General features: G+C 66.2%; 102 protein-coding genes, 3 pseudogenes and 2 riboswitches. Of the genes and pseudogenes, 58 read left to right on the top strand and 47 right to left on the bottom strand.

The features are described from left to right. Positions 1–195 precede the first annotated feature (195 nt). The 5 genes from ACM14_RS08210 (at position 196) to ACM14_RS08190 (ending at position 3,482) form a co-directional block, all read left to right on the top strand. Positions 196–732, top strand: a complete 537-nt coding sequence (locus ACM14_RS08210) for a MarR family winged helix-turn-helix transcriptional regulator (protein ID WP_013802477.1) — start codon at positions 196–198, stop codon at positions 730–732. A gap of 14 nt (positions 733–746) precedes the next feature. Further along, a complete protein-coding gene (locus ACM14_RS08205; protein WP_063326189.1) occupies positions 747–1,649 on the top strand; it encodes a LysR family transcriptional regulator in 903 nt (300 codons plus the stop codon). A 66-nt stretch (positions 1,650–1,715) separates the two neighbouring features. Continuing rightward, a complete protein-coding gene (locus ACM14_RS08200; RefSeq protein WP_013802475.1) occupies positions 1,716–1,994 on the top strand; it encodes a type II toxin-antitoxin system RelE/ParE family toxin in 279 nt (92 codons plus the stop codon). Between the two features lie 12 nt (positions 1,995–2,006). After that, positions 2,007–2,309 carry a HigA family addiction module antitoxin gene (locus ACM14_RS08195; RefSeq protein ID WP_063326188.1) on the top strand — a complete coding sequence of 101 codons (303 nt, stop codon included), beginning with the start codon at positions 2,007–2,009 and terminating at the stop codon, positions 2,307–2,309. A gap of 114 nt (positions 2,310–2,423) precedes the next feature. Then, positions 2,424–3,482: a patatin-like phospholipase family protein gene (locus ACM14_RS08190; RefSeq protein ID WP_065345858.1), complete on the top strand. Its 1,059-nt coding sequence runs from the start codon at positions 2,424–2,426 to the stop codon at positions 3,480–3,482. 21 nt (positions 3,483–3,503) lie between these two features. Here ACM14_RS08190 and glyA read toward each other — a convergent pair whose 3' ends face one another. From glyA to ACM14_RS08170, 4 genes are all read right to left on the bottom strand, one after another. Beyond that, the gene (gene glyA / locus ACM14_RS08185) at positions 3,504–4,778 is read right to left on the bottom strand and encodes a serine hydroxymethyltransferase (RefSeq protein ID WP_065345857.1); all 1,275 of its coding nucleotides are present in this window, start codon (positions 4,776–4,778) and stop codon (positions 3,504–3,506) included. A 46-nt stretch (positions 4,779–4,824) separates the two neighbouring features. Further along, a complete protein-coding gene (locus tag ACM14_RS08180) occupies positions 4,825–6,051 on the bottom strand; it encodes an aspartate aminotransferase family protein (protein WP_065345856.1) in 1,227 nt (408 codons plus the stop codon). A 69-nt stretch (positions 6,052–6,120) separates the two neighbouring features. After that, on the bottom strand, positions 6,121–6,972 hold the full coding sequence (locus ACM14_RS08175; RefSeq protein WP_065345855.1) for a YggS family pyridoxal phosphate-dependent enzyme: 852 nt from the start codon (positions 6,970–6,972) through the stop codon (positions 6,121–6,123). A gap of 4 nt (positions 6,973–6,976) precedes the next feature. Then, positions 6,977–8,233, bottom strand: a complete 1,257-nt coding sequence (locus ACM14_RS08170; RefSeq protein WP_012205538.1) for a benzoate/H(+) symporter BenE family transporter — start codon at positions 8,231–8,233, stop codon at positions 6,977–6,979. A gap of 191 nt (positions 8,234–8,424) precedes the next feature. Here ACM14_RS08170 and ACM14_RS08165 point away from each other — a divergent pair, with 191 nt between their 5' ends. Continuing rightward, complete coding sequence (locus ACM14_RS08165; RefSeq protein WP_065345854.1) at positions 8,425–9,939, top strand: PLP-dependent aminotransferase family protein; 1,515 nt, start codon at positions 8,425–8,427, stop codon at positions 9,937–9,939. Between the two features lie 30 nt (positions 9,940–9,969). Here the strand turns inward: ACM14_RS08165 and ACM14_RS08160 are convergent, their stop codons facing one another. Further along, positions 9,970–11,250 (bottom strand): serine hydroxymethyltransferase, encoded by a 1,281-nt coding sequence (locus ACM14_RS08160; protein WP_170962038.1) that lies wholly within the window; start codon positions 11,248–11,250, stop codon positions 9,970–9,972. 493 nt (positions 11,251–11,743) lie between these two features. Between ACM14_RS08160 and ACM14_RS08155 the strand changes: the two genes are divergently transcribed. The 4 genes from ACM14_RS08155 (at position 11,744) to ACM14_RS08140 (ending at position 15,003) form a co-directional block, all read left to right on the top strand. Beyond that, entirely contained in the window at positions 11,744–12,706 is a 963-nt protein-coding gene (locus tag ACM14_RS08155) for a diiron oxygenase (RefSeq protein ID WP_012205541.1), read from the top strand. After that, positions 12,703–13,782: a 2Fe-2S iron-sulfur cluster-binding protein gene (locus ACM14_RS08150; RefSeq protein WP_065345853.1), complete on the top strand. Its 1,080-nt coding sequence runs from the start codon at positions 12,703–12,705 to the stop codon at positions 13,780–13,782. The genes ACM14_RS08155 and ACM14_RS08150 overlap by 4 nt, the downstream gene beginning before the upstream one ends. Before the next feature lie 51 nt (positions 13,783–13,833). Continuing rightward, complete coding sequence (locus ACM14_RS08145; protein WP_065345852.1) at positions 13,834–14,538, top strand: glutamine amidotransferase; 705 nt, start codon at positions 13,834–13,836, stop codon at positions 14,536–14,538. A gap of 96 nt (positions 14,539–14,634) precedes the next feature. Next, entirely contained in the window at positions 14,635–15,003 is a 369-nt protein-coding gene (locus ACM14_RS08140) for an antibiotic biosynthesis monooxygenase (protein ID WP_012205544.1), read from the top strand. Between the two features lie 213 nt (positions 15,004–15,216). Here ACM14_RS08140 and ACM14_RS08135 read toward each other — a convergent pair whose 3' ends face one another. The 3 genes from ACM14_RS08135 to ACM14_RS08130 all read right to left on the bottom strand — a co-directional run bounded on the left by ACM14_RS08135 (position 15,217) and on the right by ACM14_RS08130 (position 16,723). Next, positions 15,217–15,558, bottom strand: coding sequence for an H-NS family nucleoid-associated regulatory protein (locus tag ACM14_RS08135; RefSeq protein WP_034393459.1), 342 nt, complete (start codon positions 15,556–15,558; stop codon positions 15,217–15,219). A gap of 317 nt (positions 15,559–15,875) precedes the next feature. Next, positions 15,876–16,178 carry a hypothetical protein gene (locus ACM14_RS31435; protein ID WP_139093392.1) on the bottom strand — a complete coding sequence of 101 codons (303 nt, stop codon included), beginning with the start codon at positions 16,176–16,178 and terminating at the stop codon, positions 15,876–15,878. A 281-nt stretch (positions 16,179–16,459) separates the two neighbouring features. Continuing rightward, positions 16,460–16,723, bottom strand: a complete 264-nt coding sequence (locus ACM14_RS08130; protein WP_065345851.1) for a hypothetical protein — start codon at positions 16,721–16,723, stop codon at positions 16,460–16,462. 158 nt (positions 16,724–16,881) lie between these two features. Here ACM14_RS08130 and ACM14_RS08125 point away from each other — a divergent pair, with 158 nt between their 5' ends. Both ACM14_RS08125 and ACM14_RS08120 read left to right on the top strand, forming a co-directional pair. After that, on the top strand, positions 16,882–17,340 hold the full coding sequence (locus ACM14_RS08125; RefSeq protein WP_065345850.1) for a hypothetical protein: 459 nt from the start codon (positions 16,882–16,884) through the stop codon (positions 17,338–17,340). A gap of 156 nt (positions 17,341–17,496) precedes the next feature. Continuing rightward, a complete protein-coding gene (locus ACM14_RS08120; protein WP_012205554.1) occupies positions 17,497–17,817 on the top strand; it encodes a heavy metal-binding domain-containing protein in 321 nt (106 codons plus the stop codon). 40 nt (positions 17,818–17,857) lie between these two features. Here the strand turns inward: ACM14_RS08120 and ACM14_RS08115 are convergent, their stop codons facing one another. Next, a complete protein-coding gene (locus ACM14_RS08115) occupies positions 17,858–18,799 on the bottom strand; it encodes an ABC transporter substrate-binding protein (RefSeq protein WP_065345849.1) in 942 nt (313 codons plus the stop codon). Between the two features lie 5 nt (positions 18,800–18,804). Continuing rightward, positions 18,805–20,727 (bottom strand): TonB-dependent receptor, encoded by a 1,923-nt coding sequence (locus tag ACM14_RS08110; RefSeq protein ID WP_065345871.1) that lies wholly within the window; start codon positions 20,725–20,727, stop codon positions 18,805–18,807. A 69-nt stretch (positions 20,728–20,796) separates the two neighbouring features. Continuing rightward, a riboswitch (cobalamin riboswitch) is annotated at positions 20,797–21,024 on the bottom strand. Between the two features lie 95 nt (positions 21,025–21,119). Between ACM14_RS08110 and ACM14_RS08105 the strand changes: the two genes are divergently transcribed. Together ACM14_RS08105 and ACM14_RS08100 are read left to right on the top strand one after the other, a co-directional pair. Then, positions 21,120–21,509 (top strand): hypothetical protein, encoded by a 390-nt coding sequence (locus tag ACM14_RS08105; protein ID WP_012205557.1) that lies wholly within the window; start codon positions 21,120–21,122, stop codon positions 21,507–21,509. Positions 21,510–21,534: 25 nt separating this feature from the next. Beyond that, complete coding sequence (locus tag ACM14_RS08100) at positions 21,535–21,726, top strand: helix-turn-helix transcriptional regulator (RefSeq protein ID WP_013802457.1); 192 nt, start codon at positions 21,535–21,537, stop codon at positions 21,724–21,726. 9 nt (positions 21,727–21,735) lie between these two features. Here the strand turns inward: ACM14_RS08100 and ACM14_RS08095 are convergent, their stop codons facing one another. Next, positions 21,736–22,542 carry a sulfite exporter TauE/SafE family protein gene (locus ACM14_RS08095; RefSeq protein WP_065345848.1) on the bottom strand — a complete coding sequence of 269 codons (807 nt, stop codon included), beginning with the start codon at positions 22,540–22,542 and terminating at the stop codon, positions 21,736–21,738. Between the two features lie 128 nt (positions 22,543–22,670). Here ACM14_RS08095 and ACM14_RS08090 point away from each other — a divergent pair, with 128 nt between their 5' ends. Further along, entirely contained in the window at positions 22,671–23,438 is a 768-nt protein-coding gene (locus ACM14_RS08090) for a helix-turn-helix domain-containing protein (RefSeq protein WP_013802455.1), read from the top strand. Here the strand turns inward: ACM14_RS08090 and ACM14_RS08085 are convergent. Beyond that, entirely contained in the window at positions 23,435–24,646 is a 1,212-nt protein-coding gene (locus tag ACM14_RS08085) for an MFS transporter (protein WP_065345847.1), read from the bottom strand. The genes ACM14_RS08090 and ACM14_RS08085 overlap by 4 nt on opposite strands. A gap of 76 nt (positions 24,647–24,722) precedes the next feature. Between ACM14_RS08085 and ACM14_RS08080 the strand changes: the two genes are divergently transcribed. Next, complete coding sequence (locus ACM14_RS08080; RefSeq protein ID WP_065345846.1) at positions 24,723–25,172, top strand: helix-turn-helix domain-containing protein; 450 nt, start codon at positions 24,723–24,725, stop codon at positions 25,170–25,172. Between the two features lie 9 nt (positions 25,173–25,181). Next, entirely contained in the window at positions 25,182–25,667 is a 486-nt protein-coding gene (locus tag ACM14_RS08075) for a rod shape-determining protein (protein ID WP_034398539.1), read from the top strand. A gap of 81 nt (positions 25,668–25,748) precedes the next feature. Here ACM14_RS08075 and ACM14_RS08070 read toward each other — a convergent pair whose 3' ends face one another. From ACM14_RS08070 to ACM14_RS31430, 10 genes are all read right to left on the bottom strand, one after another. After that, a complete protein-coding gene (locus tag ACM14_RS08070; RefSeq protein ID WP_065345845.1) occupies positions 25,749–27,746 on the bottom strand; it encodes a TonB-dependent receptor in 1,998 nt (665 codons plus the stop codon). A 331-nt stretch (positions 27,747–28,077) separates the two neighbouring features. Then, complete coding sequence (gene cycA, locus ACM14_RS08065; protein ID WP_065345844.1) at positions 28,078–29,526, bottom strand: D-serine/D-alanine/glycine transporter; 1,449 nt, start codon at positions 29,524–29,526, stop codon at positions 28,078–28,080. Positions 29,527–29,791: 265 nt separating this feature from the next. Then, complete coding sequence (locus ACM14_RS08060) at positions 29,792–30,202, bottom strand: polyhydroxyalkanoate granule-associated phasin (protein WP_065345843.1); 411 nt, start codon at positions 30,200–30,202, stop codon at positions 29,792–29,794. 82 nt (positions 30,203–30,284) lie between these two features. After that, positions 30,285–31,376 (bottom strand): MBL fold metallo-hydrolase, encoded by a 1,092-nt coding sequence (locus tag ACM14_RS08055; RefSeq protein ID WP_065345842.1) that lies wholly within the window; start codon positions 31,374–31,376, stop codon positions 30,285–30,287. Positions 31,377–31,546: 170 nt separating this feature from the next. After that, positions 31,547–33,181, bottom strand: coding sequence for a DHA2 family efflux MFS transporter permease subunit (locus ACM14_RS08050; protein ID WP_013802448.1), 1,635 nt, complete (start codon positions 33,179–33,181; stop codon positions 31,547–31,549). Positions 33,182–33,226: 45 nt separating this feature from the next. Beyond that, a complete protein-coding gene (locus ACM14_RS08045; protein ID WP_034393493.1) occupies positions 33,227–34,588 on the bottom strand; it encodes an efflux RND transporter periplasmic adaptor subunit in 1,362 nt (453 codons plus the stop codon). 132 nt (positions 34,589–34,720) lie between these two features. Next, on the bottom strand, positions 34,721–36,196 hold the full coding sequence (locus ACM14_RS08040; protein WP_065345841.1) for an efflux transporter outer membrane subunit: 1,476 nt from the start codon (positions 36,194–36,196) through the stop codon (positions 34,721–34,723). A 70-nt stretch (positions 36,197–36,266) separates the two neighbouring features. Further along, positions 36,267–36,803, bottom strand: coding sequence for a MarR family winged helix-turn-helix transcriptional regulator (locus ACM14_RS08035; protein ID WP_043791990.1), 537 nt, complete (start codon positions 36,801–36,803; stop codon positions 36,267–36,269). Positions 36,804–36,967: 164 nt separating this feature from the next. Beyond that, positions 36,968–37,282, bottom strand: a complete 315-nt coding sequence (locus ACM14_RS08030; RefSeq protein WP_065345840.1) for a DUF4148 domain-containing protein — start codon at positions 37,280–37,282, stop codon at positions 36,968–36,970. A gap of 126 nt (positions 37,283–37,408) precedes the next feature. Next, entirely contained in the window at positions 37,409–37,660 is a 252-nt protein-coding gene (locus ACM14_RS31430; protein WP_139093390.1) for a hypothetical protein, read from the bottom strand. Here ACM14_RS31430 and ACM14_RS08025 point away from each other — a divergent pair. From ACM14_RS08025 to ACM14_RS08010, 4 genes are all read left to right on the top strand, one after another. Further along, on the top strand, positions 37,647–38,384 hold the full coding sequence (locus ACM14_RS08025) for an AzlC family ABC transporter permease (protein ID WP_063326170.1): 738 nt from the start codon (positions 37,647–37,649) through the stop codon (positions 38,382–38,384). The genes ACM14_RS31430 and ACM14_RS08025 overlap by 14 nt on opposite strands. A 3-nt stretch (positions 38,385–38,387) precedes the next feature. Next, the gene (locus ACM14_RS08020) at positions 38,388–38,684 is read left to right on the top strand and encodes an AzlD family protein (RefSeq protein ID WP_065345839.1); all 297 of its coding nucleotides are present in this window, start codon (positions 38,388–38,390) and stop codon (positions 38,682–38,684) included. A 63-nt stretch (positions 38,685–38,747) separates the two neighbouring features. After that, entirely contained in the window at positions 38,748–39,092 is a 345-nt protein-coding gene (locus ACM14_RS08015; protein WP_012205575.1) for a FlxA-like family protein, read from the top strand. 280 nt (positions 39,093–39,372) lie between these two features. Next, on the top strand, positions 39,373–40,974 hold the full coding sequence (locus tag ACM14_RS08010) for a methyl-accepting chemotaxis protein (RefSeq protein WP_065345838.1): 1,602 nt from the start codon (positions 39,373–39,375) through the stop codon (positions 40,972–40,974). 139 nt (positions 40,975–41,113) lie between these two features. Here the strand turns inward: ACM14_RS08010 and ACM14_RS08005 are convergent, their stop codons facing one another. Together ACM14_RS08005 and ACM14_RS08000 are read right to left on the bottom strand one after the other, a co-directional pair. Further along, positions 41,114–43,057 carry a long-chain fatty acid--CoA ligase gene (locus ACM14_RS08005; protein WP_065345837.1) on the bottom strand — a complete coding sequence of 648 codons (1,944 nt, stop codon included), beginning with the start codon at positions 43,055–43,057 and terminating at the stop codon, positions 41,114–41,116. Between the two features lie 276 nt (positions 43,058–43,333). Beyond that, entirely contained in the window at positions 43,334–43,969 is a 636-nt protein-coding gene (locus ACM14_RS08000; RefSeq protein WP_012205578.1) for a GntR family transcriptional regulator, read from the bottom strand. A 114-nt stretch (positions 43,970–44,083) separates the two neighbouring features. On the opposite strand from ACM14_RS08000, the gene scpA reads away from it, so the two are divergent. The 5 genes from scpA to ACM14_RS07975 all read left to right on the top strand — a co-directional run bounded on the left by scpA (position 44,084) and on the right by ACM14_RS07975 (position 52,300). Beyond that, entirely contained in the window at positions 44,084–46,261 is a 2,178-nt protein-coding gene (gene scpA, locus ACM14_RS07995) for a methylmalonyl-CoA mutase (protein WP_065345836.1), read from the top strand. Positions 46,262–46,271: 10 nt separating this feature from the next. Continuing rightward, positions 46,272–47,327 (top strand): methylmalonyl Co-A mutase-associated GTPase MeaB, encoded by a 1,056-nt coding sequence (meaB, locus tag ACM14_RS07990; RefSeq protein ID WP_175403252.1) that lies wholly within the window; start codon positions 46,272–46,274, stop codon positions 47,325–47,327. A 56-nt stretch (positions 47,328–47,383) separates the two neighbouring features. Beyond that, positions 47,384–48,916, top strand: a complete 1,533-nt coding sequence (locus ACM14_RS07985) for an acyl-CoA carboxylase subunit beta (RefSeq protein WP_012205581.1) — start codon at positions 47,384–47,386, stop codon at positions 48,914–48,916. 211 nt (positions 48,917–49,127) lie between these two features. Then, on the top strand, positions 49,128–51,176 hold the full coding sequence (gene accC / locus ACM14_RS07980) for an acetyl-CoA carboxylase biotin carboxylase subunit (RefSeq protein WP_063326165.1): 2,049 nt from the start codon (positions 49,128–49,130) through the stop codon (positions 51,174–51,176). Positions 51,177–51,328: 152 nt separating this feature from the next. Then, a complete protein-coding gene (locus ACM14_RS07975) occupies positions 51,329–52,300 on the top strand; it encodes a chemotaxis protein (RefSeq protein ID WP_012205585.1) in 972 nt (323 codons plus the stop codon). A gap of 36 nt (positions 52,301–52,336) precedes the next feature. Here the strand turns inward: ACM14_RS07975 and ACM14_RS07970 are convergent, their stop codons facing one another. After that, complete coding sequence (locus tag ACM14_RS07970) at positions 52,337–53,431, bottom strand: LacI family DNA-binding transcriptional regulator (RefSeq protein ID WP_012205586.1); 1,095 nt, start codon at positions 53,429–53,431, stop codon at positions 52,337–52,339. A 156-nt stretch (positions 53,432–53,587) separates the two neighbouring features. Between ACM14_RS07970 and ACM14_RS07965 the strand changes: the two genes are divergently transcribed. The 16 genes and pseudogenes from ACM14_RS07965 (at position 53,588) to ACM14_RS07895 (ending at position 70,733) form a co-directional block, all read left to right on the top strand. Next, the gene (locus ACM14_RS07965; protein WP_232245170.1) at positions 53,588–54,175 is read left to right on the top strand and encodes a gluconokinase; all 588 of its coding nucleotides are present in this window, start codon (positions 53,588–53,590) and stop codon (positions 54,173–54,175) included. An 18-nt stretch (positions 54,176–54,193) separates the two neighbouring features. Continuing rightward, complete coding sequence (locus ACM14_RS07960) at positions 54,194–54,700, top strand: TRAP transporter small permease (protein WP_065345833.1); 507 nt, start codon at positions 54,194–54,196, stop codon at positions 54,698–54,700. A gap of 12 nt (positions 54,701–54,712) precedes the next feature. After that, complete coding sequence (locus ACM14_RS07955) at positions 54,713–55,993, top strand: TRAP transporter large permease (protein WP_013802434.1); 1,281 nt, start codon at positions 54,713–54,715, stop codon at positions 55,991–55,993. A 28-nt stretch (positions 55,994–56,021) separates the two neighbouring features. After that, positions 56,022–57,041, top strand: coding sequence for a TRAP transporter substrate-binding protein (locus tag ACM14_RS07950; protein WP_012205590.1), 1,020 nt, complete (start codon positions 56,022–56,024; stop codon positions 57,039–57,041). A gap of 110 nt (positions 57,042–57,151) precedes the next feature. Beyond that, positions 57,152–58,978, top strand: coding sequence for a phosphogluconate dehydratase (edd, locus tag ACM14_RS07945; RefSeq protein ID WP_065345832.1), 1,827 nt, complete (start codon positions 57,152–57,154; stop codon positions 58,976–58,978). Beyond that, positions 58,963–59,601, top strand: a complete 639-nt coding sequence (eda, locus tag ACM14_RS07940; protein WP_034393529.1) for a bifunctional 4-hydroxy-2-oxoglutarate aldolase/2-dehydro-3-deoxy-phosphogluconate aldolase — start codon at positions 58,963–58,965, stop codon at positions 59,599–59,601. The genes edd and eda overlap by 16 nt, the downstream gene beginning before the upstream one ends. Before the next feature lie 335 nt (positions 59,602–59,936). Next, positions 59,937–60,128 (top strand): annotated as a pseudogene (locus ACM14_RS32395) (aminopeptidase); the annotation flags it as partial. A gap of 158 nt (positions 60,129–60,286) precedes the next feature. After that, the gene (locus ACM14_RS07935; protein WP_065345831.1) at positions 60,287–61,921 is read left to right on the top strand and encodes a methyl-accepting chemotaxis protein; all 1,635 of its coding nucleotides are present in this window, start codon (positions 60,287–60,289) and stop codon (positions 61,919–61,921) included. A 111-nt stretch (positions 61,922–62,032) separates the two neighbouring features. Then, positions 62,033–64,330 (top strand): EAL domain-containing protein, encoded by a 2,298-nt coding sequence (locus ACM14_RS07930; protein WP_065345830.1) that lies wholly within the window; start codon positions 62,033–62,035, stop codon positions 64,328–64,330. Positions 64,331–64,400: 70 nt separating this feature from the next. Beyond that, on the top strand, positions 64,401–65,300 hold the full coding sequence (locus ACM14_RS07925) for a LysR family transcriptional regulator (protein WP_065345829.1): 900 nt from the start codon (positions 64,401–64,403) through the stop codon (positions 65,298–65,300). A gap of 108 nt (positions 65,301–65,408) precedes the next feature. Then, on the top strand, positions 65,409–66,392 hold the full coding sequence (locus tag ACM14_RS07920) for a tripartite tricarboxylate transporter substrate binding protein (protein ID WP_065345828.1): 984 nt from the start codon (positions 65,409–65,411) through the stop codon (positions 66,390–66,392). Positions 66,393–66,401: 9 nt separating this feature from the next. After that, entirely contained in the window at positions 66,402–67,589 is a 1,188-nt protein-coding gene (locus ACM14_RS07915; protein ID WP_013802427.1) for a CaiB/BaiF CoA-transferase family protein, read from the top strand. Next, on the top strand, positions 67,586–68,350 hold the full coding sequence (locus tag ACM14_RS07910) for an enoyl-CoA hydratase (protein WP_065345827.1): 765 nt from the start codon (positions 67,586–67,588) through the stop codon (positions 68,348–68,350). The genes ACM14_RS07915 and ACM14_RS07910 overlap by 4 nt, the downstream gene beginning before the upstream one ends. Before the next feature lie 156 nt (positions 68,351–68,506). After that, positions 68,507–69,334, top strand: a complete 828-nt coding sequence (locus tag ACM14_RS07905) for a lectin (RefSeq protein WP_065345826.1) — start codon at positions 68,507–68,509, stop codon at positions 69,332–69,334. A 9-nt stretch (positions 69,335–69,343) separates the two neighbouring features. Further along, a complete protein-coding gene (locus tag ACM14_RS07900) occupies positions 69,344–70,186 on the top strand; it encodes a YdcF family protein (protein ID WP_065345825.1) in 843 nt (280 codons plus the stop codon). A 76-nt stretch (positions 70,187–70,262) separates the two neighbouring features. Continuing rightward, positions 70,263–70,733 carry a VOC family protein gene (locus tag ACM14_RS07895; protein WP_065345824.1) on the top strand — a complete coding sequence of 157 codons (471 nt, stop codon included), beginning with the start codon at positions 70,263–70,265 and terminating at the stop codon, positions 70,731–70,733. Positions 70,734–70,740: 7 nt separating this feature from the next. Here the strand turns inward: ACM14_RS07895 and ACM14_RS07890 are convergent, their stop codons facing one another. Further along, complete coding sequence (locus ACM14_RS07890) at positions 70,741–72,720, bottom strand: UvrD-helicase domain-containing protein (protein WP_065345823.1); 1,980 nt, start codon at positions 72,718–72,720, stop codon at positions 70,741–70,743. Positions 72,721–73,123: 403 nt separating this feature from the next. Here ACM14_RS07890 and bioB point away from each other — a divergent pair, with 403 nt between their 5' ends. Further along, positions 73,124–74,185, top strand: a complete 1,062-nt coding sequence (gene bioB, locus ACM14_RS07885) for a biotin synthase BioB (protein ID WP_065345822.1) — start codon at positions 73,124–73,126, stop codon at positions 74,183–74,185. Between the two features lie 36 nt (positions 74,186–74,221). On the opposite strand, the gene ACM14_RS07880 is transcribed toward bioB, so the two are convergent. Next, entirely contained in the window at positions 74,222–75,373 is a 1,152-nt protein-coding gene (locus ACM14_RS07880; protein WP_139093393.1) for a site-specific integrase, read from the bottom strand. A 261-nt stretch (positions 75,374–75,634) separates the two neighbouring features. On the opposite strand from ACM14_RS07880, the gene ACM14_RS07875 reads away from it, so the two are divergent. Beyond that, positions 75,635–76,618, top strand: coding sequence for a DNA-binding protein (locus ACM14_RS07875; RefSeq protein ID WP_013802420.1), 984 nt, complete (start codon positions 75,635–75,637; stop codon positions 76,616–76,618). 21 nt (positions 76,619–76,639) lie between these two features. On the opposite strand, the gene ACM14_RS07870 is transcribed toward ACM14_RS07875, so the two are convergent. Continuing rightward, positions 76,640–77,341: a GntR family transcriptional regulator gene (locus ACM14_RS07870; RefSeq protein WP_065345821.1), complete on the bottom strand. Its 702-nt coding sequence runs from the start codon at positions 77,339–77,341 to the stop codon at positions 76,640–76,642. 284 nt (positions 77,342–77,625) lie between these two features. Here ACM14_RS07870 and ACM14_RS07865 point away from each other — a divergent pair, with 284 nt between their 5' ends. After that, complete coding sequence (locus tag ACM14_RS07865; protein WP_065345820.1) at positions 77,626–79,227, top strand: gamma-glutamyltransferase family protein; 1,602 nt, start codon at positions 77,626–77,628, stop codon at positions 79,225–79,227. Between the two features lie 72 nt (positions 79,228–79,299). On the opposite strand, the gene ACM14_RS07860 is transcribed toward ACM14_RS07865, so the two are convergent. After that, entirely contained in the window at positions 79,300–79,968 is a 669-nt protein-coding gene (locus ACM14_RS07860) for a GntR family transcriptional regulator (protein ID WP_012205610.1), read from the bottom strand. Between the two features lie 268 nt (positions 79,969–80,236). Here ACM14_RS07860 and ACM14_RS07855 point away from each other — a divergent pair, with 268 nt between their 5' ends. Then, entirely contained in the window at positions 80,237–81,229 is a 993-nt protein-coding gene (locus tag ACM14_RS07855) for a tripartite tricarboxylate transporter substrate binding protein (protein ID WP_065345869.1), read from the top strand. A 55-nt stretch (positions 81,230–81,284) separates the two neighbouring features. Here the strand turns inward: ACM14_RS07855 and ACM14_RS07850 are convergent, their stop codons facing one another. Both ACM14_RS07850 and ACM14_RS07845 read right to left on the bottom strand, forming a co-directional pair. After that, a complete protein-coding gene (locus ACM14_RS07850) occupies positions 81,285–83,117 on the bottom strand; it encodes a methyl-accepting chemotaxis protein (protein ID WP_065345819.1) in 1,833 nt (610 codons plus the stop codon). A gap of 135 nt (positions 83,118–83,252) precedes the next feature. Beyond that, a complete protein-coding gene (locus ACM14_RS07845; protein ID WP_175403251.1) occupies positions 83,253–84,578 on the bottom strand; it encodes a serine hydrolase in 1,326 nt (441 codons plus the stop codon). A 166-nt stretch (positions 84,579–84,744) separates the two neighbouring features. On the opposite strand from ACM14_RS07845, the gene ACM14_RS07840 reads away from it, so the two are divergent. Beyond that, positions 84,745–85,671, top strand: a complete 927-nt coding sequence (locus tag ACM14_RS07840) for a LysR family transcriptional regulator (protein WP_175403250.1) — start codon at positions 84,745–84,747, stop codon at positions 85,669–85,671. A 4-nt stretch (positions 85,672–85,675) separates the two neighbouring features. Here ACM14_RS07840 and ACM14_RS07835 read toward each other — a convergent pair whose 3' ends face one another. From ACM14_RS07835 to ACM14_RS07800, 8 genes are all read right to left on the bottom strand, one after another. Next, positions 85,676–86,458 carry a (2Fe-2S) ferredoxin domain-containing protein gene (locus ACM14_RS07835; RefSeq protein ID WP_254662017.1) on the bottom strand — a complete coding sequence of 261 codons (783 nt, stop codon included), beginning with the start codon at positions 86,456–86,458 and terminating at the stop codon, positions 85,676–85,678. Beyond that, the gene (locus ACM14_RS07830) at positions 86,445–87,233 is read right to left on the bottom strand and encodes an ABC transporter ATP-binding protein (protein WP_065345815.1); all 789 of its coding nucleotides are present in this window, start codon (positions 87,231–87,233) and stop codon (positions 86,445–86,447) included. Before ACM14_RS07830 ends, ACM14_RS07835 begins: the two co-directional genes overlap by 14 nt. Next, a complete protein-coding gene (locus tag ACM14_RS07825) occupies positions 87,230–88,315 on the bottom strand; it encodes an iron ABC transporter permease (protein ID WP_013802411.1) in 1,086 nt (361 codons plus the stop codon). Before ACM14_RS07825 ends, ACM14_RS07830 begins: the two co-directional genes overlap by 4 nt. Then, complete coding sequence (locus tag ACM14_RS07820; protein ID WP_065345814.1) at positions 88,302–89,354, bottom strand: ABC transporter substrate-binding protein; 1,053 nt, start codon at positions 89,352–89,354, stop codon at positions 88,302–88,304. The genes ACM14_RS07825 and ACM14_RS07820 overlap by 14 nt, the downstream gene beginning before the upstream one ends. Further along, positions 89,354–91,504, bottom strand: coding sequence for a TonB-dependent siderophore receptor (locus ACM14_RS07815; RefSeq protein ID WP_065345813.1), 2,151 nt, complete (start codon positions 91,502–91,504; stop codon positions 89,354–89,356). Before ACM14_RS07815 ends, ACM14_RS07820 begins: the two co-directional genes overlap by 1 nt. A gap of 120 nt (positions 91,505–91,624) precedes the next feature. Then, a riboswitch (cobalamin riboswitch) is annotated at positions 91,625–91,944 on the bottom strand. 12 nt (positions 91,945–91,956) lie between these two features. Then, positions 91,957–92,640 carry a 2OG-Fe(II) oxygenase gene (locus ACM14_RS07810; protein WP_065345812.1) on the bottom strand — a complete coding sequence of 228 codons (684 nt, stop codon included), beginning with the start codon at positions 92,638–92,640 and terminating at the stop codon, positions 91,957–91,959. A gap of 18 nt (positions 92,641–92,658) precedes the next feature. After that, the gene (alkB, locus tag ACM14_RS07805; RefSeq protein WP_065345811.1) at positions 92,659–93,309 is read right to left on the bottom strand and encodes a DNA oxidative demethylase AlkB; all 651 of its coding nucleotides are present in this window, start codon (positions 93,307–93,309) and stop codon (positions 92,659–92,661) included. Positions 93,310–93,321: 12 nt separating this feature from the next. Beyond that, complete coding sequence (locus tag ACM14_RS07800; RefSeq protein ID WP_065345810.1) at positions 93,322–94,053, bottom strand: 2OG-Fe(II) oxygenase; 732 nt, start codon at positions 94,051–94,053, stop codon at positions 93,322–93,324. Positions 94,054–94,277: 224 nt separating this feature from the next. Between ACM14_RS07800 and ACM14_RS07795 the strand changes: the two genes are divergently transcribed. The 3 genes from ACM14_RS07795 (at position 94,278) to ACM14_RS07785 (ending at position 98,692) form a co-directional block, all read left to right on the top strand. Continuing rightward, a complete protein-coding gene (locus ACM14_RS07795; RefSeq protein ID WP_065345809.1) occupies positions 94,278–95,099 on the top strand; it encodes a hypothetical protein in 822 nt (273 codons plus the stop codon). 147 nt (positions 95,100–95,246) lie between these two features. Next, a complete protein-coding gene (locus ACM14_RS07790) occupies positions 95,247–96,497 on the top strand; it encodes a hypothetical protein (RefSeq protein ID WP_043822406.1) in 1,251 nt (416 codons plus the stop codon). Beyond that, complete coding sequence (locus ACM14_RS07785; protein ID WP_065345808.1) at positions 96,494–98,692, top strand: AAA family ATPase; 2,199 nt, start codon at positions 96,494–96,496, stop codon at positions 98,690–98,692. The genes ACM14_RS07790 and ACM14_RS07785 overlap by 4 nt, the downstream gene beginning before the upstream one ends. An 812-nt stretch (positions 98,693–99,504) precedes the next feature. Here ACM14_RS07785 and ACM14_RS07780 read toward each other — a convergent pair. The 4 genes and pseudogenes from ACM14_RS07780 to ACM14_RS07765 all read right to left on the bottom strand — a co-directional run bounded on the left by ACM14_RS07780 (position 99,505) and on the right by ACM14_RS07765 (position 102,113). Continuing rightward, positions 99,505–100,269, bottom strand: a complete 765-nt coding sequence (locus ACM14_RS07780) for an SDR family NAD(P)-dependent oxidoreductase (protein WP_065345807.1) — start codon at positions 100,267–100,269, stop codon at positions 99,505–99,507. A 217-nt stretch (positions 100,270–100,486) separates the two neighbouring features. After that, positions 100,487–100,711 (bottom strand): annotated as a pseudogene (locus ACM14_RS32390) (amidohydrolase); the annotation flags it as partial. 1 nt (position 100,712) lies between these two features. After that, positions 100,713–100,922 (bottom strand): hypothetical protein, encoded by a 210-nt coding sequence (locus tag ACM14_RS07770; RefSeq protein ID WP_065345805.1) that lies wholly within the window; start codon positions 100,920–100,922, stop codon positions 100,713–100,715. Between the two features lie 30 nt (positions 100,923–100,952). Beyond that, positions 100,953–102,113, bottom strand: coding sequence for an aldo/keto reductase (locus tag ACM14_RS07765; protein ID WP_065345804.1), 1,161 nt, complete (start codon positions 102,111–102,113; stop codon positions 100,953–100,955). A 408-nt stretch (positions 102,114–102,521) separates the two neighbouring features. On the opposite strand from ACM14_RS07765, the gene ACM14_RS07760 reads away from it, so the two are divergent. The 7 genes from ACM14_RS07760 to ACM14_RS07730 all read left to right on the top strand — a co-directional run bounded on the left by ACM14_RS07760 (position 102,522) and on the right by ACM14_RS07730 (position 108,130). After that, entirely contained in the window at positions 102,522–103,415 is an 894-nt protein-coding gene (locus ACM14_RS07760; RefSeq protein ID WP_065345803.1) for a LysR family transcriptional regulator, read from the top strand. 15 nt (positions 103,416–103,430) lie between these two features. Next, positions 103,431–104,324 (top strand): LysR family transcriptional regulator, encoded by an 894-nt coding sequence (locus ACM14_RS07755; RefSeq protein ID WP_065345802.1) that lies wholly within the window; start codon positions 103,431–103,433, stop codon positions 104,322–104,324. Positions 104,325–104,634: 310 nt separating this feature from the next. Continuing rightward, positions 104,635–105,150 carry a cupin domain-containing protein gene (locus ACM14_RS07750; protein WP_065345801.1) on the top strand — a complete coding sequence of 172 codons (516 nt, stop codon included), beginning with the start codon at positions 104,635–104,637 and terminating at the stop codon, positions 105,148–105,150. Positions 105,151–105,244: 94 nt separating this feature from the next. Beyond that, positions 105,245–105,913 carry a carboxymuconolactone decarboxylase family protein gene (locus tag ACM14_RS07745; RefSeq protein ID WP_065345868.1) on the top strand — a complete coding sequence of 223 codons (669 nt, stop codon included), beginning with the start codon at positions 105,245–105,247 and terminating at the stop codon, positions 105,911–105,913. A 257-nt stretch (positions 105,914–106,170) separates the two neighbouring features. Beyond that, a complete protein-coding gene (locus tag ACM14_RS07740) occupies positions 106,171–106,743 on the top strand; it encodes a DUF3455 domain-containing protein (RefSeq protein ID WP_065345800.1) in 573 nt (190 codons plus the stop codon). A gap of 65 nt (positions 106,744–106,808) precedes the next feature. Beyond that, entirely contained in the window at positions 106,809–107,387 is a 579-nt protein-coding gene (locus tag ACM14_RS07735) for a sigma-70 family RNA polymerase sigma factor (protein WP_065345799.1), read from the top strand. Further along, positions 107,384–108,130 (top strand): anti-sigma factor, encoded by a 747-nt coding sequence (locus ACM14_RS07730; RefSeq protein ID WP_065345798.1) that lies wholly within the window; start codon positions 107,384–107,386, stop codon positions 108,128–108,130. Before ACM14_RS07735 ends, ACM14_RS07730 begins: the two co-directional genes overlap by 4 nt. Before the next feature lie 98 nt (positions 108,131–108,228). Here the strand turns inward: ACM14_RS07730 and ACM14_RS07725 are convergent, their stop codons facing one another. After that, positions 108,229–109,407 carry a porin gene (locus ACM14_RS07725; protein WP_065345797.1) on the bottom strand — a complete coding sequence of 393 codons (1,179 nt, stop codon included), beginning with the start codon at positions 109,405–109,407 and terminating at the stop codon, positions 108,229–108,231. 116 nt (positions 109,408–109,523) lie between these two features. Further along, positions 109,524–109,976: a nuclear transport factor 2 family protein gene (locus ACM14_RS07720; RefSeq protein WP_065345796.1), complete on the bottom strand. Its 453-nt coding sequence runs from the start codon at positions 109,974–109,976 to the stop codon at positions 109,524–109,526. Positions 109,977–110,145: 169 nt separating this feature from the next. Between ACM14_RS07720 and ACM14_RS07715 the strand changes: the two genes are divergently transcribed. Beyond that, positions 110,146–111,426, top strand: coding sequence for a LysR family transcriptional regulator (locus tag ACM14_RS07715; protein ID WP_065345795.1), 1,281 nt, complete (start codon positions 110,146–110,148; stop codon positions 111,424–111,426). Positions 111,427–111,444: 18 nt separating this feature from the next. Here the strand turns inward: ACM14_RS07715 and ACM14_RS07710 are convergent, their stop codons facing one another. Both ACM14_RS07710 and ACM14_RS07705 read right to left on the bottom strand, forming a co-directional pair. Beyond that, on the bottom strand, positions 111,445–112,164 hold the full coding sequence (locus tag ACM14_RS07710) for an alpha/beta fold hydrolase (RefSeq protein ID WP_065345794.1): 720 nt from the start codon (positions 112,162–112,164) through the stop codon (positions 111,445–111,447). Continuing rightward, a pseudogene (locus ACM14_RS07705) lies at positions 112,161–112,350 on the bottom strand (protocatechuate 3,4-dioxygenase); the annotation flags it as partial. The gene ACM14_RS07710 and the pseudogene ACM14_RS07705, both read right to left, overlap by 4 nt.

Genomic DNA, 112,350 nt, shown 5'->3' with positions numbered 1-112,350 from the left:
GTGCTTCGTGGTGCGTGTCGCCAGCCTGCGGGGAAGCTGCGTCGCGAGTAATTAAACAGTATGCTGACGATGAGTGTAGTGTTGATTTGCATCAGGCCAGCCTGGGGTTTCCCTGGATGCAGGCAAAACGGTGATGGACAGCGTGTTCAGTTGAATCACCTGTCCGCCAGCCAACGCCAACGGAGGGGGCGGTTCATGCGAACATCTGCGCTTGCCCGCAGGGACACGGAAAAGAGCGCAATGGCCATGGACTACCAACCCGCAGAACTAGAAAACTACCCCGGCTACCACATCCGCCGCCTGCAGCAGATCGCGGTGGCCGTCTTCATGGAGGAGACCCAGGAATTCGGCGTGACCCCCGTGCAGTACGCGGCGCTGTCGGCCGTGCTGCGCCAGCCAGGCGTGGACCAGCGCACGCTGGCGCGGATGATCGGCTTCGATACCTCGACCATTGGCAGCGTCATCGACCGGCTGGAGGCGCGCGGCCTCATGGTGCGCAACACCAGCCCGGCCGACCGGCGCGTGCGCCTGCTGTCGGTCACCGCAGAAGGCGCCGCGCTGCTGGCCGCTGCCGAACCCTCGGTGCTGCGGGCCCAGCAGCGCATGCTGGAGCCGCTGCCGCAGGAGCAGCGGGGCCTGTTCATGGACATGATGGCCGTCCTGGTGCGGCAAAACGACGAGCTGGCGCGTGCGCCCAGCACGCTGGCCGCGCGCCGCGCCGCTGCCGACTGAGGCGGCCTCGACCCATGGATTGGGATCATCTGAGATTCTTTGGCGAGCTGGCGCGCAGCGGCAGCATGGCCGCCGCCGCGCGGCAACTGGGCGTGGAGCACACCACGGTGTCGCGCCGCATCCAGGCCCTGGAAAAGCAGCTGGGGGCCGTGCTCTTCGAGCGCGAAGCGGGCCAATGGCGGCCCACGGAGGCCGGCCGACAGCTGCTGGGCGTGGCAGACGCCATGCAGCGCGCCGCCGCCGGGCTGGAGCGCATGCCGCTGGCGGCCGAATCCGCAAGCCAGGGCCCGTCCGGCCTGGTGCGCGTGGGCGCCACCGAGGGCTTCGGCACCCAGCTGCTGGCTCCGCAGCTGGCCGCGCTGACGCAGCGCCATCCGCTGCTGAGCATCGACCTGCTGGCCCTGCCGCGCCTGCTGCACCTGTCGCGGCGCGAGGCCGACATCGTCATCTCGCTGGAGCGCCCCACGCGCGGCTCGGCCGTGGTCACCAAGCTCACGGACTACCGGCTGTTCCTCTACGGCCAGCGCGAATACCTTGCGCGCCGCCCGCTGGTGGCGCGCACCGAGGACCTGCGCCACCACAGCTTCATCCACTATGTGGACGACCTGCTGTTCACGCGCGAGCTGCAGCTTCTGTCCACCCTGTTCCAGCCCGAGCGCTTTGCCTTTCGCAGCACCAGCATCACCGCCCAGTACGAGGCCGTGCGCGCCGGCGCCGGCCTGGCCGTGCTGCCCGCCTTCATCGCCGACCGCGACCCCGTGCTCAGCCGCGTGCTGCCCGCCGAGGCCTGCTTCACCCGCACCTTCTGGATGAGCATGCCCTCGGATGCCCGGCAGGTTCAGCGCATCGAGGCGGTCTGGGGGTTTTTGCGGGAGGCTGTGCAGGGGATGCGGGAACTGCTCAGCCCCCGGAGTTGATGCAAGAGGGCCTAACTGCAGGCGGGGTAAGCATCAGCTAATAACGGGAGTCGTTATTATTGATCCATGATCCTCGATTTCAGATGTGCAGACACCCAGGCATTGATGCTTGGCAAGCGCGTTGCGCGGTTCGCCAACCTGGAGGCCGCTGCCATGCGCAAGCTGGTGCAGCTGAACGCAGCGACCTCCCTGGAGTTCCTGCGCATTCCTCCAGGCAACAGACTGGAGGCCCTTCAAGGAAGCCGCAGGGGCCAGTACAGCATTCGGATCAATGAGCAATGGCGCCTTTGCTTCGTCTGGGCAGATGGCCATGCCAGCCAGGTCGAGATCGTGGATTACCACTGAAAGGACTACAACATGACCCGCGAAGTCAAATGGCCGCACCCAGGAGAAATCCTGATGCACGAGTGGCTCGAACCCATGGGCCTGAGCCAGTACGCGTTGGCAAAGGCCATCGATGTTCCGCCCCGGCGCATCAACGAGATCGTGAAGGGCATGCGCGGCATCACGGCGGATACGGCGCTGCGCCTTGCGGTCTTCTTTGGCACGGACGCGCAAAGCTGGCTCAACCTGCAGTCCGACTACGACCTTGCCGAAGCCCGCGATGCCATGGCGGACGTGCTGGCGCGAATCCAGCGGTTTGAGCCCTCGCATCCCTGAGCGACCCCAGGGCGCACTTTGCCGTCCGCAGCATGATGCGTCGCCGGCGGTGGTTCGCCCCTGCCGCTATACTGCCCGCCCCGAATCTCGTCATCCGACAGCAGGATCCCTGGCATGCGCCTGAAAGCCCTTTTGCGTCCACTGGTGTACCTGAGCCTGGCGGGGCTGGCCGCTTGCGGCAGCAACCCGCCCAGCCCCTCGGCGGCCACGCCCGAGTCCACGCCCACCGCGCCGGGCACACCCGTGGCGCCCATCAGGATCGGTCTGGCCCTGGGCGGCGGAGCCGTGAAGGGCTTTGCCCATATCGGCGTCATCAAGATGCTGGAAGCCAATGGCCTTGCGCCTGCGGTGGTGTCCGGCACCAGCGCGGGCAGCGTGGTTGGGGCGCTGTATGCGAGCGGCATGAACGCCTTCGAGCTGCAGGAAAAAGCCGTGGCGCTGGATGAAACCAAAATCCGCGACCTCCAGCTGTCCTCGGGCGGCCTGCTGGTGGGGCAGAAGCTCGAAGACTATGTGAACGAACAGGTGGGCCGCAAGCCGCTGGAGCAGCTGGCCAAGCCCTTCGTGGCGGTGTCCACGCGGCTGGAAGACGGCGAGCGCACCGTGTTCGCGCGCGGCAATACGGGGCAGGCGGTGCGTGCCTCCAGCAGCATCCCGGGTGTGTTCCAGCCCGTGGCCATCGGCAAGTTCCACTTCGTCGATGGCGGCATCACCAGCCCCGTGCCCGTGGACGCCGCGCGCCAGCTGGGCGCCGATCTGGTGATCGCCGTGGACATCTCCAACAAGGCCCGTGGCAAGGCGCCCGAGAACATGCTGGGCGCACTGGGCCAGTCCATAGCCATCATGGGCCAGAAGCTGGGCCAGGCCGAGCTGGCCCGCGCCGACATCACCATCCGCCCCAAGGTGCTGGACATCGGCCCGGCCGACTTCACCCAGCGCGCCAGCGCCATTCTTGAAGGCGAAAAGGCCGCCGTGGCCGCCATGCCCCAGATCCGCGAGCGCATCGCCCAGCTGCAGGCCGAGCGCGCCAAGGCCGCGAAGCTGGCGCAGCAAAAGGCGGTCGAAGCCCAGCACCAGGCCTGCCTGGACCAGCGCTCGCGCATGCAGAAGCTGGCGGAGATGGCGGGGATGGACGGCGCCTGCGCCAATCCCAACCTCAACGCCAACCCTTGATCCATCACGGCTGCGCGCGGGCTATCCGTACACCGGATAGCGGCTGCACAGCTCCGTCACCTGCTCCCTGACCTGCGCCGCCACCTTGGCAAAGCGGGCGCCTTCCTGCGCGTCCAGCGCATCAAGTACATCGCACAGCCAGTCGGCCAGCTGTTCGCACTGCGCCTGGCCGAAGCCGCGCGTGGTGACGGCGGGCGTGCCTATGCGCAGGCCCGAGGTCACGAAGGGCGAGCGCGGGTCGTTGGGCACGGTGTTCTTGTTGGTGGTGATGTGCGCCTCGCTGAGCGCGGCGTCGGCGTCCTTGCCGGTGTAGCTGCGGTCGGACAGGTCGATCAGCATCAGGTGGTTGTCCGTGCCGCCCGAGACGATGCGGTAGCCGCGCTGCTGGATCATGGCGGCCATGGCGCGGGCGTTGGCCAGCACCTGGCGCTGGTAGGCCTTGAAGCCGGGCTGCAGCGCCTCCTTGAAGGCGACGGCCTTGGCGGCGATCACATGCATCAGCGGCCCGCCCTGCACGCCGGGGAACACGGCCGAGCTCAGGCGGCGGTTGAAGGTTTCGTCCTGTCCCTTGGACAGGATCAGGCCGCCGCGCGGGCCGCGCAGCGTCTTGTGCGTGGTGCTGGTGACCACATGCGCGTGGGGCAGTGGGCTGGGGTATTCGCCCGCAGCCACCAGGCCTGCGACATGGGCCATGTCCACCCAGAACACGGCGCCCACCTTGTCGGCAATGGCGCGCATGCGGGCCCAGTCCTTGTGGCGCGAGTAGGCAGAGAAGCCGCCGATGAGCATGCGGGGCCGGTGCTCCAGGGCGATGCGCTCCATCTCGTCGTAATCGATCAGGCCCGTGGCGGGGTCCAGGCCGTAGGGGACGATGCGGTAATGGCGGCCCGAGAAGTTGGACGGGTTGCCATGCGTCAGGTGGCCGCCCTGGGCCAGGTTCATGCCCATGACGGTGTCGCCGGGCTGGGCCAGCGCCAGGAACACGGCGGCATTGGCCTGGGCGCCGGCATGGGGCTGCACGTTGGCGTAGTCGCAGTCGAACAGCGCCATGGCGCGTTCCACGGCCAGGCGCTCGGCCACGTCCACGTTCTCGCAGCCGCTGTAGTAGCGCTTGCCGGGGTAGCCCTCGGCGTACTTGTTGGTGAAGACCGAGTTCTGCACCGCCATCACCAGCGGGCTGGCGTAGTTTTCGGAGGCGATGAGTTCCACATGGTCTTCCTGGCGGCGTTTCTCGCTCTGGATGGCCTTGGCCAGCTGCAGGTCGAAGTCGGCCAGGGTCAGGGATGCGTCGTACATGGGTGAATGGTTCCTGTATGGGGGCAAGGGCTGTAGGGAGCGATGGTCATGCAGCTGCCAGCTGGCCTGCGGCGGGCGCGCCTGCCTGCGCGGCGCTGGCCGGCTCCAGCAGGCAGGCCAGGCGGGCGACGATGTCGTCGATCTGGCGCTCGTCGCATATCAGCGGCGGCAGCAGGCGGATGGTGGATTCGCGCGTCACCGTGATCAGCAGGCGCTGCTGGGCCAGCGCGCGGCCCACCAGTTCCTGGCAGTTGCGGTTCAGCTCAATGCCCACCATCAGGCCCTGGCCGCGCACGGCCAGCACGTCGGGGTGGCCGTGCAGCGCCTGCTGCAGGCCGTTGAGCAGGCGCCGGCCCAGTTGCCTGGCGCGGCCGGGGATGTCCTCGCTCTCCATGATGTCCAGCACCGTGCAGCCCACGCGGCAGGCCAGCGGGTTGCCGCCAAAGGTGGAGCCATGCTGGCCGGGCGAGATCAGGTCGGCCGCAGGCCCGCGCGCCAGGCAGGCGCCGATCGGAATGCCGTTGCCCAGGGCCTTGGCCAGGGTCATCACATCGGGGGCGATGCCCGCGTGCTGGTGGCCGAACCAGGCGCCGGTGCGTCCCAGGCCGGTCTGGATCTCGTCCAGCATCAGCAGCCAGCCGTGCCGGTCGCACAGGCTGCGCAGCTGGCGCAGGTAGTCGGGGCTTGCCAGGCGGATGCCGCCTTCGCCCTGCACGGGCTCGATCAGCACGGCCACGATGTCGCCATGCTGGGCGGCGGCGTGGTGCACGGCCGCGATGTCGTCATAGGGCACGCGCACGAAGCCCGGCATCAGCGGCTCGAAGCCGCGCTGCTTGGCCGGGTTGCCTGTGGCCGACAGCGTGGCCAGCGTGCGGCCGTGAAAGCCGTTGTCCATCACCAGGATCTGCGGCCGCGCCACCTGCCTGCGGTGGCCGTGCAGCCGCGCCAGCTTGAGCGCGGCCTCGTTGGCCTCGGCGCCGGAGTTGCAGAAAAAGGCCGTCTCCATGCCGGCCAGGGTGCACAGGCGCTGGCCCAGGCGTTCCTGCCAGTCGATGCGGAACACGTTGGAGGTGTGCAGCAGCAGGCCGGCCTGCTCGGCGATCACGGCGGCGATCTCCGGATGGGCGTGGCCCAGGGCGGTCACGGCCACGCCGGCAATGGCGTCCAGGTATTCGGTGCCGTGCTCGTCCCACAGCAGGGCTCCACGGCCACGAACGAAGGACACGGGCTGGCGGGCATAGGCCTTCATCAGGCGGGAATCAAGGGGTTGCATGGCTTTTTGCATGTCAAGGTCCTCAAGCGGGGTCAGGGTTGAATCGAAAAGGGGGGCGAGGGGGCGCGTTCATGGCAGTGCCTGGGCCGCGGGATCGGGGCCGCCTGCGGGCCAGTAGAAGCTGTCCGGCTGGGCGCGGGCGCCGAAGATGGCCTGGCCCACGCGCACCACGGTGGCGCCTTCCTCGATGGCGATCTCAAAGTCGCCGGACATGCCCATGGACAGCTCATCCAGCGAGATGCCCGCCGGCGCGCTCTGGCGCAGCTGGTCGCGCAGGCTGCGCAGCAGCACGAAGCACTGGCGCACGCGCTCGGCCTCGCTGGAGAACAGGGCCAGCGTCATCAGGCCGCGCACGCGCAGCGCACTGAAGGCGGGCAGGGCCTGGACAAATCCCTGCACCTCGTCTGGCGGCAGGCCGTACTTGCTGGCCTCGCCCGAGGTGTTGACCTGCACGAACACGTCCAGCGCCCGGCCTTCGGCCTGCAGGCGGCGGTCCAGCGCCTCGGCCACGCGCAGGTTGTCCAGCGCCTGGAACTCGCTGGCAAAGCGCGCCACCAGCCTGGCCTTGTTGGTCTGCAGGTGGCCGATGACGGACCACTGCAGATCGGCCAGGTCCTGCATGGCCTCCCACTTGCCGAAGGCTTCCTGCACCTTGTTCTCGCCCAGCATGCGGCAGCCCGCCGCGTGGGCCAGGCGCAGGCTGGACTCGGGCTTGGTCTTGCTCACGGGCAGCAGGCGCACGCTGGCCGGGTCGCGCCCCGCGCGGCGGCACGCAGCGGCCATGCGCGCCTGCACGGTGGCCAGGTTGTGCCGGAAATCGTCCACCGTCTCGGCCTGGGGGTAGCGGCCGTGCTGGTCGTGGCGGGTCAGGGTGTCGGCGGCTTGGGCGGTGCCGCCGGTGGTGTCTTGTGTCGCAAACATGGTTTCAGCTCCTTTTGATGGCGGCATCGGCGGCGGGCACGTTGCCGGTGCCCGCCTCGCTGCGGGCGGCCCGGCGCGGCCACTGGCCGTTGAGCACGGCATGGGCCACCAGGCCTATGACCAGGCCCCAGAAGGCGCCGCCTATGCCCAGCATGGAAATGTTGGCTGCGGCGGCCAGGAAGGTGATCAGCGATGCCTCGCGGGTTTTGGCGTCGGCCAGCGCATTGGCCAGGCTGCCGCCGATGGTGCCCAGCAGCGCCAGGCCCGCCAGCGTGGTGATGAAGGTGGCCGGAAACGCCATGAACACGGCCGCCAGCGTGACGCCGAACACGCCCACCAGGATGTAGAACACGCCCGCAGCGATGCCCGCGATCCAGCGCCTGGACGGCTCTTCATGCGCCTCCTTGCCCGTGCAGATGGCGGCCGTGATGGCGGCGATGTTGAAGGCGTGCGAGCCGAACGGCGCCATCAGCAGCGAGCCCAGGCCCGTGAGCGTGACGATGGGGTTGGCGCTGGTCTTGAAGCCGTCGTTGCGCAGCACCAGCATGCCGGGCATGTACTGCCCGGTCAGCGTGATCAGGAACAGCGGCAGGGCCACACTCAGCAGGGCGTTGAGCGTGAATTCCGGCCGCGTGAACACGGGCGCGGCAAAGCGCAGCTGCAGCCCGGACAGGTCCACCCGGTCTTGCGCCAGCAGGAACGCCAGGCCCAGCGCCAGGATGCCTACCACCGCATAGCGCGCCGTCAGCCGCTTGAGCAGCACATAGGCCACGATCAGCAGGCCGGCCAGCAGCGGGTCCACGCTCATGCCGCCAAAGGCCTTGATGCCGAACTGCAGCAGGATGCCCGCCAGCAGGCCCGAGGCCACGCCGGGCGGAATCAGCCGGATCACGCGCTCGAACCAGCCCGACAGTCCCAGCACCACGAAGGCCGCGGCCGACACCACATAGGCGCCCACGGCCTCGGCATACGGCGTGGTGGCCAGGGCCGTCACCAGGAAGGCGGCGGCCGGCGTGGACCAGGCCGTGATGATGGGCTCGCGCGAGAGCCAGCTCAGCACCAGCCCGGTGACGCCCACGCCAATCGAAATCGACCACACCCACGAAGCCGTGAGCTCCGGGCTCAGGCCGGCCACCTTGGCGGCCTGGAACACCAGGATGAAGGTGCCGCCGTAGTTGACGATGACCGAGATCAGCCCGGCCACCACGGGGTGGATGAGGTCGCTGAAGCGAAGGGGTGAGTGTGTGTCTGATGAAGGCATGGTCTTCTCGTTTTCCTTGGGGGTTGGATTCCTGGCTGTCTGAAGAAAGGGGTATTTGAGCGCCAAAGTGGACTGAATGATCCATACACTTCGCTCTCTTGTTTCAGACCACTTTGCAATGGGCGCGCAGCGTTTGCGTCAGTACAATGGCCTGCCCAAGAGGTGCAATGAGATGAAAGGCAGCAGACCGCATGAGCAAGACCTTCGAGCTTGAGACCCTGAAGATCCGCATGGGAGATGCCGACCTGCGCCAGCTGGACCTGCACCAGCGGGTGCAGCGCGCCATGCGTGCGCTGATCCTGGATGGAGCTCTGCTGCCCGGCCTGAAGCTGCCGGCCACGCGCTCCCTGGCCGACTCGCTGGGCATTGCCCGCGACACGGTGGAGAACGCCTACACCCAGCTGCACCGCGACGGCTTCATCGTGCGGCGCCAGGGATCGGGCAGCTATGTGTCCGAGACCATCGGCACCGAGCTGCGGGGCCGGGCGGCGCGGCGCGGCCGCTCGCCCGAGCACGAGCGCAGCGCCCAGGTGGCCGCAGCGGGCAGGGCCGGTGCCGGCCTGAGCCGGCGCGGTCAGGCCATTGTTGAGGGCGGCGGCATCGCCGACCAGCAGACCATTCGGGCCTTTGCCACCGGCCTGCCCGAGACGCGCACCTTTCCCACCGATGTCTGGGAGCGGCTGCAGCGGCAGGCGCTCAAGGACTACCGCGCCAGCGTCCTGCTGCACGGCGACCCGCAGGGCGCCGAGCCGCTGCGCAAGGCCATTGCCACCTACCTCAACCTGGAGCGCGGCGCCAAGGTGGACGCCGGGCAGATCGTGGTGCTCAGCAGCACGCGGCAGGCGCTGTTCCTGTGCGCGCAGCTGCTGGTGGATGCGGGCCGGCCCATCCTGCTGGAGAACCCGGGCTACTTCGGCGCCCGCAAGGCCTTCGAGTCGGCCGAGGCCAAGGTCCTGCCCATCGACGTGGACGCGCAAGGCATACGCACCGACCTGCTGCATGCCGACCGCAGCGGCGCCACCTGCGTCTACGTCACGCCGTCGCACCAGTACCCCACGGGCGTCACCATGCAGCTGGAGCGGCGGCTGGACCTGATCCGCTGGGCGTTCGAGAGCGGGCGCTGGATCATCGAGGACGACTACGACAGCGAATTCCACTACGACGGCATGCCCACCGCCTGCGTGCAAGGCCTGGACAAGCACGCGCGCACCATCTACATCGGCACCTTCGGCAAGACCCTGTACCCGGGCCTGCGCATGGGCTACATGGCCTTGCCGCAGGAGCTGGTGCGCGCCTTTGTCCAGGCGCGCAGCATCATGGACGGGCACACGCCCCAGATCCAGCAGCTGACGCTGGCGCGCTTCATGGAAGACGGCCACTACAACTCCCACGTGCGGGCCATGCGCAAGCTGTATGCGGGGCGGCGCGAGGTCATCCTCGAATCCATAGGCAGGCACCTGGCCGGCATCGTCACCGCGCCACGGCCCCAGGGCGGCATGCAGGTGCCCTGCCTGCTGGAGCCCGGCTGGTCCGAGGAAGACACCATCCGCCGCGCCGCCGCGGCCGGCGTGCTGCTGCAGGGGCTCAGCCGCCTGTACGCGGGCGAGCAGAGGCAGCCGGGCTGGCTGCTGGGCTATGCCTCGCTCACGGCCTACGAGATCGAGGCCGCCGTGCTGCGCCTGGCCAACGCGCTGCGAAAACCCTGACAGGTTGGGAGAAGCCGGACGCTGCATGCCTCAATAGGGCAGGGGAAAGCGCCCGGTCAGGTCGGACACGCCTTCGTGGATGGACTTGAGCGTGCGCGCGTTCATGGTGCCGCTGCGTATGCCGCCCAGCGTGGCAAGAATCATGTCGCCGATCTCGCGGAACTCGTCGGCGCCCATGCCGCGCGTGGTGCAGGCCGCGCTGCCCACGCGGATGCCCGAGGTCACCAGCGGCCGCGCGCCATCGCCGGGCACGGCGTTCTTGTTGACCGTGATGCCGATCTGCTCCAGCGCCGTTTCGGCGGCCTTGCCCGTCAGCTCCCAGGGGCGCAGGTCGATCACGCCCAGATGGCAGTCCGTGCCTGCGGACACCACGGACAGTCCGCCCTGCGACAGCCGGTCGCACAGCACGCGGGCGTTGTCCACCACGGCCCGCGCATAGGTGCGAAAGGCGGGCTTGAGCGCCTCGCCCAGCGCCACCGCCTTGGCCGCCACCACATGCATCAGCGGCCCGGACTGCAGGCCCGGAAACACGGCGGCGTCTATGCGCCTGGCGATCTCGGCGTCGGCCGAGAGGATCATGCCGCCGCGCGGCCCGCGCAGCGTCTTGTGCGTGGTGGTCGTGGTCACATGGGCGTGCTCCACGGGCGAGGGGAACACGCCTGCGGCTACCAGCCCCGCCACGTGCGCGATGTCGGCCATGAAGATGGCGCCCACCCGGTCGGCAATGCGCCGGAACTCGGCCCAGTCCATCTGCCGTGAATAGGCCGAGCCACCGGCAATGATGAGCCTGGGCCGCTCCTTCAGCGCAATGCGCCGCACCTGGTCCATGTCGATGCGCTGGGAGCGGGCGTCCACCTCGTAGCTGATGGACTGGAACCACTTGCCCGACACGCTCACGCGGGAGCCGTGCGTCAGGTGCCCGCCCGAGCGCAGGTCCAGCCCCATGATCTTGTCGCCGGGCTCCAGGAACGCCAGGTACACGCCCTGGTTGGCCTGGCTGCCCGAGTGCGGCTGCACGTTGGCGTGCGCGCAGCCGAACAGCGCCTTGGCACGCGCAATGGCCAGGTTCTCCACGGCATCGGCATTGGCGCAGCCGCCGTAGTAGCGCACGCCCGGGTAGCCCTCGGCGTATTTGTTGGTCAGCACCGAGCCCTGCGCCTCCATCACCGCGCGGCTCACGAAGTTTTCAGAGGCAATCAATTCAATCGAGCGTGACTGGCGAATCCGCTCGGCCGCGATGGCATCCCAGGCCTCGCTGTCTGCCTGTTGAAGATCCAGTGAATTGATTTTGGGAAGCGATAAATCGTCCATGTCGCATTGGCTGTCTTGGAGGCGCTGAAGCACAGGAATCGGCAGCGTCCGGTTTATGGAAGGATTTGGAAACCAGGGCGCATCGGTAATGGGCAGTCTACAAAGTGCAGCGGCCTTGATTCCGACCATGTTTCAGCGGGTGAGCAGACCAATTAAGGTGGCATGCCAATGTAAACCGTTGAAAAAGCGGTCTGGTTCATTGTCGAAAATAGGTCTGTTTGAATCCATGCTCTCTCCATAGAATTCGCCGCCAGACGTTGAAAGTCATGAGATCCAATACCGCCACGAATTATTCGCAATCTGCAGCCGGGGAGATTGATTCAAGGTGGAATATGACAGAGTGAAGAAATCCATGACAACGTATCTGCCATCTGCAGCGACATTTGAAGCGCTATTTGCAGCGCCATTGGTGATTGCGGCAGATGGAGAAAGCGGGGGAGGGAATAGGCGATTTGACTCAGATCAATCAAGTTCAATCACACGGAGTTGAAAAATGAATCTCGATATCTCTCGGACAGATGACGCCGTGCGCGATGCGCTCAAAAAGCTGTCCCTGCTCTGGAAGTCAAGAGCGGCCGTGAATCAGGACCTGCCTGATTACTGCGGCTTGGCGTTCGACCCCGCCCGGCAGGACTTCACCGCCTCGCTGCTGCCGTTTCGCGATCACCAGGCATGGGTGGAGGCGCCACAGCACCTGCGCGACCAATGCCTGTCCTACGCCTGGGGCATCTACAACCTCAAGACCATCTACATCGAGTGCAACGTGGTCACGCCGGCCTGCGAGGACATCATCAAGACCCCGCCGCCCAGCGCCAACCGTGCGCTGCTGCAGGACGTCATGTCCCAGGCCCTGCTGGACGAGGCCCTGCACACCCGCATGTCCATCATGGCCTGCAACTACATCTACGAGATGCGCGGCCTGGCGCCGCTGGACTACGCGGACTTCAACCTCGTAGGCTGGCGCAACGGCGTGCTGGCGCAGTGCGGCGCGGAATGGGAGCGCCGCCTGGCGCGCTTCGCCATTGCCTGCGCCAGCGAGACCCTGATCACCGACTACCTCAAGACCATGGCCGAGGACCGCTCCATCCAGCCCATCTGCCACGAGGTCACGCGCACCCACGCCGTGGACGAATGGAGCCACTCCAGCGTCTTCAGCTCGGTGGCCACCGACATCGTCCAGGGCCTGAGCAACCGCGAGCGCAGCTACCTGCGCTCCATCATCCTCAAGACCGTGCAGATGTTCGCCAACAACGAACTGGGCGCCTGGTCCACCGTCTTCACCATGGTCGGCATGCCGCATGCGCGCGACATCCTGCACGACGTGGGCGACAGCAACGAGATCGGTGTCTACACCGACTCGGTGCAAAGCCTGATCGACCGCATCGGCCTGGCGGGCCGCAACCTGGGCGGCAGCGTGGCGCTGGTGTCCTCGGTCCTCGAGGAGATGCAGGCATGAGCGCCGCCCTCCAGGCAGGCAGCGCGCTGGCGCGCTGCGCGGCGGCACGGGCAGAGGCGGGCGGCGTCATGGTCTACACCCTGCGCGTGCAGGGCACCTCGGCGCAGTTCCTCGGCGGCTTGCGGCCCGGCCGGCATGTGGCCATCGAGCATGCCGACGCCAATGGCGCCGTGCAGCAGCGGCTGTACTCCATCACCCGATACGAGCCCTGCAGCGAGCACGACGGCGCCGGCCAGTTCGACATTGCCGTCAAAAGCTCGGGCCGGGGCAGCGTCTCCGACCACATGCATGCGGTGCTGCGCGCAGGCTCCACGCTGCCGCTCGGCCACGTGGCCGGTGACATCACGGCCGACCTGGTGCTGGGCCTGGACTCCCTGGTCATGCTGGCCGGCGGCATCGGCCTGACCCTGCCGCTGGCGCTGCTGCGCGAACTGGACCGGCTGCAGCAGCAGGGCCAGCGCGTGCCCCGCACCACGCTGCTGCTGTGCTTTGCACGCATGGCCGACATTCCGTTCCTGCAGGAGCTGCAGCAGCTGTACGAAACGGCCCCCTGGTTCGACCTGCGTATCCACATCACGCGCGAAGACATTGCCGCCCACGGCCCCTTCGTGCCGGGCCGCCCCTCGCAGCAGTCCCTGCTGGCGCTGGGCCAGCCCCAGGCGGTGGTCATCTGCGGTGGCCACGCCTTTGCGCAGACCTTCCGCGAGCATGCGCGGGCCTGCTTTCCCGGTGCCATACAGCACATCGAGGCCTTCACGCCGCCAGCCGCATCCACCGCCCAGCCAGGCGAGACCGCGCAGGCATGCCAGCTGCAGATCGCGCACAGCGGGCAGATTGTCCAAGCCGCATCCGGCAAAAGCCTGCTCGAAATCCTGGAAGGCGTGGGCATTGCCATCCGCAGCCAGTGCCGGGCCGGCATCTGCGGCAGCTGCCGCATCCGCATCACGGGAGGCAGTTCACGGCTGGAGGCGGACTTTTGCCTCAGCGACAGGGAAAAGGAAGCCGGCTATGCCTTGGCCTGCTGCACCTTCCCCTCGGCAGGCCATATCCACGTTGATCTCAAACCCGGCGCCTGACGGGCTCCGCACGTTCCAAGCCACCCTCCTGTATCCACCTGAGTTCCTCCCATGAAAAAAGCCATCGCGCTGCGCCACATCCACTTCGAAGACCTGGGCACCCTGCATGCCGAGTTCGCCAGCCGCGGCTACGAAGTGCAGTACGTCGATCCCAGCATCGGCGAGCTTGACACCCTGGACCTGGGCCGTGCCGACCTGCTGGTCGTGCTGGGCGGCCCCATAGGTGCCTATGACGAGGCGCTCTATCCCTTCGTCGCCCAGGAGCTGGCGGCCGTGCGCCGCTGGCTGGACAGCGGCAAGCCGCTGCTGGGCATCTGCCTGGGCGCGCAGCTCATCGCGCGCGCGCTGGGCGCCAGGGTCTACCCGCTGGGCGTCAAGGAAATCGGCTTTTCGCCGCTCACGCTTACCGATGCGGGCCTGGCCTCGCCCCTCGCCAAACTGGACGGCGTGCCCGTGCTCCATTGGCATGGCGACCAGTTCGACATTCCCGAAGGCGCCGTGCACCTGGCTGGCACCGCCATCGGCGCCAACCAGGCCTTCGCCGTGGGCTCGCAGGTGCTGGGCCTGCAATTCCATCTGGAGGCCGATGCGGCCCGGCTGGAGCGCTGGCTGGTCGGCCATGCCTGTGAGCTCGGCATGGCCAAGGTGGACCCGCGCACCCTGCGCGCCGATGCCCAGAAATACGGCGGCCTGCTGACCCTGGCCGCGCGCGATGTGCTGGCCGCCTGGCTGACCAACCTGGAGCGCAGCCGCTGAACCTGCGGCGCCGCCCATTCACCCATTTCCCCCCACGCCGGAGCCGCCGCTGCGCGGCGCCGGAATCTCTGTTCCCGAAAAAAAGGAGAGTTGAAGATGGTTGTCGTACTGTTCGAACTGCAGGCCTTGCCCGGCCAGAACCAGACCTATGTGGACCTGGTCAACAAGCTCACCCCCATGCTCAAGCCCATGGAGGGGTTCATCTCCGTGGAGTGCTTCCAGAGCACGCTCAACCCCGAGAAAGTCATGTCCGTCACCACCTGGCGCGACGAGGAAGCCGTCGTCCAGTGGCGCAACGTGGAAGCCCACCTCAGCGCCCAGCGCGCCGGCCGCGACAAGATCTTCAAGGACTACCGCGTGCGCGTCACCCAGGTGCTGCGCGACTACGGCCTGAATGACCGCGCGCAGGCGCCTGCGGACAGCATCATGGGCAAGGCAGGCAGCTGCCCCGTCAGCCACGCCTGAGGGCTGGCGGTGCCGCAAAGGCCCGGCTGATCCCCCTGCCGGAGCGCGATGCACGCCCTCGAGAGATGCCGGCAGTGACTACGCTGCCGGCGCCAGGCCGTAAAAAAAGCCCGCTGAATGCTCAGAGGGCTTTTTTTCGGAAGGCACAGATTCCTTCGCATCGGAACTCCACCGCACCGCACGGCATCCTGCGTGCCGCCGTGTGCAGCGCTTTCAGTTGCGAGCTGCCGCTGCCGCCATTTCGGCGAGAAACGGACCTTGGGCCGCTTCGGGTTTGCTTTCGATGAGGAAGTCGTCGCGATCCTGGTCCTTGATCCAGTTCGGAGGCTTGCCCCGGCCTGTCCACGTCGCTCCCGTGGCCGGATCGCGATACTTCGCCGGCGCACTGGTTTTTTCAGGGATGTAGGGGAACACTTGCTGCTGGGTGAACCCGAAATCGGTCACCAGCTTCTGGACCTTGGACAGGGCAGCGTCGGCCGCCGAGGTGCGGGCCTTGGCAATTTCCATGTCCAGCGCGGCCTTGGCCGCAAGGAGTTCTTTGAGGGACTGTGTCATAGGGGTGCGAAATTTTTGAAGCCAGATTATGGGGCTGTTCGGGCAGCCGCGTGGTGTCCGGATCATGCAGGCCGATGAAAGGAAGGCCGCCCGCCTGAACCTGCTGCCGAGCCGGGTGACCACAGGCCCGGGCAGGAAAGCCGGTCTTGCCCTCATCCGTGATCGCGCGCACTACCCCGCACGGCCGCAGCGATCACGTCAGGCGGAACGTCCCGCGTCACCACACGGCCCGAACCGATCACGACGACCTGTAGGCAACGACTGTGGCTACAGATGCAACCCCTGATCCAGGCTTCCGTGCCTTCTTCCGTTTTTGATTATTGCTGGCGCTTTTGAATAAAGCGTCCAAGGACACCGCCGACCAAGCCGCCGCACATCGCAGCCATGAAAACTGCTCTATCTGAAAGCCAATGAGAAGTAAAAACGAATTTCAACAGAAAGGCCACGATGGAAAATCCGATCAAGGCCCCCATTCCAGCAAAAATTTTTGAGTCCAGGAAGCTTGCGGCTTCCTTGTATTCCTTGGAATGACCGTTTGCTTCATAGATCAAGGTCGCTCCGCAGTTGATGCAGCGAACATCGGTCGCTTGAAATTCATGGCTACATTTTTGGCAGTGCATTTCTACTCCTATTAAGAATGCATTTCTGAGATGTTTTTAATTGAATAAACGCATGCTCTCAAGGGGCGGATCTCGCAAGCGCACCATGGCATCAATCAGGTAAGAGCCTTTATCTGCTCTAAAGCATCAGTGTTGGTGTTCGGTGCCGGCAGGCATCATACCGTTGTAGGTCTGGCTGGTGCGCATGCAGGCGAACTGTAGGTCGAGGCTGGGCATTCTGGGGCGGCTTGGGAAGAAGGAAAGGGGCAATGCTGTCATTGCCCCTTGGTCTTGAGAGGGCTCTAAGCTTTCAAGCTGCGAACGAATTCGCTCCCCACTTCGACTCCTAGAAGAGAGTCCACGGCCGCCACCCGCTTCAGCGCTTCGTCGGCGCTGAAGCCATTTCCCTCCAGCACGGCCAATGCATCGTTGTGCAGGGCATAGGCCAGGTGCGCTGCGATCCGTACGCTCGGATCCGCATCCACGTTGCTTCCCAGATATCCGCTCAGGAGAAGACGGATCTCGTATACGGCTTTCGCCAGGATTTTTGACTCATTGGTGCGCATGGGATGGTCCTGCCATGAATACTGGCGACTGTGTGCCGGAACCATGAATGTAAGTACTTGGGCCATCTACGGCCCGGCGTGATGGCGGGCATCAAGGCAAATTGCGCCGTACTTTGCGACACAATCCGCCTCTTGAATACCTCTGAAGGAGATGGCCTGTGCCAGCGCCCCGCCATTGGATCGAATTCGTTGAGGACTGGCGTGCCGAACCCATGGCCTACTGGGTGCATGCCGAGCAAGAGGTTGGGCTCTGGTGCCGCGCCAGCCGTTACCTGCCCTCGGCACCTGCTCACATTCCCCACAAGGGCTTTGCCGTTCTCTGTGTGGAGTTCGGGGCGCATGTACTGCGTTTTTCCTCTGCGGCTCAGCTCGATGAGTGCATTCGTGTACTTTCCATGAAACCCTTGCCCACATCGCGCCAGTTGTCCAACCTGCGCGTCACGTCGCTGGGGCCAAACGGGCATTGGTTGAGCCGGCTGCCGGTGGCGATCAAATCCGGAAAGGCAAGAGGGCGGGTGGTGATGGGGCTTGAACAGACGCGGGCAGCGATAGTAGGCAAGTCCGATGGGTGGACGTGCCAGAACTCGGCTGAGCGGACCAATGCCCTGGCGAGCTGACAGCATCATTACAACTGGCACAGACTGCACCGCAGCAGCGGCCAAGTCGCTCCGTGTCTAGGATCAAATCTCCAAACAATCGCTTGACGGTTCACAGCTGGTCCGGCCGAGTGGCGAAAGCTCGGCACTCCCCATCACCAACACCCAGGAGCTTCAATGATCATCACCACCACCCCCCAGATCGAAGGTCGCCGAATCACCCGCTACTGCGGCGTGGTCGCGGGCGAGGCGATTTTGGGCGCCAATGTGTTCAAGGATTTGTTCGCCGGGCTGCGCGACATCGTGGGCGGGCGGTCGGCCACCTATGAGCGCGAGTTGCAGCGGGCGCGCGAGATTGCGCTCAAGGAGCTGGAGGAACGTGCCCAGGAACTGGGCGCTAATGCCGTGGTGGGGGTGGACCTGGATTACGAAGTGCTGGGCCAGGGCAATGGCATGTTGATGGTGTCTGCCAGCGGCACGGCCGTGGTGCTGGAGTAGGCAGGGTCATCGGCCAAGCGGGCCAAGCAGGCCAGCGAAGTCAACGCGGCGCTGCGCCCGGCATCTGCAGGCAGCGGCCCAGCGCCCGCGCTGCCTCGCCCAGGCGCGGGCCGGGGCGGGAGACCACGTCCGTTTCGACCAGGTCCAGCGCGCAGATGCGGCCCGAGCGCACGGCGGGCATGCGGCTCCAGCCGGGGCGGGTGGCAAAGCTGGCCGATGGCGTCTGCGGCGTGTGGATGATGAGTTCTGGCTGCTGGCGCAGCACGTATTCGGGCGTTATGCGGGGGAAGGGACCCAGGTTCTGCGGCAGCACATTGCGCGCGCCCAGGCGCTGCAGCAGCTGGCCTATGAATGAGTCCGGCCCCGCCGCATAAGGCGTGGCGTCCACTTCGAAATACACCCTCTGCCCGGCGGGCGTGAGCGCAGCCAGCGCCTTGGCCTGCTGGTCCACCTCGGCCTGCATGCGCGCCAGCAGGGCGTTGGCGCGCTGCACCTGCAGCAGCTGGTCGAGCTTGTGCAGTACCTGCTCCAGCTGCGCCATGTCGTTGGCGTCCAGTGCCAGCACGGGAATGCCGAAGCGCTCCAGCTGTGCGATGACGGGTGCGGAATACGCCATCAGCACCACGTCGGGCCTGAGCCGCACGGTGGCCTCGACCAGCGGGGCAAAGGTGTGGCCCAGCTTGGGCAAGGCGGCCACACGCGCTGGGTGGTTGGAGAACTCGTCCACGCCCACGATGCGCTCGCAAGCGTCCAGTGCGCACAGCGATTCGGTCAGCGAGGGCAGCAGCGAGACGATGCGCTGCGGCACCCGCTCCAGGCGCACATGCCGCCCGCGCATGTCGGTGACGGTGTACGGCGTGCCTGTGCTCGCGCCTGTGCTGCCTTGGTTCGCATCCACCGCCTTTTGCGCGACGGCGCCGCCCGCGCAGGCCAGGGCGGCGATCAGCAGCAGAAGGCGGGGCAGGCGCACAAGCAGGTGCATGGCGGTCAGGGCAGAGGTGTCCAGCGCACGCTGACGAAGACCGTTCGGCCCGCGTTTGCATAGCCGCGCGTGGGGGCGTAGTCGCGGTCGGCGATGTTGTTGACCCGGGCCAGCAGCGTCCATTGCCTTGTCAGCTGGCGCTGGGCGTAGAGGTTGACCACGCCGTAGCCGCCCAGCTTGAAGGTGTTCGCCTCGTCGGCGTAGCGGCCGCTGTAGAGCTGCGCTTCGCCGCCCAGCGTCCAGCCGGCCGCCTGGGTGTCGGCGTTGAGCTTGAGCATGCGCTTGGAGCGGTAGGGCAGCAGCTTGCCGGTCTCCAGGTTCTCGGGGTTCATGAAGTCCAGCGAGGCGCCCAGGTTGGCGCTGCCCATGCGCGTGCTGCCCGCCAGCGTCAGGCCGGTGATTTCCACGCTCTGCCAGTTGCGGTAGCAGTTGCAGGGAAGGGCGCTGTTCCAGTCGTAGGTGATGAGGTTCTTGAACTTGTTGCGGTAGACCACGGCCGAGAGGCGGTTGGCACCGGCCGCATAGTGCAGGCCCGTTTCCACGTTGGTGCTGCTTTCAGGCTTGAGGTCGGCCGCCGCCTGGCCCGTGAAGCGTTCGTACAGCGTGGGCGTTCTGAAGGCCGTGCCGGCCGATGCCACCCAGCGCCAGCGCTCGTCGATCTGCAGGCCGTAGCCCAGGCCGCCCGTGGTCTTGTTCTGCTGGTCGCGCACCTGGTCGTGGCGCAGGTTGGCGTCGAACTGGTGGCGCCCCTCCGTCAGGCGCCAGCCGGCCGACAGGGAGTTCTGCACGCGCCGGCTGTCGGTGTTCTGCGTCCAGGCGTATTGCGTGTCCAGCCTGTCCTCGCGGCGCTCCAGGTCGATGTTGAAACGGTGCTGGCCCAGCGTGAACAGGTTCTGCAGCAGGTAGTTGGTGGAGCGGCCCTTGGCGCTTTCGGGCGACTGGGTGTGGCGGTCGCTTTGGCTGTCGGTATGGGAGACCTGGACCACGCTTTTGTAGATGGCGTTCCAGCCGGCCTGCCAGCGCAGGCTGCCGGTGGTGTTCTTGACCACGTCGTAGTCGTCGAACGGTGGCGGGCTCTGGTCGTAGTGGGTGCGCAGGCGGCTTTGCAGCAGGCTGGCATCGATCTGGTGGATGCCCGTTTTGTAGCCCGCGTTCAGGCCCAGCGAGGTGTTGCTGTAGCCATCCTTGTCCGGATTGGGCGAGAAGGTGTTGCCGGGGTAGACGTCGAAGCCGTCGCTGCGCTCGTCCGCCAGGTTCAGCCCATAGGTGAAGCCGTTGGCTCCGCCTTGAAATCCCGTGGCGAGCTTGCTGGTGCCCTGGTTGCCTATGCCAGCCTCGGCATAGGCGCGGGTCTGGCCGTCCGCCCGCTTGGTGAAGATCTGGATCACGCCGCCCATGGCGTCTGAGCCATAGATGGCGGCGGCCGGGCCGCGCAGCACTTCGATGCGCTCGATCTGCGCCAGCGGCAGGGTGGACCAGACCGCGCCGCCCTGCAGCTCCTGCGAGCTGTAGCGCACGCCGTCGATGAACACGGCAGTGTGCTGGTTGCTGGTGCCGCGCAGGTAGACCGAGGTGACTTGGCCAGGCCCGCCATTGCGGTTGATCTGCACGCCCGGCACCTGCACCAGCAGGTCGGCCACGCCCGTGGCGCCGCTGCGGGCAATGGTCTCGGCGTCGATCACGGTCATGTCGGCCGTGACGGTGCGCAGGGGCTGCTCGCTGCGCGAGGCGGTGACGACCACGGTATCGAGCTGGGAGGCCTGTGCGCGCTGCGCCTGTTGTGCCTGTTGTGCCTGTTGTGCCTGTGCTTGGGCCTGGCAGGCCAGCAGCGAGGCCGCAGCCAGGGCGGACAACGTGCGCAGTACGGGGAACGCCGAGGGCGAGCGAAGAGCGGCGCCAGGGGCGCGCGCGAGGGCGAGGGTGTGCATGGATGCGAGCCAGTTGCGCGCCAGCGACCCCGCCGGCACGGAAACCAAAAAGACCGGCTGCGCTGCATGCGCGGCCGGCCGCCTGTTGGCCGGTATCCAGACTGGTGACGCACTCGCCAAGGCCTTCCCGGGCTGTACGCCCAGTGGCACGGGTTTGGCGGGGGCCGGTGCCATGCACGCGGCGTTTCACTCACTGTTGCGGGGGCAGTACATGCGGGCGGCTTTATCTGGCCGCCCCATGTTTCCCGTTTAACCGCAGCCCCTGGGGCTGCTGGCACCAACGGCGGCGATTGTACGGCGGGGCGTTCAGTGCCGATGTAAAGCTTGCTTGACATGTCCGCGGATGGCGTCGCACAATGTCAAGCATCCTTTACACATTGCGAGAGACTTCCATGAATCAAACAACCGTCACCAACCGCCGCTACCAGAAGGAGCTGGGATTTGCGCTGCTGCTCTACATGGCGCTGCTTGTGGGGGCGCTTTTGCTCAGCGCCGACATGCAGGCCGGGGCCCTGCGCACGGCGCTGCTGCTGAGCCCCATGCTGGCGTTTGCGCTGGCCGTGCGGGCCATCGTGCGGCTGGTGCGCGATACCGACGAGTTCCTGCGCAAGTCCATGCTGGAGCAGCTGGCGATTGCGGCGGCGGGCACGGCCGGCATCACCTTCACCTACGGATTCCTGGAAATGGCAGGTTTTCCCAAGCTCAGCATGTTCATGGTGTGGCCCTTGATGGGTGCGCTCTGGGTGGCGGCTTCGGTGGCTCACTGGCTGCGCAGCCGATGAGCTGTTCCGCCAAAGTGCCCCTCCCATGAAAAACACAATCCGTGAACTGCGCGCCGAGCGCGGCTGGAGCCAGGCTGCGCTGGCGGACCTGCTGGGCGTGTCGCGCCAGACCGTGAACGCGATCGAGACAGGCCGCTACGACCCCAGCCTGCCGCTGGCATTCGCCATTGCCCGGGTGTTCGAGACCCGGATCGAGGCGATCTTCCAGGAGGGTTGAGCGCAGCGCTCAGGCCACGATCATGACCAGCAGCACCAGGCCCAGCAGGGCCAGGTAGGCCTTGGCATGCAGGGCATCGGGAATGCGGCCGATCAGAGGGGCCGCCAGCCTGATGCCGGTCCACGATCCGGCCGTCAGCAGCGCAAAGGCCTGCAGGTCCACATAGCCCACATGCCAGGGGCCCAGCCCCGTGCCCTGCGATGCCAGCATGTAGGCAGCGGTGCCCGCCACGGCCATGGGCAGGGACAGCGGGCTGGCCATGGCCGTGGCCGCCGCCATGCTGGCGCCGCGCCGGCGCATCAGCGGCACGGTCATCACGCTGCCGCCCACGCCCAGGAAGGCCGCGATCGCACCAATGGCCAGGCCCGCCGTGGCCGCCGCCCGCCGGCCCATGGGCTGCATGCCGGCGGCGGTGCCGTGCACGAAGCCCGGGCGCAGCAGCGCGTCGGCGATGGTCAGGGCCAGGTAGGCGATGAAGGCCCAGCGCACCCAGTCGCCGCTGATCCAGGTGGCGGCCGCCGCGCCCGCCACGGCGCCGGCCGCGATGAAGCCAGCCAGTGGCCGTACCTGATCCCAGGGCAGGGCGCCCGCGCGGTGCTGGCGCAGCGTGGCCATGGAGGCGCCGAAAATCATCACGCAGGTGGAGGTGGCCACGGCAATGTGCATGGCAGCCTGGCCAACGGCGGAGTCCGCGCCGTGTATGGAGGTCAGCAGCGCATAGAGCAGCGGAACGGCCACGAAGCCGCCGCCAAAGCCGAATAGCACGGTGGTCACGCCGGCAAGCACACCGAAAGCCAGCAGCAGGAGAGGGAACACAGACAGTCCTTTGGAAAAAACGAGCAAGGACTGAACCTTAGGATGCCGCGGTTTGGCCTGCTTTCGCGGATAGGTCAATAATCCTCGAATTCCTGCCAAAGCCTGTTGGCTGTTTTCCGGACATTCCCATGCTCAACATCCCGCTGCATTCCGTGGACGCCGTGGCGCGCGATGTGCTGGCCATCGGCACCGACTACACGCCTGGCACGCTGCTGCCCACGCACAGCCACCGGCGTGCCCAGTTTCTCTACGGGATGAGCGGGCTGATGGAAGTGGAAACCGACGACGGCGCCTGGACCATCCCGCCCTACAGCGGCGTGTGGATTCCGGCCAGCAAGCCGCACAGCGTGCGCATGCAGGGCGTGAGCACGCGCAGCCTGTACATCGAACCGGCTGCTGCGCCCCGCCCGGGTGTGCACTGCGAGGCCCTGGTCGTCACCCCGCTGCTGCACCAGCTGCTGCTGTCCTGCGCCGACCTGCCGGCGCTGTACGACGAAGCGGGCCGCGACGGCGCCCTGGTCACGCTGGTGCTGCACGAGCTGGCCTCGGCCCGCAGCCTGCCGCTGTTCGCGCCCATTCCCCGCGATGAAAAGCTGGCCGCCCTGTGCAAGCAGTTCCTGGCCCAGCCCAGCATCCGCGCCACGCCCCAGGATTGGGCGCAAGCGCTGAACAAGAGCCTGCGCACCTTCAGCCGGTTTTTCCAGCAGCACACAGGCATGGCCTTTGGCGCCTGGCGCCAGCAGGCCTGCCTGCTGGCGGCGGTGTCGCGTCTGTCTGCGGGCGCCTCGGTCACGCAGGTGGCGCTGGATTTGGGCTATGACAGCCCCAGCGCGTTTTCCACCATGTTCCGCAAGGCATTGGGCCGGGTGCCTTCGGAGCTGGTGAGCCGGGTCTAGGCGGGAACGCTGGCCTGGGCAGCCGTCTCCCGTGTCATGGCCCAGAACACCAGGGCCGCCAGGCTGAATCCCGCCCCCGCAACGCAGACCCCGTGCCAGCCAAACCGCGCGTAGGCATTGGTGGCAATCAGCGCCCCCAGCCCGCTGCCCACGGCATAGAACAGCATGTACAGGCCCACCAGCCGGCTGTGCGCCTGCGGGTTGCTGCGAAAGATCAGGCTCTGGTTGGTCACATGCAGGGCCTGGCCGCCCAGGTCCAGCAGCACGATGCCGGCAACCAGCGCCCACAGCGACTGCTCCAGCAGCGCAATCGGCGCCCAGGCCAGCAGCAGGATCACCAGCGCGCCCAGGCTGGTGCGCTGCGCGAAACCCTGGTCGGCCCAGTGCCCGGCACGGGCTGCTGCCAGTGCGCCCACCACGCCGGCCAGGCCAAAGGCGCCGATGGCCGTGAGCGACAGGCTGTAGGGCGGTGCGCTCAGCGGCAGGACCAGGGCGCTCCAGAAGATATTGAAGGTGGCAAACATCAGCAGGGCCAGCATGCCGCGTGTGCGCAGCATGCGATCCTGGCGCAGCAGCTGGAGCATGGAGGCGAGCAGCTGCGTGTAGCTGGGTGCATGCAAGGGCACCGCCAGCCGGGGCAGTTGCCGCCACAGGGGCCAGGCCAGGGCCAGCATCAGCAGGGCCGAGCAGGCATAGACGCCACGCCAGCCAGCCACGTCACCCACGGCGCCGGCAAACACGCGCGCCAAAAGCAGGCCGATGAAAACCCCGCCCTGGGCCGCGCCCACCACGCGCCCGCGCTCATGCGCCTGGCTGGCGCTGGCCGCATAGGCGATCAGCCCCTGCGTCATGGCCGTGCCCAGCAGGCCCACGGCCAGCATGCCCGCCAGCAGCAGAACGGCCGAACGCGCGGTGCTGACGGCCGCCAGGGCCAGCACCAGGCCCAGCAACTGCAAAAGCATGAGCCGCCGCCGCTCCAGCCGGTCGCCCAGTGGCACCAGCAGCACCAGCGCCAGCGCGCAGCCGGCCTGCGTGGCGGTGACCACGCCGCCCACTGCCGCATGGCTGATGCCGAAGTCGGCCGCCAGCGCCTCCAGCAGCGGCTGGGCGTAGTAGACATTGGCCACGCTCAGGCCGCTGGCAGCGGCGAACAGCAGCACCAGGCTGCGCGGCATGCGGACCGTGTCCGGAGCAGGGAAGGCGTTCATGGGTTGAATCCGGTTGCAAAACAAAACTGGTTGGATGCTAGTTGAACCAGTTTTGAAATGCAACCACAATGACGTCATGAAAGAAGACACCCGTCCTGACACACCGCAGCCCTGTCCGGTGGCCCGCTCCCTGGATGTGATCGGCGACCGCTGGTCGCTGCTCATCGTGCGCGATGCCTTCGATGGCATCAGCCGCTTTGGCGATTTCCAGCGCAGCCTGGGTGCGGCCCGCAATATCCTGGCCGACCGGCTGCGCCGGCTGGTGGAGGCCGGCATCCTCGAAACCCGTCCGGCCGCAGAAGGCTCGGCCTACCTGGAATACGTACTCACGGCCCAGGGCCTTGAGTTGTTTCCGGTGATCGTGGCGTTGCGGCAATGGGGCGAAGGCCATCTGTTCGCGCCGGGCGAGGCGCATTCGCTGCTGCTGGACCGCCAGACCGGCCAGCCTGTCGCGCCCATGCTGCCGCGCAGCGGGAATGGCCGGGCCTTGCTGCCGGGCCAGACCGTGGTTCAGAAAATCGATTGATGGATATCCATGCTCTCTGCCTTCGTATCACTCATCTACGTACAGATTTCTCCCGAGCGCCTGACGCTGAAGGATCCGAAGACCGGGCAGACCCTGTCGGAGGTTCCCGAGCTGGCCCTGAGTCCGCCGCCCCGGCGCCGGATTCTCGCGGCCGGCCCGCAGGCCAGGCTCGCGGCTGCATCGGAGCCTGCCGAAGTCGTCAATCCCTTCGCCCACCCGCGTTCGCTGATATCGGACTTCATCCTGGCCGAGCAGCTTCTGAAGTACCAGCTCAGGCGCATGCATCGGCGTGCCTGGCTGGCGGCCTCCCCGCACATCGTCATCCATCCGCTCGGCGACCCCGAGGGCGGATTCACCCAGGTGGAATTGAGGGCCTTGCGCGAGCTGGCCAACGCGGCCGGCGCCTCGAAGGTGAATGTCTGGACAGGCCGGCCCTTGACAGACGAGGAATTGCTGACGCGCAAGCCCCCTGCGCAGGGCGGTGTCTGGGAGTGAGGCTTTGCTCTTCGCCATGAAAAAAGCGCCCGTCACAACGGGCGCTTTGTCTGGGTCAGCGCAAGGGCCGGCAACGGGCCATCAGAACCGCGCCGTCATCCCCACGAAGTAGGTACGGCCGCCGTTGTCATAGTTGGCGCCGATGGTGCGGGTTTCCTTGTCGGCCAGGTTGATGATGCCGGCGCGCAGGGTCAGGGTGTCGGTCACGTTGTAGTTCATGGACACGTCAAAGGTCGTATAGGCCTTGGCGAAGGTGGTGGCCGTGCCCGTGGTCACGACTTCCTTGCCCACGTGGCGCGCGCTGAACATGGCGGACCAGCCCTGGCGGATCTGCCACTGCAGCGACGAGTAGATGGACAGCTCGGGCACGGCCAGCAGCGAGGCGCCCGTGCTCAGGTTCTTGGACTCGAACATCTTGGTGATGTTGGTGTTCCAGGTCAGGCCCTTGGCCAGGGGAACGTTCACGAAGCCTTCCAGGCCGCGCGTGCGGGCACGCTGGGCGTTGGCCATGCGGGTCCACCAGAAGCCGTTGTAGAAGCCCAGCGGCTGGTAGTCGATCTTGTTCTTGAAGTTGGTGTGGAAGTAGGTGGCACCCAGCGCCCAGCCATTGCGGTCCCAGCTCGTGCCCAGCTCGAAGTTGGTGCTGGTCTCGGGCTGCAGGTCGGGGTTGCCGGCCATGTAGCAGCCGCGCGTGCCGTCGGCGTTGACGCTGGTGTTGGTCCAGCCCATGCCGGCCAGGCTGCGGCAGCCGTTGCCCCCGGATTGCGTGGCGGCGCTGGCCGAGTTTTCCTTCAGGTTGGGCGCACGGAAGCCGCGCGAGACGCCGCCGCGCACCGTCCACTCCGAGGCCGGGTGGTAGACCAGGTAGGCGCGCGGGCTCCAGTTGTTGCCGTACTTCTGATGGTGGTCCATGCGCAGGCCCAGCGTCAGCGCCAGGTTCTCGCGCAGGAAGATCTGGTCCTCGCCGAACAGCGCCCAGGTGGTGGCGCTCAGGCCCGAGCCCGAGACCGGGCGCCCCGCGTAGTCGATGGGAGCCAGGCCGATGGTGTCGCGGTTGTCCAGCGACTCGCGGCGCCACTGCATGCCCAGCGTCATGGCCTGATCCAGGCCCCACAGCTTCAACGGCTTGTCGATGCGGCCGTCCAGCGTGGTTTCCTTGGAGTTGTTGCCGATGGTGTCGCCCTTGTCCTCGTACTTGTTGTGCACGAGGTTGAGCTTGGAGGTCAGGTCGCCCCAGCGACCGTCATGGCTGAGGCCGAACTTGGTCTGCTCCAGCTTGCTCAGGCCCCAGGGATAGACCACCTGGTCGCCCGACGCCGTGCGCGCGTCGGAGCCCGTGGCGCGCTGGATGCCTTGCGCGGCCTCGATGCCGATCACCTGGTCGGGTGTGAGCTGCCAGTTGAGCAGGGCGTTGAGGTTTTGCTTGCGCGAGCCGGCCGTCGATTGGTAGGTACCCGGGAAGCCGCCCGTGCTCTCGTCGGCTGCGCGGTCCGTGTAGTTGCCGCCCAGGCGCAGGCCGAACTTGTCGGACAGCGGGCCGCTGATGTTGAAGCCCAGCTGGCGCGTGTCGCCGCGGTCGCTGTCGGAGGGCTTGCTGTAGTTCAGCGTGGTCGAGCCGCTCCAGCGCTTGCCGATCTTGCGCGTGATGATGTTGATCACGCCGCCCATGGCGTCCGAGCCGTACAGCGAGGACATGGGGCCGCGCACCACCTCGATGCGCTCGATCATCTCGGGCGAGATCCAGTCCAGATCCTGCGAGCCCAGGTCGTCGCGGTAGTTGATGCCGGCCGAGTTGCCCTGGCGCTTGCCGTCCACCAGGATCAGCGTGTACTTCTCGGGCAGGCCGCGCAGCTTGATCTTGGACTGGGCGCCTGTGCCCGACAGGCCGCCGGTCACGCCGGGAATGGTGGACAGCAGCTCGCCGATGCTGGTGACGGGCTTGCGCTCGATGTCCTCGCGGGTGATCACGCTGATGCTGGCCGGCGCTTCCTTGATGTCCACGGCCGTGCCCGAGGCGGTCACCACCACGGTGGACAGGGACGTGTCGGCCTTGTTGTCGGCTGACTGGGCATGGGCCATGGCTGTGCATGCCAGGGCGGCGCAAAGAGGAAGCGGGCGGAGCACCGAGATTCTGACCATCTTTGTAAAGTTCCGGTTTGGTTAAAAATCAAGGTGCGAATGATAACGATTTGTATCCACATCTTTTTGTTGGCGTAAAGACAGTTGTATTTTTGTTCACTCGTTATCTAACTGCTGGACAGGCCAAAGATGCTGTGCACAAGTTTGGTGCGCGGCAAGAGGGGCCGCGGAGGCTCTGGAGGAGTCGCTGAAGGGGGCGCAGAGGGAGTGCGGGCGCCAAAGGCATCCTGCAATGGCCGCCCCCATGCGCAGGGGGGCGGCCGGGAGAGGGTCAGCGCGGTTCGGCTGCCGTGCCCGCAAGGGCTGTGGAGCGCTCCGCCGACTGGCGCGAAGCCTGGCGGCGCACGAACTGGTAGGCGATGGCCAGCAGGGCAAACCAGGCCGGCGTCACCACCAGCGCCTGGCGCGTGTCGGCCTGCAGGGTGAGCAGGCCCAGGATGGCGGCAAAGAACACCAGGCAGGCCCAGCACATGGCCACGCCGCCGGGCATCTTGTAGCGCGAAGCCTCATGCAGAGCCGCGCGCTGGCGCCGGTAGGCGACATAGGACAGCAGGATCAGCGACCACACGAACATGAACAGAATGGCCGATACCGTGGTCACCAGCGTGAAGGCTTCCACCAGATCGGGCACCACCCACATCAGAAACGCGCCGGCCAGCAGGCAGGTGCAGGAAAACAGCAGCCCGCGCGAGGGTACGCTGCTGCGCGACAGCCGGTGGAACGCCCGGGGCGCATCGCCCTTGAGCGCCAGGCCGTAGAGCATGCGGCTGGTGGAGAACACGCCGCTGTTGGCCGACGAGGCAGCCGAGGTCAGCACCACGAAATTGATCACGCCTGCGGCGGCCGGCAGGCCTGCGAGCACGAACAGCTCCACGAACGGGCTCTTGCCGGGCACCACGTCGCGCCAGGGGGTGACGGCCATGATGGCGATCAGGGCCAGCACGTAGAACACGATGATGCGCACGGGAATCGAATTGATGGCGCGCGGCAGCGTGCGCTCGGGGTCCTTGGCCTCGGCCGCCGTGGTGCCCACCAGCTCGATGCCCACGAAGGCGAACACCGCGATCTGGAAGCCCGCGAAGAAACCCATCATCCCGTTGGGGAACATGCCGCCGTCATTCCAGAGATTTGACAGGCTGGCCGTGCGGCCCGCAGGCGAGACGAAGGCGGCACCCACCATGTACAGCCCCGTGCCCACCAGGGCCACGATGGCCACGATCTTGATCATGGCGAACCAGAACTCGATCTCCCCGAACAGCTTCACCGTCAGCAGGTTCAGGCCCAGCAGCAGGCCCACGCAGGCGATGGCCGGTGCCCACTGCGGCAGGTCGGGGAACCAGAACTGGGAGTAGGCCGATATGGCAATCACATCGGCAATGCCCGTCACGATCCAGCAGAACCAATAGGTCCAGCCCGTGAAGAAGCCGGCCCAGGGGCCGAGCAGGTCGGACGAGAAGTCGATGAAGGAGCGGTACTGCAGGTTGGACAGCAGCAGCTCGCCCATGGCCCGCATCACGAAGAACAGCATCACGCCGATGATGGTGTAGACAAAGATGATGGACGGGCCGGCCAGGCTGATGGTCTTGCCCGAGCCCATGAACAGGCCCGTGCCGATGGCCCCGCCGATGGCGATGAGCTGGATATGGCGGTTGGTGAGATTGCGCTGCAGGTCGTCTTGACCGTGCAGGCCCTGGCCGGTTGGCGGGGCCTTGTGTGTCATCAGAGAACTCCGGGGAAGACTGGCAAAGCGATGGCAGAAAGGGGAAATCCGCCTGCCGCGGCCGTGTTTTCAGTCTCTGCATGGAGTCCATGCCTGGAAATGCGGCAGCGCAGCAAAACGGAACGAAGGCCGCGAGGATACCCGAACCTCGCCCTCGCATCGGCCCTGCCGCGTGGCCGCGCTCCGGTGAATGGAGCGGGCTTGATATGGGTGGATCAGCCGCGTTGAGCAGCGATCAGTCGTACTTAACCGTGCTTGGCCGTGCTCAGCCGCGCGCCAGGCGCTTGGCATTGGCCACCGCCGTGCGGTGCACGGGGGCCAGGCCCTTGCCCACCACGCCCCACATGGCGTTTTGCCATTGCGAGGCCTGCGATGCCAGGGCTCCGCCGTTCCAGGTGGAGGTGCTCCAGGGTGTCCAACACATGCGCATCCAGGCCTGCATCAAGGCCTGGCTGGCAACCATGGACTGCATGCCCATCGCCGCCCAGGATTGCTGGAAGGCTGTCTGTTTCTCGGACACCATGCGTGTGAATTCACGCCGGTCCCGCGCGGAGGGATTGGCGCCTGCCATGGCCATGCGGGTGAGGCGATGGGCCACGACCTGGGGCGCTGCGACGGCCAGGTCGGTGGCCTGGCGGGCGACCAGGGCGGCCCGGGGATTTTTGCGATTTGCCATGTGCACTCCTGAAGCTGGGTTCACTTTATCCAGATGGATGCCGGCCCGCGTAGGCCGATGACGCAATGCAGCAAAAACGGATTTATCGCGGCTGGGCCTGTGGCGCTGACGCGGCTGCGTCCTGCACGGCAGGGGATACCAGGGCACGCCACCAGCGCTCGCCTGCATGGGGGGCATCCAGGTCCACGCGCTCGCCCATCATGGGGGTGGCCACGGCAATGCCGTGCTCGGCACCCAGGGCCAGCACGCGCTCGAAGGGGTCCCACCAGGCATGCATGGCCAGGCTGAAGGTGCCGTTGTGAATGGGCAGCAGCCAGCGTCCGCCCAGGTCGCGGTGGGCCTGCACGGTCTGGGCCGGGTGCATGTGCACATAGGGCCAGTGCGGGTCGTAGGCGCCGGTTTCCATCAGCGTGAGGTCGAAGGGACCGAAGCGCCGGCCGATTTGCGCAAAGCCGTCGAAATAGCCGCCGTCGCCGCTGAAGAAGACGCGCAGCGTGTCGGCACTTTCCAGGTCCTCGATGACCCAGGACGCCCACAGCGTGCGGTTGCCGTCGCGCAGGCTCCGGCCCGAGAAATGCTGGGCCGGCGTGGCCGTGAAGCGCAGGCCGTCCACCTGCACGTCCTGCCACCAGTCGAACTGGCGCACCTTCTCGGGGGCGACGCCCCAGTCCATGAGCCGGTCGCCCACGCCCAGCGTGCACAGGAAGAAGTCGACCCGGGGCGCCAGGGCGCGGATGGTGGCACGGTCCAGATGGTCGTAGTGGTCGTGCGAAAGCACCACGCCGCGCAGCGCGGGCAGTTCATGCAGGGCGATGGGCGGCGCATGAAAGCGCTTGGGGCCGATGAAGGAAAAGGGCGAGGCGCGCTCGGCAAACACCGGGTCGGTGATCCACCAGCCGCCGCGCAGCTTCATCAGCAGCGTGGAGTGGCCCAGGCGGTACAGGCTGCGCTCGGGCGCGGCGGCCAGGTCGGCCGGGGTGAGCCGCTGCACGGGCAGGGGCGCCGCAGGCTCGGTGTCCTTGGGCTTGTTGAAGAAGAAGTCCCACATCACCTTGGCGTCGGGCTGGGGCGCGTTGGCGGGGCGGGGATGGACGTTGCGAAAGCGCCCGCCCACCGACTGGGGTGATTGGGCGTAGTCGGCAATCGGGGCGCGGAAGATGCGGGGTGTTTTCACGGTGCTCCGTCGGTGTTCAGGCCGCCGCCATCATGGAACCGGTGGCGCAGCCCTGTCGAGATGGTGGTCTTGGCGGCCCGATTCAAGGCGCCTTGCGTGTCGTCATGTAAACAAAAAAAAGGAGCTGCCCCTGCAGGCAGCTCCTTGTCGTGATGGCCGCAAGCTGGGCCTCAATGGGCGCCGGCCGCCTCGGCACCACCGGCATGGCCCGCAGGGCGCCTGGTCATCCAGATCAGCACGATCAGCACCAGGAACAGCACGGACGACGCCAGGAAGATGTCGTCCGCCGCCCGCGTATAGGCCTGCTGGTCGATGAGGCGGTTGATCTGGGCCAGCGCCTGCGCCTGGCTCAGGCCTGCGGCCTGCAGCCCCTGCAGGGTGACGCCGAACACGCCCTGGCCCTGGATCAGCCCTTCGGTCAGATGGGCATGGTGCAGCGCGGCGCGGTTTTCCCAGAGCGTGGTGGCGATGGAGGTGCCCATGGCCCCCGCCGTGATGCGCACGAAGTTGCTCAGGCCGGCGGCGGCCGGGATACGGTCCGGCGAGATGCCCGACAGCGTGATTGTCGTCAGCGGGATGAAGAAGAACGCCATGGCCCCGCCCTGGATCAGCGTGGGCACCAGGATGTGCATGAAGTCCGTCTCCACCGTGAAGCGCGAGCGCATCCACAGCACCAGGGCGAACACCACGAAGGCGCCCGTGGCCATCTTGCGCGGGTCCCACTGCGTGACCTTGCGGCCCACCAGCGGCGTCAGGATGATGGCGAAGATGCCCACCGGCGCCAGCGCCATGCCGGCCGTGGTGGAGGTATAGCCCATCCACTGCTGCAGCCACAGCGGCAGCAGCACCACGTTGCCGAAGAACAGGCCGTAGGCAATCGACAGCGCCACCGAGCCCGCCGCGAAATTGCGGCGCATGAACAGGCGCAGGTCCACCACCGGGTGCGCATCCGTCAGCTCCCAGACCAGGAAGACCACGAAGCTCACGATGGCCAGCACGCACAGCGTGACGATCTCGCCCGAGGCGAACCAGTCCAGCTCCTTGCCCTTGTCCAGCATCAGCTGCAGCGCGCCCACCCACAGCACCAGCAGGGCCAGGCCCACGGAGTCGATGGGCAGCTTGCGCGTGGGGGTCTCGCGGCTGCGGTAGATGCTCCAGGTCATCAGGGCCGACAGCAAGCCCACGGGCACGTTGATGTAGAAGATCCAGGGCCAGGAGATGTTGTCCGTGATCCAGCCCCCCAGCAGCGGCCCGACAACGGGCGCCACCAGGGTGGTCATCCCCCAAAGCGCCAGCGCCACCCCGGCCTTGGCCGGCGGGTAGCTGGACAGCAGCAGTGTCTGCGACAGCGGGATCATGGGCCCGGCGACCAGCCCCTGGAGCACGCGGAACAGCACCAGCATCTCCAGCGACGAGGCAAAGCCGCAGAGCCAGGAGGTCAGCACGAACAGCAGCACGCTCATGGTGAACAGGCGCACGGCGCCGAAGCGCTGGGTGAGCCAGCCCGTGAGCGGCACCGAGATGGCGTTGGCCACGCCAAAGCTGGTGATCACCCAGGTGCCCTGGCTGGGGCTGACGCCCACGTCGCCCGAGATCGCCGGAATGGCGACGTTGGCAATGGACGAGTCCAGCACGTTCATGAAGGTGGCCAGCGACAGGGCCAGCGTGCCCAGGGCCAGCTGGGCGCCCTTGAGCGGTGCGGGCCGTGCGGGCATGGCAGGCGGTGCCGAGGGTGGCGCGGCAGGCGGCACGGTCGGCCCACCCGGCTGCGCCGGCTCCGGCACGGCGGTGGTAGAGGAAGTCATAGGCAGTCCGCGTAGGTTCTGGGAAGGCGGGGAAGCGATGCCTGCTTACTTGGACTGCGTGGCCTGCGCGTCAACCGGCGCGGAGGCCACTGCGGCTGGCGCCTTGCCCTGTGACCTGTCTTGCGCATCGGCCATGGCGACGGGCGGCAGCTCGGGCAACTGCTTGAGCGGCGCCACGTTCTGGCCCGCCACGATGTGGGCGATGCGCTCCTCCGCCTGGGGCAATGCCATGTCGTAGATGGAGGTCTGGGCCACGGGGGCATTGCGCGTGGCGGTTGCCAGCACTTCACCCTGCTGGTCGCGCACGTCCACCTTGGCCTCCATCGACAGGCCCACGCGCAGCGGGTGCTGGGCCAGGTCTTCCGGCGACAGCGCAATGCGCACGGGCACGCGCTGCACCACCTTGATCCAGTTGCCGGTGGCGTTCTGCGCGGGCAGCAGCGAGAAGGCCGCGCCGGTTCCTGCACCCATGCCGACCACGGTGCCGTGGTAGCTGATCTTGTCGCCGTACACATCGGCCGTCAGTTCGGTCTTCTGGCCTATGCGCAGCTGGGCCAGCTGGCTTTCCTTGAAGTTGGCATCCACCCAGAGGTTGTGCAGGCCCACCACCGTCATCAGCGGCGCGCCCGAGGCCACGCGCTGGCCCAGTTGCACGCCGCGCTTGGCCACATAGCCTTCCACGGGCGAGACCAGGCGCGTGCGCTGCAGCGCCAGATAGGCCTCGCGCACCTTGGCGGAAGCGGCGATCACGCTGGGGTGCTCTTCGGCGCTGCTGCCCTTGGTCTGGGCTTCGGCAGCGGTCAGCTGCGCCTTGGCGGCGCGCACGGCGGCTTCTGCTGCAGAGGCGGCATTGCCTGCCGTGCGGGCCAGGGACTGGGCGTGGTCGAACTCTTCCTTGCCCACGGCGCCGGTGGCCAGCAGCGGGCGGCGGCGGTCCACATCCTCGCGGGCGCGGGCGGCATCGGCCTGCAGGCGGGCCAGGTCGGCCTCGCGCTGGGCCACCTGGGCCACCAGGGGCGCATTGTTGGCGTACAGGGTGCGCACCTGGCGCACGGTCTGGGCCAGTTGCGACTCCGCCTGGGACAGGGCGACCAGGGCATCGGCCGAGTCCAGCTGCACCAGCAGCTGGCCGGGCTTGACGTAGTCGGTGTCGTCGGCGCCGATGCTGATCACCGTGCCGCCGATCTGCGGCGTGATCTGCACCACGTTGCCCGCCACATAGGCGTTGTCCGTGGTCTGGTAGTTGCGGGCCACCATCCAGTGCCAGCCGCCCCAGGCGACGGCGGCCACCGCGACGGCGGCGGCGATGAGGGTCAGGCCCTTGCGGCGGCCCTGCGGATTGGCCACGGGCGAGGCTGCGGCCGGTGCGGCGGCAGGGCTGGATGCTTGCTTGTTGGTGTCGGTCATGGTGTACGGCGCTTTGTTATCTATGAATGTGGTTTTGCGGCCGGGGCAGGGAGCTGGCGGTCTGTCACGCTGGCTGGCGGTCTGCCCGGTGGAGGGTCAAGAGTGCGGTGGATTCCTGTGCGGGTTGCGATCTCAGTGCTGGCTGACCTGCACGGCAGCCGTGCCATCGGTCCAGCCGCCGCCCAGCGCCTTCATCAGCGACACGCGCGTGTCCAGCGCGCGGGCGCGCAGGTCCACGTCCAGGCGGCGCTGGGTGATCACCTGGGTTTCGGTGTTCAGCACCGTCACCTGGCTGGCCAGGCCCGCCTTGTAGCGCTGCACGGCAAAGTCGTAGGCGCGTTCGGCCTTCTCCAGCGACTCGGCCTGCAGCTGCTGTTGGCGCACCAGCGATTGCACGGAAGTGATGGCGTCGCCCGCTTCCTTGACCGCATCGAGCACCACGCCGTTGTACTGGGCAATGGCGGTGTCCAGGTCGGCCTGCGTGCCGCGCAACTGGGCGCGCAGGCGCTTGCCGTCGAACAGGGGCAGGCGCAGCGCGGGCGTGATGCCCATCTGGCGCGAGCTGCCCTTGAACAGGTTGTCCAGGCCGATGGCATTGAGGCCGATGAAGGCCGTGAGATTGATATCGGGGTAGAAATCCGCCCGCGCGCTCTCTATGCCCTGCGTTGCGGACTCCACGCGCCAGCGCGCGGCCACCACATCGGGGCGGCGGCCCAGCAGGTCTGCACCCAACTGGCCGGGCACAGCCTGGATCTGCAGCGCGCCCAGACGGGGCGACAGCTGCAGCTGCGCCTCGGGCACCTGCCCGCAGAGCACGGCGATGGTGCGGCGCGCCAGCGTGATCTGCTCGTCCAGCATTTCGATCTGGGTGCCGGCATCGGGCAGGCCGGCCTGGGCCTGGGTCAGCTCCACCTGGCTGTCCAGCCCGGCGCGCGTGCGCTGCTGGCTCAGGTCCAGCAGCGACTGGCGCTGGGTCAGCGTGCGGCCAGCCACATCCTTTTGGGCAATCAGCCGGGCCAGCGCCACATAGCTGCGCGCCACTTGGGCGGCGAGCTGGTTGGCGGCGGCGGCGCTGTCGGCCTGGGCGGCACGGGCCTGGCCCAGGGCGGCCTGCAGGTCGGCGGCATGGCGGCCAAAGAAATCCGGTGTCCAGCTCAGGCCGGCCTGCAGGTTGCCGGTGTTGTAGGTATGGCCGGCAATGGGTGCGGGCACCAGGCCGTTGGCGCTGTAGTGCTGGCGCGTGGCGTCGACGCCGAGCGTGCCGCGCACATCGGTGGCCGTGCTGGTGGCCGTGGCCAGGGCGGCCGCCTTGTCGAAGCGGGCGCGGCTCATGGCCAGGCTGGGGCTGCCCTGCAGCGCCTGGGCGATCAGCGAATCCAGCTGGGCATCGCCCAGGGACTTCCACCAATCGGCGGCGGGCAGGCTGGTACTGGCGCCTGTCTCGGACTGGGCCGTCAGACCCAGGTCGGCGGCGCCCAGCCGGGCCAGCGGCTCATGGGCCGGGCCCTGGGAAGCACAACCGGCCAGGGCCAGCGCGGCGCACAGGGTGGCCGCTGCGGCGGCCACGCGGCGGGGCGCGGCGGACACGGAAACAAAGGATTTGGGCATGGTGGTCTGCCTGTTGGGGGTCAAGAATCAGGAAATCGGAAACAGGGGCGGAAAAGGGGGGATGGCGCTGTCAGCCGACGGGCGTGGCAGGCGCAGGGGCCGGCGGCGCAGCCTCCGGCGCGCGCATCGCATCGCCATTGGCCAGCAGGCGGCGCAGCATGTCCAGCAGCTGGCGCGACTCGTCATGGCTGAAGCCGGCCATATGGGCATTCATCACGCTGGACAGCACCTGCGGCACCTTGGCCGCCATGGCACGGCCTTCATCGGTCAGCACCAGCTTGACCACGCGGCGGTCCACCGTGGAGCGCTCGCGCCGCAGCATGCCCTTGGATTCGAGCCGGTCCAGCGCCCGCGTGATGGAGGCCGGATCCAGCCCCAGGTCACGCGCCATGCCGGCATTCGTGGCATCGCTGCACAGCAGCAGCTTGTACAGCGGCAGCCACTGCACATAGGTCAGCTCATGCTCGGCCAGCTGCGCATCGGCCTGCTGGAGGATGGAGCTGAGCACCTTGCGCATGAGGAACCCCACGCTCTCGAAGGGCGTGTAGCTGCCGGGGCTGTAGAAGTCCGAGGGCTGCAGGCCGTTGGGCAGGGGAGGCTGGGTCATGGTGTCTGCGGGTGAAATAATTGACTGCGCAATGATTGTTGCGGCAATTATTGCAGAAACACCGTTTGACCGTGTGGCGCGAGGGTGCCGGGGACGGTATCAGGGTTATCCAGACCCGCCGGTGGCTTTCAGCTCCCCAGATCCGCCACCGGCCGCCTTCAAGCTCACTTGTCCAGGGCCACGGCATGTCCCTTCTCCAGCCTTGCCACGGCCTCGCGGTAGGCGGGGCTGGCGCGCAGTTGCTGGTAGCGCTCCAGGCCGCGCTGGTATTCGGTGGAGCGGACATCGATCTCGCGGTCCGAGAGATAGGTGAGTCCGGCGCGGTGCCACATTTCCAGGTCGGCCAGCACCTGGGCGCGGCTGAGGTCGGTGGGGGCAGCAGTGGAGGAGGGCGTGGCGTCCTGGGCGAGGGCGGTGCCGGCCAGGCCCAGGCTGAGGGCGGTCAGGGCGATGAAGCGGGTGAAGTGGGAAGTGCGCATGGAGAACCTTTCAGGTGAAGCGAAGTGATGAGGGCTTCATGGTCCCGCTGCCGCCCTGGCCGGCACAGCCGTTTGCGACGCACTGCAGCATGGCGGGAGCCAATGGCTGTTGGGTTTCGTGAAATGTCAGGAGGGCAGGCGCGGCCATCCGAGGAGCGCCGCCAGCCATGGAAATGGGTTGAGCGGCGCTTGTGCAGCGCTTGTGCAGCGCTTGTGCAGCGCTTGTGCAGCGCTTGTGCAGCGCTTGTGCGGCAGATTATTTCCAGTTGCTCGAATAAATCGGCATAAACGTCCGTGAAATGGCTGGCGAAAGCATGAATCAGCAGCAAATTCCAGCGGCACAGGCCGACAATCGCCGCTCTCCATGTCTTCATCCATTCCACTTTCCCCCGCTGCCGTTTCGGCAGATTCCGTCTCCCGCAGTTCCGAGGCCTTTCGCGGCTTCAGGGATGCGATTCCCGTGATGCTGGGCTTCGTGCCCTTTGCCCTGGTGCTGGGTGCGCAGGCCGTGCAGAAAGGGCTGGCACCGCTGGAAGTTCCTCTCATGACCGGGATGAACTTCGGCGGCGGCTCTGAGTTCACGGCCATACGGCTGTGGACGTCGCCGCCGCATGTGCTGCTGATCGTCGCCATGTCCTTCCTGGTCAATTGCCGGCACATCCTGATGGGTGCGGCGCTGGCGCCCTATCTGCGCCATCTGCCCAGGCGCCGTGCGCTGCCGGCCCTGTTCTTCATGTGCGACGAAAGCTGGGCGCTGGCCCTGGCAGACGCGCAGCGCAGTGCCGCCCGGCGCGTGAGCCTGCCTTACTACATGGGCGTGTCGGCAGGCCTGTACATGGCCTGGGTGTCGTGCACGGCGGCCGGTGCCTTTCTGGGGCCGCGCATTGGCGACTTGGAGCAGTACGGCTTCGACATGGCGTTCACCGCCGTGTTTCTGGTGCTGCTGCGCGGCATGTGGAAGGGCGTCAGGCCTTGCCGGCCCTGGCTGGTGAGCCTGGTGACGGCGGCCCTGGTCTACAAGCTGGTGCCTGGCGCCTGGTATGTGGCGGCCGGCGCCGTTTCGGGCCTGGTTTGCGCGGCCTTGCTGGCGCCCAGGAGCTGAGCGATGGAAGCCACAACCTTGCTGACGCTGGTGCTCATGGCGTGCAGCACGTATTTCACGCGGGTGATCGGCTACCTGCTGCTGCGCGGGCGCACGCTGAGCCCGCGAATGCAGTACGTGATGGAAAGCCTGCCGGGCTGCGTGCTGATCTCGGTGATTGCCCCGGCGTTTGTGTCCGAGCGGCCGGCCGATCTGCTGGCCCTGGTGGTGACGATGGTGGCCGCGAGCCGGCTGCCCATTCTGCCGACGGTGCTGGTCGGCATTGCATCGGCGGCAGCGCTGCGGCATGTGCTGGGGTGATTGCGGGCGGGTCAGCGGTGTTTTTGGCCTTCAGTTCGTGCGCCGGTGGTCGATGTACGGGGCATGCAAGTCTCATCCTCCACATCGGCTTCCGCCTCGGGAGCCGCTTCATCCTCCGGCGGCAATGACATCGTTGCGTTGCAGCGCAAGCTCAAGGAGCTGCAGCAGGCGCTCAAGGAAGTGTCTTCCGAGAACATCGACGCCAAGGCCAAGCAGACGAAGGCCAAGCTGCTGCAGTCGCAGATCATGATGGTGCAAAGCCAGATCGAGGCGCTCATGCGCGCCAGGCAGCAAGCCCAGATCGACAAGCAGCGCGAGCAGCAGCAGGCGGCCGAAGCCAAGTCGCCGTCCCAGCCGAAGAGCAACAAGGCGCCCGGACTGGGTGGCGTGGTCGACGTCTACGTCTGATGGAAATGGCTCGTGCTTTCACGGGCCATTTTTTTTATGATATCAATGTAACTTACATGAATGGATTGGCCGTGCCTTGGATGGGTTGGCCTGGCAACGGGGTTGAGGGCAGGGGCTGGGCATCCTCACTGTGGCGGGCGTCTTTACACATCCCGCGGAACTTATTGAGTTTTGTCTCTCAAGAAATCGGCCACCGCTACCGATAAGGCAGCTAATGTGACTGCCTGGATGCGATAGCGATGGCCTATACCGACGGCAGCACTGGGCCAGAGGTTCTGCGATGAAAAAACTCAGCGATGTGCGTATCGGTACCCGGCTTACAGCCGTCTTTCTTGTCCTGCTGGTCTGCCTGATGGCCGTAGGGGGCGTCGGCGCAAGGGCGCTGGGCCATGTGTTTTCGGGCACGGAGACCCTGTACCAGGACCGTGTGGTTCCACTCAAGCAGCTCAAGCAGATTGCGGATGCCTATGCCGTCAACGTCATAGACACGGTCAATAAAGCCAATGCGGGCCTGATCACGGCACAGGAGGCATCGGCCAGCATCTCGGGCACGCTGCCCGCGATCGAGGCCGCCTGGCGCAGCTACTCGTCCACCCAGCTCACAGCGCAGGAGGCCATGCTGGCCAAGCAGGCCCAGGCACTGTTCGCGCCTGCCAACCAGAGCATCGACAAACTGCTGCAGCGCCTCAAGCAGCTGGACGGCAAGAAGGCCGGCAGCCTGGATGAGTTCGACGGCGCGCTGTATGCCAGCATCGACCCCATCAGCGCCAAGATCGGCGAGCTGGTCGAGCTGCAGCTCAAGACGTCGGAGGATGTCTATGGGGACTCCAGGGAGGTTTTTGCACGGTCGCAGATGCTGATCTACGGTTTTGTGGCGGCAGCCGTCATCCTGGCCGTGGCCCTGGGCTACATGGTCACGCGCTCCATCACGGTGCCCTTGAAGTCGGCCGTGGAAGTGGCCCGGCACATCGAGCAGGGCGACCTGGCGTCCGAGATCCAGGCCACTGGGCGTGACGAGGTCGGCGACCTGCTGCGCTCCATGAGCGCCATGCGCGAGTCGCTTGCAAACATCGTTGGCGATGTGCGGCGGGGCGTGGAGTCGGTGACCACGGCCTCCAGCCAGATCGCTGCCGGCAACCAGGATTTGAGCAGCCGCACCGAGCACCAGGCCTCCAGCCTGCAGGAAACGGCGGCGTCCATGGAGCAGCTGGCCGGCAACGTGGGCCAGAGCTCCGAGAACGCGCGGCAGGCCAGCGCCTTGGCCGTGCGTGCCAAGGAGGTGGCCGGCGTGGGCGGCGGCGCGGTCGCCAGGGTCATCGGCACCATGGACGAAATCTCGGCCAGCAGCGGAAAGATTGCCGAGATCACGGGCGTGATCGACTCCATTGCCTTCCAGACCAATATCCTGGCGCTCAATGCAGCGGTGGAGGCCGCGCGGGCAGGCGAGCAGGGCAGGGGCTTTGCCGTGGTGGCCGGGGAAGTGCGCTCCCTGGCCCAGCGCAGCGCCGCAGCGGCGCGGGAGATCAAGGCACTGATCACGGCATCCACCGACAAGGTGCGAACGGGCGGCAACCAGGTCCGGGAAGCAGGCAAGGCTATGGATGCCATTGAAGCCCAGGTGAGCGAGGTGGCGTCGCTGATCGAGGCCATCTCTGCCTCCAGCGTGGAGCAGAGCGGTGGCCTGGGGCAGATCACCCAGGCCGTCTCCCAGATGGACCAGGTCACGCAACAGAATGCCGCCTTGGTGGAAGAGTCGGCAGCCGCTGCAGCCAGCCTGGAACGGCAGGCGCGGGTGCTGGCACAGGCGGTGGCCACGTTCCAGATCAGCTCGGCGAAGGAGATCGGCATGGCGAGCCCCAGCCTGACACTGGCAGCTGCTTGACGCAGACCCGGGAAGAGCGTGCGCAGTGCGCTCTTCCTTTCTTTTTGATCAATTCAATGTAACTTACATAAATTGAACCCATATCAAAAATAGAAAAAGCCGCCGTTTTGAGCGCCGGCTGCTTGTCAGGAACAGGGGGTCAACCCGCGCTGTTGCGGCCTTGCCAGCGCTCGGCAGGCTTGCTGTACATGGCGGCGATCTGCGACTCGAACCGCGTCATGAGGTTGTTGCGCTTGAGCTTGAGGGTAGGCGTCATCATCCCGTTTTCTATGGTCCAGGGCTCCAGCTCCAGATGCACGGCGCGTGGCACGGCATAGCGGGCAAAGCTGGCCACCTGCTTTTCGATGCGTGCCAGTGCCTCGCGTTCGGCGGCGGAGTGGTTCAGGCTCTTGGGGTCTTCGGGATCCAGGCCCAGGCGCTGGGCCATGGCCTGCCATTCGCCGCGCTCGATCACGGCCACGGCGGCGATGAAAGGGCGGTCTTCGCCCACGACAAAGACCTGAGTGAAGAACGGGTCGCCGGTAATGGCCAGCTCCAGGTCGGCCGGTGGAATCTTTTCGCCGGTGGAGGTGACGATGATTTCCTTGATGCGTCCCTGTATGCGCACGCGCCCGTCCTCGATCACCGCCTGGTCGCCCGTGCGCAGCCAGCCGTCGTCGGTGAAGGTCTTGGCGGTGTCTTCGGGGCGCTCCCAATAGCCGCGCATCACGCAGGGGCCACGCACCTGCAGCTCCCGGTTCTCGCCAATCCGCACCTCCACGCCGGGCAAGGCGTGGCCCACGGTGGCGGGGTGGTTGTCCTCCAGCGTGTTGGCACAGACCACGGGCGAGGTTTCCGTCATTCCATAGCCCTGGATCAGCGGCAGGCCCAAGCCCAGAAAACAGCGCGCAATCGTCGGCGACAGCGGCGCGCCGCCACTGACGGCCACGCGCACGCGGCCACCGAACTGGGCCAGCAGCGGCTTGGCCACCAGGTGGTTGAGCACCGGCCAGGGCAGCCATTGCATCCAGCCCGGCACTTCGGGCTGGGGCGCTTGCGCATCGGCAATGCCTTGTGTTTCACAAAATCGCTGCCAGCCCCTGGCCTGGGCCAGCTCGAACAGCTGGGCCTTGAGCGGTGCACGGGCCAGCGTCTCCATGACCTTGGCGTGCACGCGCTCGTAGATGCGTGGCACGGACACCAGCACCGTGGGGCGCTGGGTCTTGAGATCCTCGGCCAGCTGGGCCACCGAGCGCGCATAGGCCACGCAGGCGCCCACGGCCAGCGCCAGGTAGTAGCCAGCCGTGCGCTCGAAGGTGTGCGACAGCGGCAGGAAGGAGAGGAAAATATCGTCGCTGCGCGGCTGCAGCCGCTGCATCACCGCCTGCACGTTGGAGACCACGTTGCGGTGCGTGAGCATCACGCCCTTGGGCTTGCCCGTGGTGCCCGAGGTGTAGACCACGGCGGCCAGGTCCTCGGCAGAGGGAGGCGGGGGCAGGGGGACTGCGCCGCCTTCAGCGAGCCATTGGGCCAGCGGCTGCACGGGGATCTGGCGCAGGGCCTCCAGTGCGGCGGCATCGCCTTCGGTTTCAGGCTCTGCGGCCCGGGAAGCCGGCTTGGACGATGCCACGACCACCTTGCGCAGCGCAGGCAGGGCCTGGCCCGTGGCGCAGATCTTGTCCCAGGTGGATTGCTGTGCCACGAACAGCATGGACACCTGGGCGTTGGCCAGGATGTAGGCAATGCTGCCCGCGTTGTCTATGGCGTGCAGCGGCACGGGCACATGGCCGCAGCGCAGGCTGGCCAGGTCGATGGACATGGCGTCCAGACCGTTGGGCAGCAGGATGGCGATGCGCGATCCTGCCGGCAGCTCCTGCGCGGCCAGCGCCTGCGCCCAGAGGGCCGCACGCTCGCCGGCCTGTGCCCAGTTCAGGGTCTTCCAGCTGCGCACATCCTCGTCATAGGCCCGGTAGGCCTCGCCTGCGGGCGTTTGCCGCACGCGCAGGGCCAGCATTTCCACCAGGGTGGAGGCCGTGGCCATGCTGGCATCGGCTGGCAGGCTCATGGCCAGGGAAGGGGCGCGGGCTGGGTCTTGGATGCTCATGCGAGGAGGGTGCAGGCCGAAGTGGATGTAGCCGCCGATGATAGCCGGGGCTTTCCGCAGGCCCTGGCGTCAGCTTCGGACATGAGAGGCCGCGGCGCACGCGTTTATGCTGCACTGCAGCGTTTTCGGGTGTCCACTCTGAAACCAACCAGGAGCCGCATGTATGCCTACGTCGCCACCGTTGCACACCGGGCCCGATTCCAGACGGGGCGGCCGCCTGCGCGTTATGGCCGCGCCAGATGGTGCCGGCTGCGCAAGAGCGCCGAACAGCAGGCTTCAGGACGCCGCAGCCAGGCCGTTCTGGAAATGCTGACGCATGGCCTGGGCCGCTGCAGCGCCATCGCGGCGCAGCAGGGCCTGCATGACGGTCTCGTGCTCGGCCAGCGAATCCTCGATGCGGCCCTGCTTGAACAGCGACTTGTGGCGGTTGAGCTTCATCACCTTGCGCAGATCGGCCACCAGCTGGTTGCGCCAGCGGTTGTCGGCAATCTGCAGCAGCTGCATGTGAAAGCTTTCGTTGAGTTCGAAGAAGCGGTCTGCATCGCGCGTCTGCGCCTTGAGTTCCTCGTGGGTCTGCTGCAGGGCGGCAAGCTCTTCGTCGCTGCCCGATTCGGCCACCACCTGGACGGCATCGGATTCCAGCAGGCTCAGCAGGTGATAGACATCGGCAATGTCCTTGGACGACACCTCGGTCACATAGGCGCCACGGCGCACCTTCATGGTGACCAGGCCCTCGGCGGCCAGCACCTTCAGGGCCTCGCGCAGCGGGGTGCGGCTGATGCCGTATTCCTCGGCAATCTTCAGTTCGTCGATCCAGTCACCAGGCGCCAGCTCGTGCTCGAAGATGCGCAGGCGCAGCTTCTCTGCAACCTGTTCGTAGAGAGCGCGGGGAGTGAGGGTGTTTGTCGACATGTGGCCCGGATTGTATCGGCAAAGATATTTTGAATGAATAATTATGAATGATGTAAACTGCGGCAGCTCTGGGGCATGCCCTCAAGGGCACCTGTCATTCACGAGCCTGAGAACATGAGACAAGACCATCCGACAGCGCAGAACGGCCAGGAATTCGCAACTGCCGACCTGCAGAAATGGGCCCAGGCGGCCGCCAAGGCCGCTCCCGGGGGCGACATCCAGGCACTGCACTGGACCACGCCCGACGGCATCGACGTCAAGCCGCTGTACACGGCGGCAGACACGGCCAACCTGCCCCATACGGATAGCCTGCCAGGCTTCGAGCCCTACATCCGCGGCCCGCAGGCCACCATGTACGCGGGCCGGCCCTGGACCATTCGCCAGTACGCCGGCTTTTCCACGGCCGAGGAATCCAACGCCTTCTACCGCAAGGCGCTGGCCGCCGGCGGGCAGGGCGTGTCGGTGGCCTTCGACCTGGCCACGCACCGCGGCTACGACAGCGACCATCCGCGCGTCACGGGCGACGTGGGCAAGGCCGGCGTGGCCATCGATTCGGTCGAGGACATGAAGGTGCTGTTCGACCAGATCCCGCTGGACAAGATCAGCGTGTCCATGACCATGAACGGCGCCGTGCTGCCCGTGCTGGCCGGCTACGTGGTGGCGGCCGAGGAGCAGGGCGTGGCCCAGGACCAGCTGTCGGGGACCATACAGAACGACATCCTCAAGGAGTTCATGGTCCGCAACACCTATATCTACCCGCCCCAGCCGTCGATGCGCATCATCGGCGACATCATCGAGTACACGAGCAAGAACATGCCCAAGTTCAACTCGATCTCGATCTCGGGCTATCACATGCAGGAGGCGGGTGCCAACCAGGCGCTGGAACTGGCCTTCACGCTGGCCGACGGCAAGGAGTACGTCAAGACCGCCACGGCCAAGGGCATGGATGTGGACGATTTCGCGGGACGGCTGTCCTTCTTCTGGGCCATCGGCATGAATTTCTATCTGGAAATCGCCAAGATGCGCGCGGCCCGCCTGCTGTGGTGCCGCATCATGAAGGGCTTCGGCGCCAAGAAGGCCAAGAGCCTGATGCTGCGCACGCACTGCCAGACCTCCGGTTGGTCGCTGACCGAGCAGGACCCCTACAACAACGTGGTGCGCACCACCATCGAGGCCATGGCCGCCGTCTTCGGCGGCACGCAGAGCCTGCACACCAACAGCTTTGACGAAGCCATTGCGCTGCCCACCGAGTTCTCGGCCCGCATTGCGCGCAACACGCAGCTGATCATCCAGGAAGAGACCCACATCACCAATGTGATCGACCCCTGGGCCGGCAGCTACATGATGGAGAAGCTGACCCAGGACATGGCCGACGCCGCCTGGAAGATCATCGAGGAGGTCGAGGCCATGGGCGGCATGACCGCCGCCGTGGATTCTGGCTGGGCCAAGCTCAAGATCGAGGCCGCCGCCGCCGAGAAGCAGGCGCGCATCGATTCGGGCAAGGATGTCATCGTTGGCGTCAACAAGTACAAGCTGGCCAAGGAAGACGCCATCGACATCCTCGAGGTGGACAACGTCAAGGTGCGCGACAGCCAGATCGCACGCCTGAACCAGATCAAGGCCAGCCGCGATGCAGCCAAGGTCGAGGCCGCCCTGCAGGCGCTGACCCAGGCCGCCGAAAGCGGCGAGGGCAACCTGCTGGACCTGGCCATCCAGGCCGTGCGCCTGCGCGCCACGGTGGGTGAGGTCTCGGATGCACTGGAGAAGGTTTTCGGGCGCCACCGCGCCGATACGCAAAAGGTGACCGGCGTGTATGCAGCAGCCTACGACTCGGCCGAGGGCTGGGAAAAGCTCAAGGGCGAGATAGATGCATCGTCCGAGCAGCTGGGTCGACGCCCGCGCGTGATGATCGCCAAGCTCGGCCAGGACGGCCATGACCGCGGCGCCAAGGTGGTGGCCACGGCCTTTGCCGACCTGGGCTTCGACGTGGACATGGGCCCGCTGTTCCAGACGCCCGAGGAATGCGCGCGCCAGGCCATCGAGAACGACGTGCACGCCGTGGGCGTGTCCACGCTGGCGGCCGGCCACAAGACCCTGGTGCCGGCCATCATCGAGGAGCTGCGCCGCCAGGGCGCGGACGACATCATCGTCTTCGTGGGCGGCGTGATTCCTGCGCAGGACTACGACTTCCTCTACAACGCCGGCGTCAAGGGCGTCTACGGCCCGGGCACACCCATACCGGCCAGCGCCAAGGATGTGCTCGAACAGATCCGCCAGGCCAACAGCCTCTGAGCCCGCCGCAGTGACTCCCGAGCAAATGCAAGACGGCATCCTGAACGGCAACCCCGCCGTTCAGCGCCGGGCCATGGCCAAGGCCATCACCCTGCTGGAATCCACGCGCGCCGACCACCGTGCGGCGGCCGATGTGCTGCTCACGGCCCTGCTGCCGCATACGGGCGGGTCTTTCCGCCTGGGCATCAGCGGCGTGCCGGGCGTGGGCAAGAGCACCTTCATCGAAACGCTGGGCCTGTTCCTCATCGCACGCGGCCTGCGGGTGGCGGTGCTGGCCATCGACCCCTCATCCACCGTGTCGGGCGGCTCCATCCTGGGCGACAAGACGCGCATGGAGCAGTTGTCCGTTCACCTGGACGCCTACATCCGCCCCAGCCCCAGCAGCGGCACCCTGGGCGGCGTGGCCGAGAAAACCCGCGAGGCCATGCTGGTCTGCGAGGCGGCTGGCTACGATGTGGTCATCGTCGAGACCGTGGGCGTGGGCCAGAGCGAGATCGCCGTGCAGGGCATGTGCGACATGTTCTGCCTGCTGCAACTGCCCAATGCGGGCGATGACCTGCAGGCCATCAAGAAGGGCGTGATGGAGCTGGCCGACCTGGTCGTCATCAACAAAGCCGACATCGATCCCCATGCCGCCACGCGCGCCCAGGCCCAGATCACCTCCAGCCTGCGCCTGCTGGGCATGCACGGCAATCCCGAGCACGCCCACCACGACGAGCGCCTGTGGCAGCCCAGGGTCATCACCATCAGCGCGCTCAAGCAAGAGGGCGTTGACGGCTTCTGGAGCGCGGTGGAGGAATTCCGCCGCCTGCAGCATGCCAACGGCCGCCTGGCGCTGCGCCGCGAACGCCAGGCCCTGTCCTGGATGTGGGAGCGCATCGACTCCGGCCTCAAGCAGGCCTTCCGGCAGCATCCGCAGGTGCGGGCGCTGCTGCCCCAACTGCAGGCCGACGTGGCAGCAGGGCGGATCGCGGCCAGCACGGCCGCCAGAAATCTGCTGCAGGCGCAGGCCGGGCCCGCAACGGCGCCGGCTCCAGCGGCAGCACCCGCCGCAGCGCCGCAGTGACCGCAGACAAGACAACACCAGCAACCCGTACCGTTAGACGTTAGAGGAATCGCAGCATGCAAGACATCCTGGATCAACTGGAGACAAAGCGCGAACAGGCCCGCCTGGGTGGCGGCCAAAAGCGCATAGACGCACAGCACAAGAAGGGCAAGCTCACGGCGCGAGAGCGCATCGAGCTGCTGCTGGACGACGGCACCTTCGAGGAATGGGACATGTTCGTCGAGCACCGCTGCACCGACTTCGGCATGGAAAACAGCAAGATCCCCGGCGACGGCGTGGTCACCGGCTACGGCATGATCAACGGCCGCCTGGTCTTCGTCTTCAGCCAGGACTTCACCGTCTTCGGCGGCGCGCTGTCCGAGACCCATGCCGAGAAGATCTGCAAGATCATGGACCAGGCCATGAAGGTCGGCGCCCCCGTGATCGGCCTCAACGACTCGGGCGGCGCCCGCATCCAGGAAGGCGTGGCCTCCCTGGGCGGCTATGCCGACGTGTTCCAGAAGAACGTGCTGGCCAGCGGCGTGGTGCCGCAGATCTCCATGATCATGGGCCCTTGTGCCGGCGGCGCTGTGTATTCGCCTGCCATGACGGACTTCATCTTCATGGTCAAGGACAGCAGCTACATGTTCGTCACCGGCCCCGAAGTGGTGAAGACGGTGACGCACGAGGAGGTCACGGCCGAGGAGCTGGGCGGCGCCATCACCCACACCACGCGCAGCGGCGTGGCCGACATGGCCTTCGACAACGATGTGGAGGCGCTGATGATGCTGCGCCGCCTCTACAACTACCTGCCGCTGAACAACCGCGAGAAGGCGCCCGTGCGCTACACCTCGGACCCCGTGGACCGCGCCGACAAGTCGCTGGACACCCTGGTGCCCGACAACGCCAACAAGCCCTACGACATGAAGGAGCTGATCCTCAAGACCGTGGACGACGGCGACTTCTTCGAGCTGCAGCCCGACTACGCCAGGAACATCATCACCGGCTTCGCGCGCATGGACGGGCAGACCGTGGGCATCGTCGCCAACCAGCCCCTGGTGCTGGCCGGCTGCCTGGACATCAAGAGCTCCATCAAGGCCGCGCGCTTCGTGCGTTTCTGCGATGCCTTCAACATCCCCGTGGTCACCTTCGTGGACGTGCCCGGCTTCATGCCCGGCACCAGCCAGGAGTACGGCGGCATCATCAAGCACGGCGCCAAGCTGCTGTACGCCTATGCCGAGGCCACGGTGCCGAAAATCACCGTCATCACGCGCAAGGCCTACGGCGGCGCCTATGACGTGATGGCCTCCAAGCACCTGCGCGGCGACGTCAACCTGGCCTGGCCCCATGCCGAGATCGCCGTGATGGGCGCCAAGGGCGCCGTGGAGATCATCTTCCGCGAGGACAAGAACGACCCCGCCAAGCTGGCAGCGCGCGAGGCCGAGTACAAGGCCCGCTTCGCCAACCCCTTCGTGGCAGGCGCGCGCGGCTTCATCGACGATGTGATCCAGCCGCATGAGACGCGCAAGCGCATCTGCCGCTCGCTGCAGATGCTCAAGAACAAGCAGCTGGAAAATCCGTGGCGCAAGCATGGAAACATCCCCTTGTGAAGCACCCCCTGAGCGGCTCCGCCGCTTCCCCCTCTCTAACTCGCTTCGCGAGGGAGGGGGACGACACCCTCGGTGCGGGGCGGCCCTTCCTCGGTGTCCCTCGCTTTGGTCGCGCCGGTTACTGACAGTGCTGGCGAAGCGCAAAACAGGGACAGCGAAGCTGACGACAGCTCCGGTTCCCATGATTTAGTTCCAAGAATGGGCTAAGAAGATGTTCAAGAAGATCCTGATTGCCAACCGCGGCGAGATTGCCTGCCGCGTCATCGCCACCGCCCGCAAGATGGGCATACAGACCGTGGCGGTGTACTCCGATGCGGACCGCGAGGCACGCCACGTCAAGCTGGCCGACGAGGCCGTGCACATCGGCGCCGCGCCCAGCCGCGAGTCCTACCTGCAGGCCGACCGCATCATTGCCGCCTGCAAGCAGACCGGCGCCCAGGCCGTGCACCCGGGCTACGGCTTCCTGTCCGAGAACGAGGCCTTCGCCCGGCGCGTGGAGGAAGAGGGCATCACCTTCATCGGCCCCAAGCACGCGGCCATTGCGGCCATGGGCGACAAGATCGCCTCCAAGAAGCTGGCCGACAAGGCCGGCGTGAGCACCATCCCCGGCTACAACGACCCCATTGCCGGCCCCGAGGCCGCCGTGGAAATCGCCAAGGGCATCGGCTACCCCGTGATGATCAAGGCCAGCGCCGGCGGCGGCGGCAAGGGCCTGCGCGTGGCCTACAACGACAAGGAAGCCTTCGAGGGCTTTGCCAGCTGCCAGAACGAGGCACGCAACAGCTTTGGCGACGACCGCATCTTCATCGAGAAATTCGTGCAGGAGCCGCGCCACATCGAGATCCAGGTGCTGGGCGACGGCCACGGCAACGTGATCTACCTGAACGAGCGCGAATGCTCCATCCAGCGCCGGCACCAGAAGGTGATCGAAGAGGCGCCGTCCCCCTTCATCAGCGACGCCACGCGCCGCGCCATGGGAGAGCAGGCCGTGGCCCTGGCCAAGGCCGTGGGCTACCAGAGCGCGGGCACGGTGGAATTCGTGGTCGGCAAGGACCAGGATTTCTACTTCCTGGAAATGAACACCCGCCTGCAGGTGGAGCACCCGGTGACCGAGTGCATCACCGGCCTGGACCTGGTCGAGCAGATGATCCGCGTGGCCGCTGGCGAGAAGCTGGCCATCGCGCAGGAAGACGTCAAGCGCAATGGCTGGGCCATCGAGTGCCGCATCAACGCCGAGGACCCGTTCCGCAACTTCCTGCCCTCCACGGGCCGCCTGGTGCGCTTTGCGCCGCCCGAGCAGACCATGTGGCAAGCCGACACCGGCCACCTGCACGGCGTGCGCGTGGATACGGGCGTCTATGAGGGCGGCGAAATTCCGATGTTCTACGACTCGATGATCGCCAAGCTCATCGTGCACGGCAGCGACCGCAACGACGCCATCGCCAAGATGCGCGAGGCGCTCAATGCCTTCGTGATCCGGGGCATCAGCTCCAACATCCCGTTCCAGGCCGCGCTGCTGGCCCATCCCAAGTTCAAGAGCGGCGACTTCAACACCGGCTTCATCGCCGAGCACTACTCCCACGGCTTCCACGCCGAGGACGTGCCCCACGGCGATCCGGACTTCCTGGTCGCCCTGGCCGGCCACATGAACCGCCGCTACCGCGCGCGCGCCGCCACCATCAGCGGCCAGATGCGGGGGCACGAGCTCAAGGTCTCGGCCGACTACTGCGTGGTCGTGCTGGGCGCCGAAGGCCAGCATCAGTACCGCGCCGTGCAGGTCTCGGACTTCGATGCCGAAAGCCGCGCCAGCACCGTCACGGTGGATGGCAAGCCCTACACCTTCCGCAGCGAAACCCCCATGCGTGCCATGTGCGTGCAGGGCAGCTGCAACGGCAAGCCCTTCACCGCCCAGGTCGAGCGCGGCACGGCCCGAAACCCGCTGGCCCTGCGCGTCATCCACAACGGCACGCAGATCGACGCCCTGGTGCTCTCGCCGCGCGGCGGCGAACTGCACCGCCTCATGCCCTACAAGGCGCCGCCGGACCTGTCCAGGTTCCTGCTGTCGCCCATGCCGGGCCTGCTGGTGGACGTGGCCGTGCAGCCGGGCCAGAAGGTGCAGGCGGGCGAGAAGCTGGCGGTGATCGAGGCGATGAAGATGGAGAACATCCTGTTCGCCTCGCAGGACGGCGTGGTCGGCAAGATCAGCGCCAGCAAGGGCGATTCGCTGGCCGTGGACGATGTGATCCTGGAATTCGAGTGATTCCTGCGCCGCGGGGCGGGGCGGTGGCATGCATGAATCATGTCGCCGGCCGCCCTGCGTTGCTGATCCGACTCAGGCGCAATAAATTTTTGCTAAATCCGAGGCGCTCGCTTTAGAATTTGTAAAAAGATGTGTCACTCTCCAGGACCGGCATGAACCTCAATTCCAAGGCAGCTCAAAGAGAGATCGACGAGCGCACCAACCTCACCAGCAACAACAAGTTCGAGCTGCTGCTGTTCCGGCTGGGCAGCGACTCCGGCCTGGGCCAGTCCGAACTGTTCGGGATCAATGTGTTCAAGGTGCGCGAAATCGTGGCCATGCCGCATATCACGCCCATCGCGGGGGGCACGGCCCATTCGCTGGGTGTGGCAAACCTGCGCGGGCAGGTGATCCCGGTGCTGAATCTTCCCGCCATCATGGGCTGCAAGCCCCAGACCGGCCTGAACATCATGCTGGTCACCGAATATGCGCGCACCACCCAGGCATTCGCGGTGGAGTCCGTCGAGGACATCGTGCGCCTGGACTGGAAGCAGGTGCTGTCGGCCGAGGCCAGCGGCACCGGTGGCAAGCTGGTCACCAGCATCGCCCGCCTGGATGGCGACACCGACAACTCGCGCCTGGCCCAGGTGCTGGATGTGGAGGCCATCCTGCAATTGGTGTCCCCCACCGACGCCCAGGAAATCACGCCGGAAAAAGTGGGCGCCAGGCTCAAGCTCAAGCCCGGCGCCATCGTGCTGGCCGCCGATGATTCCTTCGTGGCGCGCTCGCTGATCGAGAAGGAGCTCAAGGTTCTGCAGGCACCGTATGAAATGCTCAAGTCCGGCAAGGAGGCCTGGGACCGCCTCAACGCCATCGCCGACAGCGCCCAGGCAGAGGGCCTGACTGTGGCCGACAAGGTCGCCCTGGTGCTGACCGACCTGGAGATGCCCGAGATGGACGGCTTCACGCTCACCCGCCACATCAAGCAGGACGCGCGCTTCCATTCCATTCCCGTGCTCATCCATTCCTCGCTGTCCGGATCGGCCAACGAAGACCATGTGCGCAGCGTTGGCGCGGACGGCTACGTGGCCAAGTTCGCGGCAGAGGATCTTGCCGAGACCCTGCGCCGCCTGCTGCCGGGCTGATGGCCACGGAGGAGGGCGCACAAAGCCCTCTTCGCTTCAACTGCTCTGCCGTACCACCAGTTCGTAGCCCAGATCCACGCTGGGCGGCTCCACGGCCTCGCCACGCATCAGCTGCAGCAGCATGCGCGCACCTTCGGTGCCGATATGGCCGCGCGGCGTGCGGATGGTGGTCAGCGGCGGCACCATCTGGTCGCTGCCGGGCAGGTCGTTGAAGCCTGCGATGGCGATCTGCTCGGGCACGCGTATCCCCCGGCGCAGAGCCTCCAGCAGCGCACCCTGGGCGATGTCGTCGTTGCAGAAGAACAGGGCATCGACGGCAGGGTCCAGGCGCAGGGCCGCGTCCAGCAGCTCCGCGCCCAGCGCCATCGACGTGGGGCGGGGCCAGAGCAGTTCCAGGGCGGGGTCATGCAGGCCCGCCGCCTGCAGGGCATGGCGGTAGCCCGCGGCGCGCTGCATCACGCGGGCATCGAGCTGGCCTGCGCAAAAGGCGATGCGCCTGTGTCCGCGCTCCATCAAGTGCCGCGTGATGGCGGCCCCGGCCTCGGCCTGCGAAAAGCCCACGCTGGGCGCACCAGGCTCGCCGCCCAGTTCCATCAGGTGCACGCAGGGGACCTTGCTGGCCTGCACCAGTTCACGCGCAGCGGGGCTGCGGTCAAAACCCGTGAGCAGCAGGCCGGCCGGGCGCATGGGCAGGTAGGTGCGCAGCAGCTGTTCTTCTTCGGCCCGGTCGTAGTGGGTCACGCCGATCAGCGCGTGGTAGCCCGCGGAAAACAGCACCTTGTGGACCGCCTCGATCAGGTCCACGAACAGGGTGTTGGACAGCATGGGCACCAGCACCAGCACCTGGGCGCTTTTCTGCGAGGCCAGGGCGCGAGCGGCGGGGTCGGGCACGTAGCCCATCTGTGCGGCGGCCGTGCGGATTTTCTCGACCAGGGCCGGGTCCACGCGGCGCTCGCCGCGCAGGGCGCGCGAGACCGTCATGGGGCTGACGCCAGCGGCCTGTGCCACATCGCTGAGCGTGATGCGCCCGCTGGCCCTCGAGGAGCGTGCGCGGCCCGTGGCGGGCAGGGCCGGGCCGGAAACATCGGCGGAGGGCGATTCTGGGGAGGCAGGCGGAATCTGACGGGCCAAGGGATTGTCCTAGGTCGGAGGCGGGAGGGTTGACGATTATGATAGCGCTATCCCAATCATTCGAAGGCCCTTGCTCCTGCGTGTAAACCCGGACGAAGGCCTCTGAAGCACACCGAAATCCAAGGCAGACCCTGGTCTGCCAATTTTTGCAAGAACATGGATAGCGCTATCCCAACAACCACCGCGGCGGCCCCCGCAGACACCCGCCCACGGGCGCTGGTCGTCATGGGCGTTTCCGGCTGCGGCAAGTCCAGCGTGGGGCAGGCCCTGGCCGATGCCCTGGGCTGGACCCTGCACGAGGGCGATGCCCACCATGCCGAGGAAAGCATCCGCAAGATGCAGGCCGGCATCCCCCTGACCGATGACGACCGCAGCGGCTGGCTGGACCGCCTGGCCCAGCTGCTGGCCCAGGCCATGCCGGGGCAGGGCGTGGTGCTGACCTGCTCGGCCCTCAAGCGCAAGTACCGCGACCGGCTGCGTGCCGCCGGCCCGGCCGGTGCCGTGGGCTTCGTGTTCCTGGACCTGAACTACGACACGGCGCTGCAGCGCGTGCAGGAGCGCGCCGGCCACTTCTTCTCGCCCGAACTGGTGGCCAACCAGTTCGCCACGCTGGAACGCCCTGATGGCGAGTGCGCCGTGCTGTCCGTGGACGCCACGCTGCCGCTGACCGACATCGTGCTCCGCGCCCAAAGCTGGCAGGTCCTGCCCGCGGCGCAGGCCGACACCTTCTCCCAAAACCCATAACGCCAGGAGACAAGCCCCATGCAATCCGATTCCCCCGCAGTCCGGCCCAAGCCGCGCCTGCAGCACTTTGCCGAGGTGCTGATGGTGCTGGCCCTGGCCGGCATGGTCATTGCCGTGTTCGTCAACGTGGTGCTGCGCTACGTGTTCCACACCAGCATCGTTTCCTATGAGGAAATCTCGCGCCTGCTCTTCGTCTGGCTGGTGGCCATTGGCGCCATAGTGGCCGCTTTCGAGGGCAGCCACCTGGGCTTCGACCTCGTGACTTCCCGCGTGGGGCCTGGCACGCGCAAGGCGCTGTTCTGGGTGTCGCAGGCACTGGTCCTGGTCTGTATGGGCCTGCTGCTGTGGGGCTCCTGGGCCCAGGTGGAGGCGGGGCTGAACAGCTATAGCACCGTGCTGGGCTACCCGCTGGCCCTGGGCGCTGCGGCCACTCTGGTGCTGGCCGTGGGCCTGCTGGTGGTGTCGCTGCGCGACCTGCGCCGCGGCGCGCCGGCTGAAAACCATGCCGAAACGACGGTCGAGTAAGGAGTACGCACCATGGTTGTGACCCTGATCTTTCTGGCCGTGCTGATTGGCGGCATGGTGATCGGCATGCCCATCGCCCAGGCGCTGGTGCTGACCGGCGTGGCGCTGATGTGGCACCTGGACTTCTTCGACTCGCAGCTGCTTGCGCAGAACCTGCAGGCCGGCTTCGACAACTTCCCGCTGCTGGCCGTGCCCTTCTTCATCCTGGCCGGCGAGCTGATGAATGCAGGCGGCCTGTCGCGCCGCATCATCGACCTGGCACGTGCCTATGTGGGCCATATCCGTGGCGGCCTGGGCTATGTGGCCATTGGCGCGGCGGTGCTGCTGGCGTCCATGAGCGGTTCGGCCATTGCCGATACCGCCGCCCTGGCCACCATCCTGCTGCCCATGATGCGCGACCAGAAGTATCCCGACAGCTACAGCGCGGGCCTGCTGGCCTCGGGCGGCATCATCGCGCCCATCATTCCGCCGTCCATGCCCTTCGTGATCTACGGCGTGACGACCAACACCTCGATCAGCAAGCTGTTCCTGTCGGGCGTGGTGCCGGGCCTGATCATGGGCGTGTTCCTGATCTTTGCCTGGTGGTCCATCGCCCGCAAGTACGACCTGTCGCGCGGCGAGCGCATGGCCTGGGGCCCGCGCCTGAAGGCGCTGGCCAAGAGCTTCTGGGCCATGATGATGCCGGTCATCATCCTGGGCGGCCTCAAGGGCGGCGTGTTCACGCCCACCGAGGCGGCCGTGGTGGCAGCTGTCTACGCGCTGTTCGTGTCCATGGTGATCTACCGCGAGATGACATGGACCCGGCTCTACGCCGTGTTCCTGGCCGCTGCCAAGACCACGGCCGTGGTCATGTTCCTGTGCGGCGCCGCCACGGTGACGGCCTACATGATCACCCTGGCCGACCTGCCCAACATGCTGGCCGACAGCTTCTCGGGCCTGCTGGGCAGTCCCGTGCTGTTCATGGCCACGATGATGCTGTTCCTGCTGGTGGTGGGCACGGCCATGGACCTGACGCCGACCATCCTGATCTTCGGCCCCGTGTGTGCGCCGCTGGCCGTCAAGGCCGGCATCGATCCCATCTATTTCGGCTTCATGTTCATCTACGTGGGCTGCATCGGCCTGATCACGCCGCCCGTGGGAACGGTGCAGAACGTGGTGGCCGGCGTAGGCCGGCTGCGCATGGAGACCGTGATCAAGGGCACGAACCCGTTCCTGATGGTCTATGTGCTGCTTGCCGTGCTTTTCGTGATTTTTCCGCAAATCATCCTGGCCCCTCTGCGCTGGATGCATTGATCCCTCACTACAACCCAAGGAGATGAACATGCGTATTCCCTTTGCACTCGCCGGCCTGATGGCCGCCGTCACCACGCTGGCCGCCACGGGCCAGGCCATGGCCCAGGACTTCAAGCCGCGCATCGTGCGCTTCGGCTACGGCCTGGTCGATGAGTCCAACCAGGGCCGCGCGGCGCGCTTCTTTGCCAAGGAGGTCGAGAAGGCCACGGGCGGCAAGATGAAGGTGCGTGCCATCGGCAATGCCTCGCTGGGCTCGGACACGCAGATGCAGCAGGCGCTGATCGGCGGCGCACAGGAGATGATGGTCGGCTCCACCGCCACCCTGGTGGGCCTGTCGCCCGAGATGGCCGTCTGGGACACGCCCTTCCTGTTCAGCAATGTCAAGGAAGCCGACGCCGTGCTGGACGGCCCCGTGGGCGAGAAGGTCAAGGCCACGCTGGAGCCCAAGGGCATGGTGGGCCTGGTCTATTGGGAAAACGGTTTCCGCAACCTCACCAACAACAAGCGCCCCATCGCCAAGATGGAAGACCTGGCCGACGTGAAGCTGCGCGTGATGCAGAACAACGTCTTCCTGGACAGTTTCAAGGCCCTGGGCGCCAATGCCGTGCCGCTGCCGTTCTCCGAGCTGTTCACGGCGCTGGAGACCCGTGCCGTCGATGGCCAGGAAAACCCTTTCAACACCGTGCTGTCCAGCAAGTTCTATGAAGTGCAGAAGTACCTCACGGTGTCCAACCACGTCTACAGCCCCTGGATCGTCACCGTCAGCAAGAAGTGGTGGGACACGCTGAGCCCGGCCGAGAAGAAGGTGCTGCAGGATGCCGCCGTCAAGAGCCGTGAGTTCGAACGCAAGGACACGCGCGAGGAAGCCGCCAAGGCCCTGGCCGACATCAAGGCCAAGGGCATGCAGGTCAACGAGCTGCCCGCCGCAGAAGCCAGCCGCATGCGCGACAAGCTCGCGGCGGTGAATGCCGGCATTGCCAAGACCGTGGGCCAAGGCACATGGGACGAGGTGCAGGCAGCCGTCAAGCAGGCGCGCGCAGTGAAGTAAGCTTCGGAACAGGGCCGGACGCACCTGGGAGGGATGCCCCGGCCGACATTTCCCATAAAGACAACGCGACAGAGAGAAAACGCGCACCAGCGCATCCGCAGGAACCCCGCATGAGCACCATCCACCCCATCGTCGAGCAGGTCACGCGCCGCATCCGCGAGCGCAGTGCCCAATCACGCGCCGCCTACCTGGAGCAGGTGGACGCCATGGCCGCGCGCCCGCCCGGCGCCCAGTCCATGGGCTGCGCCAATGTGGCCCATGCCTTTGCGGGCATTCCGGGCGGCGACCGCATACGCATCGTGGAAGAGAAGGCGCCCAACGTCGCCATCGTCACCGCGTACAACGACGTGCTCTCGGCCCATGCGCCGCTGGCACGCTATCCCGACATCCTCAAGGACGAGGCGCGCAAGCTCGGCGCCACGGCGCAGGTCGCCGGCGGCGTGCCGGCCATGTGCGACGGCGTGACCCAGGGCGCGCCCGGCATGGAACTGAGCCTGTTCAGCCGGGATGCCATTGCCATGGGCACGGCTATCGCGCTCTCGCACGACGTGTTCGACGCCGCGCTGATGCTGGGCATTTGCGACAAGATCGTGCCGGGCCTGCTGATCGGCGCCCTGCATTTCGGCCATCTGCCCACGGTGTTCGTGCCGGCCGGCCCCATGACCTCGGGCCTGTCCAATGGCGACAAGGCCAAGGTGCGCGAGCAGGCCGCGCAGGGCCTGGTGGGCCGCAAGGAACTGCTGGCCGCCGAAACGGCTGCCTACCACGGCGAAGGCACCTGCACCTTCTACGGCACGGCCAACAGCAACCAGATGCTGCTGGAGGCCATGGGCCTGCATGTGCCGGGCACGGCCTTCATCAACCCGGCCGAAGGCGAACGCGAACTGCTCACGCGCGAGGCCATGCGCAGCGCGCTGGCCATTACCAAGAACCGCCGCTTCGCACCCATTGGCCATGTGGTGGACGAGCGCTGCATCGTCAACGCCATGGTCGCCCTGCTGGCCACAGGCGGATCGACCAACCACCTGATCCATTGGGTGGCCGTAGCGCGTGCGGCAGGCATCGTCATCGACTGGAATGATTTTTCGGAACTCTCGGGCGTGGTGCCGCTGCTGGCCCGCGTCTATCCCAACGGCAGCGCCGACGTGAACCAGTTCCAGGCCGCAGGCGGGCCGGGCTACGTGATCGGCCAGCTGCTGAAGGCCGGCCTCATGCATGGCGATGTGCTCACCGTGCGGCCCGAAGGCCTGCAGGAATTTGCGCGCATTCCCGTCGTGGAAGACGGCCATCTCGTCTGGCACGAGGCCGAAGTCTCCGGCGACCTGTCCGTGCTGCGCCCGGCCGATGCGCCTTTCAGCGCCACGGGCGGGCTCAAGCTGCTGTCAGGCAACCTGGGGCGCAGCGTGATCAAGGTCAGCGCCGTGCCCGAGGACCGCCATGTGGTCGAGGCGCCCGCGCGCGTCTTCGACTCGCAGGAAGCACTGCAGCAGGCCTTCAAGGCCGGCGAGTTGGACCGCGATGTCGTCTGCGTGGTGCGCTGGCAGGGTCCGCGCGCCAACGGCATGCCCGAGCTGCACAAGCTCACCCCGCCGCTGGCCGTGCTGCAGGGCAAGGGCTACAAGGTGGCCCTGGTCACGGATGGCCGCATGAGCGGCGCCTCGGGCAAGGTGCCCGCCGCCATCCATGTCTCGCCCGAGGCCTGCGTGGGCGGGCCGCTGGCGCGCCTGCAAGACGGCGACCTGGTACGCCTGGACGCCGTGGCTGGCACCCTGGCCGTGCTGGTCGATGACACCGAATGGCAGCAGCGGCCCCTGGCCACCATGCCGCAGGCACTGCGCCAGGCCAATGGCCGGGGTTTTGGCCGTGAACTGTTTGCCGGATTCCGGCGCCACGCGCTCAGCGCAGAAGAGGGAGCTTGCACATGGATCAACGACTGACGGCACTGGCCATCATGCAGGACGCGCCGGTCATCCCGGTCATCGTCCTGAACAACGTCGCACATGCCGTACCCATGGCCCAGGCCCTGGTCGCGGGCGGCATCCGCGTACTGGAAGTCACGCTGCGCACGCCCGAGGGCCTGGCCAGCATCGAAGCCATTGCACGTGCCGTGCCCGAGGCCATCGTGGGTGCCGGCACCGTGCGCAGCGCTGCCGATGCCCGTGCCGCCGCCAGCGCCGGTGCGCGCTTTGCCGTGAGCCCCGGCTACACCAGCGCACTGGGCCAGGCCTGCCAGGCCCTGCAGCTGCCGCTGCTGCCCGGCGTGGCCACCAGCGGCGAAATCATGGCTGCCCAGGACGACGGCTTCAACGAGCTGAAATTCTTCCCCGCCGTACAGGCGGGCGGCACGGCCATGCTCAAGGCCTGGCAAGGCCCGTTCGGCGACGTGCGGTTCTGCCCCACGGGCGGCGTGTCTGCGGACAATGCGGCGCAATTCCTGGCGCTGTCCAACGTGGTCTGCGTGGGTGGCTCCTGGCTGGTGCCTGCCGATGCGCTGGAGCAGGGTGACTGGAAGCGGATCACCGCACTGGCCGGAGCAGCCAAAAGCCTGCGCAGCGCCTGAGTCGCCATTGCCCCGGAACCAGCGGCCCCCAAGGGGCCGCTTTTGTTTGTCTGGGCCATCGATTGGGGATGGGGACTTGAATCCATTGAAAATTATGCGTATTGCGGCAATGTTTGCGCAAAATGCAAAGTCAAGGTGCGAGGAAATGAGGGATTGATTTCATAACACAACGTTACAATCATTGCTTATCCTTCAAACAGCCTTTTGACAAGACGATATCAATAGGCTGTCTTGAAGCATTCGCATATGCACAAGAATAATTGCCGCCTGAAGTTTCCGCCGCAATCATTCTTTACCGACCAAGAAAAATGCAATTGCCGTTGCAGGGCCTGAAAATAAAAATTGGCACTGGCGCCTCGCGGCGCCAGTGCCAATTTTTATTGATCGAGCATCGAGCATCGAGCATCGAGCATCGAGCATCGAGCATCGAGCATCGAGCATCGAGCATCGAGCATCGAGCATCGAGCATCGAGCATCGAGCATCGAGCATCGAGCATCGAGCATCGAGCATCGAGCATCGAGCATCGAGCAATTATAACATCAATATATCATTTTCGAGAATAATCCACGTCTTTTTTAGAAGAGGTGGATTATTCTTTTTCAAGTTCCCGATTTTCTACGGCCGAATAATCCTGGTGTCAGGGTAAATATTTCATCGTTGAAAATTATTCATTCGGCAATCAAGATGTTGAGCTTCAAAAAATCAAAAGTGATCACCAAACTGACCATTGGCTTTCTTGTGGTCTCATGCATTGGTGCATTCATCGGTATCAATGGAATACTGAAGGCAGGAGAAATCAATGATCTCGCAACGCAGATGTACGAGAAGGAACTGCTGGGCCTGTCACAAATATCCGAGGCCAATGTCCAGCTGATCGCGGCGGGCCGAGCCATCAGAAATGCCGTGCTTGCAAACGATGATGAAAGCAGAAACCGGCACACGGACGCCGTGCTGCAAAGGCTGCAACTGCTGAAAGAGGCACTGAACAACAGCAAGAGGCTTTTTGCCGAGGGCGATGGCAAGGAAAAGCTCAAGTCCATTGATGAAACCCTCGTCATCTATGAAAAGGGTCTGCTGCAGACGATTGAAAGAATCAAGTCAGAGCATCTTTCGGAATCCAGGGAATCGATTGATCTGATCAACAGATTCCGGGTGGAGTCCGACAAGATCGACAGCCTGATGACGGAAGTTGTCAATATCAAGAAGAAGAATGCCAGCTGGCTCAATGACGAGACCGACAGAATCTACGAAAAGATCCGGCTGATGCTCACACTCCTGACCATCTCCGGCGTGATTGTGGGGGTGGCCATTGGCGTGATCATCACAATTTCAATCACACGCCAGCTGGGCGGAGAGCCGGCAGATGTGGCGCACATTGCCGAAAACATCTCAAGAGGGGATCTGACCTCCCGGATCGACCTGTCCAGGGCACGCCCTGGCAGTGTGATCACGGCCATGCAGGAAATGCAGGTATCGCTGCAACGCGTCGTGGGCACCGTGCGCAGCAGCAGCGACAGCATTGCCACAGGCGCCACGCAGATTGATGCAGGCAATGCCAACCTGTCGAGCCGAACGGAAGAGCAGGCCAGCAATCTTGAAGAGACTGCCGCATCCATGGAGGAACTGGCCAGCACGGTGAAAAGCAATTCCGATGCGGCGATCACCGCCACCATGCTCGCCCAGTCAGCGCGCGATGCCGCAGCGCACGGCGGGGGCATGGCCCGGCAAATGGTGGACGTGATGAATGAAATAAACACGTCCTCCAAGAAAATCGAGGACATCATCAACGTCATTGATTCAATCGCTTTTCAAACCAATATTCTTGCGTTGAATGCTGCTGTCGAAGCAGCCCGCGCCGGAGAGCAGGGCCGTGGTTTTGCGGTGGTTGCCGCCGAAGTTCGCAGCCTTGCAGTGAAAAGTGCAGAGGCCGCAAAAGAGATCAAGTCTCTTATCGAGGACAGTGTTTCCAAGGTCGGCAATGGCCACCAGCTTGCCCAGGCTGCGGGCAGCAGCATTGAAGATATCGTCACCCAGGTCCAGAAGGTATCCAACATGATCGAAGAGATCAGTGGCGCCACCAGGGAGCAAAGCCAGGGCATCGATCAGATCAATGATGCGATCATCCAGCTGGACCAGGTCACCCAGCAAAATGCCGCTCTGGTGGAGGAGTCGGCAGCGGCGACCGGAAGTCTCAGCCAGCAGGCGCAGGCCCTGGTTTCGGCAGTTTCCATTTTCAAGCTGGACCCCGCGGAAAAGGAGGCCCCTGTCTTGAGGAAAATCCCCTCATCCATGAGACCGCTGAGTCTTTCCGCGTCCTGACGGAAATTCAGACCAGTGCGTCACAGCCAACGGGGAAGCATTTCTCCTGGCAGGCTTGCCTGCCAGGAGAACGGTGCCTGTTCGCTGGTATTTTGACCAGATGAGCGTTGAATGATGCATGCAGAGAGAAGACCTCCAAGCTGGCAGCCCAGGCGCTGGTATGCCTGTATTTTCATCGCATGTTTGGTGATCATTGGCGTTGCGGGCGTTTCTCTGATCTCCAGCTACGAGACATCGCTCCAAGAAGAGAAGTCGAATCTCCTGCATGCGCTGTCTGCCTCTGCCGCTGAAACCAACAAAATCATTCTTGCCACCTCTTTGGCGGTAGAGAGAACAGAACAACTTTTGCTGGCACCGGGCCGCCAAGGCGAAATCACGGCAGACCCTGATGCCAGCACCGATATCCGCAATGCCTTGATCCAGGAGGTGGCGGCGCTGCCCGGCGTCATAAGCATGAGCGTGTTTGATCGACATGGGAAATGGTCCATTTCCTCACGTTTCAGCAAGCTGCCGCTGCCTCCCGCCAACCCCGAGCGCCCCATCTGGAATGCAGCGCTGCAAACAAAGCCTGGCGGCTTCTTCTTGCTGGATTCAAGCAAATCGCCGGTCTTCGATATACCGTCCCTGGTGCTGGGGCGTCCGGTACGTGACTCCAGTGGGGCGCTGACTGGCATTGTGGTGGCCTTCATTGCCGTGGATTCCATTCGCCAGGCATTCGGTTCACTGCTGCTGGATGGCCATCAGGTCATGGTCAGCCTGCCAAACGGCAAAGATCTGGTCAGAATTCCCCCGGAGCATCCGCACATTCTGGACGGGATGGATTCGGGGCTTGCAAAAATGATGGCTGCAGGCGAGGGCATGTTGGACGCTGACGATGGCTTTGGACACCCCTGGATCGTCGCCATGCACCCCTCCAGCCAAGGCGGCATGGATCTCGCCTATGCCACGCTGGCCGCCAAGGCAAAGCTCGCGGCTCCATGGTGGAGGTTTGGAAAAACCATCATGGCATGGGCAGCCATCAGCCTGGCTTCATTTTTATTACTGGCGCAATTGTGGATGCGTGAGCGCAGAAGATCCTATTTCGAGGCGATGGATCTGGTGCAGGTGCATTCACAGCTGAGGCACCATCTTTTCCATGATCCTGCTTCCGAATTGCTTAATTCAACCGGATTTGAGCGACTGCTGAGCAGAACGCGAGCACAGCGGCGTCCTGTTGCCATCCATGTCATCGGTATCGAGCATTTGCAAGTGCTGGCAGATACGCTGGTTCCTGGAATGGACAACCCACTGATCTCGCAACTGGCAAAACAATTGCGCTCCTGTATTGGACAGAATGACGTCGCCGCCCGCCTTGCCATCGAGGAGTTCTGTGTCGCCCAATATGAAGGGGACCCCGATTCCATGGCGAAAACGCTCTCCATCCGACTGGGTGAAAAGCGCTACATGCTGGGTGAGCGCAGCATTTTGCTGTCTGTTTGCGTAGGGACGGCGGTCCGCAAGAACAACGAGGACTGGAATCAGCTGCTGCGCGACGGGCGCGCGGCAATGGAGCGGGCGCGATCCCAGGGACGTGGGCGATTCGTGAAATTCGAGCCTTCCGCCGATGGCCCCATGCAGGAGCAACTGCTGCTGGAGCAGGATTTCCGATCCGCCATCGGAACAAGCCAGTTGTTCATGGCGTACCAGCCGATCTGCCATGTGGCCACGGGAAAAATATCGGGGTTCGAGTCGCTGATGCGCTGGAACAGCCCGGCCAGAGGGTCTGTCCCACCAGGCGTCTTCATTCCCATGGCAGAGCGGCGCGGCCTGCTGCTTCCCATCGACCAAATGGTGGAGCGCTCCCCGCTGCTGGTTGCCAACGGATGGCCGTCCGATATCTCGGTGTCCATCAACTGCCCAGCCTTTGAATTTCTCGATCCAGGCATGGCGGTGCAGTTGAAGGAACATCTGGACCGCGCCGGCCTGAACCCCGAGCGCTGCTACATCGAGGTGACGGAATCGGCCCTGCTTCAAGATGATGAGCAGGTGCTGTCCGTCATGCGGCAAGTCAAGGCACTGGGCGTGAATCTCGCCATCGATGACTTTGGCTCCGGCCATGCCAGTCTTTCCTACCTGCACCGCTTTCCCTTCAACCTGATCAAGATCGATCGCAGCTTCATACAGGCCATGGACAAGGACGCCGGGGCTGCCGCGATTGTCGAGGCCACGCTGGCACTGAGCCGCAGATTGGGCCTTGAAGTCGTCGCGGAAGGCGTGGAAACCACGGAGCAGTTTCTGCACCTGCAGCAGCTCGGGTGCACGTATGTCCAGGGATTCCTGATCGCCCGCCCGATGAACGAGGAGCATGTCCTGCCGTTCCTGGAGAGCTTCAGGCTCAGCGACGTGCTGGAGTGTCCCGCGCACGCCTGAGCACGGTTGCTGCACTGGGGCACAATCGCGCCCTCAGCAGACGCCGCCTGCGCAAGAGGGCCTTGCCGCCATGATGAAGATCGACTCCACCACCGTGCAGCTTGTGCTTGCGATTGCCGAGGAGGGCAGCATTTCACGCGCAGCCGACAGGCTGCAACTGGCGGTGGCAGCGGCCTCGCGGCGGCTCAGTGACCTGGAGCAGCAACTGGGCGCCAAGCTGTTCAAGCGGCAGCCCCATGGAGTGCGCGCCACCGAGCCTGGCCTCAAGCTGCTGGCCCATATCCGCCAGATAGGCAACCTGGTGGAGCGGCTGGAAGCCGACGCCCAGGCGCTGGGCCGCGGGCGCGACGGCCGCATCATCATCGGCGCCCCCAAATCCGCCATCCTGCAGTTCCTGGCCGCCGACATCGCCGTCACCCAGCGGCGCTATCCCCAGATCACGCTGCAGGTGATGGAGGAGAACAGCCGCATCGTCCAGCAACTGCTGCGCGACAAGGTCATCGACATCGGCATCTTCGAGAAGACCAGCGGCTTCGTGGATCTGCCACGCTCCGACTACCGCAAGGACAGCCTGGTACTGGTCTACAGCCGCAGGCGTTTCAGCTTTGCCGTCGAGCCTGTGATGCTGGACCAGTTGCTGGACTGCCCCATCGTCAGCCTGGGCCGGGGCTCGGCCATCCTGGCCGCTTTGCGACGCGCCCACCGCAGCCGGGGCAGGGTGTTTCGCAACGATTTCGCCGTCAGCGGCTTCGACACCATGCTGGCCCTGGTGCGCGAAGGATTGGGCGTGGGGCTGATGCCACCCGGCGTGCTGCGCAGCTTCCACCCTGAGCCCGACCTGGGTTGGGCCACCCTGGAAGGCGATTGGCACGAGCGCAGCTACGTGCTGTCCTTCATCGAAGGCCAGGCCCAGGAACAGGCGCTGCGCAACGTCGTCGCCGCCCTGCTGCAGGGCGAACGCGCGATCTGACCCTTCTGGTTTCGCAGATTGCGAAACCAGGCATGCGGCACACAGGCTTGCCGCGATATCGGCGCCCGGCGACAGTGACTGCACAACAACGATGTGCAGGAGACAGACATGAAACGCCGCGACTTCATCGCGGCCAGCGCCACCGCGCTGGCCGCACCCTGGGCAGGGGCCGCGCCCCCGGCCTCCGAACTGCCCAAGGGGTCCGTCAAGATCCTGGTGGGCTGGGCACCGGGCGGCGGCACCGACGTGTTCGCGCGTATCGTGGGCCAGAAGCTGTCCGAGGTCTGGGGCCGGCCCGTGATCGTGGAGAACAAGCCCGGCGCCACGGGCTCGCTGGCGGCCGAATACTTTGCCAAGACCCGCTTCACAGAAGGCATCAACCTGCTGATGGCCCATGTGAACACGCACGCCATCTCGCCGCAGATCTTCAGATCCATCACCTATGACCCGCTCAAGGACTACGCGCCCATCGCCCTGATCGGCGCAACGCCCCACATCCTGGTGACCAGCAGCAGGAACGGCCATGCCTCGGTGCAGGAAGTGGTGGAGCTGTGCAGCAAAAGCCCCGGCAAGGTCAGCTTCGGCTCTTCTGGCACAGGTTCGGTGCAGCACCTTGCGGCCGAGATGTTCAACATGGCGGCAGGTGTCAAGAGCATCCACGTTCCCTACAAAGGGTCCGGCCCCATGCAGACCGACCTGATCGGAGGACAGATCGACTTCAGCTTCGACACCATGACAGCCGCCACTGCCCAGGTCCGCGCAGGAAAAATGCTGGGCATCGCCCAGACCCGCGTGAATCGTGCCAAGGGATTCCCGGCCATGCCCACCATGGACGAGCAGGGCTTCAAGGGCTTTGACGCATCGAGCTGGTACGGCGTCGTCGGCCCGCGCGATATGTCCAGGGAACTGGCCCAGCGCATCAATGCCGACATCAACCGCGTGCTGGCCATGCCCGACGTGGTCAGCCGCTTCGACGGATACGGCGTGGAGGACGGAGGCGGCTCCGTGGACAAGTTCGCGGCCTTCATGGCTGCCGAATACAAGAAGTGGGGCGACGTGGTGCGCGCTGCAAAAATTACCGAAGAAAGCTGAGGACCCGGCATGAGCAATCCCCAATCCAACCCGCTGCAACTGCCCCTGCAAGGCATCCGCGTGCTCGACGTCAGCCAGGTCATGGCCGGCCCATTTGCCTGCATGCTGCTGGCCGACCTCGGCGCCGATGTCATCAAGGTCGAGCCTCCGGGCACCGGCGACCAGACGCGGGGCGCCATGGGCTTCAAGATGAAGGGCCCGGACAGCATGGGCTTTCTGAACATGAACCGCAACAAGCGGTCGCTGACGCTGGACCTCAAGAGCGAGGAGGGGCGTGAGGCCTTCTACCAACTGGCCACGACAGCCGATGTCATCGTCGAGAACTACCGGCCAGGCGTGGTCCAGCGCCTGAAGATCGACTACGAAAGCATTCGCCGCATCAATCCGCGCATCGTCTATGTCAGCATCTCGGGCTTCGGCCAGAGCGGCCCCTGGGCCCAGCGGCCGGGGTTCGACCTCATGGCCCAGGCCATGTCGGGCGTGATGAGCGTCACCGGCTACAAGGGAGAGAAACCCGTCAAGGCCGGCGTGCCCGTAGCCGACATCGGTTGCGCACTGTTCGCCACCTACGGACTGCTGGCCGCCTACATCGGCGCGCAGAAGACAGGGCAGGGCCAGCACATAGACGCCTCGCTGTTCGACTCGGCCATGGCTTTCTCGATCTGGGACATGTCCGAATACTGGGGCACCGGCGTGCCGCCCGCGCCGCTGGGCACCAGCAACAAGATGAGCGCCCCCTACCAGGCCGTGAAGGCGCGCGACGGCTATTTCGTCATGGGCGCCACCAACCAGAAGCTCTGGGCCAGGCTGTGCGCGCTGATCGAACGCGCGGACCTGGTCGAACATCCGGACTACGCCACCGTGGCGCTGCGCCTCAAGCACCGGGAGGCATTGATAGAGGCACTAGAAGCGGAATTTGTCCACCACGACAGCGCCGACTGGGTGGACCGCATGCTGGAGGCAGGCATTCCCGCAGGCCCGCTGCTCACCTATCCGCAGGCCTTCGAGGGTGAACACGGCCAGCACCGCGGCATGTGCATGGAGATCGACCATCCCATCGAAGGCAAGGTCAAGAACATCGGCTTTCCCGTCAAGATGCTCGGCACGCCCCAGCAGGTGCGCCGCCATCCGCCGCTGCTGGGCGAGCACAACGCAGAAATCATGGCCGAACTCCAGGCACTGAAGGCCGCCGCATGAGCACGGCCCTGCATGAATCCGTGGCGCTGACCGTTCACGCCGGGGGCGCGGCCGAGATCCTCATCGACCGCCCCGAACGCCACAACGCCATGACACTGCCCATGTACGAGGCACTGCTCACGGCCCTGGAGCGCTGCCAGGCCGACCCGGCCATCCACTGCGTGATGCTGCGCGGTGCGGGCGGCAAATCCTTCATCTCGGGCACGGACATCGCCTACTTCAAGGACTTCCATGACGGCCAGCAAGGCATTGCCTATGAAGCCTTCGTGGAGCGCGTGATCGACGCCGTGGAGCGCATCGCCGTGCCCACCATCGCCGTCATCGACGGCTGGGCCGTCGGCGGCGGCCTGGCCCTGGCCACTGCATGCGACTTTCGCATCTGCAGCACAGGCTCGCGCTTCGGTGCGCCGATTGCCAAGACGCTGTCCAACACGCTGTCGTCACGCAACATCGCGCGCCTGGTGGCCAGCCTGGGCGTGCCACGCGTCAAGCGCATGCTGCTGCTGGCCGACTACCTGTCAGCCGGGCAGGCCGAGGCCTGCGGGTTCGTGCATGCGGTGGTGCCGGCAGATCAATTGCAAGCCCAGGCACAGGTGCTGGCCGAGCAGCTCATGGCCTTGTCGGCAACCACCCAATCAGCGGTCAAGGAAAGCCTGAGGCGCATCGTGGTGGAGCAGCGGCTGGATGATGAGGATCTGGTTTCTGCGGTTTATGGGAGTGGGGAGTTTCGCGCTGGGGTGGCGGGATTCAACAGGCAATGATTTGAGCCAGCCTTGCCAGAATCTGGCGCAATCCTACAAATTGCTTGGCTAAACTCCACAGCCTGGAAAGAGGCGGTGGCTGCATTCTTGGCCTGAAAGAAAAGGCCGGTTGCTGCGCGTAGCCGCCCCTCAGATCAACGCAGCCCGAGAAATCCCATGCAAATCAAGAAATGCATTTCCGTCCTGCTGGCCAGCAGCTTCATCCTGCCGGTTCTGCCTGCGCATGCAGGCGAAGAGACGGTGCAGCTCATGTCCAATGGCCGCTACCAGACCTACAGCCTGCCCGACGATGCGCAGCAGGTGCAACTGGTCGAGACTTTGGCTGGCAACTGCAGCTACAACCAGAACTGGGGCTATGACCTGGGCCGCCGGGAGATGTGGGTCAAGGGCGGTTGCGGCGGGCGTTTCCGCATCCTGACCGGCCTGCCCCAGGGCGCGCAGGGCCAGGAAGGCGGGAGCGACAACACGGGCGCATGGATCGCCGGTGCCGCCGTGGCAGCCATTGCCGGCGCCGCCATTTTGGCGAACAAGCGCGACAAGGACCGCGAACGTGACCGCGACGACCAGTGGAACGATGACCGCTATCCGGGCCAGCAGCCCGGCTATCCCTCGTGGGGCGGACGGGAGGTGCGGGGCCAGAACGGGCTGTGCCTGGATATATCCGGGGGGCTTCGCCCAGGCAATGGGCTCATCGTCTACCACTGCAGCGGCGGTGAGAACCAGCGCTTCACGTTGACGCGTGATGGCGAGATGCGCGTGGGCGACCTGTGCCTGGACGTGGCCGATGGCAACACCCGCAATGGTGCGCGGGTGATTGCCTGGCAATGCCGCAACCAGCCCAACCAGAAATGGGACTGGAGCCGTGGCCAGATCCGCAGCCGCTTTGCCAACAAGTGCCTGGACATCGAAGGCGGCAATGCCCGGCCGGGCCAGCCCGTGATCGTGTGGTCCTGCGCCGGCGGCCCGAACCAGCGCTGGAACTGAGGACGCTTGTTGCACAAGCTCTCTGCCGCGCCCGGGCCAGTGCCCGGACGCAACGCCGTCGCGGGCTTCCGGCGGCTGGGGCCCTTGCAGTGGCTGGGCCTGATCACTGGCGCCGTACTGCTGGGCGATGCCGTGGTGCTGATGGCGCGCGGCATGTTCAATCTGGGCGTGACGCTGCCAGCGGTGCTGGGACTGCTGTTCATGGCCTGCAGCTTCTGGCGCTCGGCCATTGCGCGCAGGCTGCGCGCCAGTGCATGGCTGCGGCGCGCCTGGTGGCTGGGCTGGGCGGCGTTGGCGATGTGGCTGGTCAGCCTGCTGGTGTTCTGGGCGCACCTGCTGTCCGCCTCGTCCGGGTTGCCACCGGACCAGCCGGTGCAGGCCATCGTGGTGCTGGGCAGTGCCACGCGTGACGGCCAGCCGTCGCTCACGCTGGCCCAGCGGCTGGACCGCGCTGCCGAGCTGGCCGCCCGCCAGCCCAAGGCGCTGGTGCTCACCAGCGGCGGGGTGGACTTTGGGGAAAGCGAGAGCGAGGGCGCCATCATGGCGCGCTATCTGCAGCAGCGCCACGGCCTGCCGCCCGAGCGCCTGCTGATGGAGGAGCGCAGCACCAGCACGGCGCTGAACCTGGCCTGGAGCCTGCCCCTGCTGCAGGCGCGCGGGGTGGAGCCGCAGGCGGCAATCGCCATCGTCACCAGCGACTTCCACACTCTGCGCGCCGGCTGGATAGCCGAGCGCAGCGGCTACGGCCAGGCCTTCACCGTGGGTGCGCCCACGCCCGTGACGATCCGCGCCAACGCCTGGCTGCGCGAGTACTTTGCGGTGATCAGCGGATGGGTGCTGGGGGAGTTCTGAGCCGCTGTGCGATGGGCTGCGGCCTTGCGGATTGGCTCCACAATGTGATTCTTCATAAATCAACAGGAGTGAGACAGTGGCAAGCGAACAGCGTCCTTTCCGGGTTCTGGGCATACAGCAGGTGGCCATTGGCGGCACCGACAAGCAGCGCATGAAGCGCCTGTGGGTGGACATGCTGGGCCTGACCCAGACCGGCACATTCCAGAGCGAGCGCGAGAACGTGGACGAAGACATCCTGGCCATGGGCCAGGGCGCGCACAAGGTCGAGGTGGACATCATGCAGCCGCTGAACATCGACAGGAAGCCCGCCGTCCACACCACGCCGCTGAACCATATCGGCCTGTGGATCGACGACCTGCCGCTGGCCGTGCAGTGGCTGACGGAGCAGGGCGTGCGCTTTGCGCCCGGCGGCATCCGCAAGGGCGCGGCCGGCTACGACATCTGCTTTCTTCACCCCAAGAGCAATGACGAGTTTCCGATCGCTGGCGAGGGCGTGCTGATCGAGCTGGTACAGGCGCCGGCCGAGGTGATCGCCGCCCTGGGCTGAGACGCCTTCAGGCGAAAGGCTGGACGCGCCGCTCGGCATGCTCCAGCAGCCACAGCCTTTTTCGGGCGCGCGTCATGGCCACGTACAGGCGGTTGCGCTCCAGAAAGGCCAGCGCGTGCAGGGCCGAGGCCGGAAAGCGGCCAGGCTCCATGAAGGGCAGGGCGACATGCTCGTATTCCTTGCCTTTGGCTTCCTCGATGGTGCTCAGATGAAAGTCGAAGCCGCGCTCGGCCCGCACGGTTCGTTCGAAGCGCGTAGCCATGGCGGCCACCTGGGCCAGCATGTCGGGCACGGCCATGCCCGCCACCGAATCCATGAAGGCCTTCACGCGCTGACGCATGGCCGCCGCCTGGGCCTGCGACAGGGCCACGCCCGCAAAAAGGCCCCAGACATCGGCCTGCTCCAGCAGGCTGCGTGCGTCTGACTGAAGCGCCAGGGGCAGTTGCAAGAAGCTGCCAAAGGCCTGGAAGTTGCGTTGCCCGCCCTGCAGGCTGGACTGGTTGCCCAGAAATCGCCAGATGATCTGCGGGTTGTGCAGCATCTCGCCCGCCATGCGCTGGGCCAGCGTATGGCGGCTTGACGGATCGGCCATGTCGGCACCATCCACGCTGCCCTTGCCGTAGAAAAGCGCACCTTCCACAAAGGCCGCCAGGATCCCGCTGCCCAGCACGCTGACCTCGGCCTTCCATGACAGCGCCTGCATGCCATGTGCATAGCAAAGGCCCAGCAGCAGGGCAATCTCGCGCTGCAGGTAAAAGCGCTTGAAGCCGTAGAAGCTGGCGGACTTGCCGGCGCGGTGGATGGCCCATTCCAGCGCGCAGGCATCTTGCTCATGGCGCAGGATCACGGTCAGCGAGGGATTGCGCGCGCCGGGCGACGGTGGCTCACCCGGCGCCGCCGTTGTCGTGCCGCGCGCCAGACCGGCCTGGATCTGCAGCAGCTGGTCAATGCACTGGCTGTCATCGGTGTGCTGCAGTTGCTGCACGGTGCTGAAGCGCGTGGGCGCCGCAGTCAGGCCAACGTTGAACAGCGCATTGACCGCCTTGGCGATCTGCGGGCCAAAGCGCCGCGACTGGGTCAGCGCCAGCGTGGCCGTGGCCTGGGGCAGGAAGTCATCGAGCTGGTGGAGCTTGTCGCGGAACACGGACCAGGCCTGCGCCTCGATGTGCTGGTTGAAGTCGCCTGCGCCCAGAAAGGCGCAGCCGCTGGTTCCGACCAGGGCGCGCAGCAGCTGCAGCGAGGCCGGGTCCAGGTCATGCATCTCGTCGAACACCACCAGGTCGTAGCGCGGCAGGTCCAGCGCCTGGCCCTGCAGGGCGTCGCTGGCCAGTGCATGGCTGCAGTCGCCTTCGGCGTAGTACAGCGGGTCGCCGCAGTGGTCGATGCGGCGGCGCTCGTACTCGAAGAACAGACCGGCCATGCGGTAGTCGAGCAAATACTCCTCGCAGAAACTCGCCAGTCCCATGCCTTCCTCGGCCAGGCGCTGCGGCAGCAACGACTTCTTGGCGCTGAGGTTGAAGTCCCAGAAGGCGTCCAGATCCAGGTCGCCGGGCTGCTCGAACAAAGGGTCGGGCTGCCATGCCAGCCGCTCGCACAGGGCGGCATGTGCCTCGTGCACACGGGCCTGCAGTGCCACGCGGTCGGCCAGAAAGCGGGCAGCAGGGTCGCGGCGGCGGATCTGCTGGGCCGCCCAGCGCTCCACCGTGGTGATCTGTACCTGGGGCGGCACTTCGCGCACCAGTTGCTTGAGCCGGTGATGAAAGGCCGCCACGCCGGAGCGCGAATAGGCCAGCACCAGGATGCGCTGGGCATGGCCGCCGCGGCAGGCCTGAACCACCTTGCAGGCCAGCGTGGTCGTCTTGCCTACGCCTGCCAGCGCCGCCACGATGGCCGAACGTCCCTCATGCGCCAGGATGGCTTGCTGCTCGCGCGACAGCAGCAGCGGTTGGCCGTGATCGGTGGGAAATTCCAGGGAGCGCAGGGACATCGGAGCGAATCGGGGGAAAGTGGTGGAAAGCGGGTGGAAGCACGGGCCGTGGCAATGAAAACCGCCGTGGCGACGACGGCGGGCACCCATTGTGGTCGTTTTGGAGAGGCATCTGGCAGGTATTGGGAATCAAGGCCGGCGCCCGCTTGCACATCTTTTTCGGCCTGCATCGGACAATTGAGCGATGTTGGCCGCCAATGGCTGCGCGCTTGCAGCATGAAGCATGCAGGCAGAAAAACTTCTGCCAAAACGCAGCGAACATCGCTCAAAAATAAGCGAAGTTCGCTCTTTTTGCGGGCCATGAAAATGGGGCAACTATTTTTGCCAAGGAGCCGGCTTTTTCATTCCCAAGGCTTTTTTTGCTCATCAGAATGAAAAAAGCAGACCCACAGAGGAGTTTTTGATGACCGCCTGCAGCACCACCCCGACGACTTCCGCTACCTCCGCACAACCTGCGGCCGGCAGCCCATTGCAATGGCATGCACGCCCCTCCAAAAGCGACACGCTGCCGTTTGAAGGCGCCTGGAGCGTGCAGGCCATCCAGGAACTGCTGGACAAGCCCTTCATGGACCTGATGTTCCAGGCCCAGAGCGTGCACCGTGAGCACTGGCCTGCGGGCGACATCGAGCTGGCCACGCTGCTGTCGGTCAAGACGGGCGGATGCCCAGAGAACTGCGGCTACTGCCCGCAGGCGGCAGAGTTCGATACCGGCGTCAAGGCGGAAAAGCTCATGAGCGTGGACGAAGTCACGCGGGCCGCCCAGGCCGCCAAGGACGCGGGCGCCACGCGCTTTTGCATGGGCGCAGCCTGGCGCGCGCCCAAGGACCGCGACATCGAGAAGATGAACGAGCTGATCGGCGCCGTGAAGGGTCTGGGCATGCAGACCTGCGCCACGCTGGGCATGCTCCAGCCGCACCAGGCGCAGTCGCTGCGCGAAGCGGGCCTGGACTACTACAACCACAACCTGGACACCGCGCCCGAGTACTACCAGGACGTGGTCAGCACGCGCCAGTACCAGGATCGCCTGGACACGCTCAAGGCCGTGCGCGGCGCGGGCATCAGCGTGTGCTGCGGCGGCATCATCGGCATGGGCGAGGCGCCTGTGCACCGCGCGGGCCTGATCGCCCAGCTGGCCAATCTCAACCCCCATCCCGAATCCGTGCCCATCAACAGCCTGGTGCGCGTGCCCGGCACGCCGCTGGCGGACAGCGAGCCAGTCGGTCCGCTGGACTTCGTGCGCGTGATCGCGGTGGCGCGCATCACCATGCCCAAGGCGCGCGTGCGCCTGTCGGCAGGCCGGCAGCAGCTGGGCGACGCCGTGCAGGCCCTGTGCTTCATGGCCGGCGCCAATTCCATCTTCTACGGGGACAAGCTGCTGGTCACCGGCAACCCCGATGTGGAAGCCGACACCACGCTGCTGCGCAAGCTGGGCCTGAGCGGCACGCGGACCTCGGTACAGGAGTGAGCTTTTTGAGCTTTTGAGCTCTTTTGAGCCAGCGGCTCAGGACTGCGGCCGGCCGCTGCCTTGCGCGGCGGCGGCCGCATCGTCGTCGCCGGCGTCGAGCAGCCGGGCCGCACGGTTGCTCAACGCGGAATCCGCACGGAAATAGCCCAGCACCGTATTGACGCTGCTGTGCCCCGTCAGCGCCATGGTGTCGGGCAGGGGCACGTTCTGGCGCCCGGCCTCGGTCACAAAGCCCGAGCGCAGGGAATGCGCCGAGAAATCCCCCTCCACGCCCGCCAGCGCGCAGCGCTGCTTCACGATGTCGCGCACGGCCGCTGGCGACAGGGGCTCGCCCACATGGCCGCCCTTGCGGATGCGCCGGAAGATCGGCCCTTCCTGTATGGCAGCGGCACGCAGCCAATCGGCCAGCGCCTGGGCCGCGCGCCCGGTCACGGGCTTGTGGTTCTCGGGCGCATCCCGCCCGGACTGGTTGGTCTTGGAGTGAGCCAGCGTGTAGATGAATTCCTGCGGCCCCACGGCGCGCAGGTGGCGCATGTCGGCCCCGGCCACCTCCGAGCGGCGGCGCCCGCCGCTGGACCAGGCGAACAGCAGCAGGGCGCGGTCGCGGCGGCCGCGCAGGCTGTCGTCGCAGGTGTCCAGCAATTGCTCCAGCAGGTCGCGCGTCAGCGCATCCTTTTTGGCGGGCTGCTCGCCGCGCCGCGCATAGGCCTTGCGCGTGCGCGACATCAGCTCGCGCACCGCACCGTCCTGGCAAGGGTTGGCCAAACCGTGCACCTGATGGGCCTTGGACAGCACCGCCATGCGGTGCACCAGCGTGTTGTGCGACAGGGGGCCTTCGCGGGCCTTGTATCCGGCCTCGACCAGGGCGCGGTCCATGTGCGCCGGCATTTCACTGGCCAGGCCCGCGCCGGTCTGCCGCTGGGCGTGGTCGATGATGAATTGCAGCACGCAGGGCACATTCAGCGGCAGCTGCATCTGCCGCTCAAAACGCAGCGCATGCCAGGCGGCCCAGTAGCGCATCGCACTCTGGTAGCTGTTTCTGGTGTTGGTGGATTCGCCCTCGCGCAGCAACTCGCGCACGGCCTGTTGGGCGGCTGGCTCCAGCCCTGCAGAGGGCAGGGTGCTGCCTTGCTGTGTGTCTTCCAGAAGCTGGTCTTGGGGAATCAGCGAAAAGGGGCCGTTGCGCATCCGTGGATTGTCGCCCGACGCAGCAGGGCCGCCCGCCGCGGAGTCTGCGGCAATGCAGGCCATGCAAAGTTCAGTTTCCAGGCTTTCCAGAGGCTGCAGCGGCTTTTTGCCTGGGCAAAGCCGTGTAATGTGCGTATCCATACTGTATGAAAATTTCATATGTAATATTTAATACATGGCACATATGATGTATTACGTAATATTAAAATAAGTCACGATAACAATCACTTATCGTTGGTAACCTGGAAAATAGTTCACGATATGCAGAAAACATCCACCCGCGGCGTGCAGGAAGCCGATGTCTGGGCCGCGGCAGACGCCTTGATCGCCCAGGGCCTGCGGCCGACCATCGAGCGCGTGCGCCAGCAAATCGGCCGAGGCTCGCCAAATACCGTCAGCCCGATGCTGGAGACCTGGTTTGCCACCCTGGGCCAGCGCCTGGGCGTGGCGGCAGGGCAGGGCGAGCTGCTGCCCTCGTCCGTGCCCGATCCCGTTCAGCGCCTGGCGCAGCAGCTTTGGGACGCTGCCCAGGAAGCCGCCATGGAGGCCGCCCGCGCCGCGCTGCAATCTCGCGAGGAAGCAGCGCAGGCCACGCAGGCCGAGCTGCAGGAGCAGCAAGAGCAAATGGCGCGGCGCGAGGCGTCCATGCAGGCGCAGAAAGAGGCCATGGACCAGGCCCTGCAAGTGGCCCAGGCGCAGTCGCAGGACTTGTCGCGCCGGCTGGATGAAATGCAGCAGCAGCTGCAGGACCGAGACGAGCGTCTGGAGGAAATGCGCGATGCGCTGGCCGAAGCCGCCCGCCAGCGCGAGGCGCTGCAGCAAAAGCATGGCGAGGAAATGCAGTCCGCCGCGCTGGAGCGCCAGCGCATGGCCGAGCAATACGCGGGCAATGAGCGCCACATGCTCAACGAAGTGGACCGTGCACGCCAGGAACTGGCGGCTGCGCGCAAGACAGCCACCGAGCAGGAGCGCAAGGCAGCGACCCGCCTTGCAGAACTGCAAGGCCGCTATGAAAAGAGCGAGGAGGAGCAGCTGAGCCTGCACTCCCAGCTGCAGACCGCCCAGAATGCGGCCGCCCTGGCGCAGGAGCGTGCGGCGGACCTGCGCAGCCTGCTGGAGGCGCAGCAGCGATTGGCCGCTGGCGGTGCCTTGCCGGATGCCGGCGCGGGGCTTTCGCTGGGCCGGCGCGGCAGCCTGTCCGCGGCGCGCCGCTCCATGACGCGCCTCAAGGACAGGAGAGGCTAGGGCGTATCGCCCAGGCCAAGGTCAGGCCTTGGCGCGCGATTTGCCTTGGGACGGCCGATGTCTGCGCATGGCCTGCGTGATGCTGTCTACCGTTCCACGCACATGCGCGCGCACTTCGCGCTCCATGCGATCCGGGTCACCGGCCTGCAGGCTGGCCACCAGTTGCTGGTGGTGCTCCTGCAACTTCGGCGAGGGCTCGTTGTTTTCCAGCCAGATCCGCATCAGCGGCTCGACCACCGAGTGCAGGGCCGAGATCTGCTCGCACAGGCGCGGGGCTGCGCTGATGCGGCAAAAGCGCTCGTGAAAGCGACGGTGCACCGTGATCCATTCCGACTGGTCACTCTCGCAACGCTTCATTTTCGAGAGCAGGTCCTGCAGGTCGTCCACATCCGCCTGGGTGCAGCGCTTGGCGGCCATGGCTGCGGCCAGGCCTTCGAGCACGGCACGCATCTCGAAAACCTCGATGACCTCGCTCTCGGAAAGCTCCCGAACGATCGCGCCCCGGTTCGGCGGCATGACCAACAGGCCTTCCGCAGTCAGCCGGCGCAAGGCCTCGCGGACCGGCATGCGGCTCATGCCGATGGAGTTGGCGATGTCATCGGCCACCAGCCTGTCGCCCGGCTTCAGCAGCCCCATGCGAATGCCATGAGAGAGGTGTTGGTAGGCCTCTTCGTGGGCACTGGTCTGTGCCGCATCGGGCGAGGGGGTGGCAAGTGGCGGCATGGTGATGGTTCTGGGGTGGGCGGAGCCCGGTCGTCATTCTAGGTTTGGCTATCAGGGTCCAGGGCGCACTCTGATGGTGCATTGTGTACGGCCAATCCAGGCATGGTGATTGCTTGGGTATCTTTGGAAAAATTGGATACAAAGATATCAGGATACGGTAATCTCGAGGCTGCCATCGCGCCCTGCGTCGATGGCGGTCCGCTGCAAGCAGCGTTGGCAGCCCCCCGGCCCCCCATTCATTGCCCGAAATCCAAGTCCCAGCAACACAAGGAAGAAGAACCGTTATGCGTAATTTCCAGAATCCTGGCCGTTCCGTCGTCATGTCCACGCACGGCATGGCGGCAACCTCACACCCGGCCGCCACCCAGGCCGCTGTTCGCATCCTGGAGGCCGGCGGCACCGCCATGGATGCCGCCGTCGCGGCCTGTGCGGTCCAGTGCGTGGTGGAGCCTGGCTCCACCGGCATTGGAGGAGACTGCTTTGCGCTGTACAGCGAAAAGGGCTCCGACCGGATCACGGCCTACAACGGCGCCGGCTGGGCGCCCCAGGCCACCTCCCTGAAGGCCGTTCTTGCCTCGGGCGAGGAAAAGCAATTGCGCCGCCAGTCGCCCTACGTGGTCACGGTGCCTGGCGCCGTGGACGCCTGGGTCGCCTTGACGGAGCGGTTCGGCCGGCTGCCCATGGGCCGCCTTCTGGAAGATGCCATCCGCTTCGCCGAGCAGGGCTATGCCGTGGCGCCGCGCGCCGGCACCGACTGGGCCATGCACACGCAACTGCTGGCCGCCACCACTGCGCGCGACATCATGCTGGTCGATGGTCAGGCCCCGGCCATCGGATCGGTTCACCGCCAGCCGCAGTTGGGCGCTACCTTGCGAAAAATCGCCGAGCAGGGCCGCGCCGGCTTCTACGAGGGGGAGGTCGCGCAGGACATCGTCTCCTATCTGCGCAGCCTCGGTGGCGTGCACACGCTTGAGGACTTCGCCACCTATCGTGGCGAGTTCGTGCAGCCGGTCAAGAGCAGGTTCCGAGACCATGTGGTGCACGAGTGCCCCCCTCCGGGCCAAGGCATCATTGCCCTGCTGCTGCTGAACATTCTGCAGGGCCTGGAGCCGGGCACGGACCCGCTCTCGCCCGAGCGGCTGAAGGCCGAGATCGATGCCACGCGCATGGCCTACCGGGTGCGGGATGCGCTGCTGGCCGATCCACGCTTTGCCGATGTGGACGTCGACTATCTGCTGTCGCAGGAGCTGGCCGGCCAGCTGCGCAACGGCGAGTTCCCGGAGCATTTCAAGACCCCGGCGACCAATGCGGCAGCGGAGCACAAGGACACGGTCTACATCTCGGTAGTGGACAAGGATCGCAACTGCGCCAGCTTCATCAACTCGATCTTCCACCCCTTCGGCTCCGGCCTGATGGCGCCCAAATCAGGCGTGCTGCTGCACAACCGGGGCCAGAGCTTTGAACTGGCTGAGGGCCACCCCAATTGCATCGGGCCCGGCAAACGGCCCCTGCACACCCTCCTCCCCGGCATGACCACGAAGGATGGCCGCGTGGAGCTGGTGTTCGGCGTGATGGGCGGCCACTACCAGGCCATGGGCCACGCGCACTTTCTGTCCAAGGTGATCGACTACGGCTGCGACATCCAGGCCGCCAGCGATCTGCCACGGCTGTTCCCCATTCCCGGCACCGACAAGGTCGAGGTTGAAAGCACCTTGCCGCAGCATGTCGCGCAGGCGCTGGAGCAGCAGGGCTACCGGTTGGTGGCGCCTGGCTATCCTGCCATCGGCGGCGCCCAGGCCATTCGGGTGGATTGGGACAACGGTGTGCTGCACGGCGCATCCGACCACCGCAAGGACGGCTGCGCCATGGGCGCCAACCGTTCCTGACGGACGGCAGCCTGCGCGCTGGCTCCACGCTTCATGACAGCGAAGGGGCCGGCGCGGCTTTCAGTGCGGATTTCAGTCGGCCTGGTTCGCCTGGAGGATACCTGGAAGCGTGCGCAGGATGTGGGCGCGCATCAGGGCTTCCACCTTTGCGCCATCCCTGGCCTTCAATGCGCCTATGAGTTCTTCGTGCCTGTCGTGCACGTAGTCCGTCGATGGCTTGCCCTCCAGCCACACCCGCATCAGGGGCTCGGAGACCGAGTGCAGGGACGCGATCTGCCGCATCAGCTGGGGAGCGTCGGCAATGGTGCACAGGCGCTCGTGGAACTGGCGGTGCGCCGTGATCCATTCCGATGCATTCAGGCCGCTGCGGTGCATGCGCTGCAGCAATTGCTCCAGATCGTGGATGTCATTGGTGGTCACGTTCTCGGCCGCCAGGGTGGCTGCCAGGCCCTCCAGCACCGAACGCATGGCGAACACCTCGCGCACCTCTTTTTCGGTCAGCACCCGGACCACCGAGCCACGGTTGGGGCGGTTGACGATCAGCCCTTCCGTGGCAAGGCGGTTCAGCGCCTCGCGCACGGGCATGCGGCTGGTTCCAATTTCGGCCGCGATGTCATCCGGTGCCAGCCGCATGCCCGGGCGCAGTTCGCCCGTGCGTATGCCGCGCTTGATGTGTTGGTAGGCCTCTTCCTGTGCCGTGGCATGGACAGTGTCAAACGAGGCGCGTCGGTCGGTCAGCATGGTTTATCCGGTGTCTTTCGCCCAGGGCAGGGGCCCGCCGATTCTACGGGGACCTGCCTGCGCCTCCCGGGACCCCGTTTGTGCCGGTTTCCACGCAGCCATGCCTGTGCAGGTAATGGCAAGAGGCGGTTTTCCCTAGAGCTGGTTCGATTATTGCTTGCTAGTCTTCTGCATGATTGGATACAAATATCTAAATATCTATGCATTTTCCCCATGGCAGCCGGAACCTGTTCCTTCGCCATGCCTGCTCTCCAACCTGATGAAGACCATGCCTCTCCAAACGCTCCGCACTCCCCTGGCCACGGCCCTGCTGTCCGCCCTGGCCCTTGTCGCATCCGCTCAAGCCTCTGCCCAAGGGGCCGGCGCCTGGCCCAGCAAGCCCATTCGCATCGTCGTTCCCTTTCAGGCCGGGTCCGCCACGGATCTTTTGAGCCGGCAGGTTGGCGCCGGACTGAGCACTTCATTGGGGCAGCCCGTGCTGGTGGAAAACAAGCCGGGTGCGGCCGCCATGATCGGCAGCGACACCGCGGCCCGGGCCCCGGGCGACGACTACACCCTGCTGATGAGCGGGCCGGCCTCCATGGTCACCAACCGTTTTCTGTACAAAAAGCTGAGCTACAACCCGGACGCCTTCGAGAAGGTGGCCATCGTGGCGGTCACGCCCAATGTGCTGCTGGCGAACCCGTCCCTGCCGTTCAGTACGCTGGCTGAGATGGTGGCCTATGCCAAGGCAAACCCCGGCAAGCTGACCTATGCCTCCTTCGGGGCCGGCACGACCTCGCACATGGCTGGCGAGTTCCTGCGCCAGGCCGCCGGCATCGACATAGTGCATGTGCCCTACAAGGGTGCGGCCGAGGCCATCCCGGCCTTGATATCGGGCCAGGTCTCCCTGTACTTCGACACCATCATGACCGCCTTGCCCCAGGTGAAGGCCGGCAAGCTGCGGGCCCTGGGCGTATCGACTGCAAGCCGCGCCGCCATGGCCCCGGACATCCCGACGATTGCCGAACAAGGCTATCCAGGCTTTGACATCGCCCCGTGGTACGGCATCGTGGCCAGCCACGGCACGCCGCCGGCCGTGGTCTCCCGGCTCAACACCGAGATCAACAAGCTGCTGAACACCCCTGAGTTCCGCGAGCGCCTGGTGGCCACCGGCGCCGAAGCCCGTGGCGGCAGCGTTGCCGACTTCGAGGCGTTCGTCAAAACCGAGGTCCCTCGCACGGAGAAGCTGGTACGGCAGGCCGCAATCGCGCTGCAGTAACCGGACCGGCGCCGCCGGGGCAGGGCGGTGGGTTGCCTGCCGTGCGGCGCCGATTTCATCTATGCAGGGCGATGCTCCTGGACCGGGATGATTCGCTGTCCAGCCGAAAGCCTGCCACCACGTCCGCCAGTTGCGCGGCCTGCTGCTGCAGCGACTGGGCGGCGGCCGTGGCCTCTTCGACCAGGGCCGCGTTCTGCTGGGTGGACTGGTCCATCTGGCTGACGGCGGTCCCGATTTCGGCAATGCCCGTGCTCTGTTCCTGGCTGGCATTGCTGATCTCGGTGACGATGGCGGTCACGCGCTGCACGCTTTCGACCACCTTGCCCATGGTGGCGCCTGCGTCCTGCACCAGGCGGCTGCCGGCATCGACCTGGCCCACGGAATCGTCGATCAGCGCCTTGATTTCCTTGGCGGCCGTGGCGCTGCGCTGGGCCAGGGTGCGCACCTCGGAGGCCACCACGGCAAAGCCCCGGCCCTGTTCGCCGGCGCGGGCCGCTTCCACGGCGGCGTTCAGCGCCAGGATGTTGGTCTGGAAGGCAATGGAGTCGATCACGCCGATGATGTCGGCAATGCGGTGCGAGGACTGCTCGATGCCGCCCATGGTGCGAACCACCTGGTCCACCACGGTGCCGCCATGCGTGGCGATGTCCGAGGCGCTGCTGGCCAGTTGCCGCGCCTGGCGCGCATTCTCGGCGTTGTGCTGCACGGTGGCCGTGAGCTGCTCCATGGCGGCAGCCGTTTCCTCCAGCGAACTGGCCTGCTGCTCGGTGCGCGCCGACAGGTCCTGGTTGCCGCTGGCGATTTCGGTGGAGGCATGGCGCACGGTCTCGGACGATTCCCGGATGCGCACCAGCACCGAGGCGATCTTGTCGGTGAAGTGGTTGAACGCGCGTGCGATCTGCGTCAGTTCGTCATTGCCCTGCACCGACAGGCGGCGCGTGAGATCGCCGTCACCCGAGGCGATGTCTTCCAGCGCATCGCGCACCACGGCCAGGCGGCGCGTGACACGGGCAATGACGGCGCCCAGCAGCGCAATCGCCAGGATCAGCGAAATGGCAACGATGGCGCCCGACACCTTGAGCAGCGAACCCAGCGCGGACAGCGCCTCGTCGCGCTGCACGGCCACCACCAGTTGCCAGTTCGTGCCGGGCACGCCCTGGCCGTAGAGCAGGAAGTCCTTGCCGCCGACGGCCGTGCGCATGCCGGTGTCGGCCTTGGGCAGGGCCTGGATGGCGTCGGCACGCAACTGGGGCGAGAGCGCGGAGACGGGCTTGAGCGTGAGTGCCGGATCGGGATGGGTGACGATGGCGCCCGCCTCATCCACCAAGAAGGCAAAGCTGCCCGGCGTGGGCCGGATGGCGCCCACGGTGCGCACCACCGTGGTCAGCAGCACGTCGGTGCCGACCACGGCGACAGGATTGCCGGCCGGGCCCACGGGCTCGGCAAAGGTCACGCCCACTTCGGGTGGAGAGACAAACAGATAGGGCGCCGTCACGATGGGCCTGCCTTCCTTCAGCGCCTGCCTGAACCAGGGGCGGGCCGTCACGTCGTAGTCGGCAGCCATCTCGTTGAGGAAGAACATGCGCTTGTCGGTGTAGCCGAAGTAGGCATCCGAGAAGCCGCCGCCGTCGCGCAGCGCCTGGACCACGGCACGCGGGTCCGGCGTATCGACCGCCTGCGCCAGGGTATGGGTCAGCAGGCGCTTGGTCGCCACCCATTCGCCCAGTACCTGGGCCTGGGCGTTCACGAGCTGGCGGCTCTGGTCGTCGAGGGTGGACAGCACATGGCGCTGCACCGTGAGGAAGTTGGCAATGGCCAGGGCCAGCATGGCCACGGTGACGATGGCCACGCTGAGCGCGATGAGTCGCGCACGCAGGGACTGGAACATAGAAGAATTACTTATTGCAAGAAGATGCTACATACGTTAGCAAATTTTCTTGACAATACGCATTCTTGCAGGCGGTGCCCCCTGGCCGCCGAAGCCTATGCGGGAAATTCGCGCCCCTTCAGCGCTTCAGCACTGTCAGCGTTCCCCCGCCAGCAGCCTGCCCAGCGCCTCGTAGGCCGGCAGCGAGGTCGGGTCATTGGCCGCATTTCCAGCCACCGGGTGGGAGGCAAAGCGCGCAATCACCATCTGTGCCTTGGGATCGATGTAGACGGTCTGGCCATGCACGCCGCGTGCGGCGAAGGCGCCATGGGCGTTGTGCGTGACCCACCACATGTTGCGGTAGGTCCAGCCCGGCAGCAGCTTGTAGCCGGCCTTGGCAAAGGCCGCCGCATCGCCGCCCCGGCGGATATCGTCCACGGCGGCTGCGGGAACGATCTGCTGGCCGTTGAACTGGCCCCGGTTGCGCAGCATCTCGCCAAAGCGCGCCAGGTCCAGCAGGCCCAGGTTCAGGCCGCCGCCTGCAAAGGGCGTGCCCGTGGAGTCCACCGACATGTAGGCATCCTGCTCGGCGCCCAGGCGGCTCCAGATGCGCTCGGACAGCAGATCGGCCACCGATTGGCCGCTCACGCGCGCCAGCACCCAGCCCAGCGCATCGGTGTTGGCCGTGCGGTAGCCGAAGGCCTTGCCGTGCACGCCTTCGGGCTTCACGGTCTGCAGGAATTCGTAGTAGCTGCGCGGGCCGGTGTAGTCCTTGGCCTTGGGCAGCGGGTTGCCGGCCGCTGCATGCGCCCAGACCTCGGCCTGGGGGTCCGCATAGTCTTCGCTGAAGCGTATGCCCGTGGTCATGTCCATGAGTTGGCGCACCGTGGCGTTGCCGAAGGCCGAGGCCGCCAGCTCGGGCACGTACTCCGACACGCGGCGCGAGGGGTCGAGCTGTCCCTCGGCAGCCAGCATGGCCGCCAGCGTGCCGACGAAGGACTTGGTCACCGACATGGCGCCGTGCTGGCCTTCGGGTTTGAGCACGCCAAAGTAGCGCTCATAGACCACGCGGCCCTTGTGCAGCACCACGATGCCGTCGGTGTAGTTGGCCTTGAGCGAATCGCGCCAGGTCATGGGCTGGCTGGCACCCAATGGCGTGAAGCGCAACTCGTCGATGTCGTCGCGCAGCGCCTGGGCCAGCGGCGCTGCAGGCGCCAGGCCGCGCGACACATTCACCGTGGGCATGAGCTGGCGAAAGTGCGAGACGCTCCAGCGCATGGCGGGAAACTGGAAATAGGAGCCGTCGTCGAAGCGCAGCATGCGGTCCGGCGGTGGCGGCGAGCCCACCATCCAGCCCAGCTTTGCGGGGTCGCTGGCATCGGCATCGGGATAGGAGGGGGTCTTGGCTGCGGTGACCCCTGCCGTGGCTGTGGCGAACACAAGGCTGCCAGCCAGGGCACCGGCGAAATGTTTGAGCTGCATGGCGGCAACCATACTACGGTTGCCGCGGCGCCAAGATCCGCTGCCAAAGGATGGAAGCCGGCTTCCATCCCAGGCCGTGCGCCCAGTTGGCGCAAGCACGACAAATGGCTTTCTCGTTGGACTAAGCTTCAAATAGTTTTTGAAAATCAAAGCCTGGCGAATGCCCATGAAAAGCCTGCAAGACCTGGATATCTTCGTGCGCACCGCAGACAGCGGCAGCCTGTCGGCCACGGCGCGTGCCCTGGACCTGACCCCGGCTGCGGCCAGCGCAGCGCTCAAGCGGCTGGAGGCAGAGCTGGGCGTGACCCTGTTCGTGCGCTCCACGCGCAGCCTGCGGCTCACGCAGGAGGGCGAGCTGTTTCTGGAGCACTGCCGCCCCGCGCTGGCCGGCCTGCGCCAGGTGCGCGACCAGTTGGCTGGCGGCCAGGCCGCTTTGCGCGGCACGCTGCAACTGGCCGCCCCCTCCGACCTGGGCCGCAACGTGCTCATGCCCTGGCTGGACGAGTTCCAGAGCCAGCATGCGGGCGTGGATCTGCGCCTGCACCTGTCCGACCGCGCTGCCAATGTCTACAGCGAGCCTGTGGACGCGGCTTTTCGCTACGGCAGGCCGCAGGATTCCAGCCTGGTGGCCTTGCATCTGTCGGACACGCACCGCCGCGTGCTCTGCGCCGCGCCTTCCTATCTGCAGGAACGCGGCGCCCCCGCCACCCCCCACGACCTGGCCAGCCATGACTGCCTGTGCTTCATGCTGGGCGAGGAAGTGCACGACCGCTGGAGCTTCTGGCCGGCAGGGCAGGGGGCTGCCGTACCTGAGCCCGTCCATGTGCGGGTGCGCGGCCGCAATGTGGCCAATGACGGAGATGCCGTGCGGCGCTGGGCCGTGGCCGGGCGGGGGATTGCCTACAAGTCGTATTTCGACGTGGCCGAGGACCTGGCCCGGGGCCGCCTTCTTGCGCTGTGCACCGACTGGACGACCGAGTGCGTTCCGCTGTTCCTGGTCGCCCCCAGTCGCAGGCAGTTCACGCCGCTGGTGCGTGCGTTGCGGGATTTTGTGGCGGTGAGGCTGGCCGAGCTGGAGGCGGCACAGCCCTGAGACATCACGAAGCCTGCGTCCCCAGCTCCACTGGCCCGTGCACATGGTGCTCCGCGCAGACCTGCCGCGAAAGCACATGGGTCTCGATCACTTCGGCGGCATTCTCGGCCGTGAGCCGCCCGTACCAGACGCCGTCCGGATAGACGATGGCCAGCGGGCCATGGTTGCAGGGGTACTGGCAGCTGGTCTGCAGCAGGCGCAGCTTGGCACGCAGTTCGCTGCTGGCCTGCACGGCCTCGCCCAGGCTTTGCCAGACGGCCACGGCGCCCAGGGCGGTGCAGCGCGGTCCCGTGCAGATCAGGGCGTGGTGCTGGTGGTCAGGCACCTGGGACCAGGCCTGGGGATCGTGCTGCCATTGGTCGCCAGCGGTCTCGGCAATGTCGGGGGCCTGAAGGGCCTGGGCCATCTGAGACAGCAGCAGCGCGGGCATGGCGGGGGCGCCCAGCAGATGGTCGGCAAACCGCACCTGCACGCCCTGGTCCGGCAACTGCGAGCGCCAGCGCATGGCCAGCTTGTGCAGCCAGCGCAGTAGTGCCGGTTCGTCGGGCGAGAAAAGGGGCAGCACGACGATGGAGCGCGCCGGCAGGCATTGCTGCAGCGCCTCGGGCAGCGAGGGTGCGGCCTTGTCCACGAAGGATGTGACGACCTTGCAGGCCGGCTCCAGCGTCTGGCGCAAGGCATCGGCCAGTTCGATCAGGCTTTGGCGCGAGGCTGCGCCCGTGCCGCCACGGCCCAGCACGATCACGGCGTCGGGCCCGGGCGGGATGGATGTTTCAGAGGAGTTCATCGGGAATGAAGCTGATGCGCAGCCGGCCGGTGGCGGCATGGATGTCCACCTCGGCAGCCACGCCGTAGACCTGGCCGATGGTGGCCGGGGTCAGTACCTGGGCCGGTGTGCCATGGGCAACGATGCGGCCTTGTTCCATGAGATAGAGACGGTCGCAGTAGTGGGCGGCGATATTGAGATCGTGCAGGGCGACGATGCTGCTGATCTGCAGGCGCCTGACCAGTGACATCAATTCCAGCTGATGGCGTATGTCCAGGTGGTTGGTGGGCTCGTCCAGCAGCATCAGCCGTGGCTGCTGGGCCAGCGCGCGGGCCACGAGCACGCGCTGCTTCTCGCCGCCGGACAGGCTGGAGAAACGCCGCTCCTCCAGCGCCAGGGCATTCACCTGGGCCAGCGCCTGCCGCATGCAGGCGAGGTCCTCGGCGCTGTCGCCCGCCCAGGGGGACTGGTGGGGGATGCGGCCCATCATCACGGCTTCGCGCACGGTGAAGTCAAAGCTCTGCGGCGCCTCCTGCGCCAGGACCGAGACCTGGGCCGCGAACTCGCGCGCCGTCATGTCCCGGATGTCGCGCTGGTTCAGCAGCACGCAGCCTGCGTCGGGCCGCAACACTCGGTAGAGCATGCGCAGCAGGGTGGATTTGCCGCTGCCGTTGGGGCCGATGAGCCCCACGCATTCGCCGCTGTGCAGGGCGAGGCTGGCCTGGTCCACGATGCGCCGGGCGTCGGCACGCCGGGCATCGGCACTCCAGCACAGGTCCTGGGCTTGCAGCTTCATGGGCCGCGCCCTCCCTGCACCGGCTGGCGCACCAGCATCCAGACGAAGAAGGGTCCGCCGATCAGCGAGGTGATCACGCCCACGGGCAGTTCCATGGGCGCAAAGGCCGTGCGCGCAACAAGATCCACCAGCACCAGCAGCAGGGCGCCGGCCAGGGCGGCCACGGGCAGCACGCGCCGGTGGTCTGTGCCCACCAGCATGCGCGCGGCGTGCGGCACGATCAGTCCCACAAAGCCGATGGCGCCGCTGACCGCCACCATGGTGCCCGTGAGCAACGACACCGCCAGGAACAGTGCGCGCCGCAGCCGTGCCGTGTCCACGCCCAGCGTGGCGGCGGCCTCGTCACCGGCCAGCAGGGCGTTGAGCGGGCGCGTCTGCAGCCCCAGCCAGAGCATTCCCGCAGCCAGCACGGCGGCGGGAATGCCCAGTTCCTCCCACTGCGTGCCGGCCAGGCTGCCCAGCGTCCAGGTCAGCAGAGCATTGGCCAGGTCGCGTTGGCCCGATGACAGGGTGATCAGGCTGGTCACGCCCGCCAGCACATAGCCGATGGCCACGCCACCCAGGATCAGCCGCGTGGCATGGATGCGGCCCTGGGAGCGCGCCAGCAGGTAGACGGCGACGGTGGCCGCCAGCGCCCCGGCAAAGGCCCCGGCCGTGAGGGCGTACATGCCGGCCGAGGCCAGCGCACCGAAGGCCAGCACGGCCACAGCGCCCACCGACGCACCCGAGGACACGCCCAGCAGATAGGGATCGGCCAGCGGATTGCGCACCATGGCCTGCATGATGGTGCCCACCACGGCAAGCCCCGCGCCCACCAGGGCCGCCAGCAGCACGCGCGGCATGCGGATCAGCCAGACGATCTGCTGGTGCTGCGGCGTGATGCCCTCCAGCGGCGGCGGCTGCATGCCCAGCACCTGCAGCAGCCGGCTCCAGGCAATGCGCCAGACCGTGCCGGCCGGCATGTCCACGGGCCCCCAGGTGATGGCCAGCGTCATCACCAGCAACAGGGCCGCGAACAGCAGCAGGCACCAGAGGCGGGCGGCGCCCGGGCGCCTGGGCCAGCGGGAGTCAGTTGGCCGCATGGCTGGGCGCCGGCATGCGGTCGGGGTGCAGGGCCTGCGCCAGGGCGCGGGTCCGCGCAATATTGCGCGGGCCGGGCGTGGCCTCGGCATAGGTCATGACGAAAAACCGCTTTTCGCGGATGGCATCGACGCCGGCCAGCTCGGGCTTGGCCAGCAGGAAGTCGATCTTGCCCTGCGCATGGGGCTGGCCGTAGTCGATGATGACGATCCACTGCGGGTTGCGCTGCACCACGTCCTCCCAGTTGCCTGCAGGCCAGTTGCTGGGAATATCGTCGAAGATGTTGCGCCCGCCCGCTTCCTCGATCATGGCCTGCGGCATGCCGTAGCGGCCCACGGTCACGGGGATGTCCTGGCCACTGTCGTAGACGAAGACCGAAGGCCGCTGCCGCACGCCCTGCATGCGCTCGCGCAGGTCCTTCAGGTCGCGCTCCAGCCCCTGCGCCAGTTGCTCGGCATGGGCGTCGATGCGGAAGATGCGGCCCAGGTTGCGCAGGTCGGTCAGGCCGTCTTCCAGCGCCACCTGGCTGCGCGGCCCCACGCGGATGCACGATTCGGACAGCACATACGAGGCAATGCCGTGGCGCTGCAGCACCTCGGGCGTGATCTGGCCCTGGCGAAAACCGTAGCTCCAGCCGCCGAAGACGAAGTCGGCCGAGGCGCCCAGGATGGCCTCCAGGTTCATCTCGCGCTCGGCCAGCCGCGGCACGCGGGCCAGCTGGACCTGGAAGGCCGGGTCGATCTGCTTGGCCTGCGTGATACCGCTGTAGCCCACCAGCCGGTCGCCCAGGCCCAGGAAGAGAAACATCTCGGTGATGTTCACGTCATGGGTCACGGCGCGCAGCGGTGCGTTGGCGTAGGTCACGGGGCTGCCGCAGACATTGACGGTCACGGCCGCCTGCGGTGCGGCAGCCGGTGCCGGCAGTTCACTGGTGGTGCCGGAATCGCTGCGCGAGCAGCCGGCCAGCAGCAGGGTGGCCGCCAGGGCACCAGCGCACAGGCCGTGGAGACCGTGGAGGCTTTTGGAGCGCGCCATGGCCATCAGAACCGGATATGGGCCGCGATCTCGAAGCGGCGGCCTTGCCCGACCAGGAACTGGCTGCCGTAGCTCGATCCCACATAGACCCTGTCGGCCAGGTTGCGGCCGATCAGGCTCAAGGTGGTGCGCGGGTCCACCTGCCAGCTCAGCGCGGCGTCGGCCACGGTGTAGGCGGGCAGGTTCACGGTATTGGCGTTGTTGCCAAAGCGGTCACCCACGTAGCGCAGGCCCAGCGAGGCCTGCCAGGCGCCCACGCGGTAGTGGCCCCAAAGGTTGGCCGTGGTCTTGGCCACGTTCTGCGGACGGTTGCCTGCGCGGTTGCCGCCAGCCTCGATGAGCTTGTCGAACTGGGCGTCCACATAGGACAGGTTGCCCTCCAAGCGCAGGGCGGGCGTGGCCTGGAAGGTGGCAGTGACCTCGGCGCCGCGCGAGGACTGGCTGCCGCCCTGGATGGAGATGGCCGGCCGGTCCGGGTCGCGCGTGATGATGTCGTCCTTCTTGATGTCGAACACGGCCAGCGTCCATTCGCCGCGCCCGCCAGCCACCTGCTGCTTGATGCCGATCTCGGCCTGGCGGCCCTTGCTCAGCTTGTAAGCCGTGTTGGCCAGGTTCAGCGACACCAGGCTGTTGACGGGATCATGTCCCGAGCTGATCTGCCCATAGACATGGGTGTTGCGGGCCAGCTCATAGGTCAGGCCCAGGCGCCAGGAGGTAGCGGCCAGCGTCTTGTTGAAATCAGTGCCGCCCACCAGCGAGTGGCTGGCAAAGTCATAGACATCGCGGCGCAGGCCGGCCATGGCCAGCCAGCGGTTGCTGATGCGCCAGGCATCTTCCAGGTACAGGGCATGCTGGGTCACGCCGGTTTCTGTCTTGGCGGCGGTGAGATCGGGGCTGGCCCAGCTGCCATGCACGGGATCCCAGGCCGAGACCGTGGACGAGCCGCCATAGGGCGAGTTGTTGGACAGCCGCAGGTTGATGCGCGCGGCCTCCCAGCCCATGGCGATCTTGTGCGAGCCCCGGTCCACGTTCAGGCCCAGGCGGTTGCCGGTCTGCTCCAGGTCGTGCAGGATTTCCAGGTAGTCGGAGCGGCCCACGGTCCAGGTGGCGGGGTTGAGCGCGTAGGCCTCGATGTTGCGCCAGTGGCGGTCGGACTTCACGTGGTACAGCTCGTTGCGCACCGTCAGCCAGTCATTGGCCTTCCATTGCACCTTGGCGCGCAGGCGCTCGTCGGCATAGCGCAGCACGCTGTCTTCGGCGTTGTAGTTGCGGTCGCGCAGCGACTCCACCACCTTGCCGTCCAGGCCCGGCGTGCCCCAGTAGCGGCTGGGCTTTTGCACGCTGCGGTCGGCAATCAGGTCGATCTGCAGGTCGCTCGTGGGCTCCAAGCGCAGCGTGCTCATGAACTTGCCGTTGCGCGACTGGTCCAGATCGCGCTCGCCTGCGCTGCGGGCGGTGTAGCTGTCGATACGGTAGCTGGCATAGGCGCCCAGGGCGCCGGTCACGCCCAGGCCCAGGCGCAGCGTGTCGTCCGTGCCCGCGCCCACCAGCACCTCGGCCGAGCTGGTGCGGCTGGGCTGCTTGCGGATGGCGTTGACGGTGGCGCCCATGGTGCCGCTGCCATACATCAGCGAGGCCGGCCCACGCAGCACGTCGATGCGCTCGTAGCCCCAGCTGTCACCCGGATAGGCCGTGGTGCCGGCGGCCACGCCCAGCACCATGCCGTCTTCGGCCACGCCCACGGAGTTCACGCCCGCAAAGCCGCGGCTGCTGAAGGACAGGCCGCCATTGCCCGGCGTGCTGCTGGAGGTCAGGCCCACGGTGCGCGTGACGGCGTCCACCAGGGCGTAGTCGCCGCGCTCCTGCATCTGCTCGGCAGAAACACCATCCACGCTGGCCGGCACTTCCTGGTTGGAGACGCCGGTATGGCTGGCAGAGCGCGCAGGCTGGGCCAGTTGCTGGCCGATGCGTTCGGCCTGGCCGGTGACCTGGACCTCGGGCAGGGCGGTTGATGGGGGCGTGGGCGTTTGTGTTTGAGCCTGCGCCGGCAGGCAGATGAAGGCGCAGGCCAGGGCCAGCGGGCTCAGCCGCACGGAAAGGGACTGGGCAGCGCGAGCGCTGGAAACCCTGGAAAAGGAAGAATGCATTTCGAACATCGGTCTTCGACCGTCTGATGCGAAAGCAAGGCACTGCCACCTCTCCAGCCAGCGTGGGAGGAAAGGGCGCAGGACGTTGCCATCCGCACCCCGCAGACAGTCAAGAAAACGCCTGCACAGCAGGCGCGAAACGCAGCAGGCCGGTCTCCGGGCTCACAAGCGGCGCAAGGACATGCCTTGCGCCCAGCGCCCCGTCTTCCCAATCCACCCGCGAAAAGCTGCATGTTGCAGACCACGCCATGAACCAGTGACAGCCTGTCATCGCCCCTCCGCAGGGTTGCGGAGACTGGCGGGACAGGCATGGAGCGCCTTGACTTGTTTACCGTTGCGGGGGCAGCCAAGGCCTGTGCCGGCAGCGCAAAAAGCATTTGCCGGCAGTCACCTTGTTCCCGTTTCATCCCCATGGCTGGCATGTGGACACCTGTTGCACGGATGCCTTTGCAGGCGCGGCATTATAGCCAGCGGTCTGTTTGCAGAGCCTTGGGCGCCTGGGGCACGTCGTGCAAAAGCAGCTCCAGACCCAGCCACTCGCCACGGTGAACGCGGCTGATGGCATGCCGCAGGTGCACGCGGTAAAAGCCTGCCGCACCGCGCACCGGGCGCGGCCCCGTGGCGATGATGGCCGCATCCCCCAGGCCCAGCGGCAGCACCATGGGGCGCGATTGCATGCGCGGGCGCTGCTCGGTCATCACGAATTCGCCGCCCTCGAAATCCTGGCCCGGCCGGGACAGCAGCAGCACCAGCTGCTGCGGAAACACCGCCGCACCTTCGCTGTATGAACGCAGCGGGGCATGGCCCGCTTGCGGCACGCGCAGCAGATGTGGCTGCGGCTGCGTTTGGCCTGCTTGCCGGCCCTGACGCATGAAATCCTCGAAGCAGCCCGGCAACCCAGGCTGCATACCCATGTGTTCTCGCCAGCGGTTGGCCAGGGCCAGCAGATGCCCGTACAGCACCGGGCGCCATGCCTGCACGCAGGGCGGCAGGCCAGACGCGGCTGCCGCCTCGCGGGCCAAGGCGCGGCTTTCATCCGCAGTCAGCAGCTGCGGCAGCAGGGCATGGCCTTCGGCATCGAGCTCAGTGGCAATCCGCGCCCAATCCAGGCGGGCGAAGCGATCCTGGCTGTTGAGCCTGTCCATTTCAGACCGTCCAACCATTCAGCCCGCCTTGCGAAAAGTGAGATTGATGCGCCGCCCGCCCAGCAGCGGGTGAGGCTGGTCCTTGAGCGGCAACACGCCGTGGTGGCGCAGCCGATCCACGCCGCCCCAGACCACCACGTCGCCATGCTGCAGCGGCACCCTGGCCGTGCTGTCCGCGCGCGCCAGTCCTCCAAACAGAAACGTGGCCGGCATGCCCAGGGAGACCGAGACAATGGGCGCGCCCAGGTCGCGCTCGTCGCGGTCCTGGTGCAGGGAAAGCCGGGTGCCGGGCAGGTACTGGTTGATGAGGCAGGCATCGGGCACAAAGCCTTCGAACCCCGCCGCAGCGGCCGCCTCGCCCGCCAGCCGGACAAACACGGCCGGCATGGCCGGCCAGGGCTGGCCGCTGAGTGGGTCGATGGCGCTGTAGCGGTAGCCGCGCCTGTCGCTGGTCCAGCCCAGCGCGCCGCAGTTGGTCATGGCCACCGACATGGTGAAGCCGCCCGGCGTGACCAGATGGCGCAGCGGCGCCCGCGCCGCAATGCCTTCGACCGCCTCCAGCAGCTGCACGGCATGGGGCAGGGCATGGCCGCGCAGCACCACGGATTGGGGGCCTATGGATTCGGCCCCGGTGGGCTGTTCATCGGCGAAAAGATCCAGCGTGCTCATACCGGCCATCCATCAAAGTGCGTCATGAAAGATCAGCCCCACGGTATGGCGATGGCCGCTGTGGATGCGGCTGACCCCATGGCGCATGGCCACGCGGCGGTAGCCGGTGCGCCGCCCGGGCACGGGCCGGTGGCGCACGGCCAGGACCAGCGCATCGCCCTGGTCCAGTGCCATCACATCGGCCCGCTGCCGGTCGCCATCGGCCTGGGTGATGACGAACTCGCCACCCGTGAAGTCCCGCCCGGGCCGCGACAGCAGCAGCACCACCTGCAGCGGAAACACATGCTCTCCATAGACATCCTGGTGCAGGCAGTTGTAGTCGCCCGCACCGTATTGAAGGATGAGCGGCGTGGGCCGCAACTGGCCCTGCGCGTGGCAGCGCGCCAGGAAGTCCTGCAGCCGGTCCGGATAGCGCACCTCCAGCCCCATGCGCTGGTTCCAGAGATTGGCCACCGGCGCCAGGCGCAGATACAGCTGCTCGCGCAGGCGCTGCAGCAGCGGTGGCAAGGGGTAGTCGAAATATTGGTACTCGCCGCGCCCGAAACCGTGGCGTGCCATGACGATGCGGGAGCGAAAGCCGTCCTCCCTTGCGTAAAGAGCGGCCAGGTCGCGGCACTGCTGCGCATCCAGCAGGCCGGGCAGGCGCGCGCAGCCTTGCTCATCGAGCTGGTGCTCCATCTGCGTCCAGTGGCAGGGCGGGGCGGATTCGCAAGCTTCGTTGTCGAAAAGACCGAGGTTGTGCATGGCGGGCGGGGTAGGCGGTATGGGCGCGGTTGGCAATACGGGCGCTGTGGGCAATTGCCGCAGTCTAGGGCGCCGCCGCAGCGCCTGCATCCCGCTTCTTGCAGTGGACAGAATGTCAACCGGTGGGAGCGCTTGCCAGCCGCCTGCTGGACAGGCCTGGGAGGGTCGGCTGGGCGGCTGCAATTGAACAATCGCGGCATTCCTGCAAACGCCTCAGGCCCGCCATGTCCAGCAACGTCCATCACCTCTATCTTTTCTTCGATACGCCCCTGCAGCTGCGCCGCGTGCAACTGATCTGCCAGTACCTGGCCCGGCAGTCCTGGGAGCAGGCCGAGCGCTGGATCCATGAGCTGGACCCCGCCCTGGACCGGTCCGCGCTGTGGGATGACGACTGGGCCAATGCCAGCGCCCTGGGCCATCCCCAGCACCTGGAGCTGGGCTTTGACACCCGCACCACAGCCGGCATGCCCTGGCGATTGCTGGAGACGCTGTTCCAGCACGGCCTGCAGGCGGCGGTGCTGCATGTCTTCTACGACCAGGTGGGCGAGAGCGAGCGCTACCACTTCGATGCCGGCCAATGGATCAGCCACCACGCCTGGCTGTCCCGTTACCCGGAGCGCCAGGTGCTGGTCGATACGGATGGCGAGGTCTATCCGCAGCCCGGCCAGGAAGAGGGCGCCGACGGCACCGCTCTCACCAATCCGGCCCAGCCCATGACCATCACCCGGCTGCGCGAGCGGGACCAGGAGCGTGACCGCCTGGCCCAGGAATCCGTGCAGGCCCTGCTGGACACCATGGCCAGCCTGCGCAAGAGCGGCGTATCGCCCGTGCAGGGCATCGTGGGGCTGTTCATGCTGCGGGCCGGCTTTCGCGGGCTGTGCGAGGCCGTGGCCTTTACCGTCATTGCGGCCCTGGCCTTCAGAGGCAAGGGACTGTGGCTCTGGCTGGCTTTGGGATTGGTGCTGGCGGTGGTGCTGCCTCTGTACCGCATGGCCGGCGCGCGACGGGAGTTTGCGGGGCAGGGTGGCGGCGATGCCGCATCCTGAGACAATCCGCGCTCGGCAAAATGAAACAAATTGCACAAGACCAGCTGAATCCCAGGAGAGGGTGAACAGGATGAGGATACGGACCATGGCCCCGGCAGGATGGATCTGCGCCAGCAAGCGCTGTTTTCCTGAGCGGAGCCGTCACTGATGCAGCCCACCGCCATTGAACAGGGTGCTGCCGTGGCACCAGGCGTTCACGAGGATTTCGGCCATTTGCTGGGCCTGTACATGCGCCGCATCCGCGCCAGCGCCTCGGGCGTGGCCACCGAGATCGGGCTGAGCCGGGAAGCCGTCAACAACTGGAGGAATGGGGTTTCCTTGCCCAATCCACGCTCGCGCGACCGGCTGGCCGCCTGCGCCCAGTACCTGCGCCTGACGGAGGCGGAGACCAATCGCCTGTTCTCCGCCGCTGGCTTTGCCACGGAGTTTCCGCTGCAGGCCGCCGCCGCCGGCGCCCAGCCTTTTGCAGGCTTCATGGACCGGCTTTTCGCCCAGCTGGCCCAGGCCAGGCCCTATGCCATCACCATGCTGCTGTCGCCCGCGCACTGGGGACAGCCCCCGTTTCGCCAGGAACTGCTGCTGCGCGCCCGCGCCCAGTATGGCGCCGAGGCGGTGTTGCACATCCAGCCGCCCTACAGCGTGAGCACGGCTGCGGCCGACTACTTTGCGGCCCTGGGCCGGCAATGCGGGCTGGGCGAAGTGGGCTCGGACTACGAATTCGAGGCCCTGCTGGAAAAGCGCCTGCTGGCCGGCGGCCGGCTGTTCTGCCTGGTCAGCCGCTTCGAGCAGGGCACGGCGCAGCTGCGCGAGACACTGGCCGGCATTCTGCGCAGCCTCAGCGAAATGCACAGCGGCCGCCTGCACTTGCTGCTGTGCGGCAGCGAGGCCCTGGCCGACCTCAAGTACCGCAGCGGTGACCTGTCGCTGCTCAACATCGGCCAGGTGGCCCACTGGCCCGATCCCACGCTGGAAGACCTGGCCCTGATGGCGCGCCAGCGCTGGCCCGGCACGGCCTGGCCGGCCGAGGTCATCGAGGCATTGCAGGCGCTGACGGGCGGACATCCCGCGCTTTTCGAGGAAGCGCTGCAATGGCTGGTGGAGCAGGGCGTGGGCGTCGCTTCCGTGCACTCGCCCCTGCTGCGCGCCCATCTGGTGGCCAGCGCCCGCCTGTGGCAGACCTTGCTGCCCCTGGCGCAGGAACCTGCCACGCGCGAGCAACTGCGCGGGCTGGTGGATGCGGCATCGCTGGGCCGTGCACGCCCCTATCTGCAGGATGCCGTGCTGCGGCGCCTGTTCTGGGGCAATCTGCTGCAGGTGCGCGGAGCAGGCGAGGGCGCCCATCTGCACTGGCGCTGCGACATTGCCCGCGAAGCTGCCGTGGCGGTGCTGCAGGCATGAGCGGCCTGGGCCGGCTTGTGCAACTGCCCAGATCATGGTGGCGTGCCGCGCTGCTCGCCTTGGTCACGCTGTTCATCGGCACGGCCATCCTGCTGCCCCGCTACAACCCCGTCACCCGCAGCAGCCTGCAGGGCGCGGAAAGCTCGGGCCGGGTCTGGAACGAAATCATCCTGTGGCGCCTGGCCCTGATGGACTATGTGCGCCAGCATGAAAGCTGGCCGCAGGACCTGGCCAGCTTGGCGCCGGACATTGCCGAACCGCGCGTGCGCATGAGCTCGCCCAGGCCCTTCGTGCTGCAGGCGGACGTGGTGCGCGACAGCCAGATGGGCGTGCTCGCCGGAACCCAGGTCCTGCTGCAACTGGACAGGCAACGCTGGGACTGGAGCTGCCAGGGCGGCCTGCCTCCGACTCCGCCGCGCTACCTGCCGCTGAACTGCAGCCCCTCGCCGGGCCAGCCCGAGCATGAACCCTTTGGATGGCTGCGCAGCGTCATCTGGACCAGCGCACTGGTCTTTGGCTGCCTGGCCCTGCTGTGGCTGGTGCGCCATCCGCTGATAGGCCCGGCACAGCTCAAGCCCGAGCGCCTGCGCCGCAAGCCCTACCAGCATCTGCCCCAGCTGGACCGGCTGCTGCGGCTCACCGGCCGCCGTTCCGCCGTCCTGCGCGCTGCAGGCATACGCCCGCCGGACTGGCAGCGGGCCCTGCGCCTTGCCGGTGCAAGCCCAGGCGCCCGCGTGCGGGCCCTGGCCGAACGCCTGTCCGCCGCCTGCAAACCGGCGCAAGGCGAGTGGCCCGTGCCCGGCGACATGTTCGAGTGGACGCTGCCGCCCGAGCTGCCCATCGCCCTGGGTCGCTGCCTGGTCTATGCGCCCCCGGCGGAGCTGGAAGAGGGCGAACTCGTGCGCCAGCTGCGCCTGCTGCAAACCGGCGGCGATGTGGTGCTCATCGTGAGCCCGCACCATCCACAGTCGCCCATGCCGCTGCTGCAGCGCCATGCCCAGGACCGCGCCAATCTGCACGTGCTGCTGGACAGCCCGGGGCAGACCGAATGGCTGCTGGGCGGCGCTCCAGACCAGGTGCTGCTGCGGCTGCTGGCCACGCAGTTGCAGGTCACGCGCATATCGCCCTACCAGACGCGCGGCGGCGTGACGCGCGAGGACGTTTTCTTTGGCCGCGAGCGCCTGCTGGCCCGCGTGCTCAACCGAGAGCCGGCCAACTACCTGGTCGTGGGAGGACGCCAGCTCGGCAAAAGCAGCCTGCTCAAGGCCGTGCAGCGGCGGCTGCAGGAGCATCCGGCCATCGCCTGCCACTACATCTCGCTGCGCGACCACCGCCTCACGCCGCGCCTGGCCACGCAGTTCGGCCTTCCCGTGGAAACACCGCTGGAGGCCATCATCGAACACCTGCAAAAGCAGTCGCAGGGCAGGCGGCTGTACCTGCTGATCGACGAGGCCGACCTGTTCTTCCGCGACGAAGCCCGCAATGGCTACCCCCAGCTCAGCGCCTTGCGCGCGCTGAGCGAGGAGGGCCGTTGCTGGTTCATGCTGGCGGGATTCTGGGATCTGTACGCGGCAGCGCTGCTCGACTACCAGTCGCCGCTGCGCAACTTCGGCGAAATCCTGGCCATTGGGGGATTGGAGCCAGCGGCATGCCACGCCCTGGCCACCGAACCGCTGCGCAGGCTGCGCCTGGGCTTTGCCAACGACGCTCTGGCCGAGCGGCTGATAGAGGCCAGCGGCAGGCGCGCCAACCTGGTCGCCATCCTCTGCCAGGAATGCCTGGAAGCCCTGGGACCCGACGAACGCGTCATCGAAGAACGCCACCTGCGCCAGGCCATGGCATCCCAGCCCGTGCAGGACGCGCTGGTGGGATGGGGCCGCTTGAGCACCGACGAACAGGCCTGCCGCCTGGACCGCATCGCCGTCTATCACACGGCCCAGCAAGGACAGACCAGCCTGACCGCACTCGACGCCCTGGTCCAGTCCCACGGCGCCACCGGCCAGGCCCAGGCCTTGCGCCGGTCCCTGGCGCGCCTGCAACTGGCCTACGTCCTGCGCCGCGATGAAACCCACGGCGTACACGATGCAAGCTACGTCTTCACCATCCCGCTGCTGCAGCGCCAGTTCGAGCCACAGGAAACCGCGCTTTTGCTGAAGCAGGAGCTTGAAGGCCTGGAAACCGTCTTGAACAGCTGAAAACGAAGCAGGCAAGGCACTGGAGGAGTGCCTTGCCTTGGTTTTCAGGCCGTTATCTACGTTTGTGATTTAACATAATATACATCGTATCCATCAAATGACGGCCAGAAAAGTGAGCTTTAAAGCGACTCATATCGACAGCATTCACCAACTATGCGGACGTTATGTTCAGAAGTTTCTTCGTTGACTCCACCGCTACGCTTTCAGAACACCTGATGAGGATTGCGCAAGCCACTCCAGACCAGACTCCACCAGAACCACGCACGACAGACGGCCTTTGACATCGCCGCACGAGTAAATCTCGAACACGACGATGTTGGTCTGGTTGCACGGCTGCCCCCCGTTTCGTTGAACTTGATCTCACGAGTGAAGCCTGCGGCTCCGTCCTGGAATGCGCCACGACCGGGGGCAAGTCGTCGAGCTCGTCGCTCAGGCTCCGAAACTCCGCAGCTACGCTCATATGGCGCTTCGTTGCCGCGGAAACAGGCGTGCGTGTCATGGCCGCCTCAGTGGGTATTGCGGCAGTTTCGGATGAAAAGATCTGGGCGGTAGGCTGTGCTGGGCGCCTTGGGTGCAGCTGCGGCTGCAGGCGCGCGATCACTGGCTGGTACTGCTGCAGCTTCGGGCGCATGGCCTGCCACATCCTCCTTGCCACCAGAACCTGCCGCAGGAATCTGCAGCTGCACGGCCTGCGGTGAGGCCCCGCCCTCCCCGGCCTCATCCTTGCGTTTTTGCCGCAGGACCAATCTGCCTTGCATGGGTGCCGGATACTTGTTCTCGTGCGAAAACACCTGGGCCAACGGAAATCGCAATCAGCGCATGATGAGCCCGCCGTCCACCGAGATGGATTGGCCGGTCACATAGCTGGAAGCCGAGCTGCACAGCCACAGCACGGCGTCGGCAATCTCTTCGGCGAGTCCGTGCCGCTGCATGGGGATACCGGGGAGCATGGCGTCGAGTGCTTCCTTCTGGCCGGCGGCCACCATTTGTTCGGCCATCGGGGTCCAGATCAAGCCCGGGCACACGGCATTGACGCGGATGTTGCGCGTGGCGTATTCCAACGCCGCGCTCTTGGTCAGCCCGAGCACGCCGTGCTTTGCCGCATGGTAGGTGCCACGCTCGGCACCGCCCACAAGCCCGCCCAGCGACGAGCAATTGACGATGGCGCCGTTTCCTTGCTGGCGCATGTGCTGCAGTTCGTACTTCATGCACGCCCAGATGCCGCGCAGATTGACCGAGTTCACACGGTCGAAGTCCTCGACCGTGGCGTCGGCGGTCTCCGCGAGCGCGTTCTGGATGCCGGCGTTGTTGAAGGCCACGTCCAGGCGGCCGAAGGCAGAGACGGTTTCCTTGACCATCGCCTCGACCTCGCCCAGATCGGCCACGTCGCAGCGGATGCCCATGGCCTTGTACCCGGCCGCCACCAGCTCGTCGGCAGCGGCACGTGCGCCGTCGCCGTTCACATCCGCCAGCGCAACGGACGCACCGGCCTGCGCGAAGGCCTTGGCGGTCGCCAAACCGATACCCGACGCTGCGCCGGTGACAAGTGCCACTTGGTTTTCGAAGGAGATTTTCATGATGTCAGTTCCTCTGTTGGAGATGTGTTCTGGATAAAGATGGGGCGACGAAATGGGTCCGGTACCTGGGTGTGCTGCGTTTGCAGCTGCTCCCGGGAGCCTCGTCCCTGGGCCTATGTGCTTGGAGATTTCCCGGGCTGCGCAAGCGGCACACGCATGCGATAGACCTTCGCGGCCGTGCCGAGGAACAGCGCAGCCCTCTCATCGGCCGAAGCCGACCGACGCGCGTGTCCGCCAGGTAGTCATCGATCATGTAGCGCAGCCCGGGCCGGTCGACCAGGTGGTGGTGCGCGTTGATGATGGGGATATCGGGCTCCAGGATGGGTTCGTCGCGCCCCACCTGCATCTGGCGATAGTCGCCGGACGACAGCGTTTGAGCGCGTGCCACGGAGAAGGCCACGGGGCTGGCAAGCGCGAGTGCCAGCAGGTTCCGGCGCTTCATGTCATCGCCTCAGCGACAGTCGCAACAATCGGTCCTTCGAGGGACCCTCCCCTCTCGGCGACCGGCTCGTCGTGAACACGTAGAGGTCGCGCCCGACCGGCAGCACGCGGGCCTCGCGCCACACGGTGCCGGCCGCGTCCTGCACCAGGGCCGCCGTGGCGGCACACACCGACAGCGCCTGGATGCACAGGGCGATGAGCAATGGCCTCATGTCAGTGCCTCCCTATCGAACATTCAGCAATCAGCCTTGGACCTGCTTTTGCTGCGCCGCCGGATACCGATCACCCACGATCTGAATCTTGGAGACGGCGGCCTCCAGCTCCTGCACTTCGGCCGGAGTCAGCATCACCTCGGCGGTGTGCAGGTTCTCGTCCAGATGGGCCAGCTTGGTGGTGCCGGGGATCGGCACGATCCACGGGGCCTTGGCCATCATCCAGGCCAGTGCCACCTGCGCGGAGGTGAGCCCCCGGGTTCTGCCGAACGTGTTGAGCACTTCCACCACTGCCAGATTCGCCCGGATGGCTTGCGGCGTGAAACGTGGCAGCGTGTTGCGGTTGTCATTGCCGGAATCAAAGCGCGTGTACTCGGTGATGCCGCCGCCAAGGAATCCTCGGTTGAGCGGGCTGTAAGGCACGAAGCCGATCCCCAATTCCTGGAGCACCGGAAACACCTCTTTTTCCTGGCCGCGCCACATCAGGTGGTATTCGCTCTGCACAGCGGTCACCGGCTGCACGGCATGGGCGCGGCGGATCGTCTGCGCATTGACCTCGCAAAGCCCAAAGCGCCTGACCTTGCCTTCCCGGATCAAATCCTTGACGGTGCCCGCGACGTCTTCGATCGGCACAGCGGGGTCGAGTCGGTGCTGATAGAACAGCTCGATGGTCTCGACCCGCAGGCGCTTGAGCGATTCCTCTGCGACACGCCGGATGTTCTGGGGCGTACTGTCCAACTCGCCCTCGAAGTACTTGCCGTCAACGATGCGGTGGCCGAACTTGGTGGTCACGTTCACCTTGCCCCGGAACGGGTACAGCCCTTCACCGGCAAGCTCTTCGTTGATGAGCGGACCATAGACTTGGGCGGTGTCGAACAGCGTGACACCGCGCTCGGCCGCCTGATGCAGCAACTCGATCATGGCCTTGCGATCAGGGTGGTAGCCGCGGTTGTAGTTCATGCCCATGACGCCGAAGCCCAAGGCGGAGACCTCCATGCGGAAGTCGCCTGAACCAAGGGTTCGCTGCTTGGTGATGTTGGGTAGGTCCATGGCATTGCTCCCCGATGAAGTCGTTGTGGCTTGCTGTGCGACGGCCGTTCCCATCATGAGAGGCGTGGCACATACGGCTGCGCCGACCGTTGCGCTTGCCTTCAGCAGGTCGCGTCGGCTGGAGGAAATTTTCTCGTTCATCGGATCTGCTCCTTCACTATTGAGAGGACAAAAAGCGCCGTATAGCGACGCGACGATCCAGCCTGCACCAAGCGTTCCCAATTGCGCCGGTCGTGACGTTCAGCCCCATGCTGACGCTCATCCGAATCATTCAATCGGGCAACCCATGCGAGAGGCCCATGACGGTTGGGGCGGATGCTTGTGCGGAGCCTCAGGGCTCGCTTGCAGGGCTTGGCTTTTGGGGCAGGATGCCTGCCCTTCTTGGCTGATACTGAACTTTAGGTCTCGTGCCCGACATTGAATAGACGGCAGAATCCGCATACCCCCATAAGCTGAACTCATGAATGGGGGCATCAAACACAGTCGGTTTTCGAGCGAAGTCAGACGACGCCTGTAAAATACAGCCCGTCCTATAAAGGAAGCTCATCAATGTCGCGCGACAACTTCAGCGACCTGCTGGCCTTCATCGCCGTAGCGCGCGCTCGCAGCTTCACTCGCGCGGCAGCCCAGCTTCGGGTCACACAGCCCGCCCTGAGCTACACCATCCGGACGTTGGAGGAGAAGCTGGGCGTTCGCCTTCTCACGCGCAGCACGCGGGGCGTGTCTCCTACCGAAGCGGGCCAGCGGCTGCTGGATCGCCTCGCACCGGAGTTCGACGAAATCGAGGCCGAAATCCAGTCGCTCGGCGAGCTTCGGGACGAGCCCATGGGAACGATCCGCATCACTGCCATCGACTACGCCATCCGAAGCACGCTGTGGCCCAAGCTGGCGAAGTTCCTGCCGAAGTACCCCAAGATCAAGGTCGAGCTGGTCAACGAGTACGAGAGCGTCGATATCGTTGCGCGCGGCTACGACGCCGGCGTGAGGTTCGGCCAGGAACTGGCCCAGGACATGATTTCAGTGCGGATCGGCCCGGACGTCCGCAACATGGTGGTGGGATCGAAGTCCTATTTCGCAGGGTGCCGGCCACCCAAGACGCCGCGCGACCTCACCGATCACGTTTGCATCAACCTGCGCACGTCCACGTACGGAGGCCTCTACGAATGGGAGTTCGCCAAGGGCAAGCGCACCGTGAATGCACGGGTGGATGGAGCGGTCACCTTCAATAACGCCTATGACATTTTCGAGGCGGTCAAGGCTGGCTTCGGACTGGCTTACCTGCCGGAAGACATGGTTCGTCCCTTGGTGTCAAAGGGGCAACTTGTCTCGGTACTGGAGGACTGGTGCCCGGTGTGGCCCGGGTTCCATCTCTACTATCCGAACCGGCGCCAGCCTTCACGCGCAATGACCTTGCTGGTCGACGCCTTGCGCTACAGGCCATAGCTGCGGAGTACTTGTATGTCTGGTGAGAACTTTCGCGACATCCTGGCCTTTCTCGCGGTTGCGCGCGAGCGCAGCTTCACCCGCGCGGCGGCCCAGTTGGGCGTGTCGCAATCTGCACTCAGCCATACCATTCGCGCGTTGGAAGCGCGGCTCGGGCTGCGTTTGCTGACCCGCACGACCCGCAGCGTATCGCCGACGGAGGCAGGCGAACGGCTGATCCAGCGAGTGGCCCCCCGGTACGAGGCGATCGCCGACGAGCTGGCTGCATTCGAGGAGCTTCGCGACAAGCCCGCGGGAACCGTACGCATCACCGCGTCTGATTTCGCGGCGAACACTATCCTCTGGCCCAAGCTCTCCAAGCTTCAACCGAAGTATCCCGACGTCAAGATCGAGATCGCGACCGAGCCGGGACTGACCGACATCGTGGCGGAGCGCTTCGACGCCGGTGTTCGTTTCGGCGATCAGATCACCAACGACATGACGGCGGTTCGGATTTCGAAAGAAATTCGCATGGTGATCGTGGGGGCGCCGTCCTATCTGGAAGGACGACCCTTGCCCAAGGCACCATCGGACCTGACCGAGCATGAGTGCATCAGAATGCGCTTCTCCATGCGTGGCGGGGTGTATGCCTGGGAACTCAGGAAGGGCCAACGACACCTGCAGGTACGGGTCGAGGGTTCGTGGACATTCAATGGCATCTACCCGGTTATCGACGCCGCGCTGGCGGGATTCGGCCTGGCGTACATGCCAGAAGAACTGGCACGTCCACATATCAAGAGCGGCCGACTTCAAACCGTGCTCAAGGACTGGTGCCCGACCTTTCCTGGGCTCCACATCTTCTTCGTCAGCCGGCGCCAATCGTCGCCCGCACTGTCGCTGATCGTCGAGGCATTGCGCTACCGCCGCTAGGCTGCTCCGATTGCGGGCGGAGCGATGGGATTCATGAGCGCCATTTATAGCCGCATGTAGTTTCTGGCGCCTACTCGCGCGAAGTTGTTCCAACTAAATTCGATAGGAACGCTCATTCGATTGAATGAGCGCTCGCAACGTCCTTTCGTCCATCCCGCGCCTCCAGACGCCCCTGTCAGGTGTTACTGGCACGCGACTCGCCCAAGGGGCTCAGCGGCGTGTCACCTGCGAGGATTGATGCGCCGGCCCATGCGGTCGGCCCAGCGAGAGGGGACGGCGATAGGCCTGTCTCTACAAGGAAAGTTCCTTTATGCGAATCCCATTCTTCAAAGTTTTCTTGACCGCCGCCACCCTACAGGCCGCGACCGCTGCTGTTGCCGCCCCCCAGGCCGAGAGCGCCTCATCGGCGCCCGCCCAGCAGGAGATCGTGCTTGCGGGAAGCCAAGCCTCGATCTCCGGTCCTGCCGAGACCTTCACCGGCCGGGCGCGGATTGACCCGCTGTGGCCGGCCAACAAGAACATCAACGCCAGCGGCGCGATGGTCACCTTTGAGCCCGGTGCCCGCTCGGCCTGGCACACCCACCCCTACGGACAGCGCCTGGTGGTGAGTTCGGGCGTCGGGCTCGGCCAGGAATGGGGCAAGTCCCTTCAGATGGTTCGCCCCGGCGATGCGATCTGGTGCCCGCCAGGCGTCAGACACTGGCACGGCGCTGCGCCGAAGACCGCCGTGACTTACCTGACGGTCACGGGCACCGTGGATGGCAAGAATGTGGACTGGATGGAGAAAGTCACGGATGACCAATACGAGGGCAAGCATGCGCGATGAAAGGCGCCCCATGGCCAGGGCAATGGCCATCATCGTCGTGGGCATGGCGACAGTGCTTTGCCAAGCCGCCCCGAACACGCAGGAGTCCAGAGATATGGTCAGTGCATCCACTGCATCCGCAACCCTGTCGGCCCGGCAGCAGGCCATCGTTCCCATCGGAGCCTTCGCTGCGGCAGGTGACATCGCCAAACTGAATACGGCTCTGAATCAAGGGCTGGACGCAGGCCTGACGGTCAGTGACACCAAGGAAATCCTCGTGCAGCTTTACGCATACGCGGGCTTCCCGCGCAGCCTCAATGCGCTGGGCGAACTGATGAAGGTACTGGAAGCACGCAAGCAGCGCGGCATCCAGGACGCCCCCGGTCATCCGCCCAGCCGCGCCATTCCGAAGGGTGACGCGCTGCTGGCCGCGGGCACGGCCAACCAGACCAAGCTGGCGGGCGCGCCGGTCAAGGGACCGCTGTTCGACTTCGCTCCCGCCATCGATGACTACCTCAAGACGCATCTCTTCGGGGACATCTTCGAGCGCGACAACCTCGACTGGCAAAGCCGCGAGCTGGCCACTGTGAGCATGCTGTCTGCACTGCCTGGCGCCGAGTCTCAACTGCAGTCCCACATGGGCATCAGCTTGAACACGGGCCTCACGGCTGATCAGTTGCGCCAACTCAGCCAGGTGCTGGCCGATCGCGTCGACGCCGACACGGCACGGCGCGCGCAAGAAGCGCTGAATCGGCAACTTGCCAGCAGATCAGGAGGCAAATGATGAAAGCGACGATGCTCTATGGGCCGCGCGACATTCGTTTCGAGGATCGTCCCGACCCGCAAATCACTCGCCCGCCGATGGGCGCGGCGTCTATGCCCGCATGAATCTGCACGTCTGATGGAGACTGGCGCTGGCATTTCTCGAAAATATTTTTTGCATGGGGTGCATCCAAACGACGCGATGGCGGGTAGTACCAGCAGCAGCCCAAAAAAAGGCGCTGCTTCAGTCCCCTTCACAAAACTGTTTGGAGAATTGCAATGTTGACCTCTCGTTCCGCATCCCGCACCGCCGCCGTTTCCTTCGCTGTAGCCACAGCGGCCCTGCTCGCTGCCTGTGGCTCGATGCACAAGCCGACCAGCACTTTCTCCCAGGCATCGCTGCCCGCCCCCATCCAGGTTCCTGCAGGGAACAAGGTCGCGTGGGAAACCGTAGGCAGCGGTGACATCACCTACGAGTGCCGCGACAAGGCCAACGCGCCTGGCCAGACGGAATGGGTCTTCGTGGGACCCGATGCTGTGCTGAAGGACCGCATGGGCAAACAAGTGGGCCGCTACTACGGACCCCCTGCAACCTGGGAGGCCAACGACGGCTCCAAACTCACCGCCACCCAGCTGGCTGTGGCGCCGTCCGGCGCGGGCAATCTGCCTTACCAGCTGGTGAAGGCAAACCCAGCCATGGGCAGCGGCGCGCTGGAGGGTGTGAGCTACATCCAGCGCGTGGCGCTCCAGGGCGGAGTGGCGCCGGCTGACAAGCCCTGCATGGCTGCCAACAAGGGCCAGAAGACCACCGTGAAGTACCAGGCCGACTACATCTTCTGGAAGCCCATGTAAGAGCCGGCAGCGGCGCGGATACACTGGACGAAGGATTTCCCGCAACGCCCCCTTCGCTCCATTTCGTGCCGCCCGCTGCCTCCCAGAACAACGAAGCTTTCGACCATGACGCAGCATTGCATGCATGTGCACGCGGCGAACGCGATGCTTTGCAGCGGATTTATGAGGCCGAGGCGCGCTTTCTCCTGGGCGTGGCACTGCGCATCGTCCGCGATCGCGCTGCTGCGGAAGACGTGCTGCACGATGCGTTTGTCTCCATCTGGAACCGCTCATCCACCTTCGACGGCAATCGCGGAAGTGGTCGAGGGTGGATCTACAGCGTGGTGCGGCACGCCGCCCTCAACCGTGTACGGGATGGCGCACGCGAAACCGTGCTGGATGAAACTGCCCATGAAGCGCATGACGCCCAGGCCGCACTTTCGGCATGGAAGGAAGGCGGCAGTGAATGGGAGCGGCAGGCGATGCTGGGTCGTCTTGGCGATTGCCTCGACCGGCTGGAGCCCGAGCGCCGCGCCTGCCTGTTGCACGCCTATGTGGACGGCTGCAGCCACAGCGAAATTGCGGCGCGTGTGCAGGCGCCGCTTGGTACGGTCAAAGCCTGGGTTCAACGCGGACTGCGTGCCCTGAGAGAGTGCATGCAATGAGCGGCGACACCCACCTCAATCCCTCAGAGTCGACGGATGGCGGCTCCCCGGACGATCTCCAGATGCAGGCCGGCGAGTACGTATTGGGCACCCTCAATGCAGCCCAGCGCCGCTCCATCGAATCCCGTCTGCCCTACGAGCCTGCGTTGCGCACGGCCGTGCAGGCGTGGGAGCAACGGCTCCTGCCGCTGGTTCAGCTGGCGCCCCCCATCGAGCCCTCCGCAACGCTGTGGCAGCGCATCGCGGCCAGCGTCAAGCCGGCCAGGCCAGCGGTCCGCGCACAGCGTGGTGCCTGGTGGCACTGGGATAGCCTCGCCCTTTGGCGCGGCTTGGCGGGTGGCGGCTTTGCCGCTGCAGCACTGCTCGCGGCTGTGCTGGTGGTGCGAGAGGCATCACCGCCGGCTGCCCCGCGCTACTTCGTCGTGCTGGCAGCGCCGCAGAATCAGGCCCCCGGGTGGGTGGTCCAGGCCCAGTCTGAAGGCCGTCTGCGCCTTGTGCCACTGGGCAAGGATGCCATTCCGGCGGAAAAATCCCTGCAGTTCTGGACCAAGGCCGACGGCTGGAAAGCGCCGGTGTCCCTGGGTCTGGTCAAACCGGGCGAAGCCATCGAAGTGCCGGTAGACCAGTTGCCGCCTCTGCAGCCGAATCAGCTTTTCGAGCTCACCCTGGAGCCAGAAGGCGGCTCCCCGAGCGGACGCCCGACAGGGCCCATTCAGTTTATCGGCCGCGCTGTACAGATCTAGAGCGAGGTGTGCACTTTCAAGTGCCCGCGTCGGCTCTCCGCGCTGGTGATCACACGCTCCAGGCGTCGCATTGGATGCGGCCGGCCTGGCCTTCGGTTTCAGAACGAGTGGCGCAGGCCCAGCATCAGGCCGGTCTGCGACGCGCCCGCCAGCGGGCTGCCGCCGGCTGCGGCCGAGCTGACCGAGATGGCCAGGCGCTGTCCGTTGTCAATGCGCGCAGCCTGGGCATAGACCGCCGTGCGCTTGGAGAACCTGTAGGTGGCGCGCAGGGCCAGCAGGGTGGAGCGGTCGCCGCCCTGGGCATAGCGCAGTTGCTGCAGCTGGCCATCGACCACGACGGCGGCGCTGGGGGACCAGGACAGGCCGCCCCAGGCCAGGGTGCTGCGCGGCGTGGCGCCGTTGCTGGCCGAGGCTGCCTGGGCCGCGTCGTTGTCGCGGCGCATGAGGCCGGCGCCCAGCTTGATGGTGGGTGACAGCGCGGCATAGCCGTTGAGCATGATGCGGCGGTCCTTCAGGTCCGAGCGCGTCAGCCCTGCAAATGCTCCGGCGCCGCCGCGCATCTCGTCCACGGCCAGCGCAAAGCCCCAGGGCGCGGTGTCGTACTTCAGCATGGCGGACCATTGGCGGCAGGCCTGCCTGTCCGTGGCCGATTCGCCGGCGCAGTTGGTGCCGGCCGGGCTGGGGCCGGCGTTGACGGCATCGCGTCCCAGGCTGTAGGCCGCACCCAGGCTCCAGGCGCCGAAGCGCCCCCGGTAGGCCAGGGAGTTGTCGGTGCGCGTGTTGGGGATGTAGCTGTCCAGGCTGCTCAGACCGAAGGCGTTGGGACCCAGCAGGTCGGCGTCGAACAGCGCCCAGTACAGCATGGTGTAGTTGCGCCCCAGCGAGACGCTGCCCCAGCCGCCGGACAGTCCCACCCAGGCCTGGCGCCCGAAACCCCGCCCGCCCTGGTTGAAGGTGCCGGCATCCGGGCCAAAGCCTGACTCCAGCGCAAAGATGGCGCTCAGGCCGCCGCCCAGATCCTCGCTCCCGCGCAGCCCCCAGCGCGACGGTGCCGTTCCCGTGAGGCCGGGCATGCGCGTCAGCGATCCGCCGCCTTGCACATTCGTCAGGTGCTCGATCCCGGTGTCCAGATGGCCGTACAGCGTCACCGATGAGCCGGTCTGGGCCTGGGCGCCGCCTGCTGCTGCCAGCATGGCGAGTGGGGCGAGGCGGGCCAGACAAGCCCGCAGTGGGCGCCTGGCTGGGGGTTGGGGAATGCTCTTGAGAGTGCGTTTCATGCTTTTGTCTCCTGTCGTTGTCGTCGTGGAATCGGCACGCCGCAACGCTGCGCCTCGGATAGGGCTGCAGTGGCGGGTGCGGGGAAATGGGAGAAAGCGGCTGGGCGCCCTGCGCTTCAGGTGCCCGGGAGGTCCCGGTACATGACGAAGCGCGCCACGCGGCGCGTGATCAGCCAATGGCCTTCGGGACTGCGGCCAAAGGTGTCATCGAACTCGCCAACGAGCTGGCGCGGTTGGGCCGGGTGGCCGTGCGGCGTGATGGCATCGGCCTCGTCGCAGGACCACAGCAGCACCTGGCTGCGCGCGCTGGCGCGGTCCGGGCCTTGCAGTTCCACCAGCGTGTTGGTGACCAGATGCCGGGTCATGCGGCCCGCAGGACGCCGGGAGTACGCGGCGGCGATGGCTGCGCGCCCGCCCAGCACCTCGCCGCCGGGCCGTTGCAGCTGGCCGTCTTCGGCAAACAGCTGCGCCAGGGCCTGGGCATCACCGGCATCCGCAAAGGCAGCAGCGCGCAGCACCAGGTCCAGGCAGGCCTGGCGGGCCAGCAGCCGGTCGATTTCATGGTTCATGTTTCTTGTCTCCCCGGAATTCGCAGCCTGCGATGGGCTGTCTTGATCCAGGCCCCAAGCATTCCACGCTGGCATCGATCCGGCCAATGCCGGAGCCCCGGCCATCAATGCGTTTTTCTTATGGGACAATCAAAACACGGTTTTCCAACGTGCCGTTCAGCGCTTTTCCATGAACCTTTACCTTGCCCCTTGGGCCGGCCCGGCCACCAGCAATCCTTCGCGTTTTCCCGAGTTGGCAGGCCATTTGCGGGCCATGCGCGCCATGCTGGGCGTGGTGCGCCACGGCAGCACCACGCGGGCCGCCCAGGCTATGCATCTTTCTCAGCCGGCCGTGGCGCGCTCGGTGCTGCAACTGGAAGAGGCCTGTGGCCTGCCGCTGTTCATGCGGGGGGCGCGCGGCATGATGCCGACCCCGCTGGGCAGCCAGCTGGCCGCCCGCATCGAGGCCATGCTCCAGCATCTGGGCAGCGGCGCGGCCGACGCCCAGGCCGCCGCCACGCTGGCGGCCAGGCGCCCTCCCCTGCCCGAGCGTTTTGCCGAGAGCGTGCCTGCGGGCCAGCTGCGCGCCCTCGTGGCCATTGCCGACTGCGGCAGCGAATCCCTGGCCGCGCAGTGGCTGGGCCTGACGCAGCCCGCCGTGCATGCGGCGCTGCAGGGGCTGGAAGCCAGTCTGGGCATGCAGCTGTTCTACAAGCTGGCCTTCGGCACGCGGCTGACGCCGTCCGGCGAAGCGCTGCTGCGCCGTGTCAAGCTGGCCCTGGCCGAGGTGCGCGGCATGGACAGCGATATTTCCGCCTGGCGCGGCGAGATCCGGGGGCGCGTGGTGGTCGGCGTGCTGCCGCTGTCGGTGGGAATCTTCCTGCCGCGCGCGGTCGACAGCCTGGCCGCCAGCCACCCGGACATCGAGGTCAGCATCGTGGACGGCACCTACGAGAGCCTGGTGCAGCACCTGCTGAGCGCCGACATCGACGCCATCGCTGGCGCCCTGCGCGCCGACATGCCCTCCGATGAGGTACGCCAGCTGCACCTGTTCGACGATGACCTGGTCGTGGTGGCACCGGCCGGCCATGCCTGCCTGGGCTGCGGCCAGTTGGCTCTGGAGGACTTGCTGCAATGGCCCTGGGTGTCGCCCCTGCCCGGCACGCCGGCCGACCGCGCCATGGTCCAGCTGTTCCGCAGCCAGGGCCTGGAGCCGCCGCGCGCCAGCCTGCGCGCCAGCAGCCCGACCATGACGCTGGCCTTTGTGCTGCAGACGGGCCGGCTGGCCCTGGCCTCGCGCGGACAGGCCCTGCAGGATGACCACGGCGGGCAGTTGTCCATCGTGCCCGTGGACCTGCCTTCCACACGCAGGCGCATCGGGCTGGCCACGCGTGCGCTGAGCACGGCATCGCAGGACCTGGAGCTGTTCATGCAGGCCTGCCGGCGGGCCGTGGGCGATCCGCCGGCCTAGCCTGAGCGCAGCGCTCGCTCAGCGGCCCATCCAGTCGAGCAGTGCCCTCGACACCTGCTGCGGCTGCTCCATGGTGCTCATGTGGCCGCTGTCCTCGATCACCACCAGCTCGGCGCCCGGGCACAGGGCATGCATGCGCTCATGGCGTGACAGCGGGCTCCAGGCATCCTGGCGACCGCAGGCCAGCAGGGTCGGGCAGCTCAGTTGCCGGAGCACATCGCCCGCATCGGGGCGGTTCAGCAAGGCATTGATCTGCGCAGCAAACACCTCGGGCGTGAAGCGCGCCACCATGTCGAGCACCTCGCCAAACAGTGGCGTGTCAAGCCGGTCGGGATGCACCATGCCGCGCGCCCATTGCAGGCCCATCTCGCGCATGCCGCTGTGCCGGGCGATCTGCAAGAGCGCCATGCGCTTGGCGCGTTCGCTCTCGCCGGCCTCGCCCGGGGCGATGGGGTCCATGCCGGTGTCCAGCAAGGCCAGCCGCTCCACACGCTGGGGAGCCATGCTGGCAATGGCCAGGGCCACGCGCCCGCCCATGGAATGGCCCGCCAGCGAAAACCGCTCGGCCGCCACGCAGTCCAGCACAAGGCGCGCCATGTCTTCGATGGTGGCCGCCGCGCCATAGGACGGAACAATGCACTCGGCAGCACCGGCAAAGGACAGGGCCGCCTGCTGCTCGTGCCAGACCGTCTCGTCGCACAGCAGGCCCGGCAGAAGTACCACGCAAGGCCGGCTCATGCTGCGTTCTCCAGGATGAGGTGGCCGACAGCGGTGTTCGATGCCGGCACATGGTAGAAGCGGTGGTTGACCTTGGGCAGCGGCGCGGGGCCATCCACATCGGCCATGGCACCGCGCGCGATCAGCCACATCACCAGCTCGATGCCTTCGGAGCCAGCCTCGCGCACGTAGTCGATATGCGGCATC

It is taken from the genome of Delftia sp. JD2, from assembly GCF_001682645.1.
Lineage (GTDB): Bacteria > Pseudomonadota > Gammaproteobacteria > Burkholderiales > Burkholderiaceae_C > Comamonas > Comamonas acidovorans.
Note: the sequence above shows the minus strand (reverse complement) of the source record. Positions and strands in the feature narration are given on the sequence as shown.

Bases quoted from the DNA above. Each gene is read 5' to 3' on its own strand.
- ACM14_RS08165 (WP_065345854.1), top strand. From the start codon at position 8,425: ATGAGCAAGACCTTCGAGCTTGAGACCCTGAAGATCCGCATGGGAGAT.
- ACM14_RS08035 (WP_043791990.1), bottom strand. From the start codon at position 36,803: ATGACCCAGCCTCCCCTGCCCAACGGCCTGCAGCCCTCGGACTTCTAC.
- ACM14_RS07845 (WP_175403251.1), bottom strand. From the start codon at position 84,578: ATGCAGCTCAAACATTTCGCCGGTGCCCTGGCTGGCAGCCTTGTGTTC.
- ACM14_RS07740 (WP_065345800.1), top strand. From the start codon at position 106,171: ATGTTGACCTCTCGTTCCGCATCCCGCACCGCCGCCGTTTCCTTCGCT.
- ACM14_RS08205 (WP_063326189.1), top strand. From the start codon at position 747: ATGGATTGGGATCATCTGAGATTCTTTGGCGAGCTGGCGCGCAGCGGC.
- ACM14_RS07790 (WP_043822406.1), top strand. From the start codon at position 95,247: ATGCAGCCCACCGCCATTGAACAGGGTGCTGCCGTGGCACCAGGCGTT.
- ACM14_RS08160 (WP_170962038.1), bottom strand. From the start codon at position 11,250: ATGGACGATTTATCGCTTCCCAAAATCAATTCACTGGATCTTCAACAG.
- ACM14_RS08210 (WP_013802477.1), top strand. From the start codon at position 196: ATGCGAACATCTGCGCTTGCCCGCAGGGACACGGAAAAGAGCGCAATG.
- ACM14_RS08085 (WP_065345847.1), bottom strand. From the start codon at position 24,646: ATGAACGCCTTCCCTGCTCCGGACACGGTCCGCATGCCGCGCAGCCTG.
- bioB (WP_065345822.1), top strand. From the start codon at position 73,124: ATGACCGCCTGCAGCACCACCCCGACGACTTCCGCTACCTCCGCACAA.
- ACM14_RS07755 (WP_065345802.1), top strand. From the start codon at position 103,431: ATGTCTGGTGAGAACTTTCGCGACATCCTGGCCTTTCTCGCGGTTGCG.
- ACM14_RS07765 (WP_065345804.1), bottom strand. From the start codon at position 102,113: ATGAACGAGAAAATTTCCTCCAGCCGACGCGACCTGCTGAAGGCAAGC.
- ACM14_RS31435 (WP_139093392.1), bottom strand. From the start codon at position 16,178: ATGCACTGCCAAAAATGTAGCCATGAATTTCAAGCGACCGATGTTCGC.
- ACM14_RS08015 (WP_012205575.1), top strand. From the start codon at position 38,748: ATGCAAGTCTCATCCTCCACATCGGCTTCCGCCTCGGGAGCCGCTTCA.
- ACM14_RS07710 (WP_065345794.1), bottom strand. From the start codon at position 112,164: ATGAGCCGGCCTTGCGTGGTACTTCTGCCGGGCCTGCTGTGCGACGAG.
- ACM14_RS07730 (WP_065345798.1), top strand. From the start codon at position 107,384: ATGAGCGGCGACACCCACCTCAATCCCTCAGAGTCGACGGATGGCGGC.
- ACM14_RS07875 (WP_013802420.1), top strand. From the start codon at position 75,635: ATGCAGAAAACATCCACCCGCGGCGTGCAGGAAGCCGATGTCTGGGCC.
- ACM14_RS07870 (WP_065345821.1), bottom strand. From the start codon at position 77,341: ATGCCGCCACTTGCCACCCCCTCGCCCGATGCGGCACAGACCAGTGCC.
- ACM14_RS07760 (WP_065345803.1), top strand. From the start codon at position 102,522: ATGTCGCGCGACAACTTCAGCGACCTGCTGGCCTTCATCGCCGTAGCG.
- ACM14_RS07745 (WP_065345868.1), top strand. From the start codon at position 105,245: ATGGTCAGTGCATCCACTGCATCCGCAACCCTGTCGGCCCGGCAGCAG.
- ACM14_RS07800 (WP_065345810.1), bottom strand. From the start codon at position 94,053: ATGCACAACCTCGGTCTTTTCGACAACGAAGCTTGCGAATCCGCCCCG.
- ACM14_RS07920 (WP_065345828.1), top strand. From the start codon at position 65,409: ATGAAACGCCGCGACTTCATCGCGGCCAGCGCCACCGCGCTGGCCGCA.
- ACM14_RS07955 (WP_013802434.1), top strand. From the start codon at position 54,713: ATGGTTGTGACCCTGATCTTTCTGGCCGTGCTGATTGGCGGCATGGTG.
- ACM14_RS07860 (WP_012205610.1), bottom strand. From the start codon at position 79,968: ATGCTGACCGACCGACGCGCCTCGTTTGACACTGTCCATGCCACGGCA.
- ACM14_RS08150 (WP_065345853.1), top strand. From the start codon at position 12,703: ATGAGCGCCGCCCTCCAGGCAGGCAGCGCGCTGGCGCGCTGCGCGGCG.
- ACM14_RS08040 (WP_065345841.1), bottom strand. From the start codon at position 36,196: ATGCCCAAATCCTTTGTTTCCGTGTCCGCCGCGCCCCGCCGCGTGGCC.
- ACM14_RS07950 (WP_012205590.1), top strand. From the start codon at position 56,022: ATGCGTATTCCCTTTGCACTCGCCGGCCTGATGGCCGCCGTCACCACG.
- ACM14_RS08025 (WP_063326170.1), top strand. From the start codon at position 37,647: ATGTCTTCATCCATTCCACTTTCCCCCGCTGCCGTTTCGGCAGATTCC.
- ACM14_RS08145 (WP_065345852.1), top strand. From the start codon at position 13,834: ATGAAAAAAGCCATCGCGCTGCGCCACATCCACTTCGAAGACCTGGGC.
- ACM14_RS07935 (WP_065345831.1), top strand. From the start codon at position 60,287: ATGTTGAGCTTCAAAAAATCAAAAGTGATCACCAAACTGACCATTGGC.
- ACM14_RS08130 (WP_065345851.1), bottom strand. From the start codon at position 16,723: ATGCGCACCAATGAGTCAAAAATCCTGGCGAAAGCCGTATACGAGATC.
- ACM14_RS07890 (WP_065345823.1), bottom strand. From the start codon at position 72,720: ATGTCCCTGCGCTCCCTGGAATTTCCCACCGATCACGGCCAACCGCTG.
- ACM14_RS08005 (WP_065345837.1), bottom strand. From the start codon at position 43,057: ATGAGCATCCAAGACCCAGCCCGCGCCCCTTCCCTGGCCATGAGCCTG.
- ACM14_RS08050 (WP_013802448.1), bottom strand. From the start codon at position 33,181: ATGACTTCCTCTACCACCGCCGTGCCGGAGCCGGCGCAGCCGGGTGGG.
- scpA (WP_065345836.1), top strand. From the start codon at position 44,084: ATGAGACAAGACCATCCGACAGCGCAGAACGGCCAGGAATTCGCAACT.
- ACM14_RS08075 (WP_034398539.1), top strand. From the start codon at position 25,182: ATGCTCTCTGCCTTCGTATCACTCATCTACGTACAGATTTCTCCCGAG.
- ACM14_RS08140 (WP_012205544.1), top strand. From the start codon at position 14,635: ATGGTTGTCGTACTGTTCGAACTGCAGGCCTTGCCCGGCCAGAACCAG.
- ACM14_RS07850 (WP_065345819.1), bottom strand. From the start codon at position 83,117: ATGTTCCAGTCCCTGCGTGCGCGACTCATCGCGCTCAGCGTGGCCATC.
- ACM14_RS07820 (WP_065345814.1), bottom strand. From the start codon at position 89,354: ATGGCCATGGCGCGCTCCAAAAGCCTCCACGGTCTCCACGGCCTGTGC.
- ACM14_RS07840 (WP_175403250.1), top strand. From the start codon at position 84,745: ATGAAAAGCCTGCAAGACCTGGATATCTTCGTGCGCACCGCAGACAGC.
- ACM14_RS07975 (WP_012205585.1), top strand. From the start codon at position 51,329: ATGAACCTCAATTCCAAGGCAGCTCAAAGAGAGATCGACGAGCGCACC.
- ACM14_RS07715 (WP_065345795.1), top strand. From the start codon at position 110,146: ATGAACCTTTACCTTGCCCCTTGGGCCGGCCCGGCCACCAGCAATCCT.
- ACM14_RS07785 (WP_065345808.1), top strand. From the start codon at position 96,494: ATGAGCGGCCTGGGCCGGCTTGTGCAACTGCCCAGATCATGGTGGCGT.
- ACM14_RS07810 (WP_065345812.1), bottom strand. From the start codon at position 92,640: ATGGACAGGCTCAACAGCCAGGATCGCTTCGCCCGCCTGGATTGGGCG.
- ACM14_RS08100 (WP_013802457.1), top strand. From the start codon at position 21,535: ATGAAAAACACAATCCGTGAACTGCGCGCCGAGCGCGGCTGGAGCCAG.
- ACM14_RS07925 (WP_065345829.1), top strand. From the start codon at position 64,401: ATGATGAAGATCGACTCCACCACCGTGCAGCTTGTGCTTGCGATTGCC.
- ACM14_RS07985 (WP_012205581.1), top strand. From the start codon at position 47,384: ATGCAAGACATCCTGGATCAACTGGAGACAAAGCGCGAACAGGCCCGC.
- accC (WP_063326165.1), top strand. From the start codon at position 49,128: ATGTTCAAGAAGATCCTGATTGCCAACCGCGGCGAGATTGCCTGCCGC.
- ACM14_RS07720 (WP_065345796.1), bottom strand. From the start codon at position 109,976: ATGAACCATGAAATCGACCGGCTGCTGGCCCGCCAGGCCTGCCTGGAC.
- ACM14_RS08110 (WP_065345871.1), bottom strand. From the start codon at position 20,727: ATGCACACCCTCGCCCTCGCGCGCGCCCCTGGCGCCGCTCTTCGCTCG.
- cycA (WP_065345844.1), bottom strand. From the start codon at position 29,526: ATGACACACAAGGCCCCGCCAACCGGCCAGGGCCTGCACGGTCAAGAC.
- ACM14_RS07910 (WP_065345827.1), top strand. From the start codon at position 67,586: ATGAGCACGGCCCTGCATGAATCCGTGGCGCTGACCGTTCACGCCGGG.
- ACM14_RS08175 (WP_065345855.1), bottom strand. From the start codon at position 6,972: ATGTTTGCGACACAAGACACCACCGGCGGCACCGCCCAAGCCGCCGAC.
- ACM14_RS08030 (WP_065345840.1), bottom strand. From the start codon at position 37,282: ATGCGCACTTCCCACTTCACCCGCTTCATCGCCCTGACCGCCCTCAGC.
- ACM14_RS08170 (WP_012205538.1), bottom strand. From the start codon at position 8,233: ATGCCTTCATCAGACACACACTCACCCCTTCGCTTCAGCGACCTCATC.
- ACM14_RS08120 (WP_012205554.1), top strand. From the start codon at position 17,497: ATGATCATCACCACCACCCCCCAGATCGAAGGTCGCCGAATCACCCGC.
- ACM14_RS08010 (WP_065345838.1), top strand. From the start codon at position 39,373: ATGAAAAAACTCAGCGATGTGCGTATCGGTACCCGGCTTACAGCCGTC.
- ACM14_RS07835 (WP_254662017.1), bottom strand. From the start codon at position 86,458: ATGAACTCCTCTGAAACATCCATCCCGCCCGGGCCCGACGCCGTGATC.
- ACM14_RS07830 (WP_065345815.1), bottom strand. From the start codon at position 87,233: ATGAAGCTGCAAGCCCAGGACCTGTGCTGGAGTGCCGATGCCCGGCGT.
- ACM14_RS08020 (WP_065345839.1), top strand. From the start codon at position 38,388: ATGGAAGCCACAACCTTGCTGACGCTGGTGCTCATGGCGTGCAGCACG.
- edd (WP_065345832.1), top strand. From the start codon at position 57,152: ATGAGCACCATCCACCCCATCGTCGAGCAGGTCACGCGCCGCATCCGC.
- ACM14_RS08080 (WP_065345846.1), top strand. From the start codon at position 24,723: ATGAAAGAAGACACCCGTCCTGACACACCGCAGCCCTGTCCGGTGGCC.
- ACM14_RS07780 (WP_065345807.1), bottom strand. From the start codon at position 100,269: ATGAAAATCTCCTTCGAAAACCAAGTGGCACTTGTCACCGGCGCAGCG.
- ACM14_RS07855 (WP_065345869.1), top strand. From the start codon at position 80,237: ATGCCTCTCCAAACGCTCCGCACTCCCCTGGCCACGGCCCTGCTGTCC.
- ACM14_RS07880 (WP_139093393.1), bottom strand. From the start codon at position 75,373: ATGCGCAACGGCCCCTTTTCGCTGATTCCCCAAGACCAGCTTCTGGAA.
- ACM14_RS07795 (WP_065345809.1), top strand. From the start codon at position 94,278: ATGTCCAGCAACGTCCATCACCTCTATCTTTTCTTCGATACGCCCCTG.
- ACM14_RS08000 (WP_012205578.1), bottom strand. From the start codon at position 43,969: ATGTCGACAAACACCCTCACTCCCCGCGCTCTCTACGAACAGGTTGCA.
- eda (WP_034393529.1), top strand. From the start codon at position 58,963: ATGGATCAACGACTGACGGCACTGGCCATCATGCAGGACGCGCCGGTC.
- ACM14_RS07915 (WP_013802427.1), top strand. From the start codon at position 66,402: ATGAGCAATCCCCAATCCAACCCGCTGCAACTGCCCCTGCAAGGCATC.
- ACM14_RS07770 (WP_065345805.1), bottom strand. From the start codon at position 100,922: ATGAGGCCATTGCTCATCGCCCTGTGCATCCAGGCGCTGTCGGTGTGT.
- ACM14_RS08060 (WP_065345843.1), bottom strand. From the start codon at position 30,202: ATGGCAAATCGCAAAAATCCCCGGGCCGCCCTGGTCGCCCGCCAGGCC.
- ACM14_RS08045 (WP_034393493.1), bottom strand. From the start codon at position 34,588: ATGACCGACACCAACAAGCAAGCATCCAGCCCTGCCGCCGCACCGGCC.
- ACM14_RS08200 (WP_013802475.1), top strand. From the start codon at position 1,716: ATGATCCTCGATTTCAGATGTGCAGACACCCAGGCATTGATGCTTGGC.
- ACM14_RS07930 (WP_065345830.1), top strand. From the start codon at position 62,033: ATGATGCATGCAGAGAGAAGACCTCCAAGCTGGCAGCCCAGGCGCTGG.
- ACM14_RS08195 (WP_063326188.1), top strand. From the start codon at position 2,007: ATGACCCGCGAAGTCAAATGGCCGCACCCAGGAGAAATCCTGATGCAC.
- ACM14_RS07750 (WP_065345801.1), top strand. From the start codon at position 104,635: ATGCGAATCCCATTCTTCAAAGTTTTCTTGACCGCCGCCACCCTACAG.
- ACM14_RS08190 (WP_065345858.1), top strand. From the start codon at position 2,424: ATGCGCCTGAAAGCCCTTTTGCGTCCACTGGTGTACCTGAGCCTGGCG.
- ACM14_RS08135 (WP_034393459.1), bottom strand. From the start codon at position 15,558: ATGACACAGTCCCTCAAAGAACTCCTTGCGGCCAAGGCCGCGCTGGAC.
- glyA (WP_065345857.1), bottom strand. From the start codon at position 4,778: ATGTACGACGCATCCCTGACCCTGGCCGACTTCGACCTGCAGCTGGCC.
- ACM14_RS08105 (WP_012205557.1), top strand. From the start codon at position 21,120: ATGAATCAAACAACCGTCACCAACCGCCGCTACCAGAAGGAGCTGGGA.
- ACM14_RS07865 (WP_065345820.1), top strand. From the start codon at position 77,626: ATGCGTAATTTCCAGAATCCTGGCCGTTCCGTCGTCATGTCCACGCAC.
- ACM14_RS07960 (WP_065345833.1), top strand. From the start codon at position 54,194: ATGCAATCCGATTCCCCCGCAGTCCGGCCCAAGCCGCGCCTGCAGCAC.
- ACM14_RS08155 (WP_012205541.1), top strand. From the start codon at position 11,744: ATGAATCTCGATATCTCTCGGACAGATGACGCCGTGCGCGATGCGCTC.
- ACM14_RS08180 (WP_065345856.1), bottom strand. From the start codon at position 6,051: ATGCAACCCCTTGATTCCCGCCTGATGAAGGCCTATGCCCGCCAGCCC.
- ACM14_RS08070 (WP_065345845.1), bottom strand. From the start codon at position 27,746: ATGGCCCATGCCCAGTCAGCCGACAACAAGGCCGACACGTCCCTGTCC.
- ACM14_RS07965 (WP_232245170.1), top strand. From the start codon at position 53,588: ATGGATAGCGCTATCCCAACAACCACCGCGGCGGCCCCCGCAGACACC.
- ACM14_RS07825 (WP_013802411.1), bottom strand. From the start codon at position 88,315: ATGCGGCCAACTGACTCCCGCTGGCCCAGGCGCCCGGGCGCCGCCCGC.
- alkB (WP_065345811.1), bottom strand. From the start codon at position 93,309: ATGAGCACGCTGGATCTTTTCGCCGATGAACAGCCCACCGGGGCCGAA.
- ACM14_RS07725 (WP_065345797.1), bottom strand. From the start codon at position 109,407: ATGAAACGCACTCTCAAGAGCATTCCCCAACCCCCAGCCAGGCGCCCA.
- ACM14_RS07815 (WP_065345813.1), bottom strand. From the start codon at position 91,504: ATGTTCGAAATGCATTCTTCCTTTTCCAGGGTTTCCAGCGCTCGCGCT.
- ACM14_RS08115 (WP_065345849.1), bottom strand. From the start codon at position 18,799: ATGCACCTGCTTGTGCGCCTGCCCCGCCTTCTGCTGCTGATCGCCGCC.
- ACM14_RS07905 (WP_065345826.1), top strand. From the start codon at position 68,507: ATGCAAATCAAGAAATGCATTTCCGTCCTGCTGGCCAGCAGCTTCATC.
- ACM14_RS31430 (WP_139093390.1), bottom strand. From the start codon at position 37,660: ATGGATGAAGACATGGAGAGCGGCGATTGTCGGCCTGTGCCGCTGGAA.
- ACM14_RS08090 (WP_013802455.1), top strand. From the start codon at position 22,671: ATGCTCAACATCCCGCTGCATTCCGTGGACGCCGTGGCGCGCGATGTG.